The 91677-nt window shown below is 36.7% G+C and carries 96 protein-coding genes and 4 tRNA genes (1 of these 100 only partly in view); 21 read left to right on the plus strand and 79 right to left on the minus strand.

What is annotated here, in order from left to right; translation table 11 throughout:
• The 38 genes from tatC to ACTCIM_RS01910 form a co-directional block, all read right to left on the minus strand.
• Nucleotides 1-201, minus strand: the beginning of a protein-coding gene (gene tatC, locus ACTCIM_RS01725) for a twin-arginine translocase subunit TatC (protein ID WP_472313617.1). Its footprint begins 546 nt before the window's first position; only the first 201 of its 747 coding nucleotides appear in the window; the start codon lies at nt 199-201; its stop codon lies off the left edge, out of view.
• A 75-nt stretch (nt 202-276) separates the two neighbouring features.
• The gene (gene tatB / locus ACTCIM_RS01730) at nt 277-570 is read right to left on the minus strand and encodes a Sec-independent protein translocase protein TatB (RefSeq protein ID WP_472313500.1); all 294 of its coding nucleotides are present in this window, start codon (nt 568-570) and stop codon (nt 277-279) included.
• Nucleotides 571-583: 13 nt separating this feature from the next.
• Complete coding sequence (gene guaA / locus ACTCIM_RS01735) at nt 584-2134, minus strand: glutamine-hydrolyzing GMP synthase (protein WP_464279964.1); 1551 nt, start codon at nt 2132-2134, stop codon at nt 584-586.
• Nucleotides 2135-2143: 9 nt separating this feature from the next.
• On the minus strand, nt 2144-3601 hold the full coding sequence (gene guaB, locus ACTCIM_RS01740; RefSeq protein WP_029966313.1) for an IMP dehydrogenase: 1458 nt from the start codon (nt 3599-3601) through the stop codon (nt 2144-2146).
• Nucleotides 3602-3616: 15 nt separating this feature from the next.
• A complete protein-coding gene (locus ACTCIM_RS01745) occupies nt 3617-4321 on the minus strand; it encodes an ABC transporter ATP-binding protein (protein WP_029966317.1) in 705 nt (234 codons plus the stop codon).
• Nucleotides 4314-5105: an ATP-binding cassette domain-containing protein gene (locus ACTCIM_RS01750; RefSeq protein ID WP_029966319.1), complete on the minus strand. Its 792-nt coding sequence runs from the start codon at nt 5103-5105 to the stop codon at nt 4314-4316. The genes ACTCIM_RS01745 and ACTCIM_RS01750 overlap by 8 nt, the downstream gene beginning before the upstream one ends.
• Before the next feature lie 10 nt (nt 5106-5115).
• A complete protein-coding gene (locus ACTCIM_RS01755; RefSeq protein ID WP_472313503.1) occupies nt 5116-6315 on the minus strand; it encodes an ABC transporter permease subunit in 1200 nt (399 codons plus the stop codon).
• Between the two features lie 13 nt (nt 6316-6328).
• The gene (locus ACTCIM_RS01760) at nt 6329-7231 is read right to left on the minus strand and encodes a branched-chain amino acid ABC transporter permease (RefSeq protein WP_472313504.1); all 903 of its coding nucleotides are present in this window, start codon (nt 7229-7231) and stop codon (nt 6329-6331) included.
• Nucleotides 7232-7328: 97 nt separating this feature from the next.
• On the minus strand, nt 7329-8450 hold the full coding sequence (locus ACTCIM_RS01765; RefSeq protein ID WP_472313505.1) for a branched-chain amino acid ABC transporter substrate-binding protein: 1122 nt from the start codon (nt 8448-8450) through the stop codon (nt 7329-7331).
• Between the two features lie 80 nt (nt 8451-8530).
• Complete coding sequence (locus tag ACTCIM_RS01770; RefSeq protein ID WP_464279966.1) at nt 8531-9076, minus strand: tetratricopeptide repeat protein; 546 nt, start codon at nt 9074-9076, stop codon at nt 8531-8533.
• Complete coding sequence (locus ACTCIM_RS01775; protein ID WP_464279967.1) at nt 9076-9207, minus strand: CcmD family protein; 132 nt, start codon at nt 9205-9207, stop codon at nt 9076-9078. The genes ACTCIM_RS01770 and ACTCIM_RS01775 overlap by 1 nt, the downstream gene beginning before the upstream one ends.
• Nucleotides 9208-9210: 3 nt before the next feature.
• Nucleotides 9211-9873 carry a cytochrome c biogenesis protein gene (locus ACTCIM_RS01780; RefSeq protein ID WP_464279968.1) on the minus strand — a complete coding sequence of 221 codons (663 nt, stop codon included), beginning with the start codon at nt 9871-9873 and terminating at the stop codon, nt 9211-9213.
• Nucleotides 9874-9875: 2 nt separating this feature from the next.
• On the minus strand, nt 9876-10541 hold the full coding sequence (locus tag ACTCIM_RS01785) for a heme exporter protein CcmB (RefSeq protein ID WP_464279969.1): 666 nt from the start codon (nt 10539-10541) through the stop codon (nt 9876-9878).
• A gap of 1 nt (nt 10542) precedes the next feature.
• Nucleotides 10543-11154, minus strand: coding sequence for an ABC transporter ATP-binding protein (locus tag ACTCIM_RS01790; protein WP_464279970.1), 612 nt, complete (start codon nt 11152-11154; stop codon nt 10543-10545).
• A gap of 3 nt (nt 11155-11157) precedes the next feature.
• Nucleotides 11158-13035, minus strand: a complete 1878-nt coding sequence (locus tag ACTCIM_RS01795) for a heme lyase CcmF/NrfE family subunit (protein ID WP_472313508.1) — start codon at nt 13033-13035, stop codon at nt 11158-11160.
• Nucleotides 13036-13091: 56 nt separating this feature from the next.
• Nucleotides 13092-13487 (minus strand): cytochrome c maturation protein CcmE, encoded by a 396-nt coding sequence (locus ACTCIM_RS01800; RefSeq protein WP_029966351.1) that lies wholly within the window; start codon nt 13485-13487, stop codon nt 13092-13094.
• A gap of 2 nt (nt 13488-13489) precedes the next feature.
• Nucleotides 13490-14524 (minus strand): hemolysin family protein, encoded by a 1035-nt coding sequence (locus ACTCIM_RS01805; RefSeq protein WP_029966353.1) that lies wholly within the window; start codon nt 14522-14524, stop codon nt 13490-13492.
• A 76-nt stretch (nt 14525-14600) separates the two neighbouring features.
• On the minus strand, nt 14601-15854 hold the full coding sequence (locus ACTCIM_RS01810; RefSeq protein ID WP_472313510.1) for a TIGR04013 family B12-binding domain/radical SAM domain-containing protein: 1254 nt from the start codon (nt 15852-15854) through the stop codon (nt 14601-14603).
• A 33-nt stretch (nt 15855-15887) separates the two neighbouring features.
• On the minus strand, nt 15888-16433 hold the full coding sequence (locus ACTCIM_RS01815) for a pyruvate ferredoxin oxidoreductase subunit gamma (RefSeq protein WP_029966364.1): 546 nt from the start codon (nt 16431-16433) through the stop codon (nt 15888-15890).
• Between the two features lie 11 nt (nt 16434-16444).
• On the minus strand, nt 16445-17053 hold the full coding sequence (recR, locus tag ACTCIM_RS01820) for a recombination mediator RecR (RefSeq protein ID WP_029966367.1): 609 nt from the start codon (nt 17051-17053) through the stop codon (nt 16445-16447).
• Nucleotides 17054-17055: 2 nt separating this feature from the next.
• A complete protein-coding gene (locus ACTCIM_RS01825) occupies nt 17056-17358 on the minus strand; it encodes a YbaB/EbfC family nucleoid-associated protein (protein ID WP_029966369.1) in 303 nt (100 codons plus the stop codon).
• Entirely contained in the window at nt 17355-18665 is a 1311-nt protein-coding gene (dnaX, locus tag ACTCIM_RS01830; RefSeq protein ID WP_472313511.1) for a DNA polymerase III subunit gamma/tau, read from the minus strand. Before dnaX ends, ACTCIM_RS01825 begins: the two co-directional genes overlap by 4 nt.
• A complete protein-coding gene (locus ACTCIM_RS01835; protein WP_472313514.1) occupies nt 18665-19585 on the minus strand; it encodes a branched-chain amino acid transaminase in 921 nt (306 codons plus the stop codon). Before ACTCIM_RS01835 ends, dnaX begins: the two co-directional genes overlap by 1 nt.
• Before the next feature lie 20 nt (nt 19586-19605).
• The gene (der, locus tag ACTCIM_RS01840; RefSeq protein ID WP_472313517.1) at nt 19606-20913 is read right to left on the minus strand and encodes a ribosome biogenesis GTPase Der; all 1308 of its coding nucleotides are present in this window, start codon (nt 20911-20913) and stop codon (nt 19606-19608) included.
• Between the two features lie 7 nt (nt 20914-20920).
• Nucleotides 20921-21718 (minus strand): sulfide-dependent adenosine diphosphate thiazole synthase, encoded by a 798-nt coding sequence (locus tag ACTCIM_RS01845; protein ID WP_029966379.1) that lies wholly within the window; start codon nt 21716-21718, stop codon nt 20921-20923.
• Between the two features lie 13 nt (nt 21719-21731).
• Nucleotides 21732-22760 (minus strand): S-methyl-5-thioribose-1-phosphate isomerase, encoded by a 1029-nt coding sequence (gene mtnA, locus ACTCIM_RS01850; RefSeq protein ID WP_472313520.1) that lies wholly within the window; start codon nt 22758-22760, stop codon nt 21732-21734.
• A gap of 4 nt (nt 22761-22764) precedes the next feature.
• Entirely contained in the window at nt 22765-24192 is a 1428-nt protein-coding gene (gene gatB / locus ACTCIM_RS01855; protein WP_472313523.1) for an Asp-tRNA(Asn)/Glu-tRNA(Gln) amidotransferase subunit GatB, read from the minus strand.
• A 9-nt stretch (nt 24193-24201) separates the two neighbouring features.
• On the minus strand, nt 24202-24825 hold the full coding sequence (locus tag ACTCIM_RS01860; RefSeq protein WP_472313524.1) for a DUF4254 domain-containing protein: 624 nt from the start codon (nt 24823-24825) through the stop codon (nt 24202-24204).
• Nucleotides 24818-25969 (minus strand): murein transglycosylase A, encoded by a 1152-nt coding sequence (gene mltA, locus ACTCIM_RS01865; RefSeq protein WP_472313527.1) that lies wholly within the window; start codon nt 25967-25969, stop codon nt 24818-24820. The genes ACTCIM_RS01860 and mltA overlap by 8 nt, the downstream gene beginning before the upstream one ends.
• Before the next feature lie 2 nt (nt 25970-25971).
• Nucleotides 25972-27726 carry an ARMT1-like domain-containing protein gene (locus ACTCIM_RS01870; RefSeq protein WP_472313529.1) on the minus strand — a complete coding sequence of 585 codons (1755 nt, stop codon included), beginning with the start codon at nt 27724-27726 and terminating at the stop codon, nt 25972-25974.
• Complete coding sequence (locus ACTCIM_RS01875; protein WP_472313531.1) at nt 27723-28553, minus strand: NAD(+)/NADH kinase; 831 nt, start codon at nt 28551-28553, stop codon at nt 27723-27725. The genes ACTCIM_RS01870 and ACTCIM_RS01875 overlap by 4 nt, the downstream gene beginning before the upstream one ends.
• Complete coding sequence (locus ACTCIM_RS01880) at nt 28553-30067, minus strand: sigma 54-interacting transcriptional regulator (RefSeq protein ID WP_029969014.1); 1515 nt, start codon at nt 30065-30067, stop codon at nt 28553-28555. Before ACTCIM_RS01880 ends, ACTCIM_RS01875 begins: the two co-directional genes overlap by 1 nt.
• Nucleotides 30055-30654: an indolepyruvate oxidoreductase subunit beta gene (locus ACTCIM_RS01885; RefSeq protein ID WP_464279985.1), complete on the minus strand. Its 600-nt coding sequence runs from the start codon at nt 30652-30654 to the stop codon at nt 30055-30057. Before ACTCIM_RS01885 ends, ACTCIM_RS01880 begins: the two co-directional genes overlap by 13 nt.
• Before the next feature lie 10 nt (nt 30655-30664).
• Nucleotides 30665-32491, minus strand: a complete 1827-nt coding sequence (gene iorA / locus ACTCIM_RS01890; RefSeq protein WP_472313534.1) for an indolepyruvate ferredoxin oxidoreductase subunit alpha — start codon at nt 32489-32491, stop codon at nt 30665-30667.
• 18 nt (nt 32492-32509) lie between these two features.
• Nucleotides 32510-33151 carry a hypothetical protein gene (locus ACTCIM_RS01895; RefSeq protein ID WP_472313536.1) on the minus strand — a complete coding sequence of 214 codons (642 nt, stop codon included), beginning with the start codon at nt 33149-33151 and terminating at the stop codon, nt 32510-32512.
• Nucleotides 33152-33160: 9 nt separating this feature from the next.
• On the minus strand, nt 33161-33820 hold the full coding sequence (gene hypB, locus ACTCIM_RS01900; RefSeq protein WP_464279987.1) for a hydrogenase nickel incorporation protein HypB: 660 nt from the start codon (nt 33818-33820) through the stop codon (nt 33161-33163).
• Nucleotides 33821-33836: 16 nt separating this feature from the next.
• The gene (locus ACTCIM_RS01905; protein WP_472313539.1) at nt 33837-34190 is read right to left on the minus strand and encodes a hydrogenase maturation nickel metallochaperone HypA/HybF; all 354 of its coding nucleotides are present in this window, start codon (nt 34188-34190) and stop codon (nt 33837-33839) included.
• Nucleotides 34191-34205: 15 nt separating this feature from the next.
• Nucleotides 34206-35528 (minus strand): malic enzyme-like NAD(P)-binding protein, encoded by a 1323-nt coding sequence (locus ACTCIM_RS01910; protein WP_472313540.1) that lies wholly within the window; start codon nt 35526-35528, stop codon nt 34206-34208.
• A 96-nt stretch (nt 35529-35624) separates the two neighbouring features.
• Between ACTCIM_RS01910 and ACTCIM_RS01915 the strand changes: the two genes are divergently transcribed.
• From ACTCIM_RS01915 to ACTCIM_RS01925, 3 genes are read left to right on the plus strand one after another with little or no spacing between them, the layout of a single operon-like run.
• On the plus strand, nt 35625-36746 hold the full coding sequence (locus ACTCIM_RS01915; RefSeq protein ID WP_472313541.1) for an ABC transporter substrate-binding protein: 1122 nt from the start codon (nt 35625-35627) through the stop codon (nt 36744-36746).
• Nucleotides 36736-39273, plus strand: coding sequence for a PAS domain-containing sensor histidine kinase (locus tag ACTCIM_RS01920; RefSeq protein ID WP_472313543.1), 2538 nt, complete (start codon nt 36736-36738; stop codon nt 39271-39273). The genes ACTCIM_RS01915 and ACTCIM_RS01920 overlap by 11 nt, the downstream gene beginning before the upstream one ends.
• The gene (locus ACTCIM_RS01925; protein WP_464279992.1) at nt 39263-40585 is read left to right on the plus strand and encodes a tetratricopeptide repeat protein; all 1323 of its coding nucleotides are present in this window, start codon (nt 39263-39265) and stop codon (nt 40583-40585) included. Before ACTCIM_RS01920 ends, ACTCIM_RS01925 begins: the two co-directional genes overlap by 11 nt.
• On the opposite strand, the gene ACTCIM_RS01930 is transcribed toward ACTCIM_RS01925, so the two are convergent.
• From ACTCIM_RS01930 to ACTCIM_RS01970, 9 genes are all read right to left on the minus strand, one after another.
• The gene (locus tag ACTCIM_RS01930) at nt 40582-41949 is read right to left on the minus strand and encodes a M48 family metalloprotease (RefSeq protein WP_472313545.1); all 1368 of its coding nucleotides are present in this window, start codon (nt 41947-41949) and stop codon (nt 40582-40584) included. The two genes, ACTCIM_RS01925 and ACTCIM_RS01930, sit on opposite strands and share 4 nt — an antisense overlap.
• Nucleotides 41950-41956: 7 nt before the next feature.
• On the minus strand, nt 41957-43204 hold the full coding sequence (rho, locus tag ACTCIM_RS01935; RefSeq protein WP_472313547.1) for a transcription termination factor Rho: 1248 nt from the start codon (nt 43202-43204) through the stop codon (nt 41957-41959).
• Between the two features lie 179 nt (nt 43205-43383).
• A complete protein-coding gene (locus ACTCIM_RS01940) occupies nt 43384-43929 on the minus strand; it encodes a CarD family transcriptional regulator (RefSeq protein WP_472313550.1) in 546 nt (181 codons plus the stop codon).
• A gap of 100 nt (nt 43930-44029) precedes the next feature.
• Nucleotides 44030-44620 (minus strand): aminoacyl-tRNA hydrolase, encoded by a 591-nt coding sequence (gene pth / locus ACTCIM_RS01945; protein WP_472313552.1) that lies wholly within the window; start codon nt 44618-44620, stop codon nt 44030-44032.
• Between the two features lie 91 nt (nt 44621-44711).
• Nucleotides 44712-45317 carry a 50S ribosomal protein L25 gene (locus tag ACTCIM_RS01950; protein ID WP_472313553.1) on the minus strand — a complete coding sequence of 202 codons (606 nt, stop codon included), beginning with the start codon at nt 45315-45317 and terminating at the stop codon, nt 44712-44714.
• Between the two features lie 18 nt (nt 45318-45335).
• Nucleotides 45336-46289 (minus strand): ribose-phosphate diphosphokinase, encoded by a 954-nt coding sequence (locus ACTCIM_RS01955; protein ID WP_472313555.1) that lies wholly within the window; start codon nt 46287-46289, stop codon nt 45336-45338.
• A 17-nt stretch (nt 46290-46306) separates the two neighbouring features.
• Nucleotides 46307-46381 (minus strand) — tRNA-Gln (locus ACTCIM_RS01960).
• Nucleotides 46382-46391: 10 nt separating this feature from the next.
• Complete coding sequence (gene ispE, locus ACTCIM_RS01965; protein WP_472313557.1) at nt 46392-47240, minus strand: 4-(cytidine 5'-diphospho)-2-C-methyl-D-erythritol kinase; 849 nt, start codon at nt 47238-47240, stop codon at nt 46392-46394.
• 4 nt (nt 47241-47244) lie between these two features.
• Nucleotides 47245-48654, minus strand: coding sequence for a DegQ family serine endoprotease (locus ACTCIM_RS01970; protein ID WP_472313559.1), 1410 nt, complete (start codon nt 48652-48654; stop codon nt 47245-47247).
• 174 nt (nt 48655-48828) lie between these two features.
• Between ACTCIM_RS01970 and ACTCIM_RS01975 the strand changes: the two genes are divergently transcribed.
• The 3 genes from ACTCIM_RS01975 (at nt 48829) to ACTCIM_RS01985 (ending at nt 51352) form a co-directional block, all read left to right on the plus strand.
• Complete coding sequence (locus tag ACTCIM_RS01975; RefSeq protein ID WP_029965689.1) at nt 48829-50538, plus strand: AMP-binding protein; 1710 nt, start codon at nt 48829-48831, stop codon at nt 50536-50538.
• A gap of 4 nt (nt 50539-50542) precedes the next feature.
• Nucleotides 50543-51223: a hypothetical protein gene (locus ACTCIM_RS01980; protein ID WP_029965691.1), complete on the plus strand. Its 681-nt coding sequence runs from the start codon at nt 50543-50545 to the stop codon at nt 51221-51223.
• A gap of 52 nt (nt 51224-51275) precedes the next feature.
• A tRNA-Arg gene (locus ACTCIM_RS01985) sits at nt 51276-51352 on the plus strand.
• Nucleotides 51353-51988: 636 nt separating this feature from the next.
• Here ACTCIM_RS01985 and ACTCIM_RS01990 read toward each other — a convergent pair.
• The 6 genes from ACTCIM_RS01990 to panB all read right to left on the minus strand — a co-directional run bounded on the left by ACTCIM_RS01990 (nt 51989) and on the right by panB (nt 56631).
• On the minus strand, nt 51989-52597 hold the full coding sequence (locus ACTCIM_RS01990) for a nuclease-related domain-containing protein (RefSeq protein ID WP_464280000.1): 609 nt from the start codon (nt 52595-52597) through the stop codon (nt 51989-51991).
• A 736-nt stretch (nt 52598-53333) separates the two neighbouring features.
• Nucleotides 53334-53419 (minus strand) — tRNA-Leu (locus tag ACTCIM_RS01995).
• A gap of 66 nt (nt 53420-53485) precedes the next feature.
• Entirely contained in the window at nt 53486-53809 is a 324-nt protein-coding gene (gene secG / locus ACTCIM_RS02000; protein ID WP_029965698.1) for a preprotein translocase subunit SecG, read from the minus strand.
• Between the two features lie 22 nt (nt 53810-53831).
• A complete protein-coding gene (gene tpiA / locus ACTCIM_RS02005) occupies nt 53832-54584 on the minus strand; it encodes a triose-phosphate isomerase (protein WP_472313560.1) in 753 nt (250 codons plus the stop codon).
• A 3-nt stretch (nt 54585-54587) separates the two neighbouring features.
• Nucleotides 54588-55787: a phosphoglycerate kinase gene (locus tag ACTCIM_RS02010; RefSeq protein WP_464280002.1), complete on the minus strand. Its 1200-nt coding sequence runs from the start codon at nt 55785-55787 to the stop codon at nt 54588-54590.
• A gap of 10 nt (nt 55788-55797) precedes the next feature.
• A complete protein-coding gene (panB, locus tag ACTCIM_RS02015) occupies nt 55798-56631 on the minus strand; it encodes a 3-methyl-2-oxobutanoate hydroxymethyltransferase (protein WP_472313562.1) in 834 nt (277 codons plus the stop codon).
• Nucleotides 56632-56721: 90 nt separating this feature from the next.
• On the opposite strand from panB, the gene ACTCIM_RS02020 reads away from it, so the two are divergent.
• The gene (locus ACTCIM_RS02020) at nt 56722-57639 is read left to right on the plus strand and encodes a radical SAM protein (RefSeq protein ID WP_472313565.1); all 918 of its coding nucleotides are present in this window, start codon (nt 56722-56724) and stop codon (nt 57637-57639) included.
• Here the strand turns inward: ACTCIM_RS02020 and rimI are convergent.
• Nucleotides 57628-58071, minus strand: a complete 444-nt coding sequence (rimI, locus tag ACTCIM_RS02025) for a ribosomal protein S18-alanine N-acetyltransferase (RefSeq protein ID WP_464280005.1) — start codon at nt 58069-58071, stop codon at nt 57628-57630. The two genes, ACTCIM_RS02020 and rimI, sit on opposite strands and share 12 nt — an antisense overlap.
• On the opposite strand from rimI, the gene ACTCIM_RS02030 reads away from it, so the two are divergent.
• Nucleotides 58070-58582, plus strand: a complete 513-nt coding sequence (locus ACTCIM_RS02030; RefSeq protein ID WP_464280006.1) for an NUDIX hydrolase — start codon at nt 58070-58072, stop codon at nt 58580-58582. The two genes, rimI and ACTCIM_RS02030, sit on opposite strands and share 2 nt — an antisense overlap.
• Here the strand turns inward: ACTCIM_RS02030 and mreB are convergent.
• From mreB to ACTCIM_RS02045, 3 genes are read right to left on the minus strand one after another with little or no spacing between them, the layout of a single operon-like run.
• Nucleotides 58575-59597, minus strand: coding sequence for a rod shape-determining protein MreB (mreB, locus tag ACTCIM_RS02035; protein WP_472313567.1), 1023 nt, complete (start codon nt 59595-59597; stop codon nt 58575-58577). The genes ACTCIM_RS02030 and mreB overlap by 8 nt on opposite strands.
• Before the next feature lie 9 nt (nt 59598-59606).
• Entirely contained in the window at nt 59607-60551 is a 945-nt protein-coding gene (locus tag ACTCIM_RS02040; RefSeq protein ID WP_472313569.1) for a GAF domain-containing protein, read from the minus strand.
• A gap of 3 nt (nt 60552-60554) precedes the next feature.
• On the minus strand, nt 60555-60764 hold the full coding sequence (locus ACTCIM_RS02045) for a DUF6485 family protein (RefSeq protein WP_472313570.1): 210 nt from the start codon (nt 60762-60764) through the stop codon (nt 60555-60557).
• A gap of 128 nt (nt 60765-60892) precedes the next feature.
• On the opposite strand from ACTCIM_RS02045, the gene ACTCIM_RS02050 reads away from it, so the two are divergent.
• The 5 genes from ACTCIM_RS02050 to ACTCIM_RS02070 are packed head-to-tail and all read left to right on the plus strand — an operon-like array spanning nt 60893 to nt 66046.
• Complete coding sequence (locus tag ACTCIM_RS02050; RefSeq protein WP_472313573.1) at nt 60893-62626, plus strand: hypothetical protein; 1734 nt, start codon at nt 60893-60895, stop codon at nt 62624-62626.
• Nucleotides 62613-63689, plus strand: coding sequence for a glycine cleavage system aminomethyltransferase GcvT (gene gcvT, locus ACTCIM_RS02055; protein ID WP_472313575.1), 1077 nt, complete (start codon nt 62613-62615; stop codon nt 63687-63689). Before ACTCIM_RS02050 ends, gcvT begins: the two co-directional genes overlap by 14 nt.
• Nucleotides 63689-64114 carry a hypothetical protein gene (locus tag ACTCIM_RS02060; RefSeq protein ID WP_472313578.1) on the plus strand — a complete coding sequence of 142 codons (426 nt, stop codon included), beginning with the start codon at nt 63689-63691 and terminating at the stop codon, nt 64112-64114. The genes gcvT and ACTCIM_RS02060 overlap by 1 nt, the downstream gene beginning before the upstream one ends.
• 55 nt (nt 64115-64169) lie before the next feature.
• On the plus strand, nt 64170-65330 hold the full coding sequence (locus tag ACTCIM_RS02065) for a TRAP transporter large permease subunit (protein WP_472313580.1): 1161 nt from the start codon (nt 64170-64172) through the stop codon (nt 65328-65330).
• Nucleotides 65312-66046: an RsmE family RNA methyltransferase gene (locus ACTCIM_RS02070; RefSeq protein ID WP_472313582.1), complete on the plus strand. Its 735-nt coding sequence runs from the start codon at nt 65312-65314 to the stop codon at nt 66044-66046. The genes ACTCIM_RS02065 and ACTCIM_RS02070 overlap by 19 nt, the downstream gene beginning before the upstream one ends.
• Here the strand turns inward: ACTCIM_RS02070 and ACTCIM_RS02075 are convergent.
• The 13 genes from ACTCIM_RS02075 to ACTCIM_RS02135 all read right to left on the minus strand — a co-directional run bounded on the left by ACTCIM_RS02075 (nt 66029) and on the right by ACTCIM_RS02135 (nt 75677).
• Nucleotides 66029-66595 (minus strand): hypothetical protein, encoded by a 567-nt coding sequence (locus ACTCIM_RS02075; RefSeq protein ID WP_472313585.1) that lies wholly within the window; start codon nt 66593-66595, stop codon nt 66029-66031. The genes ACTCIM_RS02070 and ACTCIM_RS02075 overlap by 18 nt on opposite strands.
• A gap of 118 nt (nt 66596-66713) precedes the next feature.
• On the minus strand, nt 66714-67169 hold the full coding sequence (locus ACTCIM_RS02080; protein ID WP_029965742.1) for a PTS sugar transporter subunit IIB: 456 nt from the start codon (nt 67167-67169) through the stop codon (nt 66714-66716).
• Nucleotides 67162-67572, minus strand: coding sequence for a PTS sugar transporter subunit IIA (locus ACTCIM_RS02085; protein ID WP_029965745.1), 411 nt, complete (start codon nt 67570-67572; stop codon nt 67162-67164). The genes ACTCIM_RS02080 and ACTCIM_RS02085 overlap by 8 nt, the downstream gene beginning before the upstream one ends.
• Before the next feature lie 2 nt (nt 67573-67574).
• Nucleotides 67575-68450, minus strand: coding sequence for an RNase adapter RapZ (rapZ, locus tag ACTCIM_RS02090; RefSeq protein ID WP_029965747.1), 876 nt, complete (start codon nt 68448-68450; stop codon nt 67575-67577).
• Between the two features lie 2 nt (nt 68451-68452).
• Nucleotides 68453-68902, minus strand: a complete 450-nt coding sequence (locus tag ACTCIM_RS02095) for a PTS sugar transporter subunit IIA (protein ID WP_472313587.1) — start codon at nt 68900-68902, stop codon at nt 68453-68455.
• A 2-nt stretch (nt 68903-68904) separates the two neighbouring features.
• On the minus strand, nt 68905-69444 hold the full coding sequence (gene hpf / locus ACTCIM_RS02100) for a ribosome hibernation-promoting factor, HPF/YfiA family (protein ID WP_029965752.1): 540 nt from the start codon (nt 69442-69444) through the stop codon (nt 68905-68907).
• A 21-nt stretch (nt 69445-69465) separates the two neighbouring features.
• On the minus strand, nt 69466-70905 hold the full coding sequence (gene rpoN / locus ACTCIM_RS02105; RefSeq protein WP_029965754.1) for an RNA polymerase factor sigma-54: 1440 nt from the start codon (nt 70903-70905) through the stop codon (nt 69466-69468).
• Nucleotides 70906-70966: 61 nt separating this feature from the next.
• Complete coding sequence (lptB, locus tag ACTCIM_RS02110) at nt 70967-71689, minus strand: LPS export ABC transporter ATP-binding protein (RefSeq protein WP_029965756.1); 723 nt, start codon at nt 71687-71689, stop codon at nt 70967-70969.
• Nucleotides 71682-72194 carry a lipopolysaccharide transport periplasmic protein LptA gene (lptA, locus tag ACTCIM_RS02115; RefSeq protein ID WP_464280013.1) on the minus strand — a complete coding sequence of 171 codons (513 nt, stop codon included), beginning with the start codon at nt 72192-72194 and terminating at the stop codon, nt 71682-71684. The genes lptB and lptA overlap by 8 nt, the downstream gene beginning before the upstream one ends.
• Nucleotides 72182-72703: an LPS export ABC transporter periplasmic protein LptC gene (gene lptC / locus ACTCIM_RS02120; RefSeq protein WP_472313589.1), complete on the minus strand. Its 522-nt coding sequence runs from the start codon at nt 72701-72703 to the stop codon at nt 72182-72184. The genes lptA and lptC overlap by 13 nt, the downstream gene beginning before the upstream one ends.
• A gap of 2 nt (nt 72704-72705) precedes the next feature.
• Nucleotides 72706-73194 (minus strand): KdsC family phosphatase, encoded by a 489-nt coding sequence (locus ACTCIM_RS02125; protein ID WP_472313618.1) that lies wholly within the window; start codon nt 73192-73194, stop codon nt 72706-72708.
• A 19-nt stretch (nt 73195-73213) separates the two neighbouring features.
• Nucleotides 73214-74029, minus strand: a complete 816-nt coding sequence (gene kdsA, locus ACTCIM_RS02130) for a 3-deoxy-8-phosphooctulonate synthase (RefSeq protein ID WP_464280015.1) — start codon at nt 74027-74029, stop codon at nt 73214-73216.
• A gap of 4 nt (nt 74030-74033) precedes the next feature.
• Nucleotides 74034-75677 carry a CTP synthase gene (locus tag ACTCIM_RS02135; protein ID WP_464280203.1) on the minus strand — a complete coding sequence of 548 codons (1644 nt, stop codon included), beginning with the start codon at nt 75675-75677 and terminating at the stop codon, nt 74034-74036.
• A gap of 258 nt (nt 75678-75935) precedes the next feature.
• Between ACTCIM_RS02135 and ACTCIM_RS02140 the strand changes: the two genes are divergently transcribed.
• Together ACTCIM_RS02140 and ACTCIM_RS02145 are read left to right on the plus strand one after the other, a co-directional pair.
• On the plus strand, nt 75936-76451 hold the full coding sequence (locus tag ACTCIM_RS02140) for a hypothetical protein (protein WP_472313591.1): 516 nt from the start codon (nt 75936-75938) through the stop codon (nt 76449-76451).
• A gap of 169 nt (nt 76452-76620) precedes the next feature.
• Nucleotides 76621-77292: an adenylate kinase gene (locus tag ACTCIM_RS02145; protein WP_029965770.1), complete on the plus strand. Its 672-nt coding sequence runs from the start codon at nt 76621-76623 to the stop codon at nt 77290-77292.
• An 80-nt stretch (nt 77293-77372) separates the two neighbouring features.
• Here the strand turns inward: ACTCIM_RS02145 and hslU are convergent, their stop codons facing one another.
• From hslU to ACTCIM_RS02165, 4 genes are all read right to left on the minus strand, one after another.
• Nucleotides 77373-78686 carry an ATP-dependent protease ATPase subunit HslU gene (gene hslU, locus ACTCIM_RS02150; protein WP_029965772.1) on the minus strand — a complete coding sequence of 438 codons (1314 nt, stop codon included), beginning with the start codon at nt 78684-78686 and terminating at the stop codon, nt 77373-77375.
• Nucleotides 78687-78690: 4 nt separating this feature from the next.
• Entirely contained in the window at nt 78691-79233 is a 543-nt protein-coding gene (gene hslV / locus ACTCIM_RS02155) for an ATP-dependent protease subunit HslV (RefSeq protein WP_029965774.1), read from the minus strand.
• Nucleotides 79234-79788 carry a macro domain-containing protein gene (locus tag ACTCIM_RS02160; protein WP_029965776.1) on the minus strand — a complete coding sequence of 185 codons (555 nt, stop codon included), beginning with the start codon at nt 79786-79788 and terminating at the stop codon, nt 79234-79236.
• A gap of 309 nt (nt 79789-80097) precedes the next feature.
• Nucleotides 80098-80173 (minus strand) — tRNA-Lys (locus ACTCIM_RS02165).
• Nucleotides 80174-80201: 28 nt separating this feature from the next.
• On the opposite strand from ACTCIM_RS02165, the gene ACTCIM_RS02170 reads away from it, so the two are divergent.
• The 4 genes from ACTCIM_RS02170 (at nt 80202) to ACTCIM_RS02185 (ending at nt 85484) form a co-directional block, all read left to right on the plus strand.
• Nucleotides 80202-81959, plus strand: coding sequence for a cytochrome c biogenesis protein CcdA (locus tag ACTCIM_RS02170; protein WP_472313594.1), 1758 nt, complete (start codon nt 80202-80204; stop codon nt 81957-81959).
• A gap of 86 nt (nt 81960-82045) precedes the next feature.
• Complete coding sequence (gene murJ / locus ACTCIM_RS02175) at nt 82046-83581, plus strand: murein biosynthesis integral membrane protein MurJ (protein WP_472313597.1); 1536 nt, start codon at nt 82046-82048, stop codon at nt 83579-83581.
• Between the two features lie 2 nt (nt 83582-83583).
• Entirely contained in the window at nt 83584-84771 is a 1188-nt protein-coding gene (locus ACTCIM_RS02180) for a DUF1015 family protein (RefSeq protein ID WP_472313599.1), read from the plus strand.
• Nucleotides 84762-85484, plus strand: coding sequence for a tRNA1(Val) (adenine(37)-N6)-methyltransferase (locus ACTCIM_RS02185; protein WP_472313601.1), 723 nt, complete (start codon nt 84762-84764; stop codon nt 85482-85484). The genes ACTCIM_RS02180 and ACTCIM_RS02185 overlap by 10 nt, the downstream gene beginning before the upstream one ends.
• 8 nt (nt 85485-85492) lie before the next feature.
• Here the strand turns inward: ACTCIM_RS02185 and nadD are convergent, their stop codons facing one another.
• The 4 genes from nadD to ACTCIM_RS02205 are packed head-to-tail and all read right to left on the minus strand — an operon-like array spanning nt 85493 to nt 88037.
• Nucleotides 85493-86149, minus strand: a complete 657-nt coding sequence (gene nadD, locus ACTCIM_RS02190) for a nicotinate (nicotinamide) nucleotide adenylyltransferase (RefSeq protein WP_472313602.1) — start codon at nt 86147-86149, stop codon at nt 85493-85495.
• A 5-nt stretch (nt 86150-86154) separates the two neighbouring features.
• Entirely contained in the window at nt 86155-86946 is a 792-nt protein-coding gene (locus tag ACTCIM_RS02195) for an ABC transporter permease (RefSeq protein WP_472313605.1), read from the minus strand.
• Entirely contained in the window at nt 86934-87578 is a 645-nt protein-coding gene (locus tag ACTCIM_RS02200; protein WP_472313607.1) for an ABC transporter ATP-binding protein, read from the minus strand. Before ACTCIM_RS02200 ends, ACTCIM_RS02195 begins: the two co-directional genes overlap by 13 nt.
• Nucleotides 87579-87587: 9 nt before the next feature.
• Complete coding sequence (locus ACTCIM_RS02205) at nt 87588-88037, minus strand: CoA-binding protein (protein ID WP_472313608.1); 450 nt, start codon at nt 88035-88037, stop codon at nt 87588-87590.
• A gap of 68 nt (nt 88038-88105) precedes the next feature.
• Here ACTCIM_RS02205 and ACTCIM_RS02210 point away from each other — a divergent pair, with 68 nt between their 5' ends.
• Entirely contained in the window at nt 88106-89800 is a 1695-nt protein-coding gene (locus ACTCIM_RS02210) for a cation:proton antiporter domain-containing protein (protein ID WP_472313610.1), read from the plus strand.
• Nucleotides 89801-89818: 18 nt separating this feature from the next.
• Here the strand turns inward: ACTCIM_RS02210 and ACTCIM_RS02215 are convergent, their stop codons facing one another.
• On the minus strand, nt 89819-90199 hold the full coding sequence (locus tag ACTCIM_RS02215) for a DUF3617 domain-containing protein (RefSeq protein ID WP_472313613.1): 381 nt from the start codon (nt 90197-90199) through the stop codon (nt 89819-89821).
• 160 nt (nt 90200-90359) lie between these two features.
• Between ACTCIM_RS02215 and ACTCIM_RS02220 the strand changes: the two genes are divergently transcribed.
• On the plus strand, nt 90360-91580 hold the full coding sequence (locus ACTCIM_RS02220) for an LL-diaminopimelate aminotransferase (RefSeq protein WP_472313615.1): 1221 nt from the start codon (nt 90360-90362) through the stop codon (nt 91578-91580).
• Nucleotides 91581-91677: the final 97 nt, after the last annotated feature.

Consider the following 91677-nt stretch of genomic DNA (forward strand, 5'->3'; position numbering starts at 1 on the left):
TTTCAGATAAGTAAAAAAGGCTTCTGGGAGAGAAGTAAAAATCAAAGTACTATTGGGCGGAAGAACTCTTACCAAGGGTTGCATTAAAAGATTAAAGACCTCTTTAGAAAAGGCATAACTACCTAAAAATCCCACCACAATGGCAATAATACAACGAACTAACCTTTGCCTTAGTTCTTCTAAATGTTCAGTAAAGGTCATTTCTGTCCCTTCAGAAGAAGGAACCTCTTGTTCTGCCTGGGCGTCTTGTCCCTCGTTTTTTAATTCTTCACTCATTTAGGCTTTTGACTCCTCGTTTGTGCTCTTAGAACTGGAAATCTCTTCTTTCTCTGGATTTTCTTCCTGTATTGTTTTACTTTCCAGTTCCTTTTTTGCTTCTTCAGCTGCCTTTTTTTCTTCTTCTTTTTCTATTTCCTGTTCAATTGTTCTTTTTACATCTGTAGAAACCTTTTTGAACTCAGCCATAGCCTTACCCAAGGTCCTGGCAATTTCAGGCAATTTAGAAGGACCAATAACAATCAAAGCAACTACTAGAATGACTAAAAGCTCAGTTGAACCTATTCCAAACATTTAGGCCACCTTATTACTCCCATTCAATGGTGCTAGGAGGTTTAGAAGAAATATCAAAGACTACCCTATTTACGCCCTTAACTTCATTAATAATCCTATTGGAAATACGTGCCAATAATTCTGAAGGAAGTCTAGACCAATCTGCAGTCATGGCATCTATACTATCTACAACCCGTAAAGCCACTACATGCTCATAAGTTCTTTCATCACCCATGACACCCACGGTTTTTAAAGGCAGTAAAACAGCAAAACCCTGCCATACCTTTCTGTACCAATCAGCTTCTAAAAGTTCATTTTGTACGATTTTATCTGCCTGCCTTAAAATCTCTAAACGTTCTGGAGTAATCTCTCCCACAATCCTTATAGCCAAACCAGGACCAGGAAAAGGATGACGCCAGATGATAAAATCAGGTAATCCCAGCTCTATACCCACTTTTCTCACTTCATCTTTAAATAATTCCCTTAAAGGCTCTATGAGCTTTAAGTCCATTTTCTCTGGCAGTCCACCCACATTGTGATGGCTTTTAATTACAGCAGAAGGACCTTTATAGGAGATACTTTCTATAACATCTGGATAAAGGGTGCCCTGAGCTAACCACTTTACACCTTCTATTTTTTTAGCTTCTTGCTCAAAAACTTCTATAAAAGTATGGCCAATAATTTTTCTTTTTTCCTCTGGATCAGTAACACCTTTTAAACGATTTAAAAACAAATCCTGTGCTTGAACATAATGTAAATTTAAATCAAAGTGCTTTCTAAGATAAGATACAACTTCTTCACCTTCATTCAAACGTAAAAGTCCATTATCTACAAAAATACAATGTAATTTATGACCCAAAGCTTTGTTGAGCAAAACAGCTACTACAGTAGAATCAACTCCTCCACTTAAAGCACAAACTACTTTATCTTCTCCCACCTGGACTTTTACTTCTTCCAAAACATTATCAATAAAAGAACTCATTGACCAGGAAGGTTCAAGCCTGGCAATTTGAAACAGAAAATTGGCAATAATTTGTTTACCAAAATCCGTATGCACCACTTCTGGATGAAACTGTAAGGCATAAATATTTTTTTCTCGAGCCCCAATAGCAGCAAACTCTATGCTCTCGGTTTTGGCCAGTACTTCAAAGCCTTGAGGAATTTCTAAAACAGTATCGCCATGGGACATCCAAACTGTAAATTCTTTATGATCAGGCCAAATACCCTCCCATAAAGGAGAAGAAGTCAAAAGTTCTAAAGAACTCCTACCATATTCTCTTACCTTTGCAGGCTCTACCTTACCACCTAAAAGATAGCTTATTAACTGCATTCCATAGCAAATTCCCAGAATAGGCAACCCCAAGTCAAATATGGCAGGGTCTATTTTGGGACTATTTTCCTGAACAACACTGGCAGGCCCTCCAGACAAAATAATAGCCTGGGGATTTATGGCTTTTATCTCCTCCAAACTAATATTACATGGATGTATTTCTGAATACACCCCTTCTTCTCGTACCCTTCTGGCAATTAACTGGGTATATTGAGAACCAAAATCTAAAATAAGGACTTTATCTCCTGTAAACATAAAAAACCTCTAATAATTTTCTATTCTATAATTGGGAGCTTCTTTGGTAATAATTACATCGTGCACATGACTTTCTTTTAAACCAGAATTTGTTATTTGTACCATTCTACTCTTAGTCTGCAACTCTTTAATATTTTTACATCCCAGATATCCCATACCAGAACGAAGACCACCAATCAATTGATAAATAGTTTCACTAACAGGACCTTTAAAAGGAACGCGACCTACAATTCCTTCCGGGACAAGTTTATGTGAACTATCCTGAAAATAACGGTCTGAACTACCAGCTTTCATAGCATCTATAGAGCCCATACCTCTATAAATTTTATATGTCCTTCCCTGATATAGTACAGTTTCTCCAGGGCTTTCTTCTGTACCAGCAAGCATACTACCCATCATTACTGAATCAGCACCAACAGCAATGGCTTTAACAATATCTCCAGAAAACTTAATTCCACCGTCAGCAATAAGACATTTATCCTTTTCTCTACAAGCTTTTACTGCTTCCATAATAGCTGTAATTTGGGGTACCCCCACCCCTGTAACTACTCTGGTAGTACAAATAGAACCAGGCCCAATTCCCACTTTTACTGCATCAGCTCCAGCTTCAATTAAGGCTTTAGCACCTTCATAGGTGGCAATATTACCAGCTACAATCTGGCAATGGGGAAAAGCACTCCTAATGCTTCTTACTGTATCCAGTACATTTTTGGAATGCCCATGAGCTGAATCCACCACAATAAAGTCAACTCCTGCTCTAAGTAAAGCCTCTACCCTTTCTTCTCTATCTTTACCCACTCCTACAGCTGCGCCCACTCTAAGCCTACCAAACACATCTTTACAGGCATTGGGATACTTTCTTACCTTTTCAATATCTTTTATAGTAATAAGACCTTTTAACTTATTTTCTTTATCCACTACCAATAATTTTTCTACTTTTTTCTTCTGCAATATCTTTTTAGCATCTTCCAAAGTGGTTCCCACTGGAACAGTAATTAAATTTTCTTTAGTCATTACCTCTTTTACTTTGGTGCGCAAGTCTTCTACAAAACGAACATCCCTATTGGTAACAATCCCTTTTAAGGTATCTCCTTCTACAACAGGAAGTCCAGAAATTCTGTATTCAGACATTAATTCCAGAACATAGGCCACACTATCTTCAGGACTAACAGTCACAGGGTCCAAAATCATCCCACTTTCTGATTTCTTTACCTTTTCAACTTCCAGTCTCTGACGCTCAATGGTCATATTTTTATGAATAACTCCCACTCCTCCAGCTCTAGCCATGGAAATAGCCATCCTGGCCTCAGTTACTGTATCCATAGCTGCGCTTAAAAGAGGAATATTAAGCTCTATCTCAGGAGTAAGCCTAGTCTTCAAATCAACCTGGTCTGGCAAGACCTCAGAATAAGCAGGCAGAAGCAATACATCATCAAAAGTTAAACCAGTGCCCACTATTTTTTCCATATTACCTCCTAAAAATTATAAGCCCAGATAAGCTTTCTTTACATCTTCATTGGTTAATAAATTGGCTGCACTATCTTCCATTACAATCCGTCCATTTTCCATCACATACCCTTTATGAGCAATCTTTAAAGCCTGGTGGGCATTTTGCTCTACCAGGAAAATGGTCGTTCCCTGCTTGTTAATCTTTTCAATAATTTTAAATATTTGCTTAATCACCAGAGGAGCCAAACCCAAAGAAGGCTCATCCAAAAGAAGCACTTTTGGTCTTGCCATAAGCGCTCTGGAAATGGCCAGCATTTGCTGCTCTCCACCACTTAAAGTCCCACCCAGTTGATTTTTTCTCTCTGCCAAAATGGGAAAAAGGTCAAAAATATAATCCAAATCTCTTTTTATCTCTGCTTTATCCTTACGCAAATAAGCTCCCATATCCAAGTTTTCCATTACTGTCATGCGTGGGAAAATAAGCCTTCCCTCTGGAACTTGAATAATACCTTTGGCCACAATCTGATCTGGAGACAGCTTGTGAATAGGCTCTCCTTGAAACCAGATTTCTCCCTTTTTAGCAGGAACAATACCACAAATAGACATAAGAGTAGTGGTTTTACCTGCTCCATTAGCTCCAATTAAAGTTACAATTTCTCCCTCTTGTACAGATAAAGACACCTCGTGTAAGGCCTGAATTTTTCCGTAAAAAGTGCAAACACCTTTAAGCTCAAGCATCATGATCCTCACCTAAATAAGCTTTTATCACTCTTTCATCTTCTTTAATCTCTTGAGGAGTTCCCTTTGCCAAAAGCCTACCGTACTCCATCACATAAACCACATCTGAGATATTCATTACCAGTTTCATATCATGTTCAATCAGCAAAATAGCTATCTTTTCTTGGTCACGAATCTGCTCAATCAATCCTTCTAGTTCTTTTGTCTCCTGAGGATTCATCCCTGCTGCAGGTTCGTCTAAGAGTAACAAACTGGGTTCTGAGGCCAGAGCTCTGGCAATTTCCAATCTTCGCTGTGCACCATAGGGCAAGTTGGAAGCCAACTCATTAACAAACTTTTCCAAACGCATCTTTTTCAAAATCTCATAACTAACTTCTATAGTTTCTTTTTCTTCTTCTTTAGTTCGCCTGTCCCGAAAAAGTGCTCCAAAAATCCAGGATTTTGTCCTGGTGTGTCTTCCAATCATAACATTTTCTAAAACGGTCATATTGGGGAAAAGTCTTATATTTTGAAAAGTCCTGGCCAATCCCAGCTCTGTAACTTTATTGGGTTTATAACCATTAACTCTTTTTTTTCTACCTTTACGGTCTAAAATAAAAACATCTCCCTCTGTAGGTTCATAAATACCAGTAACGCAATTAAAAAAGGTGGTTTTACCCGCACCATTAGGACCAATTAAAGCTACAATTTGCTCTGGATAAACTTCCAAATCAATATGGTCCAAAGCTCTTAACCCACCAAAATCCTTACATAGTTCTCTTACTTCTAAGATTGCTTCAGCCATAACTTCCTTTCTACCTCTCCTTTAAATCATAAACATACTTACGCCTAACACTGGGAATAAGTCCTTGAGGTCTAAACACCATCACCAAAACCATTGCCGCTCCAAAAAGAAGCATTCTATATTCAGAAAAGGCTCGTAAATACTCAGGCAACAAAATCATTAAAAAGGCAGCCAAAATAACTCCTACAATGGAGCCCATACCTCCTAAAACCACTATGGAAAGAATAATGGCAGACTCTAAAAAAGTAAAACTGGCAGGGTTAATAAAAGTGGTTTTAGCCGCAAAAATTACTCCTGCAAAACCAGCCCAGGTAGCTCCCAGAGCAAAGGCAGCCAGCTTGGTTTTCATTCTATCTATGCCCATGGCTTCACAGGCCACTTCATCTTCCCTTAAGGCCAGCCAGGCTCTACCCAGACGAGAATTCTGCAACCTGTTTACCACAAAAATGGTTATAATGGCCATTAAGATCATCAAATAATAAATATAAATGGTGGCTTCTTCCACTCCCAACTTCATACCAAAAAACCCAGGGCGGGGAATATTGGCAATACCACTGGGTCCAAAGGAAAATTCATTCCAGTTTTCCAAAATCAACCTGATAATCTCACCAAATCCCAGAGTAACAATAGCCAAATAATCTCCTCTAAGCCTTAAAACTGGAATACCCAGAAGAATACCAAAGATAGCAGCTAAAAGCCCACCTAAAGGCAATACGGTCCAAAAGCCTAAGTGATAGTGATAATTTAAAAGGGCATAGGCATAAGCACCCACGGCATAAAAGGCTACATATCCTAAATCCAAAAGACCAGCTATACCCACTACAATATTTAACCCTAACCCCAACACTACGTAAATAAGAGCTGAGATCATAATATTAGTTTGATAAGTGGAAACTATCCAGGGAAAAATTAATAAAAATAAAAATACTAAAGCATAAATTGGTCTACTATACTTAGGAGTAGCAATAATTTTTTGTACAAAGGTCAAGCCTTCTTCTTTGCTTTCTTCTTTTTTACTTCCTTCTTCTTTTCTTTTAATTAAAAATCTCCAGATAAAAGAAAGAAAAAAAGAAGCTAACCCTACATATAAAAGATTTGCCCATCTCCACTGGACAGTTTTTTCTACGGTATCAACTCGAATCACCATAATGGGAAAGGTTAAAAACATAAACCAAAGGGAAACCTGTAAAGACTTAATTATCTCTCTCATCGCTTATCTATCCTTAAACTTTCTGAGTATTGGTTCTGCCTAAAATACCTGCAGGCCTAAAAATAAGAATTATAACCAACAGACAAAAGGCAAATACATCTTCATAATCACTGGAAACATAACCAGTAGCAAAACTTTCTGTCCAGCCCAAAACCAAACCACCCAACACAGCTCCCGGAATAGAACCAATTCCACCCAAAACAGCAGCAGTAAAAGCTTTAATACCGGCAATAAATCCTATATAAAAATTTATTTGTCCTATATGGGAAGCGATAAGTACACCACCTAAGGCAGCTAAAGCTGAACCAATAATAAAGGTAACTGAAATGACTCTATCCACATTAACGCCACACAATAGAGCCATTTTTCTATCTTGAGCAGTAGCTCGCATGGCTTTTCCAATCTTAGTAAACTTAATAAAAAGGCTTAGAATAACCATAGCAATAGCCGTTACTACAATGATTACCAATTCTGAGGACCCCATAATATGGGCCACAGGCTCCATAAATTCAAATTCTGGAATCAAACTGGGGAAAGGAACAAAGTCAGAAGTTTGGGCTAGCAAAACATAATTTTGTAAAAATATGGACATACCTATAGCACTAATCAAAGGAGAAAGCCTTGGGGCATTACGTAATGGCTTATAGGCAATCTTTTCCACTGTATAACCATACGCTGCAGAATAAAACATGGAGATGATAATAGCCAGAATTAAAATAGAAATTAGATTAAGCCCCAATAAAGAACATACTCCAGCTACAATAAGAGCTGTAAAAGCTCCTATCATATAAATTTCACCATGGGCAAAGTTAATGAGTTCGATAATTCCATAGACCATGGTATAACCAAGCGCAATCAAAGCATAAATACTTCCTCGAGTTAAGCCGCCAAAAAATAACTCCAAAAAATAATCCATGGTAATCTGCCTCTTTACAAAAGGATTTTCTGAAAATCCAAAGTAGGCGTTAATTCACACCTACCCTTTAGATTAAAGAATTAAATAACACTTTAACTTATTTGGATAATTCTACAAACTTGCCATTTTGAACTTGATAAACAGAAAAACCTACGCCTTCAGCATCACCTTTTTCATCAAATCTAATTTTACCCAAAGGAGTTTCTACATATTCAGTTCTCAAAACCTTTACAATATCTTCATATTTGGTGGAGCCAGCTTTTTCAATGGCGTTTAACATACATTGAGCTGCAGCATAAGCATTAAAGAAAAAGGCTCCAGGAGCAGTGCCATAAGCCTTTCTATGCTCTTCTTCAGCCTGTTTGTACAAAGGATTAGCAGAAACATCCTTAGGACCAGTGGCATATACACCTTCAGCATACTTACCAGCTACTTTAATAAAGGTATCATCCTTTACTCCATCATCAGAGACAAAAGGAATTTTCATTCTTTTCTTACGCATGGTAGTTACAATCTTAGAAGCTTCAGGATGATAACCACCAAAAACAACCACATCAGCTCCAGACCTTCTAACCTTTTGCACTACTGCAGAGTAGTCCACAGCACCAGGAGTAACTCCTTCAAAGAGAACCACTTTAGCTCCACCCATTTGTTCAATAAATTGTTTTACATAAGTAGCATAACCCTTTCCATAGTCACCCTTATCATGGATAATAGCTACTTTTTTTAGTTTGAGTTTTTTAATAATAAACTCTGCAGCTAATTTCCCCTGAGCATCATCAGAGGCAATAGTCCTGAAAAAATTGGGATAATCGCCACTTTGAGTCAAAGGAGGATTGGTGGCAGAAGGAGACATAACAACAATTTTAGCTTCCTTATAAATAGGTAAAGCAGCTTTTGTAGCTCCACTACAAATGTGTCCCAGAACAATTACAGCTCCATCAGAAACCATCTTGGTGGCAACATTAGTAGCCAGCTCAGGTTTACACTGATCATCGCCCTTAATAATCTCAATCTTTTTACCCAAAAGACCACCTTTGGCATTATACTTTTGCGCTACCAATTCAGCTGCATTCACAGATGGAAGACCATAGGAAGCCAGGTCTCCAGAGTGAGCGCCAGCCACCCCAAATTTAAGGGTTTCAGCAGCCCAAAGCATAGATGCGCTTAAAAAAATAGTCACACTTACCAAAGACAACACTTTCCAAAGTTTACCCATAATACCCCCTCCTACTTGTTTTACCCGATTAGAGTTTTAAAACGATAGCTAACATTCTTAACCTTAAAGCTTTTTCCCTGTCAATTAGAAATACCCTCCAAAAGCTTGGTTGCTTCCTTCTTAACCTCCTCTTCTGCCTCTTTACTCTGAAGAACATTTTCCAAGTACACTTTGGCCTTAGCAGGTTCATTAAGAAAATTCCTATAAATAACCCCCAGATTATAGTTTACTATATAATTAGTTGGCTCCAAGCTGATTACTTGCTCATAATAATTAGCCGCTTTAGAATATTCTTTCTTTTGAAAATAACAAAAACCAATTTGGCTCAAAGCCATCTTATCCTCTGGAACTATCTCTAAAACCTTAGTCCAAAAAGTTATAGCTCTATCCCAGCTTTTAAGTTCCATAAATACAAGGGCTAGTTTTCTTAAGGATTCTATATCCTTAGGATTTTTACTGACCTTTTGCATCAGAGCAACAACCATACCCATAGGACTGTTTTGCATACTTTCATCTACAGTCTTTACGGTCAAGCTAGGATTAGCTATTCTATAAGCTAAAGAAGCTCCAAAAATAACAATAAAACTTGCTAAAATAATTATTAAAGTTTGCTTTTTTATAAACATTATTCTTCCTCTTTAATCATTTTTAATTCAAACAGTCTATTTTCTATATTCTTATGTTTTCTAAAAAGAAATAGTAAATACCCACTTATACCTATCCAAACCACAATATTAGCTAAAAAAATATATTTCATCTTTTACTCCTTTATAAGTTCTAAAAAGAGACCATCTAGTTTATTTTTTAACTTTAACTGCTTATAACGAAAAGAAAACAAAAAAATCCAAAGAAAGAAAAAAGTAAACAGACTAAAGAGCAAAGTAAAAAACATTTCCTCAGGAAGACCACCTTCCCTAGAAGCAAACACAGCAGGGTGAATACTTCTAAAGATTCTAGCAGAAAAAAAGACCAGAGGTACATCTAAAAAAGCAACTACACCTAACACAGCAGATAGTTTTCTTTTTCTAACCAGAGGTAAATCTAAAGTTTGGAGTAACAAATAAGCTGAATAGAGAAACCACATTACTAAAGTAGTGGTAAGCCTGGGGTCCCAGGTCCACCAAACACCCCAACTAGCCTTGGCCCAAATAGAGCCACTTACCAGAGCCAGTCCGGAAAAAAGCACTCCAATTTCTGCACTGGCCACACTAAGCAAACTATATTTTTCTTTTGCTTTAAACAAAAACAGTAAAGAAAAGCAAAAAACTAGAAAAAAACTAAACATTCCCCACCAGGCAAAGGGTAAGTGCAAGTAAAATATTTTTTGTACTATACCTAGAGTTGCTTCCACTGGAGCATAAAACCAAATCATCCACTGATTTATTATTAAAGAAAATAGGAATATAACAACTAATAACCACATATTTATTCTCCACTAAACACAAAGGGAAATAAAATATATCCACTTCCCAGGTAAATTAAATCAAAAGAAAACACTATTTTCATCCAGGAGGACAAACTAATATTTACTTCTCCCAGAAACCAGCTACCTGTCTTTACACCAGCAAGCACTAAGGGAACCAATAAAGGAAAAATAATTATGGATAAAAAGGACTCTCTTAATTCATGTCCTTGAGACAAAGCTCCCAGTAAAGAACCTACCAGCACTAAACCTAAATCAATAGATAAAAAAATAGCCAGGGCTAAAAAAGAAAACTGAACAACACTTTGCTCTAAAAACACAAAAATGGCTATTGAAAAAATAAGTTGAATAACCAGAGTAACCGTTAAACCACTTAAGGATTTGGCCAACCAGATATTTTGGCTAGCTAAAGGTGAAAGCAATAAGGCATCTTGCATTTTACTTTCTTCTTCTAAAAAATAAATAAAATTAAAAATCAAAATCAAAGCAAAAACAGTAGATATCCAGAAGATGGAAGCTGCTTGATTAGGAGTTATTCTCTCACCTATTGGTTTGGCTAGGCTAAAAATAAATATCAATAATAATCCCAATAAAATAGCCTGGACAAAAACACTGCTCCTTCCAAAGATAAGCTGGCAATCTTTTTTAACCAGAGCCCAAAAAGACAAATCAATGCTCCTTTATTTTGAGTTCTTTGTTTTCAATAGAGAGCTCAAAATCATAAGCAGAAAAGTTCTCTAAATGAGAAATCCAAATCACCAATTTTCCCTCTTTTTTAAAAAAGGTAATTTTTTCTCTCAATTTTGCTTGAAATTCTTTATCTAGACCTGTTTCTGGTTCATCCAACAAAATAACCTCTGGTTTACATAGAAACAATCTGGCTAAATTTAAACGTTGCTTCATACCCCGGGAAAAATTCTTTACCTTTTCTCGCGCAAAAAACTTAAGTCCAACTTCCTCCAGATAAGTCAATAAAGCTTGTTTACTAAGTTTTAGACCATAAATTGTAGCGAAAAAATCCAGATTTTCTTCTGCTGTCAAATAGGAATATAAAAAAGGCTGATGGGCCAAATAACCTACTTTATATTTGGGAGTAGAAGATATTACCTTCCCTTCTGTAGGCTTTAAAATACCTGCTATAATTTTAAGCAAAGTAGACTTTCCACTGCCATTAGCACCTCTTAGCATATAAATCTTACCTGGAAACAACTCTAGAGAAACATTCTTGAAAATTAAACGCTCTCCAAAAAAATGCGTAATATTGTTAAGCTCTAGCAACATAATTTATATTTTTTGCTTCCTAAATACAGCCAAAAGCCCAAATAAAGATAAAATACTTCCTCCAATCCATACCCAGTTAATAGCTGGATTTAGACTTACCTTAATACTTACATTTTTATCTTCATCAAAACCCAGTAAACTAATATACACTTCCTGACCTAAAGAAGGATAAGTATCCACTTCTACAAAAGGCTGTTCAAAATGAGCATATAGTCTTTTTTGAGGCAGCAATTCTCCTAAATATTTCTTCTGTTTATAAAGTTTAAATTTGGCCTCAAAAATCTTTATCCCTGGCTCTTCTTTTTGCACTAAATCCTCATAATGCAGTTCATAATTACTAAATGCCACCTTTTTTTGGGGAGATAAAATTAATTCTTTCTCCTGTTTAAAAGGTCCAGATAAAGCTACACCTATTACTAAAATAGCCAGTCCTAAATGCAAACCATAAACTCCCAAAAAAGAAATATTTTTATAAAGCTTTTCTTTAAATAAGCTAAACAAAACTGTACCTATTAAGCCAATAGAAACTCCTATAGCCAATAAAGAAAGAAGATTAGCATAACCTAAAAAGTAAAATAAACCAATAGAGCCCAAGGCTAAAAGCATAGCAACAAAAGATAAAGTTTTACTTTTTAAACTTCCTTGCCAGTTAATTAAAAAGCAAAAGAAAAGGACGATACTAATTAAGACAAATAAAGGCAAACAAACCTTATTATAAAATTTTGCATCCAATCCAATGGGGCTACTGGACCAAAGTTTAGAAATAACAGGCCACATAGTTCCCATAATAATAATTATTCCTATAAATATAAGTATCCAGGAAGTAATAAATAAAAGTCCAGACTTGGACCACACTTCATCTAGAGATTTAGAAGAAACTTTAACAAACAGATTTAAAATAACTATTCCTAAGTAAACCATCATAAAAACCACTAAAGGAGTGCCCACTCCTGTACTGCCAAAGGCATGCAAAGATTCCACTACATTACTTCTAACCAAAAAAGTGGCAAAAATACAGCTAAGAAAACTTAAATGTATCAGGGCATAACTGGTTTTATATAAGGTCTTCTTCCTTCTACTAATAAGAGATAAGTGTAGATAGGCAGTGGCAAAAAGCCAGGGAATAAGAGAAGCATTCTCAACAGGGTCCCAGGCCCAATACCCTCCCCAGCCCAACTCCATATAAGACCACCAACCACCCAGCAAAATACCAATGGTCAAAAAGACCCAGGCTAAAACAGTTAAATTACGAATAGGCCTGAACCAGTCTTTATACCTCCCCTCCAACCAAAAGACCAAGGCCAGACAGGCAGGTAAAGTAAACCCTGCATAACCTAAAAAAAGCAAAGGAGGATGAAAAATCATTCCCACATTTTGCAAGAGTGGATTTAGACCTCTTCCTTCTACAGGAGCAGGATCCAATTTTAAAAAAGGATTACTAGGACCAGTTAACATCAAAAGAAAAAAAGCTTCAATCAAAAAGTAAAATACCCAGAATAAAATCTTTTCTCGATCCCTTAAATTTTCTCTATAGGTGGGAGTAAAAATAAAGAAAACTCCCAGTAAAGCAATACACAATAACCAAAACAAAAAAGAGCCATCTTGCCCAGCCCAAAAAGCACTGAGTCTATAAAAAAGCGGTAAAAAGCTATCCGTATAATCATGGACATAAGAAAAAGAAAAGTCTTTTACTGCCAAGGCATAAAATAAAATAAATGAGGATAATAATACAGTAGCTGTAATTAGTTTTTGACATAATTCTAGATAACTTAACTTTATTTCTTCACCTTGATTAACAAGCAAAAAATATATACTTATACCTCCTCCAAGTATTCCTATCAATAAAGATAGAAGTAAAGAAAAAAAAGCTACATAATGCATAAAATATCTCCTTACTTAATTAAACAAGTGAAATAGTCAAAAACAGACTTATAAGCTTAATTATTCTTCTTTTTATATTTAGAAGGACACTTGGTCATAATCAAAGTGGCATCAAAAATATTACTTTGATGATTCATTTTTCCTTCTACTATCACTTCCACTCCTGGCTTAAAGGTATCAGGTAAGGCCCCTTGATAATAAACAGGAATAACTTTTTCCTTATTTTCCTTATCTGCCAGTAAAAAGTTTACTTCCAACTTACTCTTAGACTGCTTAAAATCCTTTGCCTCTACCAGGCCAAAGAGCCTGGCCTGGTCAATCTTATCCAATCCCATGGCCACGGCTTCAGACACTTTTAAAAAATAGACCTTATCTTCTTTTAAAGCACTTACTCCCAGATAAATAATTGCACCTAAAATCAGCAAAAAAGCCAAAATATAATTCTTTTTCATTCTTATTCCCTTGTTCCAATAATTTTTTTTCTTCTCTCTCTAGCTAGCTCTCGCATATCTATCACTTCATCTGTTTCGTCAATGATTTCTTTACCCAAAATCTCTTCCAGCACATCTTCCAGGGTAACTAAGCCGGCCACTCCGCCATACTCATCCAAAACAATAAAAAGATGAGTCCTGGTTTCCAAAAGTTTCACCAGCAGCCTATCCAAAGTTACACTTTCAGGTATGAACTGCACAGGTTTCATAATTTTATCCAGGGTCAAATTATGTTTATCACTAGCCAAAGAAGAAAGAAGATCCCTTCTTAAAACAATACCAACAATATCTTCAGGATCCTTATCATACACAGGTATTCTACTATGTGGAATAATTTTTTTCTTTTCAAAAGCTTCCTGCACAGTTATATTTACGGGTAAAGTAAACATAACTGTACGCGGAGTCATAATATCACTCACTCTTTTTTTATCTAAGTTTAAAATATTTTGAATAGAAGTTTCTTCATAAGGTTTTATAATTCCAGACCTTCTACCTAAGTTTAAAATTGCGATTAAATCATCCTCTGTAGCTTTACATTTATCTTTATTCTTTTCAATAAAATATACAAAAATATTGAACAATTTAATGATAGGTTTAAACACAACAATAAGACCATAAAGAGGATATACTATATAAGGAATAATCTTATCATTATATACTACACCTACTGTTTTGGGAATAATTTCAGAGAAGACTAAAATTACAAAGGTAAAAACCAGGGAAAATAAAAAAATACTCCCTTCTCCAAATACTTCTACAGCAGCAGCACCTGCAATAGCAGCACCCGCAGTATGGGCAATGGTATTTAGAGTCAAAATGGCACTAATAGGCTCTTCTATATTAGCTCGAAGGTCTTCTAAAATCCTGCCTGCTCTCTTGCTTCTATCCTTTAATTTCTCCACAGCTCCCCAAGAAATGGAATAAAGGGCAGCTTCAGCCACAGAGCAGAGAGCAGAAACAAAGACAGCCAAAAAGAAAGCTAAAATTAGGTCTAGCATGGAGAAGAGAAGTTAGCTTAAAACCATTAGAAGAGCAAGTTTCTCCTCTGGACCAAATTTACCTTTTAACCTTATTTTATTCTAACTTCCTGGTTTGAAAATATTTAGCCAACCTACTGGCTTCCTTTTCCTGGGCTTCCCAATTACCAAAGCCCAAACCTTTGGCAATAAGACTGGTCATCTCCCTTCTCATCTGAGCACTTACTTTGCCTGCGGGTTTGCGGGCCCAGGGTGTGCCTGGCAAAGGAATAAAGGTATGGGCATGCACCTTACCTCCCAGTTCCACAATTTGACGCATCAACAAAATGCTTTTTTGTTCATCTTCCCAGGACTCTTGAGGTAGGCCAAAAATAAAATCCACCACTGGTAAAAAGTTAAATTTTCTAGCCAGCTTAACTGCCTCTAACACATCTCCAGCCGTGTGCTTTCTACCACTTAATTCCAGGATTTTATCACTTCCAGATTGAGCCCCAATCACCAGATTTTGATTGTCCACCCATCTGGAAAGCACCTTTAAACTCTTGACACTAACCTGCTCAGGCCTGACTTCAGAAGGAAAGGAACCAAAAAAAATTCTACCCTGAGGAGCTATTTCTTTTACTTTAGCCAGTAATTCTTCAATTGCTTCCAGATTAACTTCCTTTCCGTCCTTAGAGCCATAAGCTAAAGCATTGGGAGTAATAAATCTAAAATCCAATAATTTTTTTTGCTTAAAAAATCTTACCCACTCTAAAAGGACTTCTAAAGACCTGTGTCTTACCTTTGGACCAAAAATATAAGAAGTTTGACAGTACTTACAGGCAAAAGGACAACCCCTGGTAATTTCCAGAGGACCAAAGCGTTTTAATTGTTTACTAAAGGGTAAATAAGAATTAAAATCTATCAGTTCCTTTTTGTTTTTTACCAATCTTCCCTTTTGTTTAAAGGCTATACCAGGAATATCTTTTAGCTCTTTATCTTCTATAAAATTTTTAATAAAAAGAGGAAAACTTTTTTCTCCCTCACCCAAAAAAACATAATCAAACCCTAAATCTAAAGTACCTTTATAATCTCCTGTGGGATGAGGTCCACCAGCAAGAAAAAGTGCAGTGGGAAACTTTTTCTTTAAATAATCTATTGTACTTTTTACGGTCAAAAGATTAAAAGAGGAAAAAGAGAAACAAAAAATTATTTTTTCTTTTTCTAAAGATAACTCTATCTCTTCTATATTTTTAAAAAAATGAACCTTACACCAGGAAAGTAGCTTAAAAGTTTCCAGTGCTCCTAAAAGAGCATTTATACTATAACGATTTAAATTATTGGACCAGAAAAAAAGAGAAACTTCAGACATAGAAAAGAAAGCCAGGAAGAAGATCTTCCTGGCTTAAAGGACAACTGTATTCTCAAAAGCTTTTTGCAGAGCAGCAAAATTTTTAGGTCCCAACTTAGCCCCAAACCTTTCCATTAAAACTCCTTCCATATCTGCAGGAGAAAGTAAGTTGGTAGCCTTAAGCAAAGCTCCCAACATGGTAGTATTAGTAATGGGTACCCCCAAAGTCTCTAAGGCAATTTTAAGAGCATCCACTTGGGCTAAACGGGGATAGCTATATTTTTTCTTCACGCTTTCAGCTTGTTCTGGAGTATTAACTACCACCAACCCCTTTTCCTTAAGTCCAGCATCTACTTTAACCACATCCAATAAAGTAGGATCCAGCACCAAAACCACATCTGGTTCGTAAATCTTCTCTCTAATCTTTATGGGCTCATCTGAAACCCTGACAAAGGCTTCTACAGGAGCACCTCTTCTTTCTGGGCCAAAACTGGGAAATGCTTGAGCATATTTGCCTTTATCAATGGCAGCCTTGGCCAAAAGCTCAGCTGAAGTTACTCCTCCTTGCCCACCTCGTCCATGAATTCTAATCTCCAACATCATTTCTACTCCTAAATTTTCTGCCTAAAATTTAAAGATTGTTTCAAGGTTTCTTGATCCATATACTTGACTTCCGCTCCCAGGGGAATACCCTGGGCTAACCTGCTTAAAATTAAATGAGAAAAGTCTCTGCTGACCATATTTTTTATGTAAGAGGCTGTATTTTCAGCTTCAACGGTGGCTCCCAAAGCCAGAATCAATTCTTTTAACTCAGGATCAGCCAGTCGTTTGCGTAAGCCTTCTAGATTTATGCCCTTTAACTCCTTATCTTCTAAAGGATTATAAAGACCACCCAAAATAAAATACTTTCCCCTATAAAAACCAGCCTCTTCTAAAACTAAATAGGAATCTAAATCTGCTACCACACAAAGTAAACTAGCATCCCTACTGGGATCTCTACAAATAGAGCACTCCTCTTCTTCGCTTAACAATCCACAATGAACACAAGGTTTTAATTTTTCTCTAAAAGTAAGAATAATTTTGCCAATATTTTGCACCTTTTCTTCTGGCCAGGTTAAGATTTCCATAACCATCCGTAAGGCGCTCTTAGGGCCAATCCCGGGAAAACCAGTAAAGACCTTCCAAAGCTCTTGTAAAGGAGCAGGTAAATGTTTAAGCATTGCTAAAACAATCCCGGGATATTCAGTCCCCCAGTAAGCTGGGACATTTCACTCTGAACCATTTCCTTGGCCTTTTTCAAACCATCATTAACCGCTGCCAGGACTAAATCTTCCAGCATCTGCACATCATTGGGATCTACTACTGTAGGATCAATTTTAATTTCTAAAACTTCCTGCCCTCCACTTACCTTTACCTGGACCATACCTCCGCCAGCTGAAGCCTCTACCACCTTATTCTTTAGTTCTTCCTGCATTTGAAGCATTTTTTTCTGTAACATCTGAGCTTGACGTATTAAATCGTTCATTTACTTCCTCCATTTAATTTTCTTATTTCCACTATTCTAGCATCAAATTCTTCTAAAATTTTGTGGACCAAGGGATGAGACTTTACCTTTTCTCGAAAATTTTTTTCTGTATTATTTTCTCTATTCTCTATTTGTCTATCTATAGTTCTATTATTTATTTCATTTTTTTTTTCTGCTTCAACCTCTAAGGATAAGTTTTCTTCCCTAACAGGTACAAGTTTGGGCAAATAAGCCAAATTAAAAAGTACCAGCTCTAAAGCAAGAATGGGATCTGTCCCTTTTAAAATACTTTTTGCCTCCTCTAAAACCATCTGCCAGCTTAAATGTATCCTGCTTTCTCCAAAAGCCTGGGCTACTTTTAACCAGAACTCCAGAGAGTCTCCCTTCCATGGAACAAGAGAACTAGCTTTTTTACCTAACTGAGAAAGAAGAAATAAATTACGCCAGTAATTAATAAACTCTTTTAAAAAAAAGGAAAGGTCCAGGCCACTTTCTCTAATTTCTTCACTTATATTATGCAACCTTTCTAAATCACTGTTAAAAATACTTTTAAATATCTGCTCAAAAAATTCTTCTCCAGCCAGGCCTAAGAGAAGTCTTACCTCCTTGGCTTGAAGAATCTTTTCAGAAAAAACCAACACCTGCCCCAAAAGAGACATGGCATCACGAATAGAACCATTTCCCTTTTTAGCAATAAGTTCTACAGCTTCTGGTTCAAACTCTATTTGTTCTTTTTTTAAAACTTTTTTTAAATGCTCTTCAATTTCTCTTTGGGTAAGAGACTTAAAGGTATAATGCTGGCATCTGCTAACAATAGTGATGGGAAATTTTTCCACTTCTGTAGTAGCAAAAATAAAAATACAGTGTTTAGGTGGCTCTTCCAGGGTCTTTAATAAGGCATTAAAGGCAGAATTAGAAAGCATATGAGCTTCATCAATGATAATTACTTTATAGCGAGAGTTTAAGGGCGGTAAAAAAACATCTTCCCTTAACTTGCGCACATGGTCTACTCCAGTATGAGAAGCTCCATCTATCTCCAAAACATCAGGAGAAGTACCTTTGGTAATGGCCATACAACTCGGACACTTATTACAGGGTTCAGGTGTAGGTGCCTTGGTGCAATTAACCACCTTGGCTAAAATTCTGGCCAAGGTGGTTTTACCCACTCCCCTGGTGCCACTAAAAAGATAAACTGGGGCTACTCTATCTTCTTGAGCAGCCCTTGAAAGCGCTTTTTTTATAGGGTCTTGTCCAACAACCTCAGCAAAGCACTGGGGACGATATTTAGCAGTTAGTTGTTCAGCCATTAGATTTCAAATTTGGTCAGCCAACCAGCGTATTTTAAATTGTCTCCCTTAACAATCTTAAAATATTCAGCTTGCAATAACAAAGAGATAGGTCCAGCTTGCCCCTGTCCAATCTGCCTCCTATCCACTTCCCGAATAGGAGTAACTTCTGCCGCAGTTCCACAGAAAAAGGCTTCATCAGCAGCATACAGCTCATCTCTGGTAAAACGCTGCTCTATCACTTCATACCCCATGTCTTTGGCCAGAGTAATTAAAGAATCTCTGGTAATACCAGGTAAAATAGAATCCAAAGGAGGAGTTTTTATTTTGCTGTGTTTTACGATAAAAATATTTTCCCCGGTAGCTTCAGCCACATACCCTTCAGGATCCAGCATTAAAGCCTCATCATAACCATCAGCTATGGCTTCTTGTTTGGCCAACACAGAATTGACATAATTACCACACACTTTGGCCTTGGTCATCATAATATTTACATGATGCCTGGTAAAAGAAGAGGTTTTAACTCTAATTCCCTTTTGTAAGGCCTCTTCTCCCAGGTAAGCTCCCCAGGGCCACACAGCAATGATTAAATGGACAGGATTTTTCCCAGGAAACACTCCCATACCACCCTGACCAATAAAGGCCAAAGGACGAATATAACCTTCTTCCAGTTTATTGGCTTTTAGGGTTTCAATAATAGCCTCTTCTACCTCCTTAGGAGAAAAGGGTATTTTCATCTCCACAGCTTTAGCAGAATTAAACAGTCTTTCCACATGTTCTTCCAACCTAAATACAGCTGAACTTCCATCCACGCACTTATAACACCTGATCCCTTCAAATACCCCAACTCCATAGTGCAAGGTATGGGTTAAAACATGCACCTTGGCATCAGCAAAGGGAATTAACTTCCCATCAAACCAGATCTTTTCTGCGCTTATCATAAAGCCTCCATTTATTTAAATTAACTCCTAGCCCTAAAATAAATCTTTAAAGGCACCATTTCCAAATTAAATAATTTTCTCAATCTATTTTCCAGAAACCTTTTATAACTGGGTTTTATTTCCTTAGGTTCATTCACAAAAAAGACAAACTCTGGAGGATTAGTCCCAGTCTGGGTTACATAATAAAATTTAAGCCTTCTTCCTTTTCCCAGAGGCGGCTGATGCCTGTGCACTTCCCTTAACAACTTGTTTAAGTGAGAAGTGGGAATACGGGTTCCACATTTAGACCAGAGTTTATGCACTAAAGGTAAAAGCCCACCCAAGCCAGCTTTAGTAACATTAGAAGTATATATTACTGGCACATAGTTACAAAAACGGAGCTCATAAGCTATCTCTTCTTTTCTTTGCTTAAGCTCATACTCCTCTAATAAATCTATTTTATTTACTACTACTATAAAGGGTATGCTTTCCCTTTCTAAAAAGGAAATAAGCTTTTTGTCCTGATGACAAACACCTTCTAAAGCATCTATTAATAGCAAAACAACATTTGCTTTTTTAATTGTTTTTAGAGCTTTTAAGACACTAAAGCGCTCAAGCTTATCCTCGATACTAGTTCGCCTTCTTATTCCTGGAGTATCTACAAAGATATATATCTGCTCATCTTTTTCTATTTTTATGTCAACACAATCTCTAGTAGTACCGGGAATAGAACTAACGATTTGTTTTTTTCTTCCCACAAAATAATTAATCAAAGAGGATTTTCCCACATTAGGACGACCCAACACGCATAACTTCAAGCCTTCTTCTTCTTTTTTCTCTTCACTCTCACCTAAAAAAGGTAACCTTTGGATAATCTCTTCTAATAAATTAGAAACATTATACCTATGCGCAGCAGAAACAGCTATCAAAGGAAAGCCAAGGCCATAAAAGTCAGCCAATAATACACCTTCCTGCTCTAATCCATCCACCTTATTTACTACTAGCAGAGTATTTTTGCCACTTTGCCTTAACAAGTTAGCAACTTCCTTATCTGCTGGGGTCAGACCATCTTTTCCATCCACCACAAAAAGCACCAGGTCTGCTTCTTCCAGGGCATCTTCAGCTTGAGCCAGAACCTCTTTTTCCAGTTCTTCTTCCCCTTCCAGAATAAGACCACCTGTATCTACCAGGGAAAACACACCCTGCTCATGTTTCACTTCTCCGTAGATATTATCTCTGGTCACTCCTGGCCGGTCGTGAGTTAGGGCCTTGTTTTCCCTGATAAGCCGATTAAACAAAGTGGACTTGCCCACATTGGGACGCCCTAAAATTACAACTAAAGGTAGCATACTTTTCCTATTTTCCCTCTTTTAAACGTGTACTAATTTCCTCAGCTACCTTAACTCCTGAAAGCAACATTCCGCCAAAAATAGGACCCATTCTATAGGAACCAAAGCAGGCATTAGCTGCCATTCCACAGACATAAATACCAGGAAAAGCCTCTCTGGTATTTTTTAAGGTATTTTCTTCAGCCACTTCAGCCCACATGGACTTTTCTCCTTCAATACCACCAGAAGGAGTAAAAAGTTTAATATCATTTTTACGCACCAAAGTCTTCAAAACCTCTGTATCATGGCCAGTGGCTTCTATAACGAATTTGGTTTCCAAAACCAAGGGATCTACATGTAGACCGGCTATTTCCACTGGGCTGTAATTTACCACCAGGCCAGCCACCCTTTTTACCTTACCCTCTTCTCTAATCACCACATCTTCCACACTCATACAATTAAATATTTTAGCTCCAGCCTTACAGGCCTTGGAAGCTAAAGTAGTAGTAGCCAGTACAGCATCCACCACATAATAACCAGGCTTATATTCTTCACAGATAATATCCATTTCTTCTAAAATCTGCTTTCCTTGCTCTTGTACCACAATATAATTAAAGGTCATTCCACCTCCCCACATGCCACCGCCAATGGAGAGTTTGCGTTCAAAAAGAGCGACATTAAAGCCCTCTTTGGCCAGATGATAAGCTGCAGTAAGCCCAGAAGGACCACCACCCACAATGGCCACATCCAGATTAAGGCAACGCTTAAAATCTTCAAAATATTTACTAATGATAGCTTCAGAAATAATCTTTTCGTCTAAACTCATCCTCTTCTCCTTTTTATCTATTTTTCAAAAAACTAAAATCATAAGGATAGGAAAACACACCTTCTTCAGTAATTATACCTGAGACCAGTTCAGCAGGAGTAACGTCAAAGGCGTAGTTAAAGACCTTTACTCCTGCAGGAATTATTCTCTTACCTTGGATATGGGTTACTTCTTCTTGCTTTCGTTCCTCTATGGGAATGTCTTCTCCTTTTACCGTATAAGGATCTATGGTGTACAAAGGTGCTGCAACATAAAAGGGGATGTTGTGTTTTTGAGCCAAAACAGCCACGCTATAGGTGCCAATTTTATTGGCCACATCTCCCTTACTGGTAATTCTATCTGCACCTACAATGACTTTACTTACCTTTCCCTGCTGCATCAAAAAACCACAGGCATTATCACAGGCCACAATGACCTCAATATTGTCCTTTTGTAGCTCATAGGCAGTAAGTCTTGCTCCCTGTAAAAAGGGTCTGGTTTCATTGGCAATTACGGTTATTTTTTTTCCTGCTTCAATGGCAGCCCGAATCACGCCCAGGGCTGTACCAAAACCTCCGGTAGCCAGGCTTCCAGCATTACAATGGGTCATTACCACATCTCCATCTTCCAATAATTTGGCGCCCCAGGAACCCATTTTTCGGTTAATCTCTATATCCAAGCGGTGAAGGGCCAGGGCTTCTTGGACCCAAAGGCCATAAAGCTCTGAAGCAGAAAGTTCTTTTTTCTCTTCCCATTTCTTAGACATAAAATCCACAGCCCAGGCCAAATTTACAGCTGTGGGTCTAGCAGCTTTTAATAGATTTAATCCCTTAAGTAGTTTTTCCTGCCAATCTGCATAAGCCTCTACTTCCTTTAACAAAAGGCAGCAGCCATAGGCCGCAGTAATCCCTATAGCTGGAGCACCCCTAACCACCATTTCCTGTAAACTATAAATGATATCTTCCAGGTTCCTGGCTTCAAACCACTCTTCTCGCTCGGGTAAATAGCGCTGATCTAATAAACGCAAAACAGGTTCTTCTGGCTTAAAAAAAATATGCTCCATCTTTTTACCCCATTTTTTTCAATAAAAGAGAATTCACCAGTTGTGGATTGGCCTTTCCTTGAGTAGCACGCATTACCTGGCCTACAAAAAAGCCCAGAAGCTTTTTTTCTCCCTGTTGAAAACGCTCCACTTCTTGAGGGAATTTAGCCAGGATATCCTCTACAATACCTTCCAGTTCACCAGTATCAGAAATTTGTATCAGGCCTTTTTCTTTTACATATTTTTCAGGGTCAAGACCTTCCATAAACACTGGTTCAAAGATGTTTTTGGCAATCTTACCACTAATAACGCCTTTCTCAATTAATCCCAGCAACTTAGAAAATAACTCTGGAGTAAACCTGGATTGAGAAAGGCCAATCTTTTTCTCATTTAAAAGCCTTAAAACCTCTGATAAAATCCAATTACAGGCCTTTTTAGGCTCCACCCCCAAAGCAATACTTTGTTCAAAAAAATCAGCCAGTTCTTTCTCACTGGTCAAGGTCAAAGCCTCATCTTCACTTAAACCGTATTCAGCTAAAAAGCGTTTATAACGCACATGAGGAAGTTCAGGCAGAGAAGCTCTTATTTCTTCTATCCAGCTGTCCTCCAGGTCCAGAGGAACCAAATCTGGGTCAGGAAAGTAGCGATAGTCATGGGCTTCTTCCTTGCTGCGCATGGATTTGGTAATGTTCTTTTGCGGGTCATAGAGCCTGGTTTCCTGAACTACCTCTTTACCATCTAAGACTAAATCTATTTGCCTTTCAATTTCGTATTCCAAGGCCTTTTGCACGTGCCTAAAGGAATTCATATTTTTTATTTCTGTTCTGGTGCCAAACCTGGACTCTCCCCTGGGTCTGATGGAAATATTGGCATCGCATCTAAAACTACCTTCTTCCATATTGCCATCACAGATTTCCAAATAAAGCAAAATGGAACGCAAAGCCTTTAAATAGGCGACTGCCTCTTCTGGAGAGCGCAAATCAGGCTCAGAAACTATTTCCAGCAAGGGAACTCCAGTTCTATTTAAATCCACAAAACTAAGACCATCCCCACTTCCATGGATAGACTTTCCCGCATCCTCTTCCATATGAATCCTAGTAATACCTATCTTTTTTTCTCCCTTTTGGGTCTGAATCACAAGATAGCCCTTTTCAGCAATGGGTAGTTCATATTGAGAAATCTGATATCCCTTGGGCAAATCAGGATAAAAGTAATTTTTGCGGGCAAAAATAGAGTAATTATTTATCTTACAGTTGACAGCCAAACCCATTTTTACTGCATATTCTACCACTTTTTTATTTAAAACTGGCAATACCCCAGGCATCCCGGTACATACAGGACAGGTATTCTTATTGGGTTCCTGGCCAAAAGAAGTGGAGCAGGAACAAAAAATTTTGCTCCTGGTCTTTAGCTGAGCATGTACTTCTAAGCCAATAACACTCTCAAATTCCATTTATTCCCCCTATTTAGCACTATAAAGCTCTGGATTTAAATTTGGATCATTATACATTTTAAATTGAAAATACACCTTAGGCACTTTTAAACCTGAAAAATAATCTTCTACAAGCTCTATTAAAGATTTTTTAAGGTCAAAATGCTGTTCTTTTAATACAGAAAGTTTATGCTTACAAGTTTCTATATGTTCCAATCCAACATCATCTCTTAAGGTTTGTTCTTGCATATGATATATTTTTAAACTCAAGATAGAAAGTCTATCCATTATAGACCCAATAGTCTCTGTGTTATATTTTTTCTCTTTAACTTCAGGTAAATAGGGAACAATATTGTTGACAATCCATAAATCAATCTTTTCCATCCAATCATTTCTAAGCTGATTTAATTTATCTATTTCTCGTTTACAATTAGCTATAACACTATCATCTACATCCTTTCTTCTAGCCCTATCTTCCACATGCCATAATTTAAAATTACAGGCATGCTCAGTTAAAACTATTTCTAAAAAATCTAAACCTTCTTCATTTCTGCTTAAATCAAGTTCAATATCCTTTTCATGCCATTTAGAAGTATATTCTTCTTGTCTGGATATGGCTTGAGTTAAAATTTCCTTAAATTCTTCTCTAGTCATTTTCTCCTTTCCTCAACAACAAGTACACCCTGGCTCTATGTTGTAATCGTCCAGCAACAAACTCAGCTTCCCAGCCTGAACCACAAAAAAGATCCAAGTGCTCTCCTTTAATTGCTCCCCCTGTATCCTGCACAGCCAAAAGAGACGTAAAAAACTTATCGCCCACTAATCCAGGCAAAACTCCTTCTACCAGAAGGACGCCACCCCAGGGTACGAAGCTATTATCACTAGCTACACTCACCCAGGGAGTCAACGGCTGGTTTATACAACCAAAAGGGCCTTCCTCAGCCAGTTTAAAAAAGACATAGCTGGGATTGGCCTGCAATACTTCATCTACGAGCAAGGGATTATCCTTTAATACTCTATAAATACTTTGCATGCTCACTTCATCTTTTTTTAACAGACCTTTTTCCACTAACAACCTGCCAATAGAAACATATTGTAATCCATTTTTACCTGCATAAAGCACATGCTTTACCTTTCCATCTGGAAAAATAAGCCGCCCTGACCCTTGAATGTGTAAAAAGAATAACTTTATCTTATCCTTAACCCAGGCTATTTCTAATCCTTTTCCTGCCAAGGCCCCCTTATCTATTTCTTTCCTGGAATAATAAGGTAATACCTCATTTCCTTCAATTCGATAATAGATTGTTTCTCCTTTAAAACGAGGATGAAACAGCTCTAAATTCAAAACCTTTAAATCAGCAGGAAGTCCATAAATGGGATAGAAATACTCTCCTTTTTTTTCATAACTCGCTTCAAGCCATGGTTCATAATAGCCAGTAAGCAAGGTATTGCTGGAAAGCAGATAAATATCAAAGAGTTTTGCTAAATATTCAGGGTTGTCTTCAATAAGCTCCAGGTTTTCCTTTAAGGTAACAACAGTATTGAGTAAGTCTTGATAGGTAACTTTTAGTTGTTCTAAATTTAAAGCTACTGCTTCTGGCTCTTTATTTTTTAAAAAAGCTTCCTGACGCTCTAAGGCCACTTTTATAGCTGGAGTAAAAGATAAACTTTCACTTTGTAATTTAGTAGCTAATTTTTCTATTTCTGAAGGAGAAAGTTTTTGCCAACCCAGTTCTACCTTAGGAGCACAGGAAAAAAGAAAAAAAAATATTCCCAACAAATAATAAATAGCACGCATAATTAGGAATTGACCAATTTTACCAAACTGGCATCAAAATATTTACCCACTCCATATTCTTTTCTTCTAAAGAACTTGTCAGGAGCAGGCCCTATTATTTGCATTTCTGGATTTTTCTTCTGTACATCCAAAGCTATCTGCATTTCCTTGGTGCAACCTGTGGAAAAGGTAGCATCTTTGCCAGCCCAAACTGGAGGCACCTTTTCTCCCAAAAGCTCAAAACTCTTTTCTATGTCTTCCACAGTCTGAAAACGCCAGATATCTATAAGCCCACTTCGCTGCACCATCTCCCACATATACATCAAATCATCACCATCCATTCCTGGAATAAAATGTTCTGCAGGATTGATGATATAAATACTATCCAATTTATTACGCAAATAATTAACGAATGTATTTAAAATTTTAATCGCTGTCTTGGTCTGGCCAGGTATACTACCCACAATAGCACTGTAAAACATCACCTTTTTACCCTGAGCCTTGGCTTTCTTCATCTCACTTTTAATTTGTTCAGCTTTGGCTATAATTTCACTTTCAGTTATTTTACGCACTTTTGGACTTTTGGCTTTAAATATACAGCGATGATTTCCTACTTTATCTCTATAAAAGACAACTATATCCCTAGTAAAAACATGAGAAGTAAGACATAGTCTTCTATAATTACCATATCCTTTAGCAATGATTAAATCACTTTCCTTCCAGGCTCTAGAGAAGGTCACGCTTGTTCTACACAAATTTAATCTTTCTCTAGTTCCATCAGATATAACTACCAAGTCATGCTCTTTCATTTTTTGCAAAAGTTCTTTTTTAGATATTCTTTTATTAGTAATAAAATAAGCATTTTTCAACATTTTTTGCAAAATCATATCAGAATCTATATCCCAGATAGTAGGATAATCAAAATAAAATCCATCTTTTAAAGCCAAAACAACTTTATGACCTAATCTAAGTAATAATTTGACAACCAATAAGTCAAAGACAAAAGCTCCAGCACTATCTGGCAAATAGAGTATTTTTAGGCCTAGATCTCGCTTTGGCCCCATATTTTGAAGTAAAGCCTGTTCAAAATTAGAGAACTCCTGCTGATAAAAAGTCAAATTTTGTTTTTTCTCCTTTTCTCCATTCCACAACTCCTCCTGTAGAGAGAGGGAAAAGAGTTGAGAAAGCTCAAACATATCTAGCTGCCAGCGTAAGTCCTTTAGGCTGGTACAGGGAAAACTACTTTGAGGACAAACATTGACCAGGTTTTCAAATTCAGCCGAGTGAATATAGTTATAAACCTGCTGGTTAAACCATTGTTTCCTTACTTCATAGGGATCGTGGACAACACATTGAGAAAGTAAAATTGTTATCAAGCGCTTGGTCAATCTAGAGGGAATTAAAATCAAGTTCTTATAGGCATGTCTAAATTTATAACGCCAGAGATTGACCAATTTTTTCCGTAGATAATCTTCTAAGGGTAATGAGTTTAAAAGCAAAACCAGTCTCTTCCAGGTAGTTAAATATTCTTTTTTTAAATCTTTACTTAACTCGCCTTTAAGCAAATTCAACAACAACCAATCAGTACAGGGAGCAAAAACCTGGTCCTCATCTAAATCCACCATAAAACGTAGTTGCTCATAAGAGGCATTCTCTTCTGGATTAGCTAAAGGATCTATATCATTTTCAGTCATAAAATTTAAAATCCAGGCATCCAGGACAGGATCTTTGCCATAGTAGAGATCTTTCAGAGAATTTATAGCTGGAATTTCTTTCATAAATAAAACCCTTTTTCTTTAAGTTTACCAAGATAGCTCTCTTTACTCTTCTGAAGTAAAGCAAATAACCCTTCTTTACTCCTTACCCTTAAAGTATCCTCAGAGCTAAATTCAATCCCCCTTTGCCCATCAACAGTAAGCATGGCCAGGGCTTCTGAAGATACTATCCTCACTTCTAGTTCACTTTGCGCAGGTAAAACCAAAGGATAGGCTTTATTTAAAAAAGGACAAATCCAGGTAAGACTAAAGGCAGGAATATCAGGATGAAGCACAGGACCACCCGCAGAAATATTATAAGCAGTAGCTCCAGTAGGTGTGGAAAATATTACCCCATCAGCGCGGACTCGAAAAAAATTCCCGGCAAAACTCACTTCTATTTCCAATAATCTCGCAAGCCCACTTCTATGTAAAACCAGATCATTTAAAGCCCATCCCTTTTCCCTTCTTTCCACCAGTTCATATTCAAAGCCCAACCTAGTACTTAAAACATACTCTCCCCTTAAAACAGCCAATAAACCTTCCTGCCATTCTTCCAGTTCAATTTCAGTCATAAACCCTACTCTACCCAGATTGATGCCCACAAAAGGTATCTTAGGAAAGCCCAGCTTTCTGGCTACACTCAAAATAGTTCCATCTCCACCAGCCACTATAATCAGATCTTTGTCTTTTATCTTATCGGGTAAAGAGGTTCCTTTTACTTGATTTGAGAGAATTTCAGCCTTTACGCTTAAGGTAGCTAAATAGCTCTGAATTTCCTTAGCCACCCGCAAGGACAACTCATCCGCATATTTAATAGCTATAAGAACATTTTTAAATTTATAATTCATTAACGGACAAACTTTTTAGGATTTATGTTGTATTTCTTTACCTTATAATTAATAACCCTATAACTGGCTTTTAAATCTCTAGCAGCTTGCAACATATTTCCTTTAGCTTTTTTTAAAGCTTCAATTATAATTTCCTGTTCAAACTCAGCAACTGCTTCAGCAAAAGGGAGTTGATTGTCTGTAGCTGAACTTTCTGCAGTCTGCAATGTAGGAGGTAAATGATATGTCCTTATAACTTCCTCATTACATACTAAAACAGCTCTTTCTATGCAATTTTTCAGCTCCCTAACATTACCTGGCCAATGATATTGTACTAACAAATCTATAGCTGGAGTCGATATTCTTTTAATCTTTTTATTATACTCTCGAGCATAGTGTTCTAAAAAATTCTCAGCTAAAGGTAAAATATCTTCTCTTCTTTCTCTTAGAGGAGGAATAAAAATGGGAAATACATTGATACGAAAATACAAGTCCTCTCTAAATTTACCTTCCTTAATTAACTCTTCTAAAGGCTGATGGGTAGCACAAATAATGCGCACATCCACTTTAATATCTTTTTCCCCTCCAACCCTTTGAATCTCTCCTTCCTGAATTACCCTTAGTAATTTGGCCTGAGCTTCCAGGCTTAATTCTCCAATTTCATCTAAAAATAAAGTACCCTTATTAGCCAGTTCAAACTTACCTTTTTTACTCTGATAGGCTCCAGTAAAAGCTCCCTTTTCATGTCCAAAGAGTTCAGATTCAATGAGTTCAGAGGGTAAGGCTGCGCAATTCAACTTAACCAAAGGCCCATCTCGAACTTCACTTAAGTTGTGAATAGCTTCAGCGAGTAATTCCTTACCTGTGCCAGATTCTCCTCTCAGTAAAACCGTAGCTTTGGAGGGAGCAACTTGAGAAATTTGGGTCATAATTTGGGACATGGACTTGGAATAAAAAACCATTTTTCCTGGGGAAAACCTTTTTTCTGGATTGGGCCCCATATCTGGTAAAAAATGTTTCTTGGCCAATTCATCCTGTAAGTAAGAAGTGTGTCTGGCAATAACTACCGCTAAAAGTTGCAAAAATTCACATTGCTCTTCTAGGTCCACCTGACTTCTTCTGGCTAAATCACAAGTAAGTACTCCAAAGACTTCCGCAATTCCATCTTTATTAATAAGCTGTACTGGCACAGCAATAAAGGCCAGTTGCCTGAGCTCTCTTTGGTCTCTATTAAAGGCTAAATTTAAAAACAGAGGCTCTTCTTCCATAATAGGGACAATAATGGGCTTTTTTTCTTTAACCGCTTTACCAATAATTCCCTCTCCCAAAGAATAGCTTTTTTGCGGCACCTTGGAATAACCAGAATAGATAGCAAATTCTATCACCTGGGAAATGGGGTCAAAAATGGCTAAGGACATATGCCTATAGCCCATTTTGCGACGCACTTCAGCTAAAAGCTGAGTCAGACCTTCTTTTAACGGCTTGGAAAACGAAAGGTCAAAAATAGCCTCCCGTAAAATCCTTAAGTAGTGCATTGGCTAAGCTCAACTCCTATTTGTACAGCCTTTAAATTAACATCTACTATTTTAGGTTTCAGATATTTCTTAATGCCCTCTATCAAGTCCTCTATTCCTATCTCCAGGCAACCCAAAGCCAGAAAAGCTGCCAGCAAAATGGTATTGGCAGTTTGAGGGACTCCTATTTTTTTGGCTCCTTCTAATACATCAAAAAAATAGGACTTTTTAGCACAAGCTAAGGACTTTTCCTCTATCTCAGACAAAGAAGGATAATTTTCCCTGCCTAAAGCCACTCCAATGGGATAAAGGGGATTTTTACTGGAAATAACCACTCCCTCTTTGGCCTTTAAGTAAGGAAGGGCCCTTAAGGTTTCCAGGGGTTCAAAACCCAGTAAAAAATCAGCCTCTCCCTTTTCTATCTTAGGACTTTTATAACCGCCCAGAAGTACAAAGGTATGTACCACTCCACCTCTTTGAGCCATACCATGAATTTCTCCAGCAGTTACTTCTATACCTTTATCTAAAGCCAGTTGAGCCAACAGATTGGTCACGGTCAAAGTGCCCTGACCACCCACACCTGCAAAAAATATCCTAGCTAAAGCCATAATAACTCCCTTACCTTGCCTTTATGGATTTACAAACCTGTAAACAAACCATACAACCTGCACACAACACTTCATCTATTTTGACCTGGCCATCCTGGATATAAAAGGCAGGACAAGCTAATTCTTGTACACAAGAAAGACAATTATCACATTCTGCACTTATATAGGCCTTTTTGGTTTTCTTTACTCCCAGCACCTTGCGAGCAAAAAGAGGACAGGGCTCTTCAGTAATAATAACCCTGACCCCTTTTTCCTCTTTAAATTCCAGGATAGCCTCTTCCAGGGCCTTTTGATTTAGGGCTTTAACCCGTTTTACCTTATTTACTCCCAGGGCTCTTACCACAGGCTCGATTTCTATTGGAGTTACCTGCGTGGCCATGGGTTTAGCTGTTACTCCAGGATGAGGCTGGTGCCCGGTCATAGCAGTGGTTTTATTGTCTAAGATAAAAAGTAAAATATCATGTTGATTATATACTGCATTGGCCAGACCAGTTAAACCTGAATGAAAAAAGGTAGAATCCCCAATAAAGGCAATTACGGGCTTATCACTTCTTATAGCCAGTCCAGAACCAGCAGAAACAGAAGAACCCATACACAAAAGAAAATCTGCCATCTTTAATGGGGGCAAAATTCCCAGGGTATAACAACCAATATCAGAAGAATAATAGGCATCATCACCAAAAATTTTGCGCACTCTATAATATACTGAACGATGAGGACAGCCAGCACAAAGATTGGGAGGCCTTTTGGCCAGATCTTCTTCAACACAAAGCTCTGTAGCCTTATATTCTTCATTGGTCAGCTTAAACAAGGCCTGTGCCACTAACACAGTAGAATATTCTCCAAACAAAGGAAGCCCTATATTTTTACCCCAGACTTCTACTTTAAGTCCCTGTTGCTGCACTATATTTCTAATCTCTTTTTCCACAAGAGGTTCCAATTCTTCCAAGACCAAAACCCTGTCCACACCTTGTAAAAATTCCAAAATCAGTTCTTCGCTTAAAGGATAGGTAAATCCCAATTCCAGAACCTTAAATTGAAAGTGAGGATGGTCGGTAAGCACATCCTTAAGATAAGCTCTGCTAATACCAGAGACCACTATTCCTATATTTCCTTCTCCCCATATTTTATTAAAGGGAGATTTTTGGACTTCCTTTTTTATAGCTTCCAGTTTTTCCAGTAGGATTTTATGCCTTTCTCTAGCTACAACAGGAATGGGTACAAAACGCCCAGGATTTTTTTCCAGACTTCCCTTTTGCTTTACTTCAGCTAAAGAATCAAAAACCACTTCTCCTCGCAAGTGATTCACTCTAGTAGTGGTGCGTAATAAAAAGGGTTGTTCATATTTTTTAGAAAGCCTAAAGGCTTCCCTGGTCATGTCTTTACACTCTTGGGCTGAAGAAGGTTCAAAACAGGGAAGCCCAGCCATCCTGGCATAATAGCGATTATCTTGCTCATTTTGGCTGGAATGACAAAAGGGATCATCTGCGCTTAAAATAACCATTCCTCCTGGAGTACCAATATAGGCCAGGGTAAAAAGTGGATCTGCAGCTACATTTACTCCCACATGCTTCATGGTCACCAAACTGGGCACTCCACCTAAGGCTGCTCCTCCAGCTACTTCCATGGCTACCTTTTCATTGACAGAGTATTCAAAATAATAATTAACTTCTTGCTCTCTTTGTAAACGATAAAAAGTATCTGGAACTTCTGAAGAAGGAGTGCCTGGATAACAGGAAACCACACTTACTCCTGCTTCTAACGCCCCTCTAACAATAGCTTCATTGCCTAACAGTAAAACCTTCTTCCCTGGCTCATCTTTTAAAAGTAAACTCATCTTCTCCCCTCTTTTAGCCTATATTTTTTCTTTTAGATTACTTATTTTAGCATCTAAATAAGAAGTATCTTCCTGCTTAAACTCTTTTTTTAATTCCACATAGTAAGCATAAGCATTTTTAAAATCATTCATTTTCTCAGCTAAAAAAGCCTTTTTAAATAAAGTTTCTCGTTTATAATTTTTGTATTCATCCAAATCAATAGTTGAAACAAGATTATAAGCTTCTTTATAATCTCCCTTATCCATTAAAATATTTACCTGACTTAAAACACAAACAGCAAAAATATCATCATCTAGTTTTTTTAAATTTTCAAGCACATCATAAGCTTTGTCTAAATTGTTATTTTCAAAATACAAAGAAACCAGTTCCACATATATAGAGGGTTTTAATTCTGAAGGAGCTTTAGTTAAAAAACTTAATAAATCTTTTTCCCTGTCTTTAGAAGAAACAATAAGCATGCCCAATTCTTTTTTAGCCTTATTTAGACTAGAATACTTATAATATTTATAACCAGAATAAGCACCTACTAAAATTATAACTCCTCCTAAAACAATACCTATGGTTTTAAGGTTATTGACAATAAATTCTAAAAAAGGGTGTATGGTTTCATCAGCTTCTTCTTCTATTTGCTCTAAAATATTTTTTTTGTTTTCTTCCATTGTCTTCTCCTATTTGTTTTTTTTGGCTTTCACTTCCCTTCTAAGCCACTCATACCATTTATCCACCCCTTCACCAGTTTTAGCTGAAAGGGGAAAAATCTCTATTTCGGCATTTAAGCTCTTGGCAAAATTAGATGCCTTTTCCAAACTGAAGTCCACATAAGGCAACAAATCTACCTTATTTAAAATCATTACCTTGGACTCAGCAAAAATAAGGGGATATTTTTCTGGCTTATCATCTCCTTCTGCCACACTCAAAATGGTTACCTTATAATCCTCACCCACAGAAAATTCAGCTGGACAAACCAAATTACCCACATTTTCCACAAACAAAATATCCACATCCTTTAAATCCAGCTTATTTACAGCTTCTAAAACCATGCTACTATCCAGATGACAACCACCATCAGTATTGATTTGAATGGCTTGAGCACCAGTGGCAGCCACTCTTCTAGCATCATTGTTGGTCTGTAAGTCTCCTTCAATTACAGCCATTTTAAATTCATCTTTTAGCTCTCTTAGAGTTCTCTCCAGTAAAGTTGTCTTGCCTGCTCCAGGAGAACTCATTAGGTTTAAAACCAAAATTTTTTGCTGCAAAAACATCTTTTTTAATTCTTGAGCTATTCTTTCATTGGCTTCTAAAATATTTCTTACAACTTGAATCTGCATTTTTCTCTCCTTAAAGTTATTCTGCCTCTATTTCTTCAATAATTAACTCTTTTCCAGAAATTATTTCATGGCCAAACTCTGCCTCACAATAGGGACAATAGACAACAAGCACTTCATCTGGATCAGGAGAAAACTCCTTTTTGCATTTCCTGCATCTAGCTCTTAAGGGCACTTCTTCAGTGATAATTTTAGCATCAGCCAGAGGAGTATCCACAGTAAGCACCTTAAAAGCAGTATCCAAAGCTTCAGGAACAATATTGGTAATCCTTCCGTATTTAATTTTTACTTTTAATAACTTGCTTACATTATGTTTGGCCATTTCTTCTTTAATAATTTCCAGAAGAGACTGGGCAATAGAAAGTTCATGCATTTTATTTCCCTTCAATTAAAAGCTTAAATTATAGGTAGCAACAAATTGACTTAATCTTTCTCTGGACTTTTCTAATTTTAATTTTAACTCTTGCTTATACTTCTCCAGGTCAATCTCTTTTCTGGCTACTTTGGTTTGCATAGCTGCTTCTGCTACTGCTGGAGCTTCCCACTCTAAAATACGCAAATCCAAGGGCTTGGGGATAATATAATCTGGACCAAATTCCAAGTGCTCAAGCCCATAGGCCTTTAGAACTTCTGCTGGTACTGGTTCTTTGGCCAGGGCAGCTAAAGATTTTGCTGCTGCCAGCTTCATCTCTTCATTTATTTTTCGAGCATATACATCCAGAGCTCCCCTAAAGATAAAAGGAAAACCAGAAACATTATTGACTTGATTGGGATAATCAGAGCGTCCTGTGGCCATAATACAATCAGGCCTTACCTCTTTAGCCACTTCAAATTCTATCTCTGGGTCCGGGTTGGCCATGGCAAAAATAATGGGGCTATTGGCCATGGACTTAACCATTTCTGGGGTTAAAATACCTTTTACCGAAAGGCCTACAAAGACATCTGCTCCCTTCATTACCTGAGCTAAAGAGCCATAGTCTTTGTCCTGGGCAAATTCCAGTTTTTGCTCGTTTAAGTTTTCTCGCCCCTTGTGAATAAGGCCTCTGGAGTCAAACATAAAGATATTTTCCTTTTTCACTCCCAAACTCACATAAAAACGACAACAGGCAATAGCAGCAGCTCCAGCCCCAGAAACAACCATTTTGACCTTGTCTATATCTTTTCCCACGATCTCCAGGGCATTTAACAGACCTGCGCCAGAAATAATGGCTGTACCGTGCTGGTCATCATGAAAAACAGGAATATCCATTTCCTCAATCAGTCTTTTTTCTATATAAAAACATTCAGGAGCTTTAATATCTTCTAAATTTATCCCTCCAAAAGTGGGCTCCATAGCTTTGACAATCTCAATTAACTGATCAGGATCAGAAACTCGCAAATTAAGGTCATAAACATCAATATCCGCAAAAATTTTAAATAAGACTCCTTTACCCTCCATTACAGGCTTGCCTGCCTCCGGGCCAATATTACCCAGCCCCAGGACAGCTGTACCATTGGAAACCACTGCCACTAGATTTCCCTTATTGGTATATTCATAAACTTTGTGCTTATCTTTTTCTATTTCTTTACAGGCCAGGGCAACACCTGGAGTGTAAGCCATGGACAGGTGTTTTTGAGTAAGACAGGGCTTGGTAGGTACCACTTCCAGTTTACCCTTCCTCCCCTGTTGATGATAAGTCAGGGCTTCTTCTGGAGTAAACAAAGCAGACATATTTCCTCCTAAAATTTAATTTGACCATTACCTTTAAGCTAGTTTAGACTGGGTTTCAAGGAATTTAACCTGAGAAAAATTTTCTCTAATTAAAAAATGAAAAAATATCTTATCCTATCCCTGGCAACTCTTCTTTTGCTTCTAACCTTTTTAGGCTATAAATTCTTTTTAGCAGAACCAGAGGTTATAAAAATAGGTCTTTTGGTCCAGCTATCTGGCCCAGGCTCAGAATTGGGAGTAAATGTAAGAAATGGAGTGAGAATAGCCATAAAAGAAATAAACCAGCAAGGAGGGATTAAGGGGAAAAAAATAGTACTCCTGGTAGAAGACAATAAACAGGATCCTGCTTTAGCCCAAAAGCTAATGCTCAAGTTAATCCAACAAAAAGTAAAAGCCATTATTGGCCCCATTACCAGCAATATTGCTCTAAAGATTGTACCCCTGGCCAATAAACATCAAGTAATCCTTTTAAGCCCCACTGTTTCCACTCCTCTTTTAGCAGAAAAAGATGACTATTTTTTTCGCCTGGAAAGTCCTTCCACTGAAGAAGCGAGACAACTGGCTCAATTTGCCAGAAACTTCCTTAAGCTAAATAAAGTGGGTATCCTCTGGGACGCCCAAAACCAGGCCTATACTTATCCCTATCAAAAAACCTTTGTTCAAGAGTTTACCCAATTGGGTGGAAAAATCGCCTTTAACTTAAGTTATAAAGACAACTATCAACATATAAGTAGTACCTCTCTTTCCCACTTTTCCAGTCTAACCCCTAAAGACGGCCTGCTTTTTATTTCCAATGACCAGGATTTACTAAAAGGCGCAGAATTTCTTATTTCTCCTGCCCAGATTATTCTTTCTGCAGGTTGGGCCATGACCCAAACTATCAAAATCAATTACCCTATTCTTTTTAGAAAAAAAATCTTTTTTGCTTCCACCAGTTATCTAAAAAAAACAGTAAAGGAAAAACAGTTTGACCAAATATATCTAAATAACTATGGCAGATTACCCAATTTTGCTGCCTATCGGGGCTATGACAGCCTTAAAGTCCTGGCTAAGGCCTTAAGCTTAGGAGATGACTTAAAAAAGGAACTGTTAAAAATAAAAAATTTTCCAGGCCTTCAATATAAAATTACCTTTAATCGCTTTGGAGACTTAAATTTACCTGTTCACATCTATACCCTAAAAAATGAAGACTTTAGCCGAGTAGAATATGGACGCTAAAAGTATTCTGGAAATAGGCAATAAATTTACAGTAAAAAAGATTACTGTCCCTTCTATTTTAATAGTCATAGTACTTATTTTTTCAGCCATATACTTTCAATTTTTTATCTGGCTAAAAACAAGTAAAGAACATAGTAAATTTATCTCTCAACACATTAAAATATTTCTGGATATAAATGAAAAACAGTTAAAAAAAATAGAAACTTATTTAGATTACAACTTATATAGCTATACTCTAAACGAACTTTCTCTACCTTTTTTTGCCAGAAATATATTTGTCTTAAATAAAGAAAAGGAACTTGTCTTATCCTATCCCAAAAATCACAAACTGCCTCGTCTAGAACATATATTCGATAGGATAAAACAGGATATTAACTATTCTGTACCTTACTATTCAATAAATTTAAACCAACTAAGCATATCTCTTTTGGATACATCTCCGGCTAATTTTTCCTATCTTGTAGAATTGGATTTAGCAATTTTAGACAATACCTTAAAAAAATTAGTAGACTTTTCTGTCGATGATTCTATTCTAGTTACTGATAGATTTGGAAATGTATTTGCTTCCAATCAAGAGGAATTTATACGTACCCAGGAAAATATAAATCATTTTAATTTTTTCAGTCAACTAAAGACTAAAAATTCCTTTATTGGAATAGAAAAAATACTTGGTTCCTATTATGTAATTTTTGCTAAAAAGGAAAATAACTTTGTTATTGCCCAATTAACTAAAATTAAAAAAATTATAATTCCTGCTATTGGATTTATAATATTTGTCATAATTGTTTTAAGCATATTAAATACTTATTTAATATTTTCTATCAACACTTTTGTAAAAAAGAATATAGCTTCTCGCTTAAAAGAATTAAGTAACATCCTTTCTAGACCTGAAGATGAACAAATTATTATTAGCAACCTATCGATCATAAAAAATAAAAATTATTTTCAAGAATTAAATGTTGTAATTAACAAACTTATTTATTACTTAAAAGAAATAGACAAAAAAAATAAATTTTTAAGTCAAAAAAATACAGAGCTAAGTTTTCTGATTAACAATCTACCCCTCTGGTTATGGTATTTAAAATCTCCCACCACCTTTGGTCTGGTCAATAAAAATATGGCCCATTTTTTCGGTTACGAACCAGAAGACCTGTCTTATCAAGATATTGAATCTAAATTATTAACCTCAAAAGAAGTGGTTCAGGAAAATATAGAAGAAAATAAGAAAATTTTTGCCCAGGGAATTATAGGGCAAAAACAAAGTTGGTATGAAAACAAAACAGGAGAAAAACGACTTATAGCCATTACCAAAATCCCTATTTTTAAAGAAAATACCAATAAAGTAGAAAGTGTTATTTGTGTGGGAATGGATCAAACAGAGGTGTTTTTAGAGTCTCAAAAAAGAAAAGAACTGGAAAAAAGGCTTTTAAAGGTACAAAAACTGGAGACAATTGGCACCCTGGCTAGTGGGATTGCTCATCATTTCAACAATCTTTTGCAATCCATTCTTTTCTACATTCAAAAAGTCAAAAACAAAGAAGAAAACAAAGAAATTATTCAAAAAATAGAAACACAGGTAAAAAAGGGCAAAGGATTTGTGCAAAGCTTACTTAATATAAGTCACAAAACTCCAGAAGAAATGGAAGTTTTTGAATTTAAAAATTTCATAGGCAATATAGTAGAGGTTATAAAAAACTCTTATCCCAAGAATATCAAGATAGAAGCCATTCTTCCTCCTTCAGAAATCAAAATTAAAGGCAATCCAGGGTTGCTGGAACAAGCAATTTTAAATATCACCAATAATGCTAAAGATGCCTTGAAAAATGAACCTGCAGGAAAAATAACTCTCAAAGTAGAGAGTGTTCAAGAAGAAACAGGTCAAAACTGGTTAGAAATCACCATCTCAGATAACGGACCTGGCATAGCTCCAGAAATAAGAGATAAGTTGTTTGAACCCTTTTTTACCACCAAAGGCATAGGCGAAGGTACAGGCCTGGGGCTTTACCTGGTATATCAAATAGTAAAAATGCATAAGGGAGAAATATCCCTGGAAGAAACTACTAAAGGTACCGCTTTCAAAGTCCTGTTGCCTATAACAGAAGAAAGGGAAGAAAAAGGATCAGAGCAGCAAAAACAAGTAAGCTCACTTCCCCAACTAAACACCATACTTTTAGTAGATGATGAAGAAATGATTGTAGAGGGCCTGGAAGAATTTTTAACCTCTGCTTTTAAAGTAAACATTCTAAAGGCCTTAAACGGCCAGGAAGCTTTAGAAGTTTTTCAAAAATACAGCCAGGAAATTTCCCTGGTTATTCTTGACTTAGGACTACCAGGAATAAGTGGAGAAGAAGTACTAAAAAAGATAAAAACCTTGCATCCCAAAACCAGAGTTATAGTTTGTTCTGGATACCATCATCATCCCATTGCCAAGAACCCCAAACAATTTGGAGCAGAGCTTTTCTTAAGTAAACCCTATGATTTTGAACAACTGATAGAATCGATAAAGGGAATCTTTTATGCAGACTAATTATGACTCCATTGTGGTTAACTTTGTCCAGAAGAAAAAAGGGCACTTTATCCTGGTAAGTGATGATGCCCTTTTTGAAAAGACCTTTTTAGCCATGCTCAAGACTCTGGCTTTAACTGAGGATAGTCTCACTTTAGCCACTTTAGACACGCTTATATTAAAAGTAAAAGAAAATATAGAATATGGAAACTTTCCCCTAGTTATTTTAGAATTATTTTTAAAAGGAAATTATAATATAGAAAAAATAAAAGAATTAAAAAATATTTTTAAAAATATCAAAATTATTTGCCTGACAAATGAGATAGATCGAGATAAGATAGCTCATATACTTGAATATGGAGCTGATAATGTTATTGTAAAACCCGTATCCATAAATTCTCTCATCCAAAAAATAGCCTTTACTGTAAAATCAAGTGGCCTAAGTAAACTTGTTGATAAATGTAAAGAACTTATAGAAAATAATAACCTTGAAGAAGCAGAAAGCATAGTAAATAAAATTTTAAAGATAAAGCCAGATAGTTCTATAGCTTATATTTTAAAAGGAGATATATTTAAGAAGAGAAATAAAATAAAAGAAGCAGAAGAATGTTATTTAGAAGCATCTAAAAGGAGCAAGTTATATCTTGAACCACTAAAAAAACTGGTAGAACTGCATGAAGCAATAGGAGACCTGGAGAAGAAATTAGCTTATTTAAAACGTCTGGATAAACTTTCTCCCCTTAATTATAACAGGAAAATAGAAATTGGAAAAACTTACATAGATTTAGATAAGGTTGATGAGGGTAAAGAATATTTAGATGAAGCGGTCAAGCAAATAAAAAAATATTCTCAAGAAATTTTAGCCAGTACCCTTATGGACATTGCTCTTAAAATCAAAGATAAAGTTCCCCATCTAAGCTCTAAGTATATAGAAGAAGCCATCAATTTTAAGGCAGATTTATTAAATATCAATGATCTCTGGATGTTTAATGAATTGGGAATCTTACTTAGAAAACAGGGTAAGTGGGAAGAAGCAGCCAGGTATTATCAAAAAGCTCTAAAAATTGCGCCTGCAGATAGCCATTTACACTACAACATTGCCCTGGCCTACTTAGAAGGAAACAAGCCATACAAGGCCTTAGACTTTGCTCAAAAAGCCTTAGATCTTGATCCAGAACTACCTTTAAAGGGTGAAAATATTGCCTATAATCTAGCCTATATTTTTTATAGAAGCCATAAGGTAATCGAGGCCCAAAAGATGCTGTCCCTCTGTTTTCAGCAAAACCCAAGGCATGCCAAAGCCATTGAACTTGCTCGCAAATTAAGAGGTTAGAGTTGTTTTCTCTCCTGATATTCTTTTTTTAACTGTTCCCAGAGCTTTTTTTCTTGCTCACTAAGGGCTAGCTCTCTGGCCTTTTGATAGTGGAATTTAAACTTTCCTTCTTCTTTTTTTAAAAGATAGGCATAGGCCAGGTTTAAGTGGGCCTGAAAAAAATTTCCCTGTTTGCCGTAAAAAATGCCTAGTTCTTCTCTAATCTCTGGACTATAGGGCATTTTTTCCAGGGCTTCCTGAAAATATTTTAAAGCTGTTTTCTCTCCCTTTTCAGCCAGAGCCCTGGCATAATAAAAAAGAGCCAGGGTATCTTTGGGGTTCAACAACACTGCCTGCTGCAAATTGTTCAAAGCCAGGTCAATTTTCCCCAAACGATAGTAAAATAAACCTATTTCTCTTTTAAACACACTATTATTAGGGCATTTTTTTAATTTTTCAAAATAAGTCAAAGCTTCTTTAAACCTATTTAGCCTTCTTAAAGCAATAGCTTTACCCAACAAGGAATAACAATCTTCTCCTTTAAAAAAGGACAAGGCCAGGTTAGGATCTGTATATTTGGCCCAAAGTAAGGTTTGTACCAATTTTAATTGTTCACTTTTTTGCAGGTTTAAAGGAATATTAGCCCTTTTTAGCCTATCTTCTAAATAACCAATACGCTCATTCACCTCTGGATGCGTAGAAAGATAAGAGGGGATACTACTACCACTCAACCACCTTTTTTTTCTAATTAATTCAAATACCTGAACCATCCCCCAGGGGTTATAACCGCTCTTAACTAAATAATTAAAACCCACCTGGTCTGCTTCGCGCTCATTTTCCCTCGTATATTTAAGCATAAGGGACTGGGCTCCAGCCACAGAACCAATGACCATAGCCTCTCCCATTTCCCCTTTGCCCAAAAATACCCCAGCCAGTAAGGTGGCCAGGCTTCCCAGGCTAACCAGTTGAGATTGTTCTATGTTTTTAGCCACGTGTCTTTGCGTGAGGTGGGCTAACTCATGGGCCAAGACTCCAGCCAGTTCACTGTCACTCTGAACATTCATAATCAGCCCAGAATAGACCACCATATACCCAGCTAAGGTAGCAAAGGCATTGAGAGAGTTATTTTCCACTACATCTACTTCTATTTTAAAAGGATAATAGGGAGCTTCCTTAGCCAGTTTGGCTACCATACCTCGCACATAGGAAGTAATTTCTGGGTCTTCAATCAAAGGCAAACGAGAACGAAGGAGTTTTTTAAATTTTTGGCCTAATTCAGCTTCTTTTTTTAAACTAAATTCTCCTAAAATAGCTGCTGAAGGCCGGGATAAATTAATCCCCAGCAAAAAAACCAGAAAAAAAATAAATAGCTTAAGGGGACGCATTAGTTTTTTATTTGTTCATCATATCTAAAAACTCTTTATTGGACTTAGTTCCTCGCATTTTATCCAGCAAAAATTCCATGCTTTCCAGGGGATTCATAGGAGCCAATACCTTGCGTAAAATCCAAACCCTATTGAGCACATCAGGCGGTAAAAGCAATTCTTCTTTTCTGGTGCCAGAACGATTAATATCAATTGCAGGAAACACTCTCTTATCAGCTAAATGTCTATCCAGATAAAGGTCCATATTGCCAGTACCCTTAAATTCTTCAAAAATAACTTCATCCATTCTGGACCCAGTATCAATCAAAGCTGTGGCAATAATGGTTAAACTTCCACCCTCTTCTACATTTCTAGCTGCACCAAAAAAACGTTTTGGACGCTGTAAGGCATTGGCATCCAGGCCACCAGAAAGTACTCTACCAGAAGAAGGAGTAACAGCATTATAAGCCCTAGCCAATCTGGTAATGCTGTCCAGTAAAATAACCACATCCATTTTTCTTTCTACTAAACGCTTGGCCTTTTCAATAACCATTTCAGCTACTTGCACATGTCTCTGGGGTGGTTCATCAAAGGTGGAACTAATAACTTCAGCCTTTACTGTCCTGGCCATATCAGTAACTTCTTCTGGTCGTTCATCAATAAGTAAAACAATCAAATATACCTCAGGATGATTGGCATTGATGGAGTTGGCAATGGTCTGCAAAAGCATGGTTTTACCTGTTCTGGGCGGAGCCACAATAAGTCCCCTTTGGCCCTTGCCAATTGGTGTAAGCAAGTCAATAATCCTGGAAGAATAATTTTCAGCTCCATTTTCAATTATGAATCGTTCATCAGGATAAATGGGAGTAAGATTGTCAAATAAAATAATGTTCCTTAATTCTGAAGGTGGAGCAAAGCAAATTTCATTTATTCGCAATAAGGCAAAATATCTCTCCCCTTCTTTGGGGGGACGTATCTGCCCAGTAATCACATCTCCTGTGCGCAATCCAAAGCGCCTGATCTGAGAAGGAGAAACATAAATATCATCAGGACCAGGCATATAACTATACATGGGAGAGCGTAAAAAACCAAATCCATCAGGCAAAATTTCTAAAACACCTTCTCCATAAATAGAACCATTTTGCGAAGCATAAGCCTTTAAAATGGAGAAAATAAGTTCTTGTTTGGTGAGTCCACTGGGATTTTCTACTTTAAATTCAGAAGCCAAATTCATCAATTCACTCATAGACTTTTGCTTCAATTCCGATAAATTCATACACAAAAACTCCTCTTATTTAACATATTTTTAATTTACTTTCTTATCTCAAGATTATTGGCAAGAGAACGATCTATCTTTATATCTTTGGATTATCTAAACAGGCTGGTTTTTTTTGAAGGGGTCTTTAACTTAAAGACTTTGATAATTACTTAGAAATTTTACCAAAAAAAATCAACTTATTTTTCTTTTACTTTTTCTTCTTCAGAAGTTTGAGATGTATTTTTTTTCTTTAAAATGTCAACGAAAAAGCTCTCTATCTTTTTTTTGGCTTCACTTTGAGTTATATTCAAGGCATAAGAAAGTTCCATAGAAATCAAGGACATAGCCTGTTCCAACAATCTTCTTTCTCCAAAAGAAAGTTCTTTATCTTTGCTAATCAAATAAAGTTCTTTTAACACATACGCTACATCTTTCAGATCATTACTTTTCAACTTTTCAGAATATTCTCGATAGCGTCTATTCCAATTTTGACCAGTATAACCAGTAAAATCAGAACGATCTTGCAAAAACTCTAAGATAGCTTCACCCTGCTCTTTGGAATAAACAGAACGCAAACCCACATTTTCTGCATTACTTACAGGTACCATTAAAGTAACATTGTTACTCAAAATTCTAACAATATACAACTTGGTCTTAACTCCACCAATCTCCTGCTCTTCTATTTTTTCAACCATTCCCACTCCTTGAGCAGGGTAAACAACCAATTCACCAACAGCAAACACCTTTTCAAGCCTCCTGTTAAAAAACTCTCAATTCTTAACCATTAGTTAGAAATACTATAGCCTAAAATCCAAAACAAGTCTATGCTTTTTACAAGAGTTATTAGACAAAAATATTCTCAAGATTCAAAGAATTAAATTTTTCCTGAGCTCTGGCAAAACCCTGGATTAAACAACATTTTATAGCCTCTACACTTGTTTTAATTATCCTGGCCAACATTTCTTGTTCTTCAACATAAAAAGGGGAAAGCACATAATCTGCGATATCTTCACCCTTTTGAGGTCTGCCAATCCCAATTCTTAAGCGCAAAAAGGCATTACTCCCCAAACAAGCACATACAGACTTAAGGCCATTATGACCGGCTGTCCCCCCACCTTGTTTAAACTTAATTTTACCTAAAGGCAGATCCAGTTCATCATGTACAACTAAAATATTTTCACTGGAAAAGGAGAAAAAATTAGCCACTCTTTGCACTGCTATTCCACTTCTATTCATATAAGTAGAAGGCTTTAAAATAAAATATTTATTCTCCAAAAAATTTACCTGAAACAAGTCTCCTAAGATATTTTGTTGCTTTATAACTTGCACTTCTTCTGCTTCTAAAAAGCTATCAATTATCTTAAACCCAATATTATGACGCGTAAATGTATATTTATTTCCTGGATTACCCAAACCAACTATAAGTTTTATCATTTAAACCTCAAAACAAAAGCCCCTTTCTCTAGAGAAAGGGGCTTTTATTCTTATGTTAATACAAAATAATTCCAATTAAAAAAGATTAACCTTATTCACTTTCTTCTGTTTCTTCTGCTTCACTTTCCTCAGTTTCAGGCTCAACCACACCTACTACTGCAAAATTTTCTTCAAAAACAGCTTTAACACCTTCTGGCATCTTAATTTCATCAATATGTAGATTCTGATTTAAATCTAAATCTGTAACATCTATTTCTATTACTTCGGGGATGTGTAAAGGCAAACATTTTACTTCCAGTTCTTCTCTAAAAATTTCTAAAACGCCACCTTTCTCTATTCCCTTAGCTTTACCTACAACTTTAATGGGTACCATTAAATCCACTTCTTTTTCTAAATTAACCCCATAAAAATCCACATGTAAAACCATATTTTTTACCGGATGTTTTTCCACCATCCAGATCAGAGATGGTTTTTTTTCTTCACCTTCTCCATTGGTAATAGTTAACTCTACTACCTTGGTGCTACCAGCCTCCTGCCAGCTTTTCAAAAAGGCACTTTTGCGTACTTGTAATAAAATATTCTCACCTTTAAAATCATAATAGACTGCAGGGATATATCCTTTGCTTCTAAGTTTACGACTCTTTTCCTTTCCTTTTACATCTCTTTTTTCTACCTCAAGAGTAATCATCTCAGCCATCTTTGACTCCTTCAAAATTTACTTTATACGTGAAAACAACACACTTACAGAAGACTCTGTATGTATGTTGTGGATTGCCTTGGCTATTAAACTAGCTACTGAAATAACCTTAAATTTGCCACACTTTTGAGCTTCTGGCTTTAATGGAATAGTGTCAGTAACAATAATTTCTTTAAAACAAGATTTAGTTAATCTTTCTATTGCAGGCCCAGAAAGGACAGGATGGGTAGCACAGGCATATACTTCTTTAGCTCCATTCTCTTTTAACACCCTACCAGCTTCAACCATGGTACCTGCAGTATCTATCATATCGTCAAGCACAATAGCTACTTTTTCTTTTACATCCCCGATCACCCGCATAGCTTGAGCTTTATTTGGCGTATCTCTACGCTTATCTACAATAGCCAATTCAGCTCCTAAACGTTTGGCATAGGCCCTGGCCCGCTCTGTACCTCCAGCATCAGGAGAAACAACCACCAACTCTCCAGAAATAGTGCGCATATAATCCAGCAAAACTTCAGCAGCGTATAAATTATCTACAGGAATATTAAAAAAGCCCTGAATCTGACCGGCATGCAAGTCTACGGTTAAAACTCTGTTTACCCCTGCAACAGTAATAAAATCTGCTACCAACTTAGCACTGATGGGCACCCTGGGAACCACCTTTCTATCCTGCCTGGCATAACCATAATAGGGAACAACAGCAGTAACTCTACCCACACTTGCCCTTTTTAAGGCATCCAGCATCAAACAGAGTTCCATCAAGTTGTGATTTACAGGAGCACAGGTGGATTGTACTACAAAAACATCATCTCCTCGAACATTATCACCAATCTCAACCCTGATTTCCCCATCACTAAAAGTAGTGACCAGGGTAGGAGTAAGCTCCATCCCCAAGTGCTCACAAATAGCCTCGGCCAATTTAGGATTGGCAGTGCCGGTTATGATTTTCAATTCACCTTGTCTGGGCATTTTACCATCCAAAAAAATGGCTGGGGCGGAAGGACTCGAACCCTCGAATGACGGGACCAAAACCCGTTGCCTTACCACTTGGCGACGCCCCAGCATTATTATTTAAAAAATATAGGAATAATGGAGAATATTTTTTTGCTCTAACCTACTTAGAGCTTTCTCCCATTTTTGTTTTTCCCGAAATAAAAAAAACATGGCTGAACCCGAACCACTCATTATTCCTCCACTAGCTCCCACAGCCAGCATTTCTTCCTTTAAATTTCTCAATTCAGGATAAGTGGAAAATACTACGGGTTCGAAACTATTAAAAAGAACAAGGCGTCCCTGAGAGACAGATTTTTTATTTGGGTAAGGAAGTAATGTCAAGCAAGATTTTCCATTATTTTGAAATTTATCAAAAGTTTTATAAGCCCAGGCAGTGGAAACAAAACACTCAGGACAAATTAATATTCCCCTCAAATCTCTTAACTGAAAATTTAAAGGGTAAATTTTCTCTCCTATGCCTTCTACCCAGGCAGCCTGATTCCATAAGAAAAAAGGAAGATCTGCTCCAAATAAAGGGGCAATTTTTTCTCGTAATTCTTGAAAAGAAAACTTTCTGCTTATCCTGGAATTTAAAAAGTTTAAAAATACTGCTCCATTGGCACTTCCACCCCCCAGTCCAGCACCTACAGGAACCTGCTTTTCTAGAAAAACCTTATATCCTCTTTCCAGAAGACCTTGTTCTTTAAACCAGTTAAAAATTTTTTCCAGAATATTATTTTGTTCCAGTTCTTTTTTATTGGATTCAAGCTGAAATTCCAGGGGTTCTTGTTCTTCTATGTATAAGGTATCTCTGGGATAGGGTAAAGGATAAAAAAGAGAGGCTAGAAGATGATAACCATTTTCTAACCTCTCTTTAATTTCTAAAAATAAGTTAACCTTGCAACCAGAATACAAAGTAAAGGTCATTTGGCTATTCTTCCAGACTAATCGTTCTAAAGATATTTACCCCATCTCTTTTGAGTAACAACATAAGTACTTTTTTGGGTTTGGCATCTTCCTGGAATATCTTTTCAAATTCTTTTACACTTTTCACCTCTTGACCATTGGCTTCTAAAATCACATCTCCAGGTCTAAGATCGCTTCTGGCAGCCAAGGAGCCGTCTTCCACTGCAGTAATAATAAGTCCAGTGGTACTGTCTAAACCAAGGGCTTTGGCCTCTCTTGCAGTAAGTGGTCGCAAAGAAAAACCCAAATCAGCCAGGGCATATTCTTCGCCTTGAGGAGTTTTTCTGGCTAACTTACTTAAGTTCCTTTCTCCCAAAACCACTCTAAACTCTCTTATTTTTCCCTTCCTCCAGACAGAGATCTTCACCTTTGTGCCGGGCAAAAGACTACCTATCTTGCGAGTAAGGTCATTGGCATCCTTAACTTCTTCTCCTTCCACAGCAATAATCACATCTCCAGCTTTGATACCAGCCTTATCCGCAGGATCACCAGGAGTTACAGAAGCGACCAAAGCACCTTTGCTCTTGGGCAAGCCCAGAGCCTTGGCCATGTTTTCGTCTATATCTTGAATGGTCACTCCCAGCCAGCCACGTTGTACCTTTTTATGTTCCTTTAGCTGGGCAATGACTTTCCTGGCCAAATTACTGGGAATGGCAAAACCTATCCCCTGTCCAGAAGCAATAATGGCCGTATTAATACCTATTACCTCTCCATCCATATTTAAAAGCGGTCCCCCACTATTACCTGGATTAATGGAGGCATCTGTTTGAATAAAGTTGTCATAAGGACCAGAACCAATAACTCTACCCTTGGCACTGACAATACCAGCAGTCACAGTATGGTCCAGGCCAAAGGGATTGCCTATGGCAATAACCCATTGTCCCACTTTTAATTTATCAGAATTTCCAAACCTGAGCACTGGCAGGTTAGAAGCATCTATTTTTAGCAAAGCCAAATCAGTTTCCGGGTCTGTTCCCACCACCTTGGCAGGATAATTTTTTTCTCCATCCTTTCCCTGAAAAGTTACAGTTATTTCATCAGCTCCTTCTATGACGTGATTGTTGGTGACAATATAACCATCTGGAGAGATAATAAATCCAGATCCCAGGGATTTTTGTTTACGAGGTTTATTTAGCTCCTGCCCAAAAAACTTTTCAAACTGATCAAAAAAGTCTTCAAAAGGAGTACCTCTATGGGGAAAATTCTTAAAAAGCCCCCGCAAATTGGGTCCCTTAACTACTTTTACTGTACCTATGTTCACTACAGCCTTACCTGCTTCTTCTGCCAACTCGGTAAAATCGGGTAAACTAGCCCAGGCCAAAGTTACCCAGGAAAAAACGAGCACCAGACCTAAGAAAAACCTTTTTTGTTTCATTGCCTGCTCTACCTCCTAAATTTCTTCTAAGACCATGAATAAAAAAACTAATCACTTTATCTTATAGGGTCAATCTAGTTTTGAGTAATTTCTAAAAGAAACAAAGAAAGCTTGCGAGAACAAGGCTTTTTAGCTAAGCGCTAAATGATTCCACTATTTTCAGAGGAGTTTAGCATGCTTGCAGATGAAATCCAGAGACCCTGGCTAAAAAACTACGACCCTGTGGTAAGCCCTACTTTAAATTATAAAAGCATTCCTCTCTATGATTTTTTGGATAACACAGCCCAAAAGTATCCCAGGCGCACAGCCATTGTTTTTAACAACTGGAAAATAAACTATCAAAACTTGAAAAAACTCACTGATTATATAGCAGGCAATCTAAAGCAACTGGGCATAAAACCTGGTGATAGAGTGGCTATTATGCTCCCCAACCTTCCACAAACTATCCTTACTTACTGGGGAGTATTAAAAGCTGGTGGCATAGTGGTTATGACCAACCCCCTTTATATGGAAAAAGAAATCATCCATCATTTCAACGACTCCAGGGCCAAATTTTTAATCACCTTGGACTTACTCTGGCCCAAGATTTCTTCTCTTTTGCCCAAGCTACCTCTACAAAAAATATTTATCACCAAGATATCAGACTGTTTAAAATTTCCTTTAAATCTCCTTTATAACCTAAAAAGATTAAAAGAAGGCAATGCACCCAGCATACCCTTTGAGCAACAAAAAATCTTGCCCTGGAAGAGCCTGCTTAAAAAAAATCAAAATCGCCCCAAACTGCCCATAAACCCCAAACACGACTTAGCAGCTTTGCAATATACAGGTGGCACTACTGGCATTTCCAAGGGCGTTATGCTTACCCATTATAACCTGGGGGCCAATGTCCAGCAGTGTATTGCCATGCTCTACGAGTTAAAGGAAAAAAAGCAAGTTTTACTGGGTATTCTTCCCTATTTTCACATCTATGGACTTACTGTTTGTGTTAACTTTCCCACAGCCATTGGAGCTACTCTGGTGCCCATGCCCAGATTTTCTCCCAGGGATGTATTAAAGACCATTGAAAAGACAAAACCTACTATTTTCCCCTCTGCTCCTTCTATTTTCATGGCTTTACTCCAGCAAAAAGATATTTCTAAGTTTGACCTCTCTTCTATAAAATACTGCATCTCTGGTTCAGCTCCCATTCCAGTAGAAATTATTGAAAGGTTCAAAGAATTTACTGGAGCAGAAATTATTGAAGGCTATGGACTCACAGAAGCTTCTCCTATCACTCATCTAAACCCCTTGCGAGGAAAGAAAAAATATGGTTCTATAGGCGTACCTTTTCCAGATACAGATGCCTGCGTGGTGGACATGGAAGTGGGGACTATACCCCTTCCTCCTGGAAAACTGGGAGAACTGGTTATAAAAGGCCCTCAGGTGATGAAAGGTTACTGGAATCGTCCAGATGAAACAGCTAGCACCCTACGGAACAACTGGCTTTATACAGGTGATATTGCCTATATGGATGAAGAAGGTTACTTTTTTATTGTGGACAGAAAAAAAGATTTAATCATTTCAGGAGGATACAACATATATCCCAGGGAAATAGACGAAGTATTATACGAGCATCCCAAGGTAAAAGAAGCTGTTACTGTAGGGATACCCAGCAAAACCAGAGGTGAAATAGTAAAGGCCTTTATTGTTCCCAAGGACGGGGAAACTTTGACCAAGGCTGAGATTATCGCTTTTTGTAAACAAAAGCTGGCCAATTACAAAGTTCCCAAGCAAGTGGAATTTAGAAAAGAGCTCCCCAAAACCATGGTAGGTAAGGTTTTGCGCAGGGCCTTAAGAGAAGAAGAAATAAAAAAACAACAACAAAAAAAGACCAAAAGGAGTTAAAAGTATGTATTGCTCCAAGTGCAAGTACACCACCTTTGATCACTTTGACAATTGTCCCAAGTGTGGTCGCAATTGGCAGGAAGAAAAAAGCGGCCTGGGGTTGGGCTGGTTAAACTTTGCTTATACTCCTTTAGGAGGTATATCCGAAGAAAAATCAGAAAGTGTACTTGCGTCAGAGGAAGGTTTTGCCTTTGAAAATAATCAAACAGAGCCATCTTCTGAAGAATTTACCTTTAAATCTCCCTCTGCTTCCTTACTGGAAACAGAAGAGCCTTCAGGCGATATAGAAGCTGAAATTAGCTTTGACTCTGAAAACTTGGAATCCACTGCAACAGAAAATTTAGAAGAAATTACTCCTGAAATAGAAGCAGCCTCTACTCCAGAACCAGAAATAGAACCAGTGCTGGAAGCCAACTTGGATGAACCTGTTCTAGAACAAGTCCAGGAAAGTGATAGTCTGCTTGGTGAAGAGACACCATCTTCAGAAGATATATCTCTTGCTCCTGAAACAAAAGAAGAAAGCCTGGATGAAGAACTGGATTCTCTCCTGGATTTAGATGATACCGAACTAGACCTTTCTTTTGAACCTGCTTCCCTGGAAGAAGATCTGGAAGAGCCTTTAACTGAAGATTTAGAAGACTTAGAAGATTTGGACCTAGATTTAGAGTTGGAAGAAAAAAAATAAAAACTTGACTAAGGTAAAGTTTACCGCTAGTAGTCGTCTTCTCATTTCGTTTGCGCCCGTAGCTCAGCTGGATAGAGTGCCGGACTACGAATCCGTAGGTCGCAGGTTCGAATCCTGCCGGGCGCACCATTAAAAGAGATTATATTTAAGGCGGTTATAGATTGCTTGAGGCAATCTGTGGCCGCCTTTTTTGTTCTCTGTGTCCTGACTGTGTCCCCCTTCTTTTCTATCACAGAGACCAGCTTCACGTGTACTCAGGCTCAAAAAATGAGAAAAACTTGCACGCATTTTGAGAAAAATAGTTTCTACATAATAGGAAATTTATAGAAATCCAAGTGAGTTTAAAAGTGTTACAACCGAACAATAAGGGTTGATAGTGAAAGTTTAGGAGAAAAAGGAAAATGGAGTTAAAGGAGATAAGAAAACAGATGAAGATATTATTAAGTAAGGCTTTGTTGTATTTAAGGAGATTGTAAGGGATTTAGAAACAATTAAAAGAAAAGTGGAAGGATAAAAATTTATCCTTACTGGTTATTTTCTTTTTAGTTATTCGGTTTTTTAAAGTTTTTTATAACAGTTTTTGCTCCTGCTTAAACTCTTCTAGAGTTATACAGTGATCTTTGTCTTTTCTAAAACCCCGAATAGCTTACCAAGTTTCCTTTGTAGATAAAAGTTTACGATCCGTATCCTACTATCCTTTGATCGGTTAAAAAAGGGATCCAAGGGATAACTATAAGAAAAATATTTTCCTCTGGTCATTGTTTTTTAATTTACCTTTTTGGCTAAGTGTAATTTTTCTTTTATTATGTCTAACTGCTGTTCGCTTAATACTTCTTTATCAAATTTTTTTATATATCCTGTTAGTCCGTAAGTCATTACATTGGGTGGTAATTTAGTTTTAAGTGTGGCTTCCCCGATAAAAAAAACAATATTATAAAAGTATTTTGATTCAAGTCCAAGGTATTCACTAAGGGCTTTTATGTGTCTAAAATTTTGCCATAAGGGGTTATAGAATCGAGTTTTTTTGCCATATATGTTTTGGGTCCAGTATTTTTCTTTTTCATTTCCAAAAATCCAGCCCTGGTAATTTTTAACTTCAATAACAAAAATTCCGTATTTTGAAATAACGACATGATCAATTTGAGTTTTTCCCCTCTGGTCAACAATTTTAATATTATTAAAAATTTTATATTTCTTAGAATCAAGATTAGCTAGCATTCCTAAATAAGCTCCCGTTTCTCCAAGTACACCCTTAACTTTTGCAGAATTTAAATATCGTTTTAAGAGACCAAAAATAATCATAATTGCGAAAACCCACCAAAAATGAAGCAAGCTGGAGAAAATAGCAATTGCAACATTAGTAGTGTTAATCATAAGTTCCCCTTTATTTTTTCTCTATTTTTTATTAAGAGATATAAATCTAGCCATGCAAATACGATAGGCGGAGTTCTATGATTGCCCAAATTCCAGTCTTGGACTATTCTATACGGAGTATCACTAAGTGCACACTTTTTGAGAGTGTGCCTTGCTTTTTGCAGGTCCATAGCTAATATGTATCTTTACTAATTTTAACTTATTATTAAAAAATTTACCTCTGTAAAAAATTTATAAATTTTAACAGTCTTGTCAACTTATTTTTCAATTGTTTATTTTACTGCCAAACAGTCCTGGATATCTAGAATTATCAAAACATAAATTAACAACAACCAATTCCAATTAAATTAATTTAATATTATATCCTCTTATACCTTTTAGTTAATTCTAAACAAGATTTAAATTAAGAGGTGTTAGTTGAAGGCGTTAAAGAAAACATGATAAGAGGAATCAAGTGGAGATATGTTGGATAGTTCAACTAAAGCAAAAGAAAGAAAGGAAGTTAAGGAGATTTATACCTCAACAGAAGGTGGAAATATTAGGAAATAAGAAAAAATGAGGAACAACATAGAGATAGTCAAAAATATTAAGTTTACCTAATACACTTTATCAACAAAAAAAGGCTTTAGTCGACATCTTCTCTTGGTGGGTCTTAAGACTAATTTTAAAATCAGCGCAGACAATTTCAAACAAAAAAAGGTCCTTAAGCCAAGCTTAAGGACCTTTACTTACTTTGTGGTGCCGAAGGGGGGACTCGAACCCCCACGGGCGTGGCCCACCACCCCCTCAAGATGGCGTGTCTACCAGTTCCACCACTTCGGCTTTTACCCCATTTAAAAACTTACAAAGAACCATCAAGCAAGAGGAAAAGGTCTATAAACCTTCCTTTTATTTTTGTCCAGCATTTTCTTTAGCTTTTTCCTGGGCAGGAGCCACAGGTGCTTCCACAGGATTGTCCAGAACAATGGAAGAAGTGGTCTGCACATGTTTTCTAGCAGACATATAAGTAAAAGTAAGTGAGGTTATAAAAAAGATAATAGCAGCTCCAGCAGTTAATTTAGCCAGTAATCCTCCAGCGCCAGAACTTCCAAAAACACTACTGCTGCCACCTCCAAAAATAACACCCATTCCTTCTTTTCCAGACTGCAAGAGCACTAAAATAACCAAAGCAATACAAGCAATTATGTGAATGGTGATAATTAAACTTTCCAATCCCCTTCCTCCTTTATGGGCCTTAGGCCAAAATAATTTGATTAAAACTTTCTGCCTTTAAACTTGCACCACCTACCAGTACTCCATTGACATTGTCAAGGCTTAGAATTTTAGCCGCATTATCAGGCTTTACACTACCACCATAAAGAATACGCATTTTATCTCCACTGGCGAATCTATTTTTTAACCAATCACGGACCAATGCATGGGCTTCTAAAATATCTTCTTCTCCGGCCACTTCTCCAGTACCAATGGCCCACACTGGTTCATAGGCTATGGTAAGCAGTTCTGGGGCTAAATTTTTCTCCACTTCTTTTAAACCCTCTTCCAGCTGACTAGTTAAAACTTCCTTGATTTTCCCAGCCTTACGCTCTTCTAAGGTCTCTCCTATACAAAAAATAATCTTTAAGCCTGCTTCCAATCCCGCCTTTACTTTACTGGCCAGAAAATCACTTTTCTCACCTAAAATATGCCTACGCTCTGAATGTCCCACCAGGGCATAGCTACACCCTAAATCCAGGAGTTGTACAGGACTAATCTCTCCTGTAAAAGCGCCTTCCTTGGCAGGATAAAAATTTTGTCCACCTAAAGAATAATTCTTCTGACTGAGTAAAATCTCTCCTACTCCTTTTAGCAGGGTAAAGGAAGGAATAATCAAGACTTCTCTATCTTCAGGCAAATCTTTATGAGTTCCCACTAAAATTTCTCTAGCTGTAATTACCCCCTCTTCCCAGGTTTTAAACATCTTCCAATTTGCAGCAATCAAGGTCTTCATAGCCTAACTCCCCTTTTTGTTTTCAGTACATTCTTCCAAAGCTACCAAAGCAGGTAGAGGTTTACCCTCTAAAAATTTTAGAAAAGAACCTCCACCTGTGGAAATAAAACTAAACCTATCCACGCCTCCAGCTTTATGAATAAGGGAATCGGTATCGCCACCGCCCACAATGGTTAATCCGTCTACTCTGGCAATATCTTCAGTTAAATTTAAAGACCCTTGCGCAAAAACTGGATTTTCAAAAGCTCCCATAGGGCCGTTCCAAATAACTGTTTTGGCGTCCTTTAATACTTCAGCGTAAAGAGTAGAAGTAGCAGGACCTATATCCAGAGCCATCTCTTCCTCTGGGACTTCCTGATAAGGACATACTCCTTTACCTATCTTTTCTTTAGGGCTAATCCCTGTGATAAAATCCACAGGTAAATAAAGTTTTACTCCCTTTTCCCTGGCTAAGTTCAAAATCTCTCTTGCTTCCTCAAAAAGCTCTGGCTCCACTAAAGAATTGCCCATATTAAACCCCTGCGCAGCCCAAAAAGTATTGGCCATAGCTCCACCCACTATGATTTTATCAACTTTCTTGATAAATGCCTTAAGAATCCCCAGCTTGGTGGATACCTTGGCTCCTCCCAAAACTGCCACAAAGGGGCGTTCAGGCTGTTTTAAATTTTCTCCCAGGTATTGAAGTTCCTTTTCCAGCAAAAAACCTGCACAGCACACTGCCACATACTGACAAATAGCAGCTACAGAAGCATGTTTACGATGAGCTACTCCAAAGGCATCATTTACATATACCTCAGCCACTTGGGCCAGTTTGCTAGCAAAATCAGCATCATTATCCTGCTCTCCTGCATAAAAACGCAGGTTTTCCAGAAGTAAAATTTCCCCTTTCTTTAATTCATTGGCTCTGGCAAGGACCTTATCTCCAATGCAGTCCTCTACAAATTGTACCTCTTGTTCTATAAGCTCACTAAGTCTTTTTGCTACTGGTTTTAAAGAAAATTCAGGTTTTACTGTTCCTTTAGGTTTACCCAAGTGAGAGCACAAAATAATTTTTGCTCCCTTTTCCCGCAAATACTTAAGGGTGGGCAAGCTAGCTCTTATTCTGGTATCATCTACAACTCTATCCCCATCTAAAGGAACATTATAATCAACTCTTACCAATACTCTTTTACCTGCAACCTCAACATCCTTTAAGTAAAGCATAACTACTCCTTTACTCTATTTTTAATTTTGCTCTTTCCTCTGGTTCTAAATGATAAACATGCTCTTCTGCAGGGAATACCCCCTGCTCTACTTCTTCTTTAAAATTTTTTAAAGCCTTTTCTATAGATTCACTCAAATTAATATACCTTTTCACAAACTTAGGGGTAAACTGAGAATACAACCCAAGCAAGTCGTGGAAAACCAAAACCTGGCCATCACAATATCTGCCTGCACCAATGCCAATGGTGGGGATAGAAACTTGCTCACTAATCATCCTGGCTACTTCTTCGGGTATAGCTTCTAAAACCAAACTAAAACAACCAGCTTCTTCTAGGGCTAAAGCCGTTTCTAACAACTTAAAAGCAGCCTCAGAAGTTTTCCCCTGCACTTTAAAGCCACCCAAAAGATTATACTTTTGAGGAGTAAGCCCAATATGCCCCTGAACAGGAATACCTGCCTCTACTATGGCTTTAACTTGGGGTAAAATTTCCATCCCTCCCTCTAGTTTTACTGCCTGGGCTCCACCCTCTTTTAAAAACCTGCCAGCATTAAAAACAGCCTCCCTGACCCCTGTTTGATAGGATAAAAAGGGCATATCGCCAATAATAAAAGCCCGTTTTACTCCTCTACTTACAGCCCTGGTATGATAGAGCATCTCTTCCATGCTCACAGCCAAAGTGTCCTTATATCCCAAAACCACCATGGCCAGGGAATCGCCCACTAAAATTAAATCTATACCAGCTTTGTCCACTAAAGCAGCTGAAGGATAATCATAGGCCGTAACCATGCTTATTTTCTTTTTTGCCTTAGCTCCTACTATATCTAAAAGAGTAATCTTTTCCATTAAACTCCTCTTAAAAAGCTTATTGCCAAAAACTCCCTATCCCACTAAAAAAAAGTTTACAACTTGGCAAGTAAGTGAGCGCTTTTCCTTATGCAAAAAGCCAAACTAATTAAAGTTCAAGAAGTCCTTCCCTGGTTCAAAGAGCAACTAAAGTCTTGTACCCTTTGTCCTAGAAACTGTAAGGTAAACCGGGAAAAAAGCCAGCTAGGAAAGTGTAAAACTGGCTTACTGGCTCAAATAGCAGGCTATGACCTGCACTTTGGAGAAGAATCTCCTTTGGTAGGTAAAGGAGGTTCAGGCACCATTTTTTTTGCCCAGTGCAATCTGGGCTGTGTCTTTTGCCAGAATTACACTCTTAGCCATAGTGAAAAGCCCTTTCCTGAACTCTATCCCAACCAGATTGCCCATATTATGCTAGAGTTACAAAAACAGGGCGCAGAAAATATCAACCTGGTTACTCCTTCTCATGTACTATACCCTATTGTAAGTTCCCTGGAAATAGCTTTAAATAAGGGATTACAAATTCCCATAGTGTATAATACCAGTAGTTATGATAGTCTGGACAGCTTAAAAAAGCTAAAGGGAATTGTGGACATTTATCTGGCTGATATAAAATTTTTTTCCTCTTCCTCTGCCCATAAATACTGCCAAGCCAGGGACTACCCTCAAAGAGCTAAAGAAAATCTCCTGGAAATGTATGCTCAGGTAGGAGGCATAAAATTTAAAGACAACATAGCCTATCAAGGCCTTATGCTCAGGCATTTACTTATGCCTAATAACCTGGGTGAAGTGGAAAAGTGGCTTCAATTTATGGCTGAAAATAAAATGTATGATGTGTATCTAAATATCATGGACCAGTATAGGCCTTGTTATTTGGCATCAAGTTACGAGGAATTAAATCAAACCATTACCTACCAGGAATGGGAAAAATATTATACCTTAGCTAAAAAAATGGGTTTTAAATATATAGATGAGGGTAACCAAAAAATATTTAAGTTACTCTTTTAGATTCAAAACCATAAGCAAAGCATGTTCTTTATTGTCAGGATAATAATTTTTTCTAAGACCAACCTGTTTAAATCCAAACTTAAAATATAGCTTTTGAGCAATGATATTACTTTCTCTCACTTCTAAAAAAACTTTCTCTACTTTTTGTTCTTTACAAAACAGGAGTAAGTTTTCTAGTAAAAAACTGCCCAACCCTTGCTTTCTAAAAGAGGGGAGCACAGCCAGGTTTAAAATTTCAGCTTCTTCTAACAGTAAGAAACAAGAAACATAAGCTACTAAACTATTTTTAAACACCCCAAACATAAAAATAGAAGGATTTTGCAAGGCCAATTGCAGTTGTTTTTTATTCCAGGGGTGGGGAAAGCATGTTCGCTCTAGAAATAAAATTTCTTCTAGATTTTCAGGAGAAAGTTTTCTAAATTCATATTTCATGAATAAATTTTCCTCTTCTCAAGATAGTTTTTTAGAAGTAGTAGATGAAAACAATGAAGTTCTGGCTTTACTTCCAGAAAAGGAAGTCCACTTACAAGGACTATTTCATCGCTCCTTTGTGCTGTTCTTATTTACTAGGGAAAAAGAAATTGTCTTAATAAAAAGGACTAAAGATAAACCTTTTGCAGGACATTTTGATTTTTTTTACAATCATTTATATCCTCAAAGAAGCCGCTTAGGCCAAATAAAGGACTGTATTCTTGCTTCTGGGTTAAGATTACCTAATCGAATTGATTATCTTACTACTTTTCCTGCTTCTTTAGATACCAATCTGGAATTTATTTATGTCTATCAAAGTTTTTTAAATATGGATAAAAAAGAACTTTCTTCCTGGAAGCATCTCTGGAGTTTTTCTCCTCTGGATTTAAAGTCTCCAGCTAACTTAAGTTGTTTAACTCCTTTAGTGGTAAGTTTTTTAAAAAAAAGCTGGCTTACCTTTCCCTTTAGTTGATAAAAACCTGACTAAAGACCTTTTCTTCAATCAAGGTCCTACCAGCTCCCCTTACTACTGTAGTAAGAGGTTCATCATCTATATTTACCTTTACTCCAACTTCTTTACTAATGAGTTGATTCAGGCCGCGCAAAAGAGCTCCTCCCCCAGCCAAAAGTAAACCATTGTCCACAATGTCTCCAACCAGTTCAGGAGGAGTTTTTTCCAAAGCCCTTTTTACAGATTTGACAATAATGCTTACTGGTTCAGCAATAGCTTCTCGAATATGCCCATCACTTACTTCCACAAACTTGGGAGTGCCATCTAGCAAATTTTTCCCAGAAACCCTGCAAACCAGCTTTTCAGCCAAAGGATAGGCAGCACCTACTTTTATTTTGACTTCTTCAGCCATGTTTTCTCCAATCAAAAGCTGAAACTCTTCCTGCATATACCTTTGAATGGCCTCGTTCATTTCATCTCCAGCCACCCGAACAGATTCAGCATAGGCCACAGCAGATAAAGAAATAACTGCCACCTCTGTAGTGCCACCTCCAATATCTACCACCATATTACCTCTGGGCTCAGTAATGGGCAGGCCTGCACCAATAGCTGCAGCCATTGGCTCTTCTATTAACAGGACTTCTCTGGCTCCAGATTGAAGCCCAGATTCAATAACTGCCCGTTTTTCTACTCCAGTAATGCCTGAAGGCACTCCAATAACCAGTTTGGGCTTAAAAAGTTTATATCCGCCAATGACTTCCTTTAGAAAATAGGTAATCATGGCACGGGTAACTTCAAAATCAGCAATAACTCCATCCTTTAAAGGACGAATAGCCCTAATTTTCTCAGGAGTACGTCCCAGAAACTCTTTGGCCTCACTACCTACAGCCAGGACTCGATCACTTCTAGCATCCAGAGCAACCACTGAGGGTTGATTGAGTACTATACCATCTTTGGGAGTGTACAACAGGGTATTGGCTGTACCCAGATCCATAGCCAAACTTTTACCCAAAAAGCCAAATAATTTTTTAAACATAAAATCCTCTTATATTTTTGCCCTATTCTTAAAATATAAATTTTCTAGAAACAAAGTAAGATAATCTCTTAGTAAGTAAAAAAATTCCTTTAGTTCTTCTTCAATTTCCAATTCTTTTTCATCAGCAAAAACCAAAATAGAGCGAGTCTTTTTATTGATAACTAAAGGCAAGCAGACTAAGCTTTTAAAAGACAAGCCTTCCTCTCCCAAAATATCTAACTCTTTTTCTCCTTTGCTTTTATCCTTAAATACAGGTTGCCCTTCTCGAAAAATCCAGCCTAACAAACCATAATCAATGGGGTATTTAACCTTTTCTTGTTCTGCAGATAACTCTTTATTGCACCCTTCAATAAAAAAGCCTTTTCCCACTTCATCTCTGGCTACGAACAAAACATAGGAAAAGCCAGAAGCTTCTTCCATCAATTTCAGGAGCTTGGCTAAAAAAACCTTCCACTTCAAGGAACTCCTGGGTAAAGACCAAATAAGCTTTAGATAATTGTAAAAAATTAATTTTTTATTTTCAAGACCAATTTGACAAAAATTCTGTTCCAAAAGCTCTATTAACTGGGCAAATTGACTCAAGATTCTAAGGTCTTTTTCACTAAAGGAATGAGCCCTTTTACTATCCACACATAGGGCGCCTAAATTGTGAGATAAGGGCCAGCCCATAAAGGCCTTAATTTTATTCTCTTCATTGCCTTGATAATAGCCCAAACAAGCACTTTCCCTATTAAAGCTACTTAAACGCAAAGGTTGCCCATTTTTTAAAATCCAACCCACCAATCCTTTGCCTGGACTAAGAGTACATTGGGGAAGAATATTATCTCCCAGACTAAAAAATGACCTTAAGACATATTCATTTTCTTGCTGCCGTAAAAAGAGCACTGCTGAATAGGCATCAAATACAGAGCAAATTAAACTCAAGATATTGTCCAAGCAAAGAGATTTAGCCATAGACTACTTCAAATGTCTCTGACAATAAAACTCTAGGGAACGATTGTAGGTCTTTTCCTCTTCCTCAGTAAAATAACAGGCTGGCAATTCACCTCTTTGACGGTGATAGTGTAAGCATTCACAACAAAGGCCATGTTTGGAACATCCAGGATAAGTACAGGTACAAAACTTTGCATTCACTTGAGCCCGAGGACACTTATCTTTTTTAGTCATATCAAATTCTCCTGCAGCTTTGAAAGTTTTTACTTAAGAAAGCAAACCTAAGAGGTCAACTCTATTTAACTTGTTGAATATTTTTTCCAATTGAGTTATGAAAATTGAGTTTTGAGAAGGAGTAAAAAATGAGCTTAACCTCTTGGACAGCACTTTTCACAGAAACACCTGAAGTCACCTGGCTAAATCAAAATACTCCTTCTTTATCCAAAAAAATAAACGACCTATTCACTCTAAAATTTTTCCTCAATTTAGTCCAGATAAAACTCTGTCTGGTAAAACCCTATTTTGAAAACAAGAATTACCCCCTGGTAGAAGCGAGAGAACTGCTTCCTTCCTTTGAGGCAGATTTATATGAATATGAAAACCTCCCTGGCTTTAGCCTGGTAGCTTTAGCTAGACCTATTGATTATTTTCATGAAATTTTTCAGTTTGATATCTTACACACCAGCAAAGAAAAATTTTATCAAGAAAATACCATCTGTCCTCTTCCTGAAATAATTTTTGAAAATAACCTGAATACTTTCTTATCCAGATTACCCAAAGCCTATCAGGATAACTTTAAACAAAAGTTTAAAGACCAGGACTTAACTTCTCTGGCAACCTATCCAGACCTTCTTCCCTATATTTTGGAAATGGATAGAGCCCATGTTTTAGCCCTGGACGGAGAAGACAACTTTTACCTGGCAGGAGTATATGCCTCTTTTCCTTCTGACCTGGACACAGAATTAAAAAGATTTGGCTTGCGTATAAAAAAATTTAAACCCAATGACAATTGCCTCTATGAATTAAATAGAAGCTTTGTTTATCAATTCTTAATGGAACTGTATGGATTTCCTATTGTCTCAGAAAGAAGGACTTCTGCAGCCCTCTTTTCCAGAAGGCTCTTTAAGCTGGGAGAAAACTTTTTGATAAGAGTTTTAGGCCAAAGCGATAGAACCATTACTACTCTTTATTCTCACCCAGAAAATAAATTTTATCCTCGTGTGGAAAAAATAGCCCTAGTTAGTGTGGATAACCCCAAACCAGAAATACACAACTTCTTAAGCCAAAAGGGATTTTACTTAGATGAAAAAAGAAAAGTGGTAATTTTAAAAATAACCTATAAACAACACAAATATGACCCCAACAACATAAGAGAAGATAGAGCTCTATCTATATCCAAACAAGAAATAATCCATCCTTTAACTTATCAAAAAATGGATCATATCAACGTAATAAAAGATACTTACACCTTGGTTTTAAAATTAAACGATATTGTCAAAGGCGAGTTTACAGGAAGAGTAAAATATAAAAGAGAAATAGTAGAAGGAACTGATACTCACGAAAAAAGACTAAAGTTTTTATACGCCTGGCTAACCAAGCATCAAAGAAGAATAATTGGATATTCTGATGAATTTTATGCCAATGTAAACAAAGTTTTAGACAACTACTTACTTAACTCTGAACTATTTGACATATTTAATGAACATAACAATCTATATAGAGAAGTATGGGAAAAGTATAGCTATATACAGCAAGCTAGAAAAATAAAAATCCTAGAAGACTTGAAAGAAAGAATTTACAACAATCAAAAAATTGACTATCTCACCATGCTTAAATTAACTTACAAAATAATAAATGATCTTCGTTTTGAAGCAGTAACTTATTTTGAAGATATTATATCTAAGGCTATTGCTATTTTAGATAAGATGTTAAGTGATTCTTATCTAGTAAAACAATACATAAAACAAAAAGAAGACAACTTAACACCTTATGGACAAGAAATAAAAAAAATTTATGGCCGTCTGGTAAGTCTCTTAGATGAACTAAAGGCCATTCAAAAAACTAAAACAAGGGAGTTAGGATATGGAACTATTTAAGACACCTTTAAATTCTTGGCATAAAAAAAATAGAGCCAAGATGGTTGAATTTGGCGGCTGGGAAATGCCTGTGCAATATGAAGGAATTATTAAAGAGCACTTACATTGTAGAAAAGAAGCTTCTCTTTTTGATATATGTCACATGGGAGAATTTATAGTAACAGGAGATAAATCCAGAGAAGAACTCGCCTCTATTTTGACGCATGATTTTGCCAAGCTTCCTCCCAATAGATGTAAATATGGTTTTATGTTAAATGAAAAAGGTGGAGTTATAGATGACCTTATTGTTTACTGCTTAGAAGAAAATAAGTTTATGCTTGTGGTCAATGCTGCCAGAATAGAAACTGATTTTAACTGGCTTAAAAAACATCTAACTTCTAGCACCATAGAAGATATTTCTTTTCAAACTGCCAAGCTAGACTTACAAGGTCCTAAATCCTTTGAGGTTTTAAAAGATGTTTTTGCTCAAGAATTTAATGATTTGAAATACTTCTCTTTTAAAAAAATAGTCTTTAAAGATATCAATATATTAGTAAGCAGGACTGGCTATACCGGAGAACTGGGCTGTGAGTTGTATTTGCCCTGGGAAAAGGCAGAGGAAGTCTGGGAAGAACTTCTAACACACCCCCTGGTCAAACCAGGAGGATTGGGAGCCAGAGATACCTTGCGCTTAGAAGTTGGTCTTCCACTCTATGGCCAGGACCTGGATGAAGAGCACACTCCAGTAGAAGCAGGTTATGGCTTTCTTATTACCTCTGAAAAAAACTTCATTGGCAAGGAAAATTTAGGACAGGTCAAAGAAAAACTTATTCCTCTAAAGGTAGATAGTAAAAGAAGTCCCAGACATAATGATGAGGTTTATTACAATAACCAAAAAGCAGGAATAGTAACCAGTGGCTCCTTTGCTCCCTCTCTAGGTCATGCTATAGCTTTGGCTTACGTAAAAGTAGAATATAGTGAAGAACAAGAGTTTATTATTACTGATGGGAAAAAGAAATTAACTGCTCAAAAAACAACTCTTCCCTTTTATACTCAAGGAACAGCTAGAATAAAACTAAGTTAATGTCCAGATTAATAAAATACTACCTTATAGCCACCAGAAAATTAGTTCTATTTTTTCTGGTGGCTATTTGTTTTAGTATATTTTTACAAATAATAGTTAGATTATTTAATTTTACTCAATTTAGTTTTACTTTAGAGATAATTCAACTTTGCCTCCTCTTATTAGTTGCTTTTACTTTACCTTTAGTTCTTTTTTCTCAAGAGTTGTTAAAAATACAAATTTTTAACTTAAATACTAACTTATTATTAAAAGTTTTAACTTTTCTAGCCGGGATATTGCTTTTATTTAGCTCCTGCAAACTGGGTATACAAAACTGGTGGCAAAAAACCCCTTTACTTAAAATCCCTTTAGGTCTGGGCTACCTGGCCTTTCTTTGGACTGCTATAGGCTTTATTTTCTATGCACTAACCAACCATGATTCTTAGCTTAAGTATCCTTTTTATCCTACTCCTGTTAGAGATACCCATTGGAATTAGCCTTTTGTTTGCTACCCTAGGCAGTGCCCTTTGGGTCTATAATTTACCTCTAGAATTTATTTTGTATAGAATGTTTACCAGCCTTTATTCCTATCCTCTAACTGCAATTTTACTTTTTCTTTTAGGGGGAGAACTTTTGGTAAATAGCAATTATCCCCAGAAACTAGCAGAAATTAGCAGCTACCTGGGAAGTAAGATAGGATTGAGGTTGGGAGGAATTACTGTCCTTATGGCCTTTTTTCTTTCTGGACTCACAGGAGCTGCTGCAGCTGAAGCTGGAGCTCTGGCCAGTGTATTTTTCCCTGTCCTCACCCAAAAGGGATACTCGCGTAACTTCTCTGCCTCTTTAATCGCTGCTGCCTCTACTTTAGGACCTATCATTCCACCAAGCATTCCTTTAATTATTTACGGTGTAGTGGCCCAGGTATCTATAACCGAACTGTTTAAACTCTCTTTGCTACCAGGTGTGCTAACAGCCTTTTGTCTTTTAATGTATGTACATTTTTACGAAAAAAAGAACAATCTGGCTTCCTTTTCTTCTCTTCAAAAGCCTTTCTTAGCAGCCATTCAAGAAACTATAACCTACTTACTCATTCCTTTTGCCATAATTTTTATTCTCTTATATGGAATTGTAACTGTAACCGAAGGTTCTTTTCTTTTTTCTCTACTTGGTCTATACTTTTTCAAAAAAGATAAAAAAAAGAAAAAAATAACAGACATTCTGATTAAAAGCGCTATAAATACCACCCAGATTCTCTTCATTATTGCAACAGCATCTGCCTTTTCCTATCTCTTAACAATAGATCAAAATCTGCTTAACCTCTTATCCCTATCCTGGATAAATACTTCTAAAATATATTTCCTGCTCACTATAAACTTTATATTACTTCTTGTTGGCTCTTTTTTAGAAACTGTTGCTGCTATTTATCTTACAGTACCTACTTTACTACCCCTGGCTCTAGCTCTAAATCTAGACCCTCTGTCTCTAGGCATAATAATAGTTTACAACTTGGTCCTGGGCATGCTAACTCCTCCCTTTGGTATTGCTCTTTTTGTTACTTCTACCAGTACCAGGGTGAATTTAAAAGACATGTATATCTATTCCCTTCCCTTTATTAGCATAGGATTAATTGTATTAACCCTAATTTGTCTATCTATTTTTTAAATATGGCCAGATTAAACTCTTTTTATTTAAATAAAAAAAATTGGCAAAGTCCCTACCAACTAGATGAAGACGAAAGTAAACATTTTATAAAAGTATTAAGGGGTAAAAAAGGAGAAGTAATAAGACTTTTTGATGGCTATGGAAAAGAAGGATTATTTAAAGTACAAGATATAAGTAAAAAAAGAGTATTGTTAGAGCCTTTATCCATAACCCAACATCCTGAACCTGAAAATAAAATTAAAGTAGCTCTAGCCTGGCAAAGGGCAAAAAACAGGGATTTTATCCTGGAAAAGTGCGTGGAATTAAAATGCTGGGAAATAATTTTTTGGCCTGCTAAATATTCTCCACCTTTTACCCAAGAAATCAAGGAAAGTTGGCTAAAAAAAATAATAAATGCCGGAAAACAGTGCCAAAATCCCTGGCTACCTCAAATCAAAATACTAAACTCACTGGAAGAGTTAACCAATTCCAATTCAGAGTATCAAAAACTATTTTTCTGGGAAAAAGAGGAAAAGAACTTATTGACAAAAATCTCTCTAGAGAAAAACATACTTATAGTTATTGGACCAGAAGGTGGCTTTGCCGAACAAGAGTCTACTTACCTGAAACAAAAAGGATTTACCTCTGTTTCTCTAGGCAGCTCTACTCTACGCTTAGAAACAGCAATGCTAATAGGTATTGGCTATATATACTTATTTTTAGAATCCAGCACCTAAATAGACAATTCCCAACAATGTAAATCCAAGAAAAAATAAAACATAGGATTTTTGAATTCGCAAACTAAGAATACTACCAATAGCAGCTACAATCCAAAGTACATTCCAATTTATAAATTTAATTTCAGGAATAAAAGGTAGAATAGTTTTGTAAAAATTAAAGATAACTATCAAGGATAAATAAAAAAATATAAAATTATAAACTATACTTCTAAAAATAGACATTCTAATTATAGAGCTCAATTTTAAATCATCTTTAGATTTAATCCTTTTTAAAAGTTTGTTATAACTTAAATTATCCTGCAATCTACTTTGACTTTCAATAAAAACACATATATAGCTGAATAAATTGGTTATTATAATTAAAGCCCAAAGCTGAGAAATATTTTTTAAAGCAAAAATATAACTTATACTTAAAGTAAGTAATACAGCATAAACACTTTGAGGTGGAATAAAGGTGCCAGCAGGAAATAAATCCAGCCAGAGAAGTTCAAAAAATATACCTAAATTAAGAGAGATATCCTTTTGGCCACTAAAAAGTGACCACAAAAAAGCAACTACTAAAGGACGTTCTAAAAAACCTATATTGATTTTAAAACGAAAGCAGGAAAAAAGAGCAAAAAAAAACTGACTAAAAGAAAAAAGAGATAAGGATGTTCTAGGTAGTTCATAATTCTATCTGTACTGGTTTATGGGGTACACAACGAAAATCTAAATTTACTCCTTTTTTTAACAGATATTTTAAACAAAAAATATCCTCTTTACTCAAGGCAATATGGTCGCAAAATTGCTCCTTTCCTGGAGAATAGTGCAAATTGCCTACATTTAATACTTCAAATTTAAAGCCCTGTTCAAAAGCTACTCTTGCATCCTGACAATTGGCAAATAGCACCAATGTTTCCTTTTTTTGCCCTTTCAGGCCCTTTTGCACTTGAGCCAGAGAGACAAATTTAATCTCAATATTGCTAGGAACTGCTAGCTTAATTATTTCCTGCTGTAGAGTATCGTTGGCCAAGCTGTCATTGACCACTAAAATAAATTTAGCTTTGATATAAGGAATCCAGGTTTCAATTACTTGCCCATGCACAAGTCTATTGTCAATTCTAACCCACATATCAACCATTTAAAGGCTTTTTTAAAATTTCTCCTGCTACCTTAATGCTCTGCTTGGCTGTACTTTTTAAAGTCAAGGCCAGTTCTCTTAACTCCTTTTCTCTCTCATTTACTGCCTTAATAAGCATAGGTAGATTAACTCCAGTTACCACTTCTATATCTTCTCTTTTACCCAAAAGGGATAAACTCAAATTGGTCGGCGTGCCGCCAAACATATCTGTTAAGATTAAGACCCCCTTGCCCTCATTTACCTCTGTGGCCTTTTGCTCTATTTCTTCTAAAATTTTATCCATACTTTTCTGGTTGTCCACGCACACCCATTTGCACCCAGAAAAGTCTCCCAGAATCATTTGAGCGGCCTTAATCAGTTCTTCCCCAAACTTTCCATGCGTTACAACAAGCAAACCTATCATCTTTACCCCAATTCTAAATGTCTATGTTCCACAGAAACAAAATATTTTTTTTTACGCAAAAAATCAGCTATTAATTCTGTGGTAGCCACAGAGCGATGCCTTCCTCCAGTACAACCAAAACCAATAGTCAAACGATATCGACCTTCTTTTACATATAAAGGAAGTAAAAAATCCAAAAATTCTTCCAATCTTTTTTTAAAACTCAAGCCTTCCTCTCGCTGGTAGATAAAATTCTGCACTTCCTCATCCAGACCAGAAAGAGGCCTAAGATCTTCCTGGAAATAAGGATTGGGCAAAAAACGTAAATCCAAAACCATATCTGCTTCCAAAGGGACTCCGTATTTGAACCCAAAGGAAATAAGATGCACCCTTATAGCCCAGGTAGCAGTATCCCAAGACCACTTTTCCTGCAATACCCTTCTAAGATCGTGAATGGAAAAAAAAGAAGTGTCAATAACCAGATGAGCCATATCTCGCAAAGGAGTGAAAAGCTCTTGCTCCTTGGCAATGGCTTCTTCCAACCCCAGACAGCTTCCAGTTAAAGGGTGAGGCCTTCTGGTGGTAGAGTATCTTTTAACAATAATCTCTTTTTGAGCTTCTAAAAAAATTAGTTCAAAAACTATATTTTTTTTCTTTAACTCCCTGACCAAGCCATCCCAACTCACCCCAAAATCAAGCTGCCTCAAATCCAGTCCCAGAGCAACTCCTCTATAACGTTTTAATTTGTCTGGCTCAAAAAGTTCTAACAAGGAAGAAACCAAACTAAAAGGCAAACCATCTATACAAAAAAAACCCAAATCCTCAAAAACTCTAAGAGCAGTACTCTTGCCCGCTCCAGAAAGGCCACCCACTAAAATAAGAGGAAAGTTAATATTCACTTTTAAACACCTTTGAGCAAGGAATAAATATCCTCTTTGCTCTTAGCAGCCAAAAAACTTTCTCTAAATTCTTGATCCCGCAAAACTCTGGAGATATGAGCCAGAATTTTTAAATGCTCTCCTAAATTTTCTTCTGGGGCTAAAAGTAAAAAGATAATCTGCACGGGATTGTGGTCCAGAGAGTCAAAATCAACCCCTTTTGTACTCCTAGCTACTACCAGCAAGACTTCCTTTAAACCTTCCATCTTACCATGAGGAATAGCAATACCACTCCCAATTCCTGTAGTGCCCAGACGTTCCCTTTCCAGCAAAAGGTTAAGAATTTCTTCTCCATTTAAATCTGGATAGACCTCGAGTAATTTATCTACAATTTCAGCCAGAACCTCTGGCTTGGTTCTGGCTGAAAGTTCAGTAATTATTAATTCTGGTTTTAAATAATGTTCTAAACGCATAACTAGATCCCTGGATCAATCAACCCAAAATTGCCATCTTTACGCTTGTAGATTACATTTACCCGCTCATTTTCCGCGTTTAAAAATACCAAAAACTCATAGTTTAAGGTATCTAGCTGCAAAGCAGCCTCTTCTACACTCATGGGCTTGGGTTCAAAATGATCTGTCTTTTCAATTACCGGAACAGGACTTTTTCCTTCTTCTTGAGAAAGTTTAATAACATCCATACGCACAGATTTCTTATTTTTATGTCTATCTTTAGCCTTTTCTCTAATCTTTTTAACCTGGGCTTCCAATTTATCTAACACCATATCCACACTAGCATACATATCCTCACTTTCTTCTGTAGCTGAAAGATGAAGGTTTTTTGCAGTTAAAATGGCTTCTATGATATGCCTGTATTTTTCTACTTCAAAATTAACCTGTAATTCAGGATTGTCTTTACCAGTAAGATATTTAGCCAATTTTTCAAAACGACTATGCGCATACTCTCTTAAGTGATCAGAAGGCTCAAAATTCTTAAAATTAAACTTAATCTGCATAGAAACCTCCCTCGGTTAAGGTTAAAAAATACACTTCCTTCTAGAAGAAGAAGGAATATTTAAAGCTGCTCTATATTTAGCTACAGTACGTCTGGCAATATTTACTCCCATCTCTTCATATAAAATCTTGGCAATTCCTTCATCACTTAAGGGCTTCTTTTTATCCTCTTTATCTATAATTTCCTTAATCTTGGCTCGAATACTTTCCGCTCCTACATTTTCTCCACTATCTGTACTAAGCCCGCTATTGAAAAAGAACTTTAACTCAAATAGTCCAAAAGGAGTAGATACATACTTGTTACTGGTTACCCTACTTACAGTGGACTCGTGCATTCCAATATACTCAGCAACATCCTTCAAAGTCAAAGGTTTTAAATAACCAACGCCTTTTTCAAAAAAATCTCTTTGAAAATAGACAATACTCTCAACCACTTTGTATAAAGTGCGCTGCCTTTGCTGTAGACTTTTAATTAGCCAAATAGCAGAACGCATTTTTTCTTGTAAATACTCTGTTTCCTCGGTAAAATCCTTTTTTTTACGGCCACGCTTAATCTCTATTTCTTCAAAAAGAGGATTTAAACGCAGATTGGGAATTCCATCATCATTTAAGAGAATGACAAATTCATCATCATATTTAAATACATATACATCTGGACTTATATAAACAATATCTTCAGTTGCATATTGAGATCCAGGATAGGGGTCTAAAGACTTTAAAATCTCTATGTAAGAGAGTAAATCTTCTTTTCCTATATTCAGTTTTTTCAAAACAACATCTATTTTCCTATTCTCAATGTTCTCTAAATGCTCGTCTACTAAAGTAAATAAAACATCATCTTTATAACCAAAATATTTTAGCTGTACCTTAAGGCATTCTTTTAGATTTCTAGAACCCACTCCAACAGGGTCAAAAAATTGAATCCTTGTTAAAACTTCTTCCACCATCTCAGGATTTACTGATAATTTCTCAGCAATATTTTCTATAGAGGAAGTAAAATATCCCTTACTATCCAGATTACCTATAATTTCCTTTCCTATCTCTATTTCCTTGGGAGAAAAATTGGAAAGTTGAAGTTGCCAGAGCAGGTGTCCTTCCAAACTGGGTTTAGGAGCATAACGGGCTTCCCAGGAAACCATTTCCTCTGGCAATTCAAACTCTTTACTGTCTTTGGAAACACTTGAAAAATTGCCCAGATAATTTTCCCATTCTGCAGTGGAAGCTAGATTTTTTTCTTCCACATCTATCTCTTTAAAACTATCTTCAGGCTTTTTAACCTCTTCTTCTAAAGAAGAAACTTCTCCTTCGCCCTCTTCCAGTAAGGGATTTTCCAGAAGTTCTTGTTGTACCAGTTCCACCAGTTCAATGCGCGAGAGTTGCAACAGCTTTATTGCCTGTTGCAACTGGGGAGTCATCACTAGTTGTTGGCTTAGTTTGAGTTGCTGTTTTAGTTGTAAGGCCATATTGAGTTTATTTTTTCCAGTTTAAATTTAATATAACTACCTTTAATCCCTCTGTAAATAGTTAAAGACAAAAAGTTTTTCCCAAGTATATCTCTTTTGCCTTTTCATTGGCACTTATCTCTTCTGGAGTGCCTTCCAAAAAAATCTGGCCATCATAAACCAGATAGGCTCGGTCACAGATACGCAAAGTCTCGCGCACATTATGATCAGAAATAAGCACGCCAATATTTTTTTCTTTTAAGGTAAGAATTATCTTTTGAATGTCGTCAATGGCAATGGGGTCAATGCCTGCAAAGGGCTCATCTAAAAGGATAAATTTGGGATTTAAAATTAAAGACCTGGCAATCTCCAGACGCCGCCTTTCGCCTCCAGAAAGAAAAGCAGCCTTTTGTTTAGCTAGTTTTAAAATCCCAAGCTCTGCTAGTAGTTCTTCTGCCCGTTGTTTTTGCTTTTTCTTAGGAATATCTGTATATTCTAAAATTAAGAGTAAATTTTCCAAAACCGTTAATTTTTTAAAAATAGAGCTTTCTTGAGGGAGATAGCTAAGACCTAACCTGGCCCTTGTGGATAAAGAATAGGGAGTTATCTCTCTATCATCCAGAAAAACCTGTCCATCAGTAGGCTCAATAATACCTACCAGCATATAAAAAGTGGTTGTTTTTCCAGCTCCATTGGGACCAAGTAAACCAACAACTTCCCTCTGGTGTACTGCAAGTGAAATCCCCCGAACTACCTCTCTTTGACCATAACGTTTCCGTAAATTTATTCCCTTTAAATTACTCACCTATTTTGGCCTCTTTTTTAGGATAAAAAACAGCTTCTACTCTTTTCTTGGAATTTCCCAGCACTTGAACTGCATTATTCTTTAAGAAAAATAAAATAGTCTCTCCCTTAATAACATTTTTATCCTGCCAAATGCTGGGGTTATCCTCTAACCTCACCTTATCTTCCGCAGGATAATAAATAGCTCGCCCACACTTGGCCTTACGCCCCTCTTTGGTGATTAGCACATCTCCTATAGCAATAATCTTTTCTATTTTTTGTTCTTCTGGAGATAAATCCTCATTTTGAGGAGCATCCTTTAAATAAACTTCTAACCTATTGGCCTCAAGTTCCATTTCTCCATTATCTGCCTTTACTTCCCCTTCAAAGACTATGAGTTTATTTTCCTGCAAATAACTAAGTTTGTTGGAATTAATCTTCAAAGGCTGTTTTTCGCTAGACCAAGCAGGAGAAAAATTAAATAAAACCAAACTCAACAGGACACATACTCTAATTACGGAAACCATAAAGACCTCACTTTTCCAAGTACATGAAAGGAGTTATCCTTTAAATTCAAATACGCCCTTTCTCCATCTATAGCCAAGTATTTTCCCTTTGTAAGTTTAAAACCCTCCAGAAAATCAACCCTATCTTTTTCTTTATCAAATATTAACTTATCACAAAAGACAAGCATATCTCCTCTGCTTATCTTCACCTTTGGATATAAGGTAATTACAGATGTTTTGTTATTTATTTTTCCTTCAGGAGATAATATTTTTGTTTCCTGTTTATCTAAGTAAACAAATTGTACATTTTGTAAAATTATATCCTCACCTATTTGAGTAGCCAGTTTAGCCTTTAACTTCCAGTTTAGTTTTCCACCCTCTCCGTCCAGATATTCTATATCTTCTAGTTCCATCTTACCTTTTATATTTTTAAGACTTGGAGAATAGGTGGATTCTTTTTTTTGCATCCAGTATCCAAGCCCCAGTACCAAAAGTAAAATTAAAAACAACGGAAATACTTTTTTTAACAAACTTACTCAACCCACTCTTGCCAGAGTTTCTCCAGTTTATTTTGAGCTTTTAAGAGAAAACTAACAGCCTCTCGCACTGCTCCCTGCCCCCCTGGCCTGGAGCTAATCCAGAGGGCAATTTCTTTTATTTCTGGAACCGCATTGGCTACAGCCATAGGTAAACCAACTTTTAACATAGGAGCAGCATCTACCCAATCATCCCCAAGATAAGCCACTTCTGACAGGGTTAGGCCATTTTTTTCAACCAGTTCCAAAAGTTTAGGAATTTTTTGAGTATAACCTGTAAAATAATCAAAAACCCCCAACTCATCCAGTCTCTTTTCCACTGCCTTGGATTTAAGCCCTGAAATCACTGCAATCTTTAATCCTGCTTGTTGGGCCAGTTTAATCCCCAGGCCATCCTGGACATTAAAGCGTTTCATCACCTGCCCCTGGAGGTCATAATAAAGGCCTCCATCAGTTAAAACCCCATCCACATCCAAGACCAGCATTTTTATATTTTTAGCCAGCTCAATGGCTTTCTTGGTATTCACAGTTTAGTCTCCAAAACTCCAACAATTGCTTAAGTAAAGGAAAAACCTTTTCCAAAGGCCAGGAATTGGGCCCATCGCAAAGGGCCTTTTCTGGTTCTGGATGTACTTCCATAAATACGCCAGAAGCACCACAAACTACTGCTGATTTGGCCAAATAGGGCACAAATTCCCTTTGACCGCCAGAACAACGACCCTGTCCACCAGGAAGCTGAACAGAATGCGTGGCATCAAAAACCACTGGATAACCTAAGCTGCTTAAAATAGGAATACTCCTCATATCCACCACTAAGTTATTGTAGCCAAAAGAAGTACCCCGCTCGGTAAGCCAAAGCTTTTGATTAAAGCCTTCTACCTTTTGAACCACACTTTGCATATCCCAGGGAGCTAAAAACTGCCCCTTTTTAATATTTAGAACTTTGCCAGTCCTGGCTCCAGCCAAAAGTAAATCTGTCTGTCGGCAAAGAAAGGCAGGCACCTGTAAAACATCTACCACCTCAGCCACCACCTCAGCCTGCTCTGGAGTATGGTAGTCAGTTAAAAGGGGAAGACCTGTTTCTTTTTTTATTTTTTCCAACCACTTAAGGCCTGTTTCCAGCCCAGGGCCTCTAAAACTGTCTAGAGAAGTGCGATTTGCCTTATCAAAGGAACTCTTAAAAACAATTGTAACACCCAGTTTTTCTCTAATCCGGGCCAGTTCCACTCCCACTTTTAACGCCAGTTCCAGGCTTTCCAGCACACAAGGCCCAGCAATAAAAAAAATCTTTTCCTTTGAAGAGGTAAACAAGTCAGACATACCTTTATTTAGCCCCTTGGTTATATTTCTTGGCACTGGCAATAAAATCCCTAAACAAGGGATGGGGACGCATGGGATTGGACTTAAATTCTGGATGGAATTGACATCCCACAAACCAGGGATGATCCTTTAATTCCACAATTTCCACCAACTCTCCATCTGGAGAGGTGCCGCTAATAAGTAAACCTTGCTTTTCAAAGTCTTCTGCATATTTTTTATTAAACTCATAGCGATGCCTATGCCTTTCCATAATTTCCTCTTGAGCATAAGCCTGGTGTGCTTTGGTCCCTTTTTTTAACACGCAGGGATAAGCACCCAAACGCATGGTGCCGCCCTTTTCACTATCTTTATCTCGCTTCTGTACTTTTTGAGTCCGATAATCAAACCATTCCCTCATCAAATAAATGACTGGATGAGGAGTAGTGGGGTCAAATTCTTCAGAATTGGCCATTTCTAACTTCAATACATTGCGAGCATATTCAATCACTGCACACTGCATCCCCAAACAAATTCCAAAAAAGGGTATCTTATTTTTTCTGGCATAAGAAATAGCCAAAATCTTGCCTTCTACTCCTCTAGAGCCAAATCCACCAGGAACCAAAATACCATCCACGCCCTGCAACCTTTCTTCGCAGTTTTTAGGAGTAAGCTCTTCAGAATTTATATATTTTAATTCTACTTTTACCTCATTAGCAACTCCACCATGGACTAAGGCCTCGTGTAAACTTTTATATGACTCTTTTAAATCTACATATTTACCTACAATAGCAATGGTTACTTTGCCCTTAGGATTTTTTAACTTATATACAAGCTCTTCCCATTTGTCTAAATTGGGATTTCTAGCTGGCAATCTAAGCAAAATAGCTACTTTTTGATCAATACCTTCTTCATAAAGAGCCAAGGGAACTTCATAAATATTTTCTACATCCTTAGCAGTAAAAACCGCATCTCTATCCACATTACAAAAAAGAGCTATCTTTGCTTTTATATCTTCGGATAAGTCCACCTCAGACCTACACAAAATAATATCTGGCTGAATACCAATACTTCGAAGTTCCTTTACACTATGTTGAGTGGGTTTGGTTTTTAGTTCTCCAGAAACGCGAATAATGGGTACCAAGGTCAAATGAATATAAAGTACATTGTCTTTACCTAAATCAGAGCGCAACTGTCTTATGGCCTCTAAAAAAGGTAATCCTTCTATATCTCCAACTGTCCCCCCAATTTCAATAATTGCTACATCTTCATCCTTTTGAGCTACACTTAAAATGGCTCGCTTTATTTCATCTGTAATATGGGGAATGACCTGTACTGTTCCCCCTAAATAATCGCCTCTTCTTTCTTTGGTAATAACTGAATGATATATCCGGCCTGAAGTAAAGTTATTTAATTGACTGAAGTGTTGATCTAAATAGCGCTCATAGTGCCCCAAATCCAAATCAGTCTCTGCTCCATCTTCAGTCACAAAAACCTCTCCATGCTGAAAGGGATTCATGGTGCCCGGATCTACATTGATATAAGGATCCAGCTTTTGAATGGTTACTTTAAGCCCTCTGGCCTTTAGTAAAGCACCCAGAGAAGCAGCTGCCAATCCCTTACCCAGAGAGGATAAAACTCCGCCTGTAATAAAAATAAACTTGGTTTTCAGCTTATGGGGAAAATTATTTTCCATTTTAAAAACCCTTCCTTTTCAATTTTTATCCTTATTTTCTTCCAAGCATTTTTTCTTAACCCATCCTACCCACCTTGCCAAGAATTTCTTCCCCTCTTTTTTAAGGGAATAAAACCAATCCATATCAACCTTATAAGCTGGTTAACTTTTCCCCTTTAACCGAAAAACCCTTGCTATATTTCTTCGAACCTATTATTTTACTCCAACTAAAAAGCTAAAAACAAGGAGGAAGTTATGTTAAAAAAAATTTTATTTTTATGCTTAATTTTACTTAGCTTCTCTCTACCTTCCCAGGCCAGAGACTATGATCAAGAAATAGAAAATTTAAAAAGAGAAATTATTTCTCTGCAAAATGAGGCTCCTTTGGGCATTAGGAAATTTATACCTTGCTCCAGGATTTTTCACTATGGCTCTTACACACCTATAGACAAAATTGAATTACAAGGAAGTGGAGAGTTTCTTATTTACATGGAACCTAAAAACTTTTTTACCAAAGAAAATGATGGACAATATGAAACCTGGCTTACAGAAGATATGCAGGTTTTAGATGAAAGTGGAAATGTTATATTTAATAAAAAAGATGCTCTAAATATTCACTTAATAAGTAAATCACCCCTCTTTGATATCTTTTTTCAAAACAGTATGAATGTTGAAGGGTTGCCCCCAGGAAAATATAAATTTAAAGCCATCCTCTACGATCAACTCAAAAATCAATCTGCCAGTGCAGAAATAGAATTTAGTGTAAAATAGAAATTAACTCCCCAAAACAGATAAAAGTTATAATTTTCACATAAATACTTGCTACTAACTTTAAGGAAATATTTTTTTCCTCTTCAAAATCTGGTCCAAACTTGAATTGACAAGAGCTGGCAAAAGGTTTAGGGATTGTGAAAAAATTCCTAAAAAGGAGGAGTTAAAATTGAATATCTTAATTTTTGGACCCAATGGTAGTGGTAAAGGTACTCAGGGCTCTTTGGTAAAAAAGAAATACAACTTAGCCCATATAGAATCTGGAGCTATTTTTAGAGAGCACATCTCTCAAGGTACTGACCTGGGCAAAAAAGCCAAAGAGTACATTGACCGGGGAGAATTGGTACCTGATGACATTACTATTCCCATGGTTTTGGAGACCTTGCAGGAAAAAGGCAAGGATGGCTGGCTGTTGGATGGTTTTCCTCGCAATATCAATCAGGCCAAAAAATTATGGGAAGCCTTGCAAGAAGCCGGGATGAAACTGGATTATGTAATTGAAATCCTTTTACCCAGAGAAGTGGCTAAAAACAGAATCATGGGCAGACGTCTCTGCGTAAACGATCCCAACCATCCCAACAATATCTATATTGATGCTATTAAGCCTGTGGATGGCAAATGCCGTGTATGTGGTGGAGAGCTAAAAACTCGCTCTGACGACCAGGACGAAGCTGCTATCAACAAAAGACATGATATCTATTACGATGCTGAAACTGGCACTTTGGCTGCTGCTTACTACTTCAAAGAATTAGCTCCCAAAGCTGGGTTTAAGTACATTGAATTAAATGGTGAAGGAACAATAGAAGAAATTAAAGAAACTCTCTTAAAGCAGCTGGATTAATCCCGATTACCATCTACTTTTTATAAATTCTTTTCCTTAGCAAATGGGCCGTAAAAATACGGCCCATTTTTATTTCTTACTTAAAGTATATACCTGGACAAATCTCTATTGGCTTTTACATCTGCTAATTTTTCTTGAACATAACCAGCATCAATAACCACCTTTTCGCCCTTTCTTTCCGGAGCTTCAAAGGATAAGTCAGTTAAAATCTTTTCCATAATAGTGTAAAGTCGTCTTGCCCCAATATTTTCTGTTTCTTCATTTATCTTTTGCGCAAAGCTGGCAATTTCTTTTAAAGCATCTTCTGTAAATTCCAGTTCTATGCCTTCTGTCTTTAAAAGGGCTTCATATTGTTTGGTCAGGGCGTTCTGGGGCTCGGTCAGGATACGATAAAAATCTTCTTTGGTTAAAGAGCGAAGCTCCACGCGTAAAGGAAAACGCCCCTGCAATTCTGGAACCAGGTCAGAGGGTTTAGAAAGGTGAAAAGCTCCAGCTGCAATAAATAAAATGTGGTCCGTTTTAATCATTCCATATTTGGTATTGACCACACAACCTTCTACCACAGGTAAAAGGTCCCTTTGGACTCCTTCTCTAGAGACTTCAGCCCTGCTTCCAGAAGAACTTCCACAAATTTTGTCTATCTCATCAATAAAAATAATTCCGCCTTGTTCCACCCTTTCTTTGGCTAGTTCCACTACCCTGTCCATGTCCACCAAACGCTCGCTTTCTTCTTGCACCAGCATCTCAAAGGCGTCTTTTACCTTCATCTTCTTGGTCTTTTTTCTCTTGGGAAAAACCTTGCTAAACATGTCCCTGAATTGCATTTCCATATCTTCCATACCAGGGATGGTCATCACTTCTATACGCGGACCAGAAGACACCTTTACTTCCACTTCCACCATTCTATCATCCAGTTTTCCCTGTCTCCAAAGCTCACGCAACTTTTCTCTGGTTTCTAAATTTTCCTCTCCTTTGGAAGCAGGAAGTAAGATGTCCAAAAGCCTCTCTTCAGCATTGCTTTCTGCCTTTACCCTTACTCTCTTGCTTTCTTCTTCTTTGACCAGATTTACACCTATTTCCATCAAGTCCCTGACCATGGATTCCACATCTCTGCCCACATATCCCACTTCTGTAAACTTGGTGGCCTCAACCTTATAAAAAGGTGCACCAGCCAGTTTGGCCAGTCTTCTGGCAATCTCGGTTTTACCTACCCCTGTAGGGCCTATCATGAGAATATTTTTAGGCGCTATTTCATCCCTTAACTCTGGTGGCAATTTTCTTCTACGCCACCTATTACGCAAGGCAATAGCTACCATCTTTTTGGCTTCTTTTTGACCAATAATAAACTTATCCAATTCAGAAACAATCTCTCTGGGAGTAAGCACACTTTCCATCAAATTATTCCTCCTCTAACACTTCCAAAACTAGATTGTTGTTGGTATAAACGCAAATATCAGCAGCTATTTCCATGGCCACCTGGACAATTTTCTTGGCCTCAAGCTCACTATTTTTTAGTAAAGCCCTAGCAGCAGCCAAGGCATAAGGACCTCCAGAGCCAATAGCCACCACTCCATCATCAGGCTCAATCACATCTCCTGTTCCACTTAAAACCAAAATATGCTCTCTATCTGCTACTATGAGCATAGCTTCCAGTCTTCTTAAATACTTATCCATCCGCCATTCTTTGGCTAATTCCACACTGGCCCTTAGAATATTGCCATTAAATTCTTCCAGTTTTCCTTCAAATTTTTCAAAAAGAGTAAAGGCATCAGCAGTAGCTCCAGCAAACCCAGCCAAAACCTTATCTTGATAAAGTCTTCTTACTTTTCTGGCCTTGTGCTTTAAAACCACTGCTTGCCCCATGGTCACTTGACCATCTCCACCCATGGCCACCTGGCCATTTCTCTTTACAGCCAAAATAGTAGTACCCTTTAACTCCATCTAATTCTCCTTTTCCAACAATTTCTGAAATTCCTGCACAAAAAAGGTATAAGTCTCTTGGGCATAGAGATAAAAATAAATTTCCTGGACCAACCCCTCTTTTATTCCCCAGATTAAGCGTTTTAAAGCAATTGGTGCTGCTAATTCCAGAGGAAAACCATAGGCTCCACAACTAATGGCTGGAAAGGCAATGCTTTTTATTTTATTCTTTTGAGCCAAAAGCAGGCAGGACTTATAACTTTTATCCAATAACTCCTTTTCCTGAAACCCTCCTCCCCGCCAAATAGGCCCCACCGTGTGAATGACATATTTGGCCTTAAGTTCAAAACCTGGAGTAATTACAGCTTCACCTGGAGGCAAAGGACCCTGCTGGCGAACTATTTCCTGTCCAGCTTGCAAAAGTTTAGGGCCAGCTGCTCGGTGGATTGCGCCATCCACTCCGCCGCCTCCTCGCAGGCCTGAATTGGCAGCATTTACAATTGCCTCTACCAAAGCCTTAGTTATATCACCTTGAACTAAAGACAGCTTTCTATCCGCCAGTTCATAGCTAAACATCTCTCTTCCTCCCAAAGAATAAATAAATGAGCACTAAATCCCTAAAGTCAAGTAAATCCTATAGGAAAAGAGCATTGAAATAAAGTTAATCCTGTTAAAAATACCCGAAGTCTTTACCTTGCCCTTTTCCAGGGAGCGAGTTTAATTTATTTATCATAACATACTAAAAAACTTTAAGAGTTGCGCATTTGTTAGTTGTAAGTTAGTTTAGGTTGATATTGAGATCTGGGAGTGATGGTGGGATTAAACAGGTTAAAGAGAAATAAAAAAAGCCACCTGAAACATTCCAGGTGGCTTAAAGTCTTGGATTGGTGGGCTACCAAGGACTCGAACCTTGAACCAACGGATTAAGAGTCCGCTGCTCTACCAATTGAGCTAGTAGCCCAACCCGTAAGAAGGAGTATTTATAGTCTATGCTAAGCCTTGTCAATGAAAAAATTAAACTTTTTTTAATTTTATTGGCTGTAACAAGCTTTTCTCTAATAAACACTGCCCGGGCCCTTCAAGCTCCTCCCTATGACCTGGAAGCCAGGTTTGTCCAAATAGAGAAAGATAAACTTTTTATCCTCTGGATAACTCCTCATAAAGATTGGTATTTTTACGGACCGCAAAAAAGGAATATAGGTCAGCCCACCACAATTACAGCCTGGCTAGGAAATAAACCACTTCCAGTCTTTTATCCCCCCACCCAGGCCAAAAAGGACTATTTTAATCCTGCTACCACAGTACAAGCTTATACTAAAAAAACTCCTTTTTTTATTAAATTACCTACTTCATACTCAACTAATTCTAATTCTAATCTGAAAATCAAAATAAGAATGTTACTCTGTTCCCCTACAAGTTGTTATCCTGTAAACGCTCAATTTAATTTCTTATTACAAAATCCAAACAGTAAACTTGCTCCTGCCTGGAAAAGCCTGTGGGAACAATCTCAAGTGTTACCTCCAGACTTTAAAGCTGAATCTGCTCTGCCTGGACTGGAAGTAAGCAGTTTAGGTAAGGCCATGCTTTTAGGATTAATCGCAGGTTTTTTACTCAATTTTATGCCCTGCGTCTTACCTGTACTGGGTTTAAAATTAAGGTCTTTTCAAAATCTATCCAAAGAAGAACAAAAAGAAAAAAGTAAGGAATTTAGATTACATAATATCTTCTTTATCCTGGGAGTATTGATTTACTTTTCTGCCCTGGGAATTTTTTTGGCTTATACCAAACTAAACTGGGGGGCTATATTTCAAAATTCTCTATTTATCCTGGCTACCCTTTTTCTCCTTTTTCTCCTGGCCCTTTCTCTTTTTGGCTTCTTTACCTTGCCTATTTTAAACCTAAAGGCCAATGTCAAACACCCTTATCTTGACTCCTTTCTAACAGGGCTATTGATTACTCTTTTAGCTACGCCCTGTAGCGGACCTTTTTTAGGCGGAGTGCTTGCCTGGAGTCTACTAAACTCTCCCACCGTAATTTTACTGGTGTTTATAAGTATAGGACTGGGTTTAAGCCTGCCTTACTTTCTCGTGGCCCTTTTCCCCAAAACTATCCAGTTTTTTCCCAAAACCTCTAAAGCCAATCTTATCCTGGAAAAAATAGTAGCTTTTTTACTTTTAGGGACCTGCATTTATCTTTTAAGTTTACTTCCAGAAGACCTCTATCTAAAAATTTTAATTTCCTTAAGTATTGTATTCTTTTTATTCTGGCTCAAAAAGGAACTTGACTTACCTACGTCCTGGCCAAAACTACTTTTTAATATTCTTATTTTACTTTCAATTATCCTTGCTCTTTTTTGGACCAATTTAAGACCTGACAAACCCCAAATATGGATAAATTATGAACCAAACTATTTTTTGAGCCAATTAGGTAAAAAAAATATCCTAGTAGATTTTACAGCCAATTGGTGCCCTACTTGTAAATTTTTAGAAAAGACAGTTTTAACTGAAACTTTTTTATCCAGAATAAAAACTAACTACCATTTATTATTGATAAAAGTGGATTTAAGCCAGGAAAACCCAGCAGGAGAAGAGTTTTTAAATTCCCTTAACAGTAAAAGTATACCCCTTGTGGCTATTTTCACTGCTCATGCTCCAGATAAGCCCTTAATCTTTAGAGATTTTTTTACGCAAAAAATGCTTGAGAAAAGCTTGCAAGAAAAACTAAGTCCTCCCCAAAATAGCCCCTAATTTCAAACTTGAATTCTATAGAATAATCCCTTAGAGATACTTTTGCTTTTGGGCTTTTCATCTCTAAAACCACTGGAAAAATTTTGGTGAGTACTACTGCTTCCAACAATTTATTAAAACTAGCTAAAAATACCTTTATTGTAGCCTCAGCCACCTTTCTAAGTCGTATTTTAGGCTTTGTGCGAGACCTGACCTTAGCCATCACCTTAGGCGCTGGTCCGCAGGCTGATGCCTTTTTTGTAGCCTTTCGCTTACCCAATCTTTTAAGAAGATTATTTGCCGAAGGCTCTCTTAGCATGGCTTTTATTCCTGTATTTGCTAAAACAAAAGAAGAAAGTCTTCAAAAGGCCTTTGTTGTAGCTAGATCTCTACAGATATGGATAATATTTCTCCTTTCCCTAATTGTTTTCTTAGGAATAATAGAAGCTAATAGTCTTATTTCTCTTATTGCACCAGGCTTTAAAGACAATCCTCAATTATTTGAATTAACTGTAACTCTAACCCAAATCTGCTTACCTTACATTATCTTTATTTCATCGGTAGCTCTTTATATGGGGATTTTAAATTCCCTGGATCACTTTTTATTCCCGGCTCTAGCTCCTTGTATCTTAAATTTAACTTTAATTTCCTTTGCCCTATTTGGTCATTATTTTAAGCTAAATATAAGCAAAACCCTGGCAATAGGAGTTTTAGCAGCAGGTATCTTGCAAGCACTAAGTCAATTTCCAGCTCTGAAAAAAACAGGTTTTTCTTTTAAAGGAAAAATAAAACTCTTTTCTCAAGAACTAAAAAAAATTTTTCTACTAACCTTACCCACTATTTTAGGCTCTGCAGTATATCAAATAAACATTCTTCTTATCACTTTGTTGGCTTCTTTTTTACCTGTAGGTTCTATTTCTTATCTCTACTATGCTGATAGATTGGTCCAGTTTCCCCTGGGAGTATTTGGCATTGCCATTGGAACAGTAGCTCTCCCTACCTTTAGTTCCCTTTTAGCTCAAAAAAAGATTAAAGAATTGGAGCACAACTTAAGCACTGCCATTAACCTAAACCTATTTATTTCTTTACCTGCTGCAGCAGGGCTTATGGCTCTATCCACTCCCATTATCCAAACCCTTTTTGGCCATGGTTCTTTCACCCAAGCCGATGTAGAGCTCACAGCCCATGCCCTTATTGCTTACTCCCTGGGTTTGCCAGCCTTTTCCTTAACCAAAACCCTGGTGTCCAGTTTTTATGCCTTTGAAGATACCAAAAGGCCTGTGTTTATCTCCATACTAAGTTTATTTACCAATCTCACCTTGGGATTTTTATTGATGAAGCCACTTAAACACGCAGGCTTAGCTCTGGCAGTATCTTTTTCTTCCTGGTTAAATATTATCTTGTTAATTTATTTTTTAAAGAAAAAAATCAAAATAAATTGGGATAAAAAAGATATTACAATTTGTTTAAGCTTAAGTGCCATTATTTACTTAATAGCCTTTAAACTAAAATTGAATATTTTAGGATTACTGCTAACTATAATCATTTTAGCTCTTTTTTATATTTTAAGCAGCTATTTTTTACAAAGCAAATCTTCTATATTAATTATAAAAGGAATTATGAAAAAAATAAAAAAGGAGTAGAAATGCCAAGGTTTAAACCACTTTTGTTTACCACTTACAACTGGGGAAAAGACATAAACCCTCAAAATATATGTACTCCTCCCTATGATGTGTACGATAACAAGTATAGAGAAATACTATTTAAAAAAAGTAATTATAATTTTGCTCACCTTGATTTGCCCTTAAGTTATGAACAAGCTCAAAAAAATATTTTAGAATGGCAAAAAAAAGAAATCCTCAGAAAACTTTCTCAAGAATCCTTTATTTTGCTTAAAACTGAATATGAAGTTGAAAATAAATCTTTTACGCGGTGGGGAGTCTTGGGAGGCTTAAAATTAAGTCCTTTAGGCAAAGAATATGTGTTTCCCCATGAAAAAACCTATCCCAAAGCAAAAGAAGATAGGTTAAAGCTTATGCAAAGCACCTCTTCCCAATTTAGCCCTATTTTTGGACTCTATGCAGATAGCACTCTGTTTTTAACCAGGCTGGCAGAAGAAATAAGCACTTCACCCTGCTGGTTAACCTTTAAAGAAACTGAAAACCTAAAACACTCGGCCTGGCTTATTCCTGAAAAATTTAACTCAAAGATAATAAACTTTTTCCAGGATAAAAAAATATTTATAGCAGATGGACATCACCGCTACGAAACAGCTTTAAATTATCAAAAAATACAAAATAGACCTGGACCCTGGGATTATGTTTTTATGTATTTAAGCAACATGTCTTCTCCAGGAGTAAATATCCTTCCCTACCACAGACTGTTAAGCTGGGAAGAAAATTTCCATCTGGATAAAATAGAAAAGGCAAGTTCTGATTTTTTTATAACCAATTTAGATATAGATAATACAAAAAATGATTTTGATTTTATATTCTTAAGTAAAAATAAAACACTTGGATTTAAATACAAAAAAGAAAGAAAAGATAACTTTCACCACATAAGCACTTATATCCTGGACGAATATATTTTAAAGAAAATATTTAACATTTCTGAAGAAAAACTACTAACAGGAAAATACATAAAATATACCCCTTTTGCCGAAGAGGTAAAAACTGAAGTATTAACCGGTCACTATCAAGCTGGTTTTTTAGTACAAAAGGTAGAGCTTACTACTTTTCAAGAAATGTGTTTACAAAATCAACTTATGCCCAGAAAATCAACCTATTTTTATCCTAAAATACCTTCAGGGCTTGTTTTTTACTCATGGATTTAAGTACTTTTCCCCAGTCTTTAAGCCAACCTAAAAAGGGGTTTCGCTTTGCTCTGGACTCCTTACTCTTGGCTTCTTTTGCTCAACCCAAAAACAACTGGAAAATTTTAGACCTAGGTTGTGGATGCGGGGTAATAGGTTTGGCCTTGATTTTAAAAAACATTCAACTTTCTCTTAAGGTCTGGGGAATGGACATTGATTTACATATGCTTGTCCATTTACGCCAAAATTTACAAAAAACAAAGATAAAAAATTATTTCCCTTTTATTGGAGATATAAAAAACTGTATTAACATTTTTAAAAAGGGAGAATTTTTCGACCAGATTCTTTTAAACCCACCTTACAGATTGTTAAATACAGGAAAGCTTTCACCCTATGAAAATAAAAACCAGGCTAAGTTCGAACAAAAAACAACTCTAAATGACTTTATACAGGGAGCAAAATTTCTGCTAAAAAATAAAAAAGAACTATTACTCTGTTATTTAAGCGAACAACTGGATTATTTAATGGAAGTACTGGTTGTAAATAGATTTAGAGTAAAAGAGCTACTCTTTATCTATCCTAGACTAAATCATTATCCTAAAATCGTCCTGGTCAAAGCCATCAAAAACGGTAACCCTGGCCTAAAAGTTTTACCCCCTCTTATTCTCTATGCTCATCCTACTCAAAATATATATACTTTAGAAGCTAAAAGTTTTTGCCCCTTTTTAAAATAAGACTATTCTTATTTTTCCTTCTCTCTCCAAAACTTTTCCACTAAATTTCTATTTTCTTCTAAAAAAAATTCTACTTTTGCAGGAAGTAAAAAAGAAAGATCTTTATGATTTAAAAATTTTTTTCTAATAGAAGAAGAACTAATGTTTATATCTAAAGAATTTAGAAGCAAAACCTCATTCTTACCTTTTTTCCAACCCCAAGCAGTTTCTTTTTCTACCTGTAAAAAGGAAAAGGCAAATTGAGAAAGTTCTTGTAAGTCTATATAATTTCTTCTAATTACAATTAAGCTGGCATAATCAAGCAGTGTATTTCCCTTATACCAGGTAGGTAAGGATAAAAAATCACCATCACCTAGTATAAAGTAAAAATCATCCTGAGTATAATTCTTATTAAGATAGTCAAGAGTTTTAACAGTATAAGATATACCTCCAAGTTTTTCTTCTACTGTAGAAATTTTTATCTTTTCCAATCCTTCTAAGGCAAGATTTAACATCTGCAAACGGTAAGGATAAGGTAAAATATTCTCTTGCTTCTTATGAGGAGAGATATAGGCAGGAACAAGCCAGACCCTATCCAGAGAATATACTTCTAAAGCTTCTATAGCCAAGCGTAGATGCCCGATGTGTACAGGATTAAAGGTTCCACCCAGTAAACCTATTTTCAAAGGCTTTACTCCTCTTTAAAAATATCTCTTTTAAGCAATCCACCACTATCAAAACAAAAGGGAAAAGTAAGAACAATAGATAAGACCACACTCATAGTAGTACTGGATAAAATGCCCAACATAATCATAATCTGGTATTTTACAGCTAATTCTGGACTGGCCCCACCTAGAATGGTTCCTGTCATCATGCCAGGCAAAGAAACTATTCCCATGGTAGCCATAGCTGCCAAAGTGGGTTTTAAAGCAAGCTTAACACTACTTTGCACATAGGGAAAAATAGCTTCTTTTACATTTGCTCCCAGGCTAAGTAAATAAAAATATCTTTTTTGATTATCTCTTATCTTTTCATAAACAGAAGAAAGGCCTACAATATTTCCACGCATCGAGTTTCCTAAAACCATTCCTCCTAAAACAATTAAATACCTGGCATCAAATATTTTTTCTAAATCAAGAACAAAACTATTAAGATAAATTACAACTATAAAAACAGAAGCAAAAAAAGAAAAAAATACTGGTAAAAACACCTTTTTCCATTTCAAAGGAGAATTTTTTATCGCAGAAAACACAGCAGTAACAATCATTACTGCTAACCATAATATATTTATCCAGGTATTATTCAATTTAAATAAGTATTTTAAAAACAATCCAATCAAAATCAACTGCAAAGACATTCTAACAACAGAGTATAAAACATCTTTAACTAAAAAAAGTTTAAAAAAAAGACTTAAGCCTATAGGAATTAGCAAGAGTAAAAAAGAATGAGCTAAATTAAAGTAACTTATTGTTATATTTGCCATTTATTTTGCTCCAGATTAAAAACCTTGGCTTTATTAGTATCCAGCCATTCACTATCATGAGATATGCTTAATACCGTCAGACTCTTTTGATTTAAAAAATAATCCACAACCTTTTTTTTAAGTTTTCTATCCAGAGAAGAAGTGGCTTCATCCAGTAAAAAAATTTTTCTCTTCAGCAGCAAAGCAATGGCCAAAGCCAAACGCTGTCTTTCCCCACCAGAAACTTCTTCACTTTTTTTCTCCAACACTGAAAAAGGAAGCTCAAGAAAGGTAAAAATATTTTCTCTTTCTTCAAGTGAAGGTTTTATTTTTTGATTGGCTTTTAAAGAAAAGACATATTCCCAAAAATTTGTAACCTTTCCTTCTGGAAAGGATACATCCTGGTCTATATAAGCTATTTGGCTTCTTATCTTCCAGATATTTTGTTTAGATACTTTTTCTCCAGAAAAAAGTATCTCTCCCTGGTAATCATTTATAAATCCTAAAATAATCTTGAAAAGAGAAGTCTTGCCTATGCCAGATGAACCTATAAAAACGACTTTATCACCTGGATAAATTTTTAGGTTTAAATCCTGAAAAATTTTTTTTTCATAACTTAAATTTACTTTTCTAAGTTCCAGCACTGGCACCATTTTATTTTCCTATAAGGTGTTTTCTTTTAATAATAAGTGAACCTTTTTAAAACAAAAATTCATCACTCCCTTAATTCCTTTAGATTTGGCTAAATTTAGGGCTTCTTCTTGTATAATTCTTTCTTGGAGCCAGATGTATTTTACTTTTCTCAAAATAGCTTCTTTAACTATATCTAAAACATAATCAGGGTGGCGAAATATAATCACTGTATCTATATCTATTTCCTGGGGAATATTTACTAAAGAAGGATAACACTTTTGTTCCAAAATATAACTTTGAGCTGGATTGACAGGAATCACTTTAAACCCTTCTTGCAGTAAATAATTCATCACTTGATAGCTGGGTCTTTCAGGCTTAGGGCTTGCTCCTACTAAAGCAATTGTCTGTGTATTTTGTACAATTTCTTTGGCTTCTAAAGGTATTTGACTATAATCTGGTAAAGTACATTCCATACCCATTGCACTTACTCCTTTTTTAGTTTAAAAACATATCTACCTATAAATAACCTTACAACAACCTGATTTTTATGGAAAGCTTAATCTTAGTCCTTGTTTTAGGTATTTTAGGGTATTTACTGGGAGAATTTTTTAAAAAGCCTCCTCTCTTGCTTTACCTGGGGTTTGGACTTTTGCTAGGGCCTGCAGGTTTTCATCTTATCTCCCCTCTTCACTTAAAAGAAGTACTACCTTTTTTACTGGAAGGAGGCTTAGCCATAATTCTGTTTGAAGGGGGGTTAAGCCTTGTCTCCTATGGGCTTTCCTCTCCTCCTTCCTTTTTTATCCCCAACTTTTTGTTCACCAGTTTAATCACTTTTTTTCTCTCTGGGTTAAGTGCCAAGTTCCTGCTCCATTTGTCCTGGCCCTTTGCAACTTTCTTAGCCATTTTGACCCTAATCACAGGTCCTACAGTTATCAACCCTCTTTTAAAAACCTATCCTTTAAAAAGGGACGTGGAACTTTTTCTCCACTGGGAATCCATTTGGATAGATATCATTGGCATTTTACTGGCCAGCGTTTCGCTGCAATTTATTGGGAATCAGCAACTAAGTCAAAATTTTTACAACCTCTTACCCATTACCCTTGGTACCTTTTTAGGAATAGGAAGTGGATACTTGCTCCACTTTATTCTTCAACTTCTCTTAAAACACTTTAAAAAAGATAATGTAGTCCTTTTAACCAGTTTAGGGTTTATCTTAGGTCTTTTTTTTCTCACCGAACACTTTATGCCTCAATCAGGTCCCTTGTGTATTGCCTTAACCGGTTTTATTCTGGCCAAACAAAAAGGTCCTTACCTGCTGCAAGTACACCGCTTTAAGGATTTAATTAGCACTTTAACCATCTCTTTTTTGTTTGTCTTAATCTCTTCCCTGGTTGACTTCAAACACATCTTGGAAAATTTTGCTCCTATTTTAATATTTAGTCTAAGTGTAATTTTTCTTATCCGCCCCCTGGCTACCCTTTTGGGATTTAAGGGAAAATTAAAGGAAAAGATATTCATAGGTCTTATAGCTCCCAAGGGAATTGTCTGCCTGACCATGGTCTCCTATTTAGGACTAATTGTGCAGAACAAGGAACAAGAAATAATCTTACAGACCATATTTATTCTTATTGTCTTAACTTCTCTTTGGGTGAGTATGGGAACAAAATTTTTAGCTCAAAAATGTAATATTTTAATAAATTATGAAAGTACTGGAGTTATTATTGCAGGGATAAATCCTTTCAGCCTAAAACTAGGAGACTTATTATCTTCCTATGTTCCAGTAGCCTTTTTAGATAGCAACCCTAATATATGCTCTTACCTGGAAAAAAACATACAAATTCCTACCTGCTCTTATCTTTTAGATGCCAGTGTATATGAAGATGCGCTTTTAGAAGGGTATAGAAGAATTATTATTGTAACCACAGATGAAGCAATAAATGAACTAACCGCCCAAATAGCCTCAAAATTCTTCTCTCCTCAATTGGTTTATAAAATACAAAATGCCAACTCTAACCAGGAGCAAACCTTTTCTGTTCCAGCTAATACGTTTCCTCTTTCCACTTTGGAACTAAAAAAGATAATTGAACAAATGGGCAATGAAGAAATTGTCTTAACTATAGAAAATTCTCCCTCTCCTCAAAGTAAAGTCCTGGCCAAAATTATAAATTCTAGACAAATATGTTTTGACCTGGATTCAAAACACCAGGCAGAAAAATATATAGTTTTAAAAAGTAAAAATTAAATAATTTTACTAAAAAACTTAATCACATTCTCCTATGCGTTTTCCTTTTAAGTGAGTAGTCATAACCATTCCTTGATAATTGGTTTTCATAGTTCCTTCCATTTCTTCACCCATATAAGTTACTTCTATTTCACTAATATTTTTTATTCCACTGTTTATACATTCAATCGTAAATTCTAATGTGTCGCCAGTAATAGATTTCTTAAGGATCTTACAATTATCATTATCCTTGCTTTCTTCGTCTACAGGAATGGCATTATCTGCAGTAAGGCAAGTAACATAATCAGAAGCAGGAATGGAAAAGTTAAAAGGCATCCCTGTAGTTTCCACTTTGGTGCTTATTTTCCACTTCCCTTCTTTTAAATTAGGTCCAGAAGAACAGGCTACTATTAATAACATAGCCAAAACTAAAAAAACCTAAACATCTTACACCTCCTTTTTTGTAATAACTTATACCATTGTTTTTTCTCTTTTGTCTATGTTTTTTCTAAATTTGTAATTTGACAGAGAAAGGTTATTTTTTCAAAATAAGAAAAACCAGTAAAAGAGGAGATATTTAATGATTAAAGTAAACTCTCATTATTTAAAACTAAAATCATCCTACCTTTTTGCGGATATTGCCAGAAGGGTAAGGGATTTCCAGGAAAAAAATCCCAATGTATCTATTATTCGTTTAGGCATTGGCGATGTCACCCTTCCTTTACCCCCTGCTTGTATCAAAGCCTTACATCAAGCAGTGGATGAAATGGCCAGTGCTTCTACCTTTAGAGGATATGGGCCAGAACAGGGATATGATTTTTTAAGAGAAAAGATTGCCCAACATGATTATCAAGCAAGAGGAGTTGACATCTCTCCAGAAGAAATCTTTATCAGCGATGGTGCTAAATGCGATACAGGTAATTTCCAGGAACTCTTTGCGCAGGACATAAAAATAGCCGTGCCTGACCCTGTTTATCCTGTTTATGTTGATACCAATGTAATGGCAGGAAGAACAGGTGAATTTAAAGACGAGAGGTATGAAGGCTTGGTGTATTTGGCTTCAACCAAAGAGAATAACTACCTTCCTGAACTTCCCAGTCAAAAAGTAGATTTAATTTACCTTTGTTTTCCCAATAATCCTACAGGGGCTACAATAGGGAAAGAAGAGCTTACCAGGTGGGTAAACTATGCTTTAGAAAATAAGGCCTTAATACTTTTTGATGCTGCTTATGAGGCCTTTATCCAAGATGAAAACTTACCCCATTCCATATTTGAAATCCCTCAGGCGAAAAAGGTAGCAGTGGAGTTTAGAAGCTTTTCCAAAACTGCTGGTTTTACTGGAACCAGATGCGCCTTTACTGTAGTTCCCAAAGAATGTGTTATTTATACAGAACAAGGAAATCCCATAGAACTGCACAAACTCTGGTTGCGCAGACAAACTACCAAATTTAACGGAGTGGCCTACCCCATTCAAAGGGCAGCAGAAGCTGTTTATTCGCCTGAAGGCCAACAGGAAATCAAAAATAATATCAATTACTACCTGAAAAATGCCCAGTTGATCAGGACAACCATTAGTGACCTAGGTCTTCACTGTGTAGGAGGAGAAAACTCTCCCTATATATGGATAGAATGTAAAAGAGACTCCTGGGAATTTTTTGACCTCTTACTCCAAAAAGCAGGAGTGGTTTGTACTCCTGGAGTAGGTTTTGGTAAGTGTGGGCAGGGCTATGTGCGTTTAAGCGCCTTTAATAGTTATGAAAATGTCCAAGAAGCTATGCAGAGGATAAAAAATATTTTCTAAATGTTAATGGCCAATTAAAATGAGCCCTAATCGGACAATAATTTTGAGCCACTTCTAGAGTGCAACAGATGGCAAAAGGCCATATCCTTCTAATTGT

This window comes from Desulfonauticus sp. (assembly GCF_055126295.1).

Bases quoted from the DNA above. Each gene is read 5' to 3' on its own strand.
- tatB (WP_472313500.1), bottom strand. From the start codon at position 570: ATGTTTGGAATAGGTTCAACTGAGCTTTTAGTCATTCTAGTAGTTGCT.
- guaA (WP_464279964.1), bottom strand. From the start codon at position 2,134: ATGTTTACAGGAGATAAAGTCCTTATTTTAGATTTTGGTTCTCAATAT.
- guaB (WP_029966313.1), bottom strand. From the start codon at position 3,601: ATGGAAAAAATAGTGGGCACTGGTTTAACTTTTGATGATGTATTGCTT.
- ACTCIM_RS01745 (WP_029966317.1), bottom strand. From the start codon at position 4,321: ATGCTTGAGCTTAAAGGTGTTTGCACTTTTTACGGAAAAATTCAGGCC.
- ACTCIM_RS01750 (WP_029966319.1), bottom strand. From the start codon at position 5,105: ATGGCTGAAGCAATCTTAGAAGTAAGAGAACTATGTAAGGATTTTGGT.
- ACTCIM_RS01755 (WP_472313503.1), bottom strand. From the start codon at position 6,315: ATGAGAGAGATAATTAAGTCTTTACAGGTTTCCCTTTGGTTTATGTTT.
- ACTCIM_RS01760 (WP_472313504.1), bottom strand. From the start codon at position 7,231: ATGGATTATTTTTTGGAGTTATTTTTTGGCGGCTTAACTCGAGGAAGT.
- ACTCIM_RS01765 (WP_472313505.1), bottom strand. From the start codon at position 8,450: ATGGGTAAACTTTGGAAAGTGTTGTCTTTGGTAAGTGTGACTATTTTT.
- ACTCIM_RS01770 (WP_464279966.1), bottom strand. From the start codon at position 9,076: ATGTTTATAAAAAAGCAAACTTTAATAATTATTTTAGCAAGTTTTATT.
- ACTCIM_RS01775 (WP_464279967.1), bottom strand. From the start codon at position 9,207: ATGAAATATATTTTTTTAGCTAATATTGTGGTTTGGATAGGTATAAGT.
- ACTCIM_RS01780 (WP_464279968.1), bottom strand. From the start codon at position 9,873: ATGTGGTTATTAGTTGTTATATTCCTATTTTCTTTAATAATAAATCAG.
- ACTCIM_RS01790 (WP_464279970.1), bottom strand. From the start codon at position 11,154: ATGTTGCTAGAGCTTAACAATATTACGCATTTTTTTGGAGAGCGTTTA.
- ACTCIM_RS01795 (WP_472313508.1), bottom strand. From the start codon at position 13,035: ATGCATTATGTAGCTTTTTTTTCTTTACTTCTATCTTTATTGATAGGA.
- ACTCIM_RS01800 (WP_029966351.1), bottom strand. From the start codon at position 13,487: ATGAAAAAGAATTATATTTTGGCTTTTTTGCTGATTTTAGGTGCAATT.
- ACTCIM_RS01805 (WP_029966353.1), bottom strand. From the start codon at position 14,524: ATGCTAGACCTAATTTTAGCTTTCTTTTTGGCTGTCTTTGTTTCTGCT.
- ACTCIM_RS01810 (WP_472313510.1), bottom strand. From the start codon at position 15,854: ATGTCTGAAGTTTCTCTTTTTTTCTGGTCCAATAATTTAAATCGTTAT.
- ACTCIM_RS01815 (WP_029966364.1), bottom strand. From the start codon at position 16,433: ATGTTGGAGATTAGAATTCATGGACGAGGTGGGCAAGGAGGAGTAACT.
- recR (WP_029966367.1), bottom strand. From the start codon at position 17,053: ATGCTTAAACATTTACCTGCTCCTTTACAAGAGCTTTGGAAGGTCTTT.
- ACTCIM_RS01825 (WP_029966369.1), bottom strand. From the start codon at position 17,358: ATGAACGATTTAATACGTCAAGCTCAGATGTTACAGAAAAAAATGCTT.
- dnaX (WP_472313511.1), bottom strand. From the start codon at position 18,665: ATGGCTGAACAACTAACTGCTAAATATCGTCCCCAGTGCTTTGCTGAG.
- ACTCIM_RS01835 (WP_472313514.1), bottom strand. From the start codon at position 19,585: ATGATAAGCGCAGAAAAGATCTGGTTTGATGGGAAGTTAATTCCCTTT.
- der (WP_472313517.1), bottom strand. From the start codon at position 20,913: ATGCTACCTTTAGTTGTAATTTTAGGGCGTCCCAATGTGGGCAAGTCC.
- ACTCIM_RS01845 (WP_029966379.1), bottom strand. From the start codon at position 21,718: ATGAGTTTAGACGAAAAGATTATTTCTGAAGCTATCATTAGTAAATAT.
- mtnA (WP_472313520.1), bottom strand. From the start codon at position 22,760: ATGGAGCATATTTTTTTTAAGCCAGAAGAACCTGTTTTGCGTTTATTA.
- gatB (WP_472313523.1), bottom strand. From the start codon at position 24,192: ATGGAATTTGAGAGTGTTATTGGCTTAGAAGTACATGCTCAGCTAAAG.
- ACTCIM_RS01860 (WP_472313524.1), bottom strand. From the start codon at position 24,825: ATGACTAGAGAAGAATTTAAGGAAATTTTAACTCAAGCCATATCCAGA.
- mltA (WP_472313527.1), bottom strand. From the start codon at position 25,969: ATGCGTGCTATTTATTATTTGTTGGGAATATTTTTTTTTCTTTTTTCC.
- ACTCIM_RS01870 (WP_472313529.1), bottom strand. From the start codon at position 27,726: ATGAAAGAAATTCCAGCTATAAATTCTCTGAAAGATCTCTACTATGGC.
- ACTCIM_RS01875 (WP_472313531.1), bottom strand. From the start codon at position 28,553: ATGAATTATAAATTTAAAAATGTTCTTATAGCTATTAAATATGCGGAT.
- ACTCIM_RS01880 (WP_029969014.1), bottom strand. From the start codon at position 30,067: ATGCACTACTTAAGGATTTTACGGGAGGCTATTTTTGACCTTTCGTTT.
- ACTCIM_RS01885 (WP_464279985.1), bottom strand. From the start codon at position 30,654: ATGGCTTTAGCTAGGATATTTTTTGCAGGTGTGGGTGGTCAGGGCACT.
- iorA (WP_472313534.1), bottom strand. From the start codon at position 32,491: ATGAGTTTACTTTTAAAAGATGAGCCAGGGAAGAAGGTTTTACTGTTA.
- ACTCIM_RS01895 (WP_472313536.1), bottom strand. From the start codon at position 33,151: ATGGAAGAAAACAAAAAAAATATTTTAGAGCAAATAGAAGAAGAAGCT.
- hypB (WP_464279987.1), bottom strand. From the start codon at position 33,820: ATGCAGATTCAAGTTGTAAGAAATATTTTAGAAGCCAATGAAAGAATA.
- ACTCIM_RS01905 (WP_472313539.1), bottom strand. From the start codon at position 34,190: ATGCATGAACTTTCTATTGCCCAGTCTCTTCTGGAAATTATTAAAGAA.
- ACTCIM_RS01910 (WP_472313540.1), bottom strand. From the start codon at position 35,528: ATGTCTGCTTTGTTTACTCCAGAAGAAGCCCTGACTTATCATCAACAG.
- ACTCIM_RS01915 (WP_472313541.1), top strand. From the start codon at position 35,625: ATGAAAAAATATCTTATCCTATCCCTGGCAACTCTTCTTTTGCTTCTA.
- ACTCIM_RS01920 (WP_472313543.1), top strand. From the start codon at position 36,736: ATGGACGCTAAAAGTATTCTGGAAATAGGCAATAAATTTACAGTAAAA.
- ACTCIM_RS01925 (WP_464279992.1), top strand. From the start codon at position 39,263: ATGCAGACTAATTATGACTCCATTGTGGTTAACTTTGTCCAGAAGAAA.
- ACTCIM_RS01930 (WP_472313545.1), bottom strand. From the start codon at position 41,949: ATGCGTCCCCTTAAGCTATTTATTTTTTTTCTGGTTTTTTTGCTGGGG.
- rho (WP_472313547.1), bottom strand. From the start codon at position 43,204: ATGAATTTATCGGAATTGAAGCAAAAGTCTATGAGTGAATTGATGAAT.
- pth (WP_472313552.1), bottom strand. From the start codon at position 44,620: ATGATAAAACTTATAGTTGGTTTGGGTAATCCAGGAAATAAATATACA.
- ACTCIM_RS01950 (WP_472313553.1), bottom strand. From the start codon at position 45,317: ATGGCTGAGATGATTACTCTTGAGGTAGAAAAAAGAGATGTAAAAGGA.
- ACTCIM_RS01955 (WP_472313555.1), bottom strand. From the start codon at position 46,289: ATGCCCAGACAAGGTGAATTGAAAATCATAACCGGCACTGCCAATCCT.
- ispE (WP_472313557.1), bottom strand. From the start codon at position 47,240: ATGACCTTTACTTTGTATTCTGGTTGCAAGGTTAACTTATTTTTAGAA.
- ACTCIM_RS01970 (WP_472313559.1), bottom strand. From the start codon at position 48,654: ATGAAACAAAAAAGGTTTTTCTTAGGTCTGGTGCTCGTTTTTTCCTGG.
- ACTCIM_RS01975 (WP_029965689.1), top strand. From the start codon at position 48,829: ATGCTTGCAGATGAAATCCAGAGACCCTGGCTAAAAAACTACGACCCT.
- ACTCIM_RS01980 (WP_029965691.1), top strand. From the start codon at position 50,543: ATGTATTGCTCCAAGTGCAAGTACACCACCTTTGATCACTTTGACAAT.
- ACTCIM_RS01990 (WP_464280000.1), bottom strand. From the start codon at position 52,597: ATGATTAACACTACTAATGTTGCAATTGCTATTTTCTCCAGCTTGCTT.
- tpiA (WP_472313560.1), bottom strand. From the start codon at position 54,584: ATGAAGACCTTGATTGCTGCAAATTGGAAGATGTTTAAAACCTGGGAA.
- ACTCIM_RS02010 (WP_464280002.1), bottom strand. From the start codon at position 55,787: ATGCTTTACTTAAAGGATGTTGAGGTTGCAGGTAAAAGAGTATTGGTA.
- panB (WP_472313562.1), bottom strand. From the start codon at position 56,631: ATGGAAAAGATTACTCTTTTAGATATAGTAGGAGCTAAGGCAAAAAAG.
- ACTCIM_RS02020 (WP_472313565.1), top strand. From the start codon at position 56,722: ATGCAAAAAGCCAAACTAATTAAAGTTCAAGAAGTCCTTCCCTGGTTC.
- ACTCIM_RS02030 (WP_464280006.1), top strand. From the start codon at position 58,070: ATGAATAAATTTTCCTCTTCTCAAGATAGTTTTTTAGAAGTAGTAGAT.
- rimI (WP_464280005.1), bottom strand. From the start codon at position 58,071: ATGAAATATGAATTTAGAAAACTTTCTCCTGAAAATCTAGAAGAAATT.
- mreB (WP_472313567.1), bottom strand. From the start codon at position 59,597: ATGTTTAAAAAATTATTTGGCTTTTTGGGTAAAAGTTTGGCTATGGAT.
- ACTCIM_RS02040 (WP_472313569.1), bottom strand. From the start codon at position 60,551: ATGGCTAAATCTCTTTGCTTGGACAATATCTTGAGTTTAATTTGCTCT.
- ACTCIM_RS02045 (WP_472313570.1), bottom strand. From the start codon at position 60,764: ATGACTAAAAAAGATAAGTGTCCTCGGGCTCAAGTGAATGCAAAGTTT.
- ACTCIM_RS02050 (WP_472313573.1), top strand. From the start codon at position 60,893: ATGAGCTTAACCTCTTGGACAGCACTTTTCACAGAAACACCTGAAGTC.
- gcvT (WP_472313575.1), top strand. From the start codon at position 62,613: ATGGAACTATTTAAGACACCTTTAAATTCTTGGCATAAAAAAAATAGA.
- ACTCIM_RS02060 (WP_472313578.1), top strand. From the start codon at position 63,689: ATGTCCAGATTAATAAAATACTACCTTATAGCCACCAGAAAATTAGTT.
- ACTCIM_RS02080 (WP_029965742.1), bottom strand. From the start codon at position 67,169: ATGGTTGATATGTGGGTTAGAATTGACAATAGACTTGTGCATGGGCAA.
- ACTCIM_RS02085 (WP_029965745.1), bottom strand. From the start codon at position 67,572: ATGATAGGTTTGCTTGTTGTAACGCATGGAAAGTTTGGGGAAGAACTG.
- ACTCIM_RS02095 (WP_472313587.1), bottom strand. From the start codon at position 68,902: ATGCGTTTAGAACATTATTTAAAACCAGAATTAATAATTACTGAACTT.
- hpf (WP_029965752.1), bottom strand. From the start codon at position 69,444: ATGCAGATTAAGTTTAATTTTAAGAATTTTGAGCCTTCTGATCACTTA.
- rpoN (WP_029965754.1), bottom strand. From the start codon at position 70,905: ATGGCCTTACAACTAAAACAGCAACTCAAACTAAGCCAACAACTAGTG.
- lptA (WP_464280013.1), bottom strand. From the start codon at position 72,194: ATGGTTTCCGTAATTAGAGTATGTGTCCTGTTGAGTTTGGTTTTATTT.
- ACTCIM_RS02125 (WP_472313618.1), bottom strand. From the start codon at position 73,194: ATGCTGGTCTTGGATGTGGATGGGGTTTTAACTGATGGAGGCCTTTAT.
- kdsA (WP_464280015.1), bottom strand. From the start codon at position 74,029: ATGTCTGACTTGTTTACCTCTTCAAAGGAAAAGATTTTTTTTATTGCT.
- ACTCIM_RS02140 (WP_472313591.1), top strand. From the start codon at position 75,936: ATGTTAAAAAAAATTTTATTTTTATGCTTAATTTTACTTAGCTTCTCT.
- hslU (WP_029965772.1), bottom strand. From the start codon at position 78,686: ATGGAAAGTGTGCTTACTCCCAGAGAGATTGTTTCTGAATTGGATAAG.
- hslV (WP_029965774.1), bottom strand. From the start codon at position 79,233: ATGGAGTTAAAGGGTACTACTATTTTGGCTGTAAAGAGAAATGGCCAG.
- ACTCIM_RS02160 (WP_029965776.1), bottom strand. From the start codon at position 79,788: ATGTTTAGCTATGAACTGGCGGATAGAAAGCTGTCTTTAGTTCAAGGT.
- ACTCIM_RS02170 (WP_472313594.1), top strand. From the start codon at position 80,202: ATGCTAAGCCTTGTCAATGAAAAAATTAAACTTTTTTTAATTTTATTG.
- ACTCIM_RS02180 (WP_472313599.1), top strand. From the start codon at position 83,584: ATGCCAAGGTTTAAACCACTTTTGTTTACCACTTACAACTGGGGAAAA.
- ACTCIM_RS02185 (WP_472313601.1), top strand. From the start codon at position 84,762: ATGGATTTAAGTACTTTTCCCCAGTCTTTAAGCCAACCTAAAAAGGGG.
- ACTCIM_RS02195 (WP_472313605.1), bottom strand. From the start codon at position 86,946: ATGGCAAATATAACAATAAGTTACTTTAATTTAGCTCATTCTTTTTTA.
- ACTCIM_RS02200 (WP_472313607.1), bottom strand. From the start codon at position 87,578: ATGGTGCCAGTGCTGGAACTTAGAAAAGTAAATTTAAGTTATGAAAAA.
- ACTCIM_RS02205 (WP_472313608.1), bottom strand. From the start codon at position 88,037: ATGGGTATGGAATGTACTTTACCAGATTATAGTCAAATACCTTTAGAA.
- ACTCIM_RS02210 (WP_472313610.1), top strand. From the start codon at position 88,106: ATGGAAAGCTTAATCTTAGTCCTTGTTTTAGGTATTTTAGGGTATTTA.
- ACTCIM_RS02215 (WP_472313613.1), bottom strand. From the start codon at position 90,199: ATGTTATTAATAGTAGCCTGTTCTTCTGGACCTAATTTAAAAGAAGGG.
- ACTCIM_RS02220 (WP_472313615.1), top strand. From the start codon at position 90,360: ATGATTAAAGTAAACTCTCATTATTTAAAACTAAAATCATCCTACCTT.